General features: G+C 38.7%; 79 protein-coding genes. 38 read left to right on the top strand and 41 right to left on the bottom strand.

The genetic code is table 11. The annotated features are described in order from the left end of the window. Window positions 1-141: 141 nt before the first annotated feature. The 20 genes from AW17_RS24430 (at window position 142) to AW17_RS09300 (ending at window position 25,170) form a co-directional block, all read left to right on the top strand. Window positions 142-378 (top strand): hypothetical protein, encoded by a 237-nt coding sequence (locus AW17_RS24430; RefSeq protein ID WP_167343656.1) that lies wholly within the window; start codon window positions 142-144, stop codon window positions 376-378. Window positions 379-682: 304 nt separating this feature from the next. Beyond that, window positions 683-1,243, top strand: a complete 561-nt coding sequence (locus tag AW17_RS09395; RefSeq protein ID WP_083488665.1) for an RNA polymerase sigma factor — start codon at window positions 683-685, stop codon at window positions 1,241-1,243. 67 nt (window positions 1,244-1,310) lie between these two features. Next, window positions 1,311-2,225 (top strand): FecR family protein, encoded by a 915-nt coding sequence (locus AW17_RS09390; protein ID WP_051691729.1) that lies wholly within the window; start codon window positions 1,311-1,313, stop codon window positions 2,223-2,225. Window positions 2,226-2,256: 31 nt separating this feature from the next. After that, on the top strand, window positions 2,257-5,652 hold the full coding sequence (locus AW17_RS09385) for a TonB-dependent receptor (RefSeq protein ID WP_051691728.1): 3,396 nt from the start codon (window positions 2,257-2,259) through the stop codon (window positions 5,650-5,652). An 11-nt stretch (window positions 5,653-5,663) separates the two neighbouring features. After that, the gene (locus tag AW17_RS09380; RefSeq protein ID WP_029275876.1) at window positions 5,664-7,271 is read left to right on the top strand and encodes a RagB/SusD family nutrient uptake outer membrane protein; all 1,608 of its coding nucleotides are present in this window, start codon (window positions 5,664-5,666) and stop codon (window positions 7,269-7,271) included. A 136-nt stretch (window positions 7,272-7,407) separates the two neighbouring features. Continuing rightward, the gene (locus AW17_RS09375) at window positions 7,408-9,006 is read left to right on the top strand and encodes a glycoside hydrolase family 43 protein (protein ID WP_051691727.1); all 1,599 of its coding nucleotides are present in this window, start codon (window positions 7,408-7,410) and stop codon (window positions 9,004-9,006) included. Between the two features lie 56 nt (window positions 9,007-9,062). Then, on the top strand, window positions 9,063-11,519 hold the full coding sequence (locus tag AW17_RS09370; protein WP_051691726.1) for a glycoside hydrolase family 35 protein: 2,457 nt from the start codon (window positions 9,063-9,065) through the stop codon (window positions 11,517-11,519). A gap of 9 nt (window positions 11,520-11,528) precedes the next feature. Further along, window positions 11,529-14,060: a glycoside hydrolase family 3 N-terminal domain-containing protein gene (locus tag AW17_RS09365; protein ID WP_051691725.1), complete on the top strand. Its 2,532-nt coding sequence runs from the start codon at window positions 11,529-11,531 to the stop codon at window positions 14,058-14,060. A 78-nt stretch (window positions 14,061-14,138) separates the two neighbouring features. Further along, the gene (locus tag AW17_RS09360; protein ID WP_029275872.1) at window positions 14,139-17,075 is read left to right on the top strand and encodes a glycoside hydrolase family 2 TIM barrel-domain containing protein; all 2,937 of its coding nucleotides are present in this window, start codon (window positions 14,139-14,141) and stop codon (window positions 17,073-17,075) included. Between the two features lie 463 nt (window positions 17,076-17,538). Then, a complete protein-coding gene (locus tag AW17_RS09350) occupies window positions 17,539-18,504 on the top strand; it encodes a hypothetical protein (protein WP_157280253.1) in 966 nt (321 codons plus the stop codon). 10 nt (window positions 18,505-18,514) lie between these two features. Then, window positions 18,515-19,231, top strand: coding sequence for a hypothetical protein (locus AW17_RS09345; protein ID WP_029275869.1), 717 nt, complete (start codon window positions 18,515-18,517; stop codon window positions 19,229-19,231). A gap of 10 nt (window positions 19,232-19,241) precedes the next feature. Then, window positions 19,242-20,066: an NAD(P)H-binding protein gene (locus AW17_RS09340; protein WP_029275868.1), complete on the top strand. Its 825-nt coding sequence runs from the start codon at window positions 19,242-19,244 to the stop codon at window positions 20,064-20,066. Continuing rightward, complete coding sequence (locus AW17_RS09335; RefSeq protein ID WP_051691723.1) at window positions 20,051-20,560, top strand: anthrone oxygenase family protein; 510 nt, start codon at window positions 20,051-20,053, stop codon at window positions 20,558-20,560. The genes AW17_RS09340 and AW17_RS09335 overlap by 16 nt, the downstream gene beginning before the upstream one ends. A gap of 21 nt (window positions 20,561-20,581) precedes the next feature. Then, window positions 20,582-21,808 carry an FAD-dependent monooxygenase gene (locus tag AW17_RS09330; RefSeq protein ID WP_083488664.1) on the top strand — a complete coding sequence of 409 codons (1,227 nt, stop codon included), beginning with the start codon at window positions 20,582-20,584 and terminating at the stop codon, window positions 21,806-21,808. 16 nt (window positions 21,809-21,824) lie between these two features. Next, on the top strand, window positions 21,825-22,178 hold the full coding sequence (locus tag AW17_RS09325; RefSeq protein WP_029275865.1) for a cupin domain-containing protein: 354 nt from the start codon (window positions 21,825-21,827) through the stop codon (window positions 22,176-22,178). Further along, window positions 22,168-22,575, top strand: coding sequence for a GNAT family N-acetyltransferase (locus AW17_RS09320; protein WP_029275864.1), 408 nt, complete (start codon window positions 22,168-22,170; stop codon window positions 22,573-22,575). The genes AW17_RS09325 and AW17_RS09320 overlap by 11 nt, the downstream gene beginning before the upstream one ends. A 106-nt stretch (window positions 22,576-22,681) precedes the next feature. Further along, window positions 22,682-23,245, top strand: coding sequence for a dihydrofolate reductase family protein (locus tag AW17_RS09315; RefSeq protein WP_029275863.1), 564 nt, complete (start codon window positions 22,682-22,684; stop codon window positions 23,243-23,245). 3 nt (window positions 23,246-23,248) lie between these two features. Continuing rightward, a complete protein-coding gene (locus tag AW17_RS09310) occupies window positions 23,249-24,124 on the top strand; it encodes an alpha/beta fold hydrolase (protein WP_029275862.1) in 876 nt (291 codons plus the stop codon). 61 nt (window positions 24,125-24,185) lie between these two features. Continuing rightward, window positions 24,186-24,641, top strand: a complete 456-nt coding sequence (locus tag AW17_RS09305) for a YybH family protein (RefSeq protein ID WP_036669483.1) — start codon at window positions 24,186-24,188, stop codon at window positions 24,639-24,641. Between the two features lie 31 nt (window positions 24,642-24,672). Beyond that, window positions 24,673-25,170, top strand: a complete 498-nt coding sequence (locus AW17_RS09300; protein WP_051691722.1) for a GNAT family N-acetyltransferase — start codon at window positions 24,673-24,675, stop codon at window positions 25,168-25,170. On the opposite strand, the gene AW17_RS09295 is transcribed toward AW17_RS09300, so the two are convergent. Then, complete coding sequence (locus AW17_RS09295) at window positions 25,160-26,215, bottom strand: AraC family transcriptional regulator (RefSeq protein WP_029275859.1); 1,056 nt, start codon at window positions 26,213-26,215, stop codon at window positions 25,160-25,162. The genes AW17_RS09300 and AW17_RS09295 overlap by 11 nt on opposite strands. 896 nt (window positions 26,216-27,111) lie before the next feature. On the opposite strand from AW17_RS09295, the gene AW17_RS09290 reads away from it, so the two are divergent. Continuing rightward, a complete protein-coding gene (locus AW17_RS09290; RefSeq protein ID WP_029275858.1) occupies window positions 27,112-27,663 on the top strand; it encodes a carboxypeptidase-like regulatory domain-containing protein in 552 nt (183 codons plus the stop codon). 96 nt (window positions 27,664-27,759) lie between these two features. On the opposite strand, the gene AW17_RS09285 is transcribed toward AW17_RS09290, so the two are convergent. Then, window positions 27,760-29,607, bottom strand: a complete 1,848-nt coding sequence (locus AW17_RS09285; RefSeq protein WP_029275857.1) for a hypothetical protein — start codon at window positions 29,605-29,607, stop codon at window positions 27,760-27,762. 230 nt (window positions 29,608-29,837) lie between these two features. Here AW17_RS09285 and AW17_RS09280 point away from each other — a divergent pair, with 230 nt between their 5' ends. The 4 genes from AW17_RS09280 to AW17_RS09265 all read left to right on the top strand — a co-directional run bounded on the left by AW17_RS09280 (window position 29,838) and on the right by AW17_RS09265 (window position 32,592). Next, the gene (locus AW17_RS09280) at window positions 29,838-30,167 is read left to right on the top strand and encodes a DUF4870 domain-containing protein (RefSeq protein ID WP_029275856.1); all 330 of its coding nucleotides are present in this window, start codon (window positions 29,838-29,840) and stop codon (window positions 30,165-30,167) included. A 10-nt stretch (window positions 30,168-30,177) separates the two neighbouring features. Then, complete coding sequence (locus AW17_RS09275) at window positions 30,178-30,618, top strand: hypothetical protein (RefSeq protein ID WP_029275855.1); 441 nt, start codon at window positions 30,178-30,180, stop codon at window positions 30,616-30,618. Window positions 30,619-30,724: 106 nt separating this feature from the next. After that, complete coding sequence (locus AW17_RS09270) at window positions 30,725-31,714, top strand: hypothetical protein (protein ID WP_029275854.1); 990 nt, start codon at window positions 30,725-30,727, stop codon at window positions 31,712-31,714. After that, window positions 31,714-32,592, top strand: a complete 879-nt coding sequence (locus AW17_RS09265; protein ID WP_029275853.1) for a hypothetical protein — start codon at window positions 31,714-31,716, stop codon at window positions 32,590-32,592. The genes AW17_RS09270 and AW17_RS09265 overlap by 1 nt, the downstream gene beginning before the upstream one ends. Before the next feature lie 70 nt (window positions 32,593-32,662). Here AW17_RS09265 and AW17_RS09260 read toward each other — a convergent pair whose 3' ends face one another. Beyond that, entirely contained in the window at window positions 32,663-34,168 is a 1,506-nt protein-coding gene (locus AW17_RS09260) for a S41 family peptidase (RefSeq protein WP_055726089.1), read from the bottom strand. 449 nt (window positions 34,169-34,617) lie between these two features. Between AW17_RS09260 and AW17_RS09255 the strand changes: the two genes are divergently transcribed. From AW17_RS09255 to AW17_RS09240, 4 genes are all read left to right on the top strand, one after another. After that, a complete protein-coding gene (locus tag AW17_RS09255; RefSeq protein WP_029275851.1) occupies window positions 34,618-34,800 on the top strand; it encodes a hypothetical protein in 183 nt (60 codons plus the stop codon). Window positions 34,801-34,948: 148 nt separating this feature from the next. Continuing rightward, entirely contained in the window at window positions 34,949-36,238 is a 1,290-nt protein-coding gene (locus AW17_RS09250; RefSeq protein WP_029275850.1) for a gluconate:H+ symporter, read from the top strand. 125 nt (window positions 36,239-36,363) lie between these two features. Then, on the top strand, window positions 36,364-36,894 hold the full coding sequence (locus AW17_RS09245; protein WP_051691721.1) for a Panacea domain-containing protein: 531 nt from the start codon (window positions 36,364-36,366) through the stop codon (window positions 36,892-36,894). Next, window positions 36,879-37,310, top strand: coding sequence for a hypothetical protein (locus AW17_RS09240; RefSeq protein ID WP_029275848.1), 432 nt, complete (start codon window positions 36,879-36,881; stop codon window positions 37,308-37,310). The genes AW17_RS09245 and AW17_RS09240 overlap by 16 nt, the downstream gene beginning before the upstream one ends. Window positions 37,311-37,807: 497 nt before the next feature. Here the strand turns inward: AW17_RS09240 and AW17_RS09230 are convergent, their stop codons facing one another. From AW17_RS09230 to AW17_RS09220, 3 genes are read right to left on the bottom strand one after another with little or no spacing between them, the layout of a single operon-like run. After that, complete coding sequence (locus AW17_RS09230; RefSeq protein WP_029275846.1) at window positions 37,808-40,255, bottom strand: TonB-dependent receptor; 2,448 nt, start codon at window positions 40,253-40,255, stop codon at window positions 37,808-37,810. 29 nt (window positions 40,256-40,284) lie between these two features. Beyond that, window positions 40,285-42,210: a M56 family metallopeptidase gene (locus tag AW17_RS09225; RefSeq protein ID WP_029275845.1), complete on the bottom strand. Its 1,926-nt coding sequence runs from the start codon at window positions 42,208-42,210 to the stop codon at window positions 40,285-40,287. 32 nt (window positions 42,211-42,242) lie between these two features. Beyond that, a complete protein-coding gene (locus AW17_RS09220; protein ID WP_029275844.1) occupies window positions 42,243-42,632 on the bottom strand; it encodes a BlaI/MecI/CopY family transcriptional regulator in 390 nt (129 codons plus the stop codon). 339 nt (window positions 42,633-42,971) lie between these two features. Here AW17_RS09220 and AW17_RS09215 point away from each other — a divergent pair, with 339 nt between their 5' ends. Both AW17_RS09215 and AW17_RS24425 read left to right on the top strand, forming a co-directional pair. After that, window positions 42,972-44,183 (top strand): ATP-binding protein, encoded by a 1,212-nt coding sequence (locus AW17_RS09215; RefSeq protein ID WP_029275843.1) that lies wholly within the window; start codon window positions 42,972-42,974, stop codon window positions 44,181-44,183. A 79-nt stretch (window positions 44,184-44,262) separates the two neighbouring features. After that, the gene (locus AW17_RS24425) at window positions 44,263-44,418 is read left to right on the top strand and encodes a hypothetical protein (RefSeq protein WP_167343655.1); all 156 of its coding nucleotides are present in this window, start codon (window positions 44,263-44,265) and stop codon (window positions 44,416-44,418) included. A 70-nt stretch (window positions 44,419-44,488) separates the two neighbouring features. Here AW17_RS24425 and AW17_RS09210 read toward each other — a convergent pair whose 3' ends face one another. From AW17_RS09210 to AW17_RS09165, 11 genes are all read right to left on the bottom strand, one after another. Next, entirely contained in the window at window positions 44,489-44,947 is a 459-nt protein-coding gene (locus AW17_RS09210) for an NUDIX hydrolase (RefSeq protein ID WP_029275842.1), read from the bottom strand. A 141-nt stretch (window positions 44,948-45,088) separates the two neighbouring features. Next, the gene (locus AW17_RS09205) at window positions 45,089-45,280 is read right to left on the bottom strand and encodes a hypothetical protein (RefSeq protein ID WP_029275841.1); all 192 of its coding nucleotides are present in this window, start codon (window positions 45,278-45,280) and stop codon (window positions 45,089-45,091) included. A 72-nt stretch (window positions 45,281-45,352) separates the two neighbouring features. Further along, window positions 45,353-45,559 (bottom strand): hypothetical protein, encoded by a 207-nt coding sequence (locus AW17_RS09200; RefSeq protein ID WP_029275840.1) that lies wholly within the window; start codon window positions 45,557-45,559, stop codon window positions 45,353-45,355. Window positions 45,560-45,612: 53 nt separating this feature from the next. Next, complete coding sequence (locus AW17_RS09195) at window positions 45,613-46,131, bottom strand: DUF2911 domain-containing protein (RefSeq protein WP_029275839.1); 519 nt, start codon at window positions 46,129-46,131, stop codon at window positions 45,613-45,615. Between the two features lie 144 nt (window positions 46,132-46,275). Then, window positions 46,276-46,899, bottom strand: a complete 624-nt coding sequence (locus tag AW17_RS09190; RefSeq protein WP_029275838.1) for a class I SAM-dependent methyltransferase — start codon at window positions 46,897-46,899, stop codon at window positions 46,276-46,278. Between the two features lie 91 nt (window positions 46,900-46,990). Then, window positions 46,991-48,685 (bottom strand): sodium:solute symporter family protein, encoded by a 1,695-nt coding sequence (locus AW17_RS09185; RefSeq protein ID WP_029275837.1) that lies wholly within the window; start codon window positions 48,683-48,685, stop codon window positions 46,991-46,993. 166 nt (window positions 48,686-48,851) lie between these two features. Then, entirely contained in the window at window positions 48,852-49,058 is a 207-nt protein-coding gene (locus AW17_RS24610; RefSeq protein ID WP_209444223.1) for a putative toxin-antitoxin system toxin component, PIN family, read from the bottom strand. Further along, window positions 49,024-49,278 (bottom strand): putative toxin-antitoxin system toxin component, PIN family, encoded by a 255-nt coding sequence (locus AW17_RS25370; protein WP_209444222.1) that lies wholly within the window; start codon window positions 49,276-49,278, stop codon window positions 49,024-49,026. The genes AW17_RS24610 and AW17_RS25370 overlap by 35 nt, the downstream gene beginning before the upstream one ends. Continuing rightward, the gene (locus AW17_RS09175) at window positions 49,259-49,480 is read right to left on the bottom strand and encodes a hypothetical protein (protein WP_029275836.1); all 222 of its coding nucleotides are present in this window, start codon (window positions 49,478-49,480) and stop codon (window positions 49,259-49,261) included. Before AW17_RS09175 ends, AW17_RS25370 begins: the two co-directional genes overlap by 20 nt. A 57-nt stretch (window positions 49,481-49,537) precedes the next feature. Next, entirely contained in the window at window positions 49,538-52,006 is a 2,469-nt protein-coding gene (locus AW17_RS09170; RefSeq protein ID WP_029275835.1) for a PIG-L family deacetylase, read from the bottom strand. A 225-nt stretch (window positions 52,007-52,231) separates the two neighbouring features. Next, window positions 52,232-52,546, bottom strand: a complete 315-nt coding sequence (locus AW17_RS09165; RefSeq protein ID WP_029275834.1) for a hypothetical protein — start codon at window positions 52,544-52,546, stop codon at window positions 52,232-52,234. Here AW17_RS09165 and AW17_RS09160 point away from each other — a divergent pair. Beyond that, window positions 52,536-53,873, top strand: coding sequence for a sigma-54-dependent transcriptional regulator (locus AW17_RS09160; protein ID WP_029275833.1), 1,338 nt, complete (start codon window positions 52,536-52,538; stop codon window positions 53,871-53,873). The two genes, AW17_RS09165 and AW17_RS09160, sit on opposite strands and share 11 nt — an antisense overlap. 302 nt (window positions 53,874-54,175) lie before the next feature. On the opposite strand, the gene AW17_RS09155 is transcribed toward AW17_RS09160, so the two are convergent. Further along, window positions 54,176-54,628 carry a substrate-binding domain-containing protein gene (locus AW17_RS09155; protein ID WP_029275832.1) on the bottom strand — a complete coding sequence of 151 codons (453 nt, stop codon included), beginning with the start codon at window positions 54,626-54,628 and terminating at the stop codon, window positions 54,176-54,178. Window positions 54,629-54,674: 46 nt separating this feature from the next. Here AW17_RS09155 and AW17_RS09150 point away from each other — a divergent pair, with 46 nt between their 5' ends. Further along, entirely contained in the window at window positions 54,675-56,309 is a 1,635-nt protein-coding gene (locus tag AW17_RS09150; protein WP_029275831.1) for an ABC transporter substrate-binding protein, read from the top strand. A gap of 325 nt (window positions 56,310-56,634) precedes the next feature. On the opposite strand, the gene AW17_RS09145 is transcribed toward AW17_RS09150, so the two are convergent. The 9 genes from AW17_RS09145 to AW17_RS09105 form a co-directional block, all read right to left on the bottom strand. Continuing rightward, a complete protein-coding gene (locus AW17_RS09145) occupies window positions 56,635-58,719 on the bottom strand; it encodes a S9 family peptidase (protein WP_029275830.1) in 2,085 nt (694 codons plus the stop codon). 83 nt (window positions 58,720-58,802) lie between these two features. After that, complete coding sequence (locus AW17_RS09140) at window positions 58,803-60,239, bottom strand: SusD/RagB family nutrient-binding outer membrane lipoprotein (protein WP_029275829.1); 1,437 nt, start codon at window positions 60,237-60,239, stop codon at window positions 58,803-58,805. An 11-nt stretch (window positions 60,240-60,250) separates the two neighbouring features. After that, on the bottom strand, window positions 60,251-63,385 hold the full coding sequence (locus AW17_RS09135; protein ID WP_029275828.1) for a SusC/RagA family TonB-linked outer membrane protein: 3,135 nt from the start codon (window positions 63,383-63,385) through the stop codon (window positions 60,251-60,253). Between the two features lie 322 nt (window positions 63,386-63,707). Then, complete coding sequence (locus AW17_RS09130) at window positions 63,708-66,149, bottom strand: TonB-dependent receptor (protein ID WP_029275827.1); 2,442 nt, start codon at window positions 66,147-66,149, stop codon at window positions 63,708-63,710. 602 nt (window positions 66,150-66,751) lie between these two features. Further along, entirely contained in the window at window positions 66,752-67,480 is a 729-nt protein-coding gene (locus AW17_RS09125; RefSeq protein WP_029275826.1) for an acyl-CoA desaturase, read from the bottom strand. Between the two features lie 258 nt (window positions 67,481-67,738). Then, the gene (locus AW17_RS09120; RefSeq protein WP_025142534.1) at window positions 67,739-68,236 is read right to left on the bottom strand and encodes a cupin domain-containing protein; all 498 of its coding nucleotides are present in this window, start codon (window positions 68,234-68,236) and stop codon (window positions 67,739-67,741) included. Window positions 68,237-69,127: 891 nt separating this feature from the next. After that, window positions 69,128-70,684, bottom strand: a complete 1,557-nt coding sequence (locus AW17_RS09115; protein ID WP_029275825.1) for a RagB/SusD family nutrient uptake outer membrane protein — start codon at window positions 70,682-70,684, stop codon at window positions 69,128-69,130. Between the two features lie 25 nt (window positions 70,685-70,709). Continuing rightward, the gene (locus AW17_RS09110; protein WP_051691719.1) at window positions 70,710-73,910 is read right to left on the bottom strand and encodes a SusC/RagA family TonB-linked outer membrane protein; all 3,201 of its coding nucleotides are present in this window, start codon (window positions 73,908-73,910) and stop codon (window positions 70,710-70,712) included. Window positions 73,911-75,255: 1,345 nt separating this feature from the next. Further along, window positions 75,256-75,876, bottom strand: coding sequence for an L-threonylcarbamoyladenylate synthase (locus AW17_RS09105; RefSeq protein ID WP_029275823.1), 621 nt, complete (start codon window positions 75,874-75,876; stop codon window positions 75,256-75,258). Between the two features lie 125 nt (window positions 75,877-76,001). On the opposite strand from AW17_RS09105, the gene AW17_RS09100 reads away from it, so the two are divergent. From AW17_RS09100 to AW17_RS09090, 3 genes are read left to right on the top strand one after another with little or no spacing between them, the layout of a single operon-like run. Continuing rightward, window positions 76,002-76,259 (top strand): type II toxin-antitoxin system Phd/YefM family antitoxin, encoded by a 258-nt coding sequence (locus tag AW17_RS09100; protein ID WP_029275822.1) that lies wholly within the window; start codon window positions 76,002-76,004, stop codon window positions 76,257-76,259. Next, window positions 76,252-76,506, top strand: a complete 255-nt coding sequence (locus AW17_RS09095; protein ID WP_029275821.1) for a Txe/YoeB family addiction module toxin — start codon at window positions 76,252-76,254, stop codon at window positions 76,504-76,506. The genes AW17_RS09100 and AW17_RS09095 overlap by 8 nt, the downstream gene beginning before the upstream one ends. A 10-nt stretch (window positions 76,507-76,516) precedes the next feature. Then, window positions 76,517-78,178: an FMN-binding glutamate synthase family protein gene (locus tag AW17_RS09090; RefSeq protein WP_029275820.1), complete on the top strand. Its 1,662-nt coding sequence runs from the start codon at window positions 76,517-76,519 to the stop codon at window positions 78,176-78,178. A gap of 725 nt (window positions 78,179-78,903) precedes the next feature. Here AW17_RS09090 and asnS read toward each other — a convergent pair. From asnS to lpdA, 10 genes are all read right to left on the bottom strand, one after another. After that, window positions 78,904-80,352, bottom strand: coding sequence for an asparagine--tRNA ligase (asnS, locus tag AW17_RS09085; protein WP_029275819.1), 1,449 nt, complete (start codon window positions 80,350-80,352; stop codon window positions 78,904-78,906). Between the two features lie 129 nt (window positions 80,353-80,481). Next, a complete protein-coding gene (locus AW17_RS09080) occupies window positions 80,482-81,477 on the bottom strand; it encodes a transglutaminase family protein (RefSeq protein ID WP_029275818.1) in 996 nt (331 codons plus the stop codon). Window positions 81,478-81,589: 112 nt separating this feature from the next. After that, complete coding sequence (locus AW17_RS09075; protein ID WP_029275817.1) at window positions 81,590-82,525, bottom strand: alpha-E domain-containing protein; 936 nt, start codon at window positions 82,523-82,525, stop codon at window positions 81,590-81,592. 10 nt (window positions 82,526-82,535) lie between these two features. Further along, window positions 82,536-83,984 carry a circularly permuted type 2 ATP-grasp protein gene (locus AW17_RS09070; protein WP_029275816.1) on the bottom strand — a complete coding sequence of 483 codons (1,449 nt, stop codon included), beginning with the start codon at window positions 83,982-83,984 and terminating at the stop codon, window positions 82,536-82,538. 772 nt (window positions 83,985-84,756) lie between these two features. Next, window positions 84,757-85,284 (bottom strand): ferritin, encoded by a 528-nt coding sequence (locus AW17_RS09065; protein WP_029275815.1) that lies wholly within the window; start codon window positions 85,282-85,284, stop codon window positions 84,757-84,759. Window positions 85,285-86,029: 745 nt separating this feature from the next. Next, window positions 86,030-86,389 (bottom strand): hypothetical protein, encoded by a 360-nt coding sequence (locus tag AW17_RS09060; protein WP_029275814.1) that lies wholly within the window; start codon window positions 86,387-86,389, stop codon window positions 86,030-86,032. A 375-nt stretch (window positions 86,390-86,764) separates the two neighbouring features. Further along, on the bottom strand, window positions 86,765-87,019 hold the full coding sequence (locus AW17_RS09055) for a hypothetical protein (protein WP_051691718.1): 255 nt from the start codon (window positions 87,017-87,019) through the stop codon (window positions 86,765-86,767). Between the two features lie 61 nt (window positions 87,020-87,080). Beyond that, complete coding sequence (locus tag AW17_RS09050) at window positions 87,081-87,617, bottom strand: nucleoside 2-deoxyribosyltransferase domain-containing protein (RefSeq protein WP_029275812.1); 537 nt, start codon at window positions 87,615-87,617, stop codon at window positions 87,081-87,083. Window positions 87,618-87,649: 32 nt separating this feature from the next. Beyond that, window positions 87,650-88,492 carry an MBL fold metallo-hydrolase gene (locus tag AW17_RS09045; RefSeq protein ID WP_029275811.1) on the bottom strand — a complete coding sequence of 281 codons (843 nt, stop codon included), beginning with the start codon at window positions 88,490-88,492 and terminating at the stop codon, window positions 87,650-87,652. A gap of 328 nt (window positions 88,493-88,820) precedes the next feature. Then, window positions 88,821-90,209 carry a dihydrolipoyl dehydrogenase gene (lpdA, locus tag AW17_RS09040; protein ID WP_029275810.1) on the bottom strand — a complete coding sequence of 463 codons (1,389 nt, stop codon included), beginning with the start codon at window positions 90,207-90,209 and terminating at the stop codon, window positions 88,821-88,823. A 624-nt stretch (window positions 90,210-90,833) separates the two neighbouring features. Between lpdA and AW17_RS09035 the strand changes: the two genes are divergently transcribed. Continuing rightward, a complete protein-coding gene (locus AW17_RS09035; protein WP_029275809.1) occupies window positions 90,834-94,163 on the top strand; it encodes a TonB-dependent receptor in 3,330 nt (1,109 codons plus the stop codon). Window positions 94,164-94,347: 184 nt separating this feature from the next. Beyond that, complete coding sequence (locus AW17_RS09030) at window positions 94,348-94,659, top strand: hypothetical protein (RefSeq protein ID WP_029275808.1); 312 nt, start codon at window positions 94,348-94,350, stop codon at window positions 94,657-94,659. A gap of 97 nt (window positions 94,660-94,756) precedes the next feature. Here AW17_RS09030 and AW17_RS09025 read toward each other — a convergent pair whose 3' ends face one another. The 4 genes from AW17_RS09025 to AW17_RS24125 form a co-directional block, all read right to left on the bottom strand. After that, window positions 94,757-95,392, bottom strand: a complete 636-nt coding sequence (locus AW17_RS09025; RefSeq protein ID WP_051691716.1) for an acetyltransferase — start codon at window positions 95,390-95,392, stop codon at window positions 94,757-94,759. Window positions 95,393-95,752: 360 nt separating this feature from the next. Beyond that, window positions 95,753-96,154, bottom strand: coding sequence for a c-type cytochrome (locus AW17_RS09020; protein ID WP_029275806.1), 402 nt, complete (start codon window positions 96,152-96,154; stop codon window positions 95,753-95,755). 170 nt (window positions 96,155-96,324) lie between these two features. Continuing rightward, window positions 96,325-97,506: an AIR synthase related protein gene (locus tag AW17_RS09015; RefSeq protein ID WP_029275805.1), complete on the bottom strand. Its 1,182-nt coding sequence runs from the start codon at window positions 97,504-97,506 to the stop codon at window positions 96,325-96,327. A 158-nt stretch (window positions 97,507-97,664) separates the two neighbouring features. Continuing rightward, the gene (locus AW17_RS24125) at window positions 97,665-97,826 is read right to left on the bottom strand and encodes a hypothetical protein (protein ID WP_157280252.1); all 162 of its coding nucleotides are present in this window, start codon (window positions 97,824-97,826) and stop codon (window positions 97,665-97,667) included. Window positions 97,827-98,128: the final 302 nt, after the last annotated feature.

Here is a 98,128-nt window from a genome sequence, read left to right as displayed (position 1 = left end):
TGAAAATTATATCTTATTTACGCCTAATCCCGCTTTATCGTCCTGCTGAATTTATTTCAGCATCTTTTTAGCGTGAAAGACCCTGAAATAAATTCAGGGTGACGACCGTCTTAACAGAAAACTTGATTAAAACGCCACAAAATGAGATTTAATAATCGAACTCAGGTTAACGGGATATTCTATCTGAACAGGGTACTTTTAGATTCTTATGGAATGGCCGGGACATCTCCTTACCACTACCAGGAAATAGATTTGACAAAAAGCATAGACAAAGTTACTGGTATCAAAAAAACAGCAGTATTAGTGAATATAACAGTAGTTAAACCAAAAGCCTTGTGCTATTTTAGCACCATAATCAAACGAGCATATTATAAATAAGAGCAGAACATAATCGTGGGTTACGGGATAACAAAAGAAAGATCTTTGTATTCCATAATCAATCATTAGCATACGTACAAAATAAGCCAGCACTTTAGCTCATTTATTCTTTTAAAAACATCATCTATCTGGTGCTTTCTCAACCCCTATACGTCTTTAATCGACCAAGTTTTAAATATTGAGCCATTGAAAGAAAAATTATCTGAATTATTAGGTATCCGACCATGCTTTTGTTTACCAGCAGAACTACAAATGAGTAAAGTATTTTTCTTTATTTTCTTCCCGTTTCCTATCGCTTAAAATAATGAAATTATATAATGACATTATTTTAATTGAGCTTCTAAAATGCGATAATATGTCCGCATTCGACGAGCTCTATTGCAGATATTGGGAAATGTTATATGATATTGCTTATAAAAAACTAAAAGACCAAGAAGACGCCAAAGATATCGTTCATGATATTTTCCTACAGCTTTGGAATAACCGGACTTCGCTAAATATTTACAGTTCATTTTCAGGTTTTCTGTTTATCACCTTAAAAAACAAAATCATCGATAAACAGCGGTTAACCGCAAACCGGTTAAACAGAATTAATGAAATTGCCAAGGCATCAACGGTATATGAGGACACTGTTTATGATCAGGTGTATTACAACGAACTCAACAGTTTTTTAAACGAGCAGGTAGATCAGCTACCAGAAAAAATGAAAGAAATTTACCGTTTGAGCCGCGAAGAAAATCTCTCTATTGAGGAAATTTCAGGGCGCTTATCAATTTCTTCGCAAACGGTTAAAAATCAACTTAGTACAGCACTTAAGCGCCTGCGCCAAAAAATAAGCCAGCACCTTTGTTCATTTCTATTCTAAAAAATTAAACACACCTCTGGTACTTTGTAAACATCAGTTCGTCTTTAGGCTATCATCTTAAAAAATTATGCCGTTGAAAGAAGAATTTTACAAAAGGTTTAAAATATCTGAGCAGCCGTCGTCGATCGATAATGAGCAAGAACGCGAAGATATCAAGCACGAGATTTATCAACGGTTACAACAAAGCATCGATAGGCAGCGATCGAACGACAGAAAGCGCATAATTAAGCTGTGGACGGTTAGATCTAAAGCCGCAGCTATTTTAATTGGTGTATGTAGCTTTTTATTCATCGGTTACAGCTATTACACCAGAGAGAAGGATAAAACCGAATATATCACCGTACAAGCAAACAAAGGACAGGTTTTGGAAGTCTTACTTCCCGATCATAGTACAATAACGCTTAATGCGGCCACTATTATCCGGTATCCCGCTAAGTTCATCAACAGCCGCGATGTTTATCTGGAAGAAGGGGAAGCGTATTTTGATGTATCGCACGATGCATCCAAACCATTTATTGTGCACTCTGGAGGAATTAACACCAAGGTATTGGGAACGGCGTTCAATATCAAATCGTATAAAGAACTGCCAAACATTACCGTAACGGTAACCAGGGGAAAGGTACAGGTAAACGAAAGCTCAAAGGCACTAAACACGCTTAGGCCTGATGAGCAGTTAACTTTTAACCGAAGCACCCATAAGGTAAGTACCCAAAAAGTAAAATCGGCGAATACCGTTACCTGGACGCATGGCGATTTTAATCTGGATGGTGTTTATTTCAAGGAAATAATGCTGGCCATAGAAAACCGGTTCAGCATAAAGGCAATTTACGATCCCAAAGTATTCAACAACTGTGAGAACAGTATCAGGTTTACCAAAAAACAAAGCCTAACGGATGTACTGCAGGTTTTAAAAACCATCCAACCTATCCATTATACTATAAAAAAGGACTCGGTGTTTATCTCCGGAAAACCTTGCTATTAAAGAGAAATCAACCCCTAAACAATTATAATACATGAAGCAAAAATTACAAACACTAACACGGAGGCTGGCAAAACTAGGGATAGTTGCGCTATTATCCACCGTTTCACTGGGCAGCTGGGCACTTAACAAGTTCCAGGATATCCGTACCGTTAAGGTAACCATCAGTTTTAATGGAGAAACACTCGAAAAAGCATTCGGACGGTTAAGCAATATTTCAAAAATGCCGTTCAATTACAATCACAACGAGCTCCGCAAAATTTCTACAAAACAATTAAATTTTAAAAACGAAGCACTTCCAGCCGTTTTAAATGCCATTTTAAACGGAACCCAGTTTCAGTATAAAGAAGGAGAATCGGGTGTTATTATTTTTAAAACCAACGAAAAGTCAGATCTGCGCATCAATAGCGCCGCTAATGCTCCAGATCCAATTACCATAAAAGGTATAGTAGCCGATAATAACGGGCCAATTCCGGGTGTATCGGTAATTTTAAAAAGTACCGGTAAAGGAACCAGTACTGCCGCCGATGGCTCTTTTAGCATTAAAGCAGAAAAAGGAGAAATATTGGTATTCTCTACTTTGGGCTACAAAACTAAAGAAGTTACCATAACCGATCAAACCAACCTTAATGTACTATTAGAAATTTCTGTAAACAACCTCGAAGAGGTAGTAGTTGTAGGTTATGGCGAGCAAAAGAAAATTAATTTAACCGGTGCAATCGGTACCGTTTCTGCAAAAGATTTGGAAAATAGACCCGTTACCGGTGTTACCAACGCCATACAAGGTAAAGTTGCAGGGGTAAGTATAACCACCGGCAACGGGCAACCGGGTAGAGATGGGGGTACAATCAGAATTAGAGGTATTGGATCCGGATTGGGATCAGGTGGCGCGAGCGCCGGTCCTGCTGTTATTGTAGACGGCGTACCAGGCGCTATGGGGGATGTAAACCCGAATGATATTGAAAGCATTTCAGTACTTAAAGACGCTGCTTCTGCGGCTATTTACGGCGCCAGGGCTTCGAACGGCGTAATTTTAATTACCACCAAAAAAGGAAAACAAGGCAGCTTGCAAATGCGTTACGATATGTATGCCGGGCCACAGCAGGTTACCAAAACACCAGATTTTTTACCGGCATGGCAACAGGCACAGTTATATAACGAGGCGAGGGTGAATGAAGGTGCCGCTCCCAGATGGACTGATAACGATATACAGCTGTTTAAAGATGGTAGCGATAAAACAGGTGCGCATCCAGATACTGATTGGTCATCGTTAATATTTTCGGAAACAGGATGGCAACAAAACCACAACGTAAGTATCAACGGTGGCGATCAAAAATCAAAATACATGGTTTCTTTAGGTTATTTTGATCAAAAAGGAAATGTAAAGAAAACAAGATATCAGAAATACAATGCCTTATTTAACGTTAATTCGCAGTTAACTGAAAAATTAGGTTTAAGTGCAAAATTAGGCTTCTTATATGCTCCTTTTTCTGAGCCGATAAGTACTTACGCCACAAGTTTTTCGCAAATCATCCGTATGGCAAACCGTATTTCTAATACTGTACCTGCCAGGTGGGAAAATGGCGCTTTAGGTTATGTATCTGATGGTAGCCCCTTAGCCTGGTTAGATTCTCCATCAAGCAATCAATGGCAGAATTATACCGTTACCGGTAACGTAGCGGGAGATTGGTCACCACTAAAAGGTTTACATTTTAAGCCTTCTTTTGGTTACAGGTTAGGCTTGGGTCAGCAGCAGCAGTATGTTTCAGAAATACAGTATTATAAAGGTGGTCCAGCGGGTACGCCATTAACACCGACCAAACTTGAAGGGCCAAACAACTTAACCAATGCTACCGACAGGACAACCTATACGCTTGTACAGGCCGTGGCGGATTACGAAAAAAGCATAGGCAGCCATAATTTCAAAATTTTGGTTGGTGCTTCACAAGAGTATTCCATATATAACACTTTTTCTGCCCAGCGCCAGAATTTCCTGAACAATGAGCTAACCCAGATCAATGCAGCGCCAGCTCTTGGCCAGTCTACATCAGGATATGCCAATGATTGGGCGCTGCAATCTGGATTTGGCAGATTTAACTATAATTTTAATGAAAAATACCTGCTAGAAGGTAATTTCCGTTTTGATGGCTCTTCGCGTTTTGCCAAAGGCCATAGATGGGGTAAATTTCCGGCTGTTTCTGCAGGTTGGGTAATATCAAAAGAAGATTTCTTTGCTGGTGCCCTAAATACGGTAAACTCATTAAAATTACGTGCATCATGGGGTAGATTAGGCAACCAACAAATCAGCAACAACTATGCTTATTTTGAGTCGATTTCTGGTGGACGGACCTATTCATTCAATCAGGTACTGGTAACGGGCTTATCGCCAAATGCGGGTGCAAATCCGCTGTTAAAATGGGAAAAAACGCAATCAATGGGTGCTGGTATCGATGCTACATTCTTAAATAACAAGCTGGATGTTTCAGTGGACTATTTCGAAAGAAAAACATCAAATCCGTTAATGCGGACCCAGGCTAGCGCTACCTATGCCTTTACCGCTCCATATGTAAATGTTGATGGTGAGATGACCAATAAAGGTATAGAGTTCAGTGCAGGGTACAAGGATAAAGCCGGAGAATTTAATTATAGCATTAATGGTAACTTCTCTTTCATCGAAAATAAAGTAACCAAGTTAACAGGAGGAAAAGTAATTAACGATAATACCTTCTATGATGTGGGTACTTCTTTTTATTCGCTGTATGGCTATGAGGCTTTAGGTATTTATAAAACTCAGGCCGATGTAACCGGAACAGCTGTATTAAACAATAAGGTGGCTGCAGGCGATATACAATATAAAGACCAGAATAACGATGGCAAGATAGATGCTAATGATAAAGTTGATTTGGGTAGTTTTTATCCAAAAATCAATTATGGTCTTACTTTCTCTTCCAGCTATAAAAGTTTCGAACTATCCTTATTCTTCCAGGGCGCTGCCGCTGTAAAAGCCATGGGCGGTGGCCTGATTGGCCAAGTTGGACCAGATGTGCAAAAACCGACCAATGTATTTTTGGATAGATGGACACCAACCAATACCAATGCCGATTTTCCAAGGTTATGGTACAGCTACAAACAGAACGATCCAACTAGCACGCCTTCATCTTTCTGGGTTAAAGATGCCTCTTACCTGCGCCTTAAAAACGTAACATTAGCCTATACACTTCCAAAAAATGTGGTTAAAACATTAGGATTAAACAATGTTAAAGTTTACTACAGCGGTCAAAACCTGTTAACCTTTACCAAATACTACAAATGGATAGATCCTGAACTTGGAGCAGCCAATAGCTCAAACACAGCAGCCGGATCAGCAGGAAGCGTTTATAACTACCCACAAGTATTGGTAAATACATTTGGCCTTAATGTAACATTTTAAAAAACAAACAGATGAAAAAGAAATTAATCTATATACTTCTTACCGCTGCTGTATTTACGGGCTGTAAGAAAGACATACTCAATACCAAACCATTAGATCAATACAGCAATAGTACCTTATGGGCATCAAAAGCAGATGCCAATGCCGCATTAACCGGATGTTATAGCGGCTGGGAATCGGGCGATAATGTAATATACGACGATTGTATATCTGACAACGGTATTGACCAGTTTCCATGGGAAGGTTATGAAACCTTTGCCTCAGGACTGGCTACCGCTACTGCCCCAGGAGTAAACAAATACTCATATACAACTATTCAACGATGTAACTGGTTTTTGGATAATGTGGATAAAGTTCCCTCGGCATCACTCGACAATACATTAAAAACAAGGATGAAAAGTGAAGCCAGGTTTTTAAGGGCTTATAAATATGCCATCTTAAGCCAGGTTTATGGCGATGTCCCATTTCCCCTGCACAACCTTTCGACTGATGAGGCCAATAAGCTTCAACGTACACCTAAAGCTCAGGTTGTTGATTTTGTTCTTCAGGAACTGGCAAGTATTGCACCTTCATTGCCTGTTAGTTATTCGGGCAGTGATATAGGCCGCATTACCCGAGGTGCTGCACTCGCTCTGAAAGCAAGGACAGAGCTGTTCAATGCAAAATATACCGATTGTATTGCCACAACTCAGCAACTGATGACTGCACCCTTCAATTACACACTATTTCCTGATTACGAAGGATTGTTCCGTCCACAGAACAGCAATAACGCAGAGGTAATCTTAGATGTACAGTATCTACAGAACGACAATGCCGAGTGGGTACTTGGCGCTGCACTTCCCAATTCTTCTGGTGGATGGAGCTCAATGGCACCAACACAGGCACTGGTAGATGCATACGAAACCACAAACGGAAAAACGATCCAGCAAGACGGCACATATAATGCAGTTCAACCTTATACCAACAGAGATCCACGTTTAGATGCAACTGTTATCCGCCCAGGATTATCGTATATGGGTTCTTACTTCGATCCTATAAGTGCATCTTCTAGCGATCTTGTGGGTAACAACAATGCCTCTCCAACCGGATATAACTTTAAAAAATACCTTGCTAATATTGACGATTATAACAATACAGCCTATGGAACTGATGTGTGGAATACCGGAGGAAGTATTATTGTTATCCGCTACGCAGAAATTTTACTGACCTATGCAGAGGCAAAAATTGAAGCCAACCAGATTGATGCTTCGGTTTATAATGCCATTAACCTGGTAAGGCAACGCCCTACCGTAAATATGCCTGCGGTAACTTCAGCGATATATCCTGACCAGACTTCATTACGGGCACTTATCCGCCGCGAAAGAAGGGCCGAACTGGCAGGCGAAGGTTTACGTTGGTATGATATACAACGTTGGAAAATTGGTGCAGATGTATTAAATGGAGATGTAAAGGGCTGTTTAAAGGGATCGGTAAACCCCGCCAACGGCGCCTTGACTTTAACCCCAAATTCAAATTTTGTAGCAGGATCGAGAACATTCGACCCTAAAAACTACCTGTGGCCTATTCCACAGAAAGAATTTGACATTAACCATTCATTGAAACAGAATCCAGGATACTAAAAGCCGTTAATCAATGGCTTATATTTTATAAATTAGTGATAAAGGGGTAATTTATTTACCCCTTTATCTTTATATCCTAACCAAAAAGCCGATACATTTATAAGGGCAGCATCTTTTAGCCCATAAATTTTAAATGATGAAAAAAATAACCCTGATTTTACATTTCGCATTTTTATTATATTCTTCACATCTGTTGGCACAATCTCCTGCAAAACCTATATGGACAGCGGATAACGGCAACGGAACCTATAAAAACCCTATACTTTGGGGTGATTGGCCCGATCCTGACCTGATTAGGGTTGATGACGAATTCTATTTCGTATCTACCAGCATGCACTACGTACCGGGATGTCCGGTATTAAAATCTAAAGATTTGGTGAACTGGGAAATGGCCGGTTATGCCCTTGAGCGTTATGATGAAGATCCACGGTATGACCTTAAAGGCGGCGACAGGTATTTAAGGGGTTCCTGGGCAGCTACGATCAGGCACCGAAACGGTCTTTTTTATGTGGGTTTCTGCACACCCAATTGGGGCAAGGAAAAGGGTAATTTTTCGATGTGTACCGCAAAAGATATCAAAGGTCCATGGACCAGAACAATTTTTCCAGAATACCTGTATGATCCGGGTTTGTTCTTCGATGATGACGGCAAAGTGTATGTTGCGCATGGACAGCAGAAACTCTACATTACAGAATTAAATGCTGATGCTTTATCGGTAAAAACCCCTCAAAAGGAAATTTATAATAATCCCCAATATCCTTACCTGGAAGGCTCCCACATGTACAAATTCAAGGGAAAGTATTATATTCTGGGATCTACCGGCGGCACAAAAGGCCGACAGGTTTGCCTGAGATCAGACAACATCTATGGCCCTTACGAATCTAAAGTAGTCATTAATGACGATCATACCTATCCTGGTAACGGACTGCATCAGGGTGGAATGGTCCAGCTCAAAGATGGTTCGTGGTGGTTTATCATTATGCAGGACCGTGGCCCTATCGGGCGTACACCCAACCTGGAGCCTGTTAACTGGGTAGATGGCTGGCCTATGCTCGGCAAAGACGGTAAAGGTGTTTTGGTATATCAGAAACCTGATGTCAAAAAAAAATATCCGGTTACTACGGTTGCAGCATCAGATGAATTTAGTTCCGCTACACTGGGGCTACAATGGCAATGGAACCATAATCCTGACAACAAAAAGTGGTCGTTGAAAGAAAGAAAGGGCTATTTACGCCTGCACGCAATTGAAGCATCAACACTCACCACAGCCCGTAACACACTCACGCAAAGGGTGCAGGGGCCCCTATCAGCGGGAACGGTTGAAATGGATGTTTCCCAGTTAAAAGATGGAAATATTGCCGGTTTCGGCATCTTTCAATCGCCTTACGCCTATATCGCTGTTAGAAAGGACGGGAATCAAAAAACACTTATCATGGTGAACAATGGAAAAGTAATAGATAGCATTAAAAACTTTAGCCAGAACAAACTCTGGATAAGGGCAAACTTAACACATATCGATTTTACAGCAACATTTGCATATAGCACAGACGGTCAAAAATTCATTTCTTTCGGCAATCAGCTAAAAATGGCATTGGGATATGACTGGACGGCAAACCGCTTTGCACTCCTGAGCTATAGTACCAAAAAGGTAGGAGAAGAAGGTTATGCCGATTTTAACTGGTTCCATTTTAAAGGAGAGAACCAGCCTTATGCGAAAAACAATGAGGGTGATTAAAAAACGGTCAATAAAACTTTGGTTCAATCGTTGCAGGAAGTCTTATCATTATAAAAATGAAAATTAACATTAAAATATCCGTTTCCATTATAGTTCTAATCTGTTTTTGCTATGCCTCCGCGCAGGCCCGGGTTCATTCTGATCCTCGTAAAAACCATCGATCTGATCACCAAACGGTGTCTTATAATGGTAGTTCCTTAAAAATAAACGACAAAGAGATCTTTATATATAGCGCTGCATTCCATTATTTCAGGTGCCCAAAAGCATTGTGGAAAGACCGGTTTCAAAAAATAAAGGCTGCCGGTTTTAACACCGTAGAAACCTATATACCATGGAACTGGCACGAACGGAACATGCCAAAAGATATTCAGGATCAGTCACAGTTTGATTTTTCAGACCTGCAGGAGTGGCTGCATATGGCGCAGAGAGAATTTGGCCTTTACACAATTGTGCGCCCCGGACCCTTCATTTGTGCGGAATGGGCCGGCGGGGGATATCCAAGGTGGCTGGCCAAATTCCGTCCTGATATAGATGGATTTTGGTTAAGGAGTAATGATACTGAGCATGTAAAATGGTGTATGCATTGGTATCAGGCAGTAGGTAAGATCATCGCAAAAGAGCAAATTACCCGAAAAACTGATCAAGAAAAAGGCATTATCATGGTCCAGATCGAAAATGAATACGATTCCCATGAAACCACTAACAAAACAGCTTTTTTACAGTCTTTATATCAAGGGGTAAAAAACGCAGGTGTTAAGGTACCCATTTTTAGCTGCCTTACCTCCGAGTGCCGGGGAAGCAAAGATAGCGTGCTTTCAAATGTTTTTGATTGTGACAACTACTATGTGGATTTAAACGATGCTATTAGCTGCGCTAAACGGATGGAAGATCTAAAACATAGACAGCCCAACGCGCCGGGCTTCGTTACTGAACTGCAGGGCGGATGGTTTTCTACTGTGACTGGCAGGCTGAGCGAAGAGCATGAATCAAACGATAAACATTTTTATGCGGTGGGTATGATGTCGATTTTGGGAGGCGCCACCGGATTAAATTATTATATGATCTATGGTGGCACAAATTTCGCTGGCTGGGGGGCAAGGGGGCAAACAACCAGTTATGATTACAATGCAGCAATCAAAGAAGATGGCAGCTTATCAAAAAAATATTATGCTGCCCAAAATATTGGTGATTTCATCAAAAAATATCAACAGCAGCTCATCCATTCTAAAGGTGGCGTCTGCACATTTGAAAAAGCCCCAGCTGAATTAGTTGGGGGAATGCGCATTGCCCAGGATGGGACCAGGTTTGTTTTTCTGCACAATAGCACTGCAAAAAAACAGATTCATGGAACAGCCTTAATCAAACCAGGGGCAAATGCATCGGCCTCGGCGCCTATTTACAATGTAAACCAAAACGAAGAGAAAGTTTTAATCAAAGTAAATACCGTTAAAAAAAGTGATTTAGCTGCCGAACCAGCGTTTGAAATCGCCTATGATTTAGATTCCTTGGAAACAAAAGTATTGGTCATTCCGCCCGGAGTCATTGCCAAGCAGGGTATTTGGTGGGGTTTACAAAACAACAAAAAGGAAGCAAAAGAAACCAAAACCAGTCTATCAATTAAAGCGGTGAAGGTGCACAATGAAGATTTCAAAGCCAAATGGCAGTCACTTTCCTCAAACCGCTCCTTGCCGGAATTAGGCGTTAACGATTGCCGCTATGTACTCTACCGTGCAAATGACAAACTAACCCAAAAACAGGCAGACCAGTTTTCTAAATTAATGTTCAATACATTTTCCAGAGACATTCTAAACCTGCAGGTAAACGGCAAAATAGCGCCGCGCTTATACCCTACTGATAAATATGCAGCCAGTGTGAGCAGAAATGTAAACAAATCTTTCCAAAGAATAAAAGAGAACGACTACGATAATATCTTCAATGTTGCAGGCTTGTTGCATCCGGGAGAAAATGAGCTTATCGTGGTATATGAAAATATTGGCCATGAGCACGGTTATTATCCAATGGAAGAGTTGTGTGGTATACGCAATGCTGGTTATAGCGATACAGTTAACAATATACAAAAGGCCATTAGTTGGCAGATAGCTACCGATTTAGCTGGCATTAAAAATCATTTTATTTCACCCGGTTATAATGACCGTTCCTGGGAAGAGGTAAAATTAGATACCACATTTAAAGTTGCCCGAAAAGGAAATAACATACAACCAAAAGGAAAACAAAATGCTTTATTTACCTGGTACAGAACTGAATTTGAACTTTCTAAATCCCTTAACAGGGAGGCTTTGTCCCATTTATTGATCAATGCCTCTGGCAATGGCTTTATTTACCTTAACGGGCACAATATAGGCCGTTATTGGGAGGCTGGTCCGCAACGTGAATTTTATTTACCAGAGTGCTGGCTCCATCTTGGAAAAAACGAAAAAAATGTGATCACCCTGGGCTTACAACAAACCATCAACGGGGCGGAAATCAGGGGAATGACCATTTCACAATATTAAAAAAGATTTATGAACAATATAAAAGGCAAAGTACAGACCCTATTCCTGTCCACTGTTTTATTGGTGGCATCCTTAGCCACCCTGGGACAACAGACTGCTCCAAAGCTTAAACCTGCCAGCAAAAATGCTGATATCCCCTTCCCCAAAAAGACGGAAATTTACCATCAGGGCTGGGTAGACTTTAATAAAAACAACAAAAAAGACCTGTACGAAGATCCGTCCCAACCGATACAAAAACGGATCACCAATTTACTTTCTCAAATGACATTGGAAGAAAAATCGTGTCAATTAGCCACCTATTATGGCCATGGAAAGGTATTAACCGACAGCCTGCCAACAGGAAAATGGACCAGCATGATCTTTAAGGATGGTATTGCAAATATTGATGAACATATTAATAATACCCCAAGGATAAAAGAAAACGAAACTCCTTTTAATAATGCGGTGGCCATTAACGAAACACAGCGTTTTTTCGTTGAATATACCCGTTTGGGTATTCCGGTTGATTTCACAAATGAAGGCATTAGGGGCCTAACGGCAAGACATGCCACAAGTTTCCCCTCGATGAATGCATTAGGCTGTACCTGGGATAAGGAGCTCGGTTTTGAAATGGGTAGAGTAGAGGGTAAAGAAGCACGGGTATTGGGGTATACGAATGTTTATGCACCAATTTTGGATGTAACAAGAGATCAGCGCTGGGGAAGATGGGAAGGTTCCCTGGGTGAAGACCCTTACCTGGTGGCACGTATGGGCGTAGCTATGGCGAAAGGAATCCAATCAGAACACGTCGTATCTACGCCTAAACATTATGTTGGCTACGGCGATACCAAGGCCGCCCGCCAGTGGGATTCCCGTACCGATCCACATATTACGCCATCTGAAATGTATTATATTCATGAATATCCCTTTCGAAAAGTTTTCAAAGAGGCCGGTTCACTTGGGGTTATGAGTTCTTACAACGATTACAATGGGATTCCAATGGCTGGAAATTATTATTATCTTACTACCAAACTCCGAAAAGAAATGGGCTTTAAGGGTTATGTGGTCTCAGATAGTTATTCAATTGAACGGCTTTCGGATATCCATCATGTAGCCGCTGATCACAAAGAAGCCTGTTTAATGGCGCTGAAAGCCGGACTAAATGTAAGAACAGACTTCAATGACCCAACTGAATACATTCAAAACGTCAGGGCTTTAGTTAAAGAGGGAAAGATTCCTATCCAGCGGATTAATGAGCTTGTAGAAAATGTGCTGTATGTAAAGTTTTGGCTGGGCCTGTTCGATAACCCTTATACGGGCCAGCCTGAGGCAGCACAAAAAACGGTTTCAAGCGAAGAACACCTCAAAGCTGCCTTAAGAGCGTCCAGAGAATGCTTGGTATTGTTGAAGAATCAAAACGATTTGCTCCCTTTAAAAGGGAATTTCCAAAAAATTGCAGTTATTGGCCCAAATGCCAACAAAAACAACTACGTGCCGACACATTATGGGCCTATGGACTTTGCTGCATTTACCAGCGTATACGATGGCTTGAAAAATGTTTACAAGGGCGAGAATGTCGTGATTAACTATGCAAAAGGAATCGAGCTGGTTAATAAAGGGTGGCCTGAAAGCGAACTGGTTCCCGATACCCTGACTACTGATGAAAACACATCTATTAAAGAAGCTGTTGAGCTGGCTTTGAAATCCGATGTAACGGTACTGGTGCTGGGCGATGGAACAAGTACATCTGGTGAAAGCCGTACACGGAGCAGTTTGGATTTACCCGGACACCAGGAGAGGCTGCTAGAGGCGCTGCAAAAAACAGGTAAACCGATCGTTCTGGTATTAATCTGGGGACGACCAGCCTCCATCAACTATGCCCAAAAATACTGTCAAGCAATACTGAGCGCACCTTACCCTGGCGCGCAGGGTGGGCAGGCCATTGCCGAGGCATTAAAAGGCGAGTATAATCCGGGTGGTAAATTAAATGGAACCTGGGTGAAATCCGTAGGACAGCTTCCTTTCAACATTCCGGCAAAACCAAATGCCAATTGGGAGCCAATGAACAATTATTCAGTGGCCAACAAAGGGCTTTTATACTGTTTTGGGTATGGATTATCTTACACCAAGTTTGCCTATGACAGTCTTTCAGTTGATAGTATTGAGAGTAAAACCGGAAAGGTCAGTATCCGTTGTAAAATAACCAATACCGGTAATTTAGCCGGTGATGAAGTCGTACAGTTATACATCAATGATGTGGTGAGTTCTACCACAACCTACGAGAAACAATTGCGTGGCTTCGAACGTATCCCGCTGTTAGCTAAAGAATCGAAATGGGTAACGTTCCAAATAGTTCCCGATGATCTGACGCTGATCAATGTCGACAATAAAGTAGTATTGGAACCTGGGGAATTTAAGGCAATGATAGGTGCATCTTATGATGATATCCGCCTACAAAAAAGCTTTTTTGTAACCGGAAACTCACCAAAAAAACAGGTACCGGTGAAGAAAACCCCAATTAAGAAATCAAAAATGATGCGCGATACCGATGAGGTAAAATGATCCGATTACCACTACAAAACGATAAAAAAGTAATTTACAAGATGAACATATCTCCACCAGTGATACCATTCCCCTACCATGAAAATTAACTTCAGATTATTTGCCTTCCTTTTATCTGTATTATTTACCTCCTATGGTTTTAGTCAAACCCCTGCTGCCCCTCCCAGGCTCAGTTTAAATTTTAATACCAACTGGGCATTTTTCCGGGGTGATGCACCTGGAGCGGAGGCCATAAAATACAATGATGAAAATTGGGCTGCTGTTAGTATTCCACATACCATGCGCCTTGAGCCAAAGCATAATGGAGGCAATAATAACTATACCGGTATTGGCTGGTACCGCCGGTATTTCAAAATCGATAAAGCCAGCTTAGGGAAACGTATTACCTTAAATTTCGACGGGGTACAGAAAAACTGTGCGGTATTTTTAAACGGCGAAAAGCTGAAGGAGCATTTTGGTGGTTATCTGGGTTTTAATGTAGATATAAGTGATAAAGTAAGATATGGAACCAATAATGTACTGGCGGTACGGGTATCGAACGAGGATGATCCTTTAACCCCACCGGGAAAGGCGCAGGCTAAAATGGATTTCCTCTATTACGGTGGCATTTATCGCAGTGTAACGCTCCAGTTCAGTAATAAAATACATATATCAGATGCATTAGAGGCCAAGAAAATAGCGGGCGGTGGTTTATTTGTTTCCTTTCCAAAGGTAGATAAACAAAAGGCTGAGGTGAGCATCAAAACTCATGTTGTTAACCGCAGCAATAGCACCGCTAACCTTAAAGTGCTTACCATCATACAGGATAAAAACGGGCGAAAAATAGCCACTGTAAGTTCAGAAGGTTTGTTAGCAGGCCATTCTGATCAGGAGTATGTACAAAACCTTACGGTTTTAAAACCCAAACTATGGCATCCTGATCATCCTCACTTATATCAACTATTATCAAAAATATATGATGGTAAAATGCTGGTTGATCTAAAAGTTACCTCCATCGGCATTAGAACGATTTCTTTTGCTTCAGCGAATGGGAAAGCCGATGGTTTTTATCTAAATGGCGAAAAACTTTACCTACGTGGGGCCAACCGCCACCAAAGCTACCAGAACATCGGTGATGCCGCTTCTGAATCTATGCAGTGGCGCGATGCGATACAGCTCAAAAAAGGAGGGTTTAATTCAGTCAGGGCATCACATTACCCGCAGTCTCCTGCATTTTTAGATGCATGCGATCAATTGGGCCTATTGGTAATCGAATGCGAACCAGGCTGGCAGTTCTTTAATAAAGATTCGGTATTTATCCAGCGAAGCTATGAGCAGGTAAGGGAAATGATCAGACGGGACCGTAACCGGCCATCGGTATTTTTGTGGGAAACATCACTGAACGAATCACCAACACCCGATTATTGGGCAAAAGAAGTAGTGCGCATCGCTCACGAGGAAATGCCAAATAACCAGATGTTCACTGCCGATGATTTCTTTGCTAAAGGAAAAAAATATTACGATGTAAGTTATAAGGTAATCAACGAAGACGGCACCGACCCAATGCCTTCAATGCCATCGCTCACGCGCGAATGGGGCGACACCTGGATTGCCGACCCCAAGAAGGAAAACGGCTTAAGGGCATCGCGGATGTACACCGCAAAAGGACTGATTGCCCAGTGTACACTGAGGCAGAATGCACTGAACGGAACGATGCTTGAAGAAGAAGGTGGTTATTGGGACCATGCCAAGTTAGACGCCAATAAGCGGATGGGAGGATATTTTCTCTGGAGCTTTAACGATTATACCCGGGGATCGGATCCACTTACCGCATTCAGCGGCGTGGTGGATATCGACCGCTATGAAAAGTTTGGCTATTATCAGTTAAAAGCGATGCAAGATGCCCGGAATCCGGTATATGGTCCGACTGTTTTTATTGCCAGTTATAATAATAACCCCAGTATTGATTCTAATCTGATTATTTTTTCAAATTGCGATAAGGTGAGGCTTTACCGTAACAACCGCTTACTGGGAGAAATATCAAGGGCGCAAAATGCAAAAACAGCGCCATTCGTCGCCGCTAAAGGCGGTAGCCCGTATTTTAAGTTTAAAACGAATGCTTATGAGCCAGGTATACTAAGGGCGGAAGGGATATTAAATGGTAAAATAACCTGTTCGCATGTGGTCAGAACTCCAGAACAGCCCGACCATTTAGAAATCGAAATTGCTGACCGTGGGATCAGTCCTATAGCCGATGGCTCAGATATGGTCCCCATTTACATTAAAGTGTGTGATCGGAATGGAACAGTGATCAGTAACAAAGAACAGCTACAGACTTACCCGATCAACTTAAGTGTTTCTGGAAAAGGGACATTGATAGGCGCAAATACGGTACGCGCAAAAATTACTGATCAACAAACGGAAGGGGGAATCGGTTATGGCATCATCCGCACCAGTGAAAATGCGGGCAATATCAATATAACCGCTACCTCACCTGGCCTTAAACCTGCAACCAAAGCGGTATTGACTGTGCCTTACAAAGGAATTTACGCAACTGATGGTGACCATATAAAATGGAAAAATGAAGTAGAAACTGCCGATACCGTTACCGTAGATACAAAATCGGATCAATTGCCTCCAATGATTAAGCTGATGGCAGGCATGTTCGGTTCTTATGAAAAGATAAGTACTTCAGAATTTGAAAAATTAATTGATGGTGATCCGAGAACCATCTGGACAGTATCAAGAGAGCTACTTCCCTTAACCATAAATATCGACCTGAAAAAATCTGTTACAGTGAAAGGCAGCCGCATTATCTGGGGAAAAGACAGCGATTGGTATAACTATTCGCTACAGGGTTCTGCTGATGGAATAAAATGGATTGATTTAATCGCGCTGAGAAAAGTATCAGGACAGAATTATGCGCCCGTGTTTTTTGAAGGCAAAAATATCAGATACCTAAAAATTCAAATATCAGACGTTCAGCCTGAAAAAAGTAAAGTGGCTATCGGCGATCTTACCTTATATGGCTTTTAAGCAATAAATCCTATAAACCTGAGTTCGATAATTATTAGCTGAAAATCATATCTTATACACGCCTAATCCAGCTTTATCGTCCTGCTGAATTTATTTCAGCATCTTTTTAGCGTGAAAGACCCTGAAATAAATTCAGGGTGACGACCGTCTTAACAGAAAACTTGATTAAAACGCCACATTTTTTTGAGATTTAATAATCGAACTCAGGTTATAAACTAAAAACAGCGGTTTATTTGAGTATAAAAACTAACCGCTACACCGATTAATCCTTCAAAGCCACCAATTATCGGATTTTAAAGGTGGCCTTTCTTTACATTTCTCCTCAAAAAAATATTTTTTATCATTCCCTGCGTTCTGTCGCAACTCATCCTGCTTTTTGTCGTCTTTTAGCCATTCTATTTCTAGCCGGTAAGATAGTTTTGTAGAAAAAAGATACAAGATGTTTTCAAATACCTTTAAGGCGATGGCAGGCATACTAGTTTCGATTAGCTGCATGACCTACATACAATCGTGTCAAAAAGATAGTTTTTTGATCACCCTATCCAATAACATTTCGTTTAAGGAAAAATTATCGGAGTACCATATCTTTCAAGGGAAACCTTCAGAGCTGGTTCCAGAATCAACATTTAAAGTTTATGAACTTTCAACAGCCCTGTTTACAGATTATGCCGAAAAGCAGCGCCTCATTCAGTTACCTAAGGGTACAAAACTGAGTCCTGCTGGCGATGGTTTGCCGAATTTTCCGGATGGGACAATGTTGGTAAAAACCTTTTATTATTACAAAAACAAGCAAAACCCTTTATTGGGAAAGAAAATCATAGAAACAAGGTTATTGATCAAACATCAAGATGTATGGAATGTAGCAACCTACAAATGGGATGATGGCCAGAATGATGCAATACTGATTACAACAGGTGCTGCAGAAAACATCACCTGGATAGACGAACAGGGCATTACTAAAACTGTTAATTACCATATACCCAATAATACCGAATGTAATACCTGCCATCAATCGGCTGATATAAGCACACCTATTGGCCTAAAACTCCGCAATTTAAACAGAACGGTAACCAGAAACGGAGCTCCGATCAATCAGTTAACCCACTTGCAAAATGAGGGCTTGTTCGCAAATATTAACCCGTCATCATTTGGCCGTTTACCCAATTGGGAAGACCCAAGCCATACACTCGAAGAACGGGCCAGGGCTTATCTGGATGTTAACTGTGCCCATTGTCATAACGATGGCGGTAGTTGTAAAAGAATTGTGTTCAGACCAGCTTACGAAACACCATTTGATGAAACCTTTTTAAGAAACTATAAAAAGTCGATCATCATTGATATGGAGAAGAAGAGCATGCCAAAACTTGGAACAACGATTACACACACCGAAGGAATCGAATTATTGAAAGCATATCTCTCCACACTTTAAATCAAATTTTATGAACTATCGCAAGGCCATAGGCTGTATCAGCATACTTTCCGGCATTTTATCCGTAGCCTGTTTGTGGGTAGGTGCCATAGCGGTCAACTATAATTTCGAAGCATTTTCCGACCCAAAACTCATTCTGCAATATGCAGATCAGTTTAAAGCCGCTTATTGGTTTAATATTTTGGATATGTTCGGTTATTACCTCTTGTTGCTCCCACTTGTTTTTTATCTCGATCAGCAATACAGGTTTCGTACACCGTGGCTTTCACTCTTTACAAATAGCGGCCTGTGTTATGTGCTGATAGGTGCAATTGGCGCCATTACGCTTGCTGTGGCATGGCCACCGTTGATGCACGATTTTCTACATGCTTCGGGCGATGAATCCAAAATTATTGCCCTTGTCATTTCTGTTTTAACCACCATTGTAACCAAAGGGCTTTGGAATATACTGGAGGCCTTGTTTGCCTCTGTTTGGTTTATCGGGATAGGAAGGCTTTTATACGATGATCAAAAAGTGATCGGAATCATTGCTGTGGTTACCGGAATAGCAACCCTGATAGATGCTATGGGAAATGTTTTCGAGCTAAAAGTACTGGCTGAGATTGGTCTAAATATTTATTTGCTTGGTTCAATTCTATTTGTACTCGGATTTGGGTACCCGCTTATCAAAAAAACAGGAACTCATGATATTGATCTGGAAACGATAAATCATGATACGGATTATTAAATATAAAAATATGGATAATACAACTTTAGTACTGGGTGGCACTGGTAAAACAGGCCGAAGAGTGATTGATAGACTTGCAAAACTAGGCATTCCTATTAGAATTGGTTCAAGAAATATAGCACCCTTTTTTGATTGGTATAAAGAAGAAACCTGGGATGCTGCGCTATCAGGAATTGAAAAAGTATATATCACTTTTCAACCCGACATAGCTATTCCACAGGCGCAACAGATTATACAATCATTTGTTCAAAAAGCTAAATATGCCGGAGTTCAAAAACTAGTCCTGCTATCGGGAAGGGGAGAACACGAAGCAGAATTATGTGAAAATTTGGTTATAAAATCGGGGCTAGATTGGACAATTGTAAGGGCAAGTTGGTTTATGCAGAACTTTAGTGAAGGCTTTTTGCTCGATTCGATATTAGCTGGTGAAATGATATTGCCAAAAATAAATGCCGATGAACCTTTTGTAGATGCAGATGATATTGCTGACGTTGTGGTGGAAGCCTTAATGGATGATGCTCATTCACATCAAATCTACTCGTTAACTGGCCCTACATTATTATCATTTGAAAAAGCTATCTCTCTTATCGCCAACGCTATAAAAAGAGAAATCCAATATGCTGAGATCAGTATGCACAATTATACAGATATGCTTAGAAGTTATGAACTAACGGAAGAGTTTATCTCGTTAATAAGCTATTTGTTTACCCAAGTGTTGGATGGTAGAAATGAGTTTATAACAAATGATGTTGAAACCGTTTTAAAGAGAAAACCAACATCGTTTCAAGAATACATTAATAAAACAATAAAAACAGGAATATGGAACCAACCATAAATGTATCAACAGTGCAATGGGTACAGATAGCTACAGTGTTATTAACTGGATTACTGGCTGGGCTTTTTTATGGCTATGATTGTTCGGTAATTAAAGGCTTAGGCAACCTGTCGGATAAAGCATATTTGCAATCGTTTCAATCCATTAGCAAGGAAATTATTAACCCTTATTTCTTTTTGAGCTTTATTGGAAGCATGATTGTATTGCCTATTTCTGCTTGGTTAACATTCAAAATAGAAGTGGGGACGTCCTTTTATTTATTATTAGTTGCCACTCTTGTTTATTGGATAGGTGTTTTCGTTATAACGGGTGTTTGTAATGTACCGCTGAATAACATGGTAGAACAATTTAATATTTCGGAAGCTTCAGACGCAGCTATTGCCGAAATGCGACAAAAGTTTGAGACAGAATGGAATCTATGGCATCATATTCGTACGTATGCCTCAATTATTTCGTTCTTATTCAGTATAATAGCCGCTGTAAAAAGAACTTAATCTGGGATGTCAAATTACTAAATAGCAATTATTGGTGCAGGTATAGGCGGTTTGTGCTTGGCACAGGCTCTTCAGAAAAATAAAATTTCTTTCACCATTTATGAAAAAAATGATAAAGCTGAAGATTGGTTAGACGGTTACCGAATACATATAAGGTCGGTTGGTAGCAAAGCCTTGCATCAATGCTTGCCATTTAAACAATGGAATGACTTTTTAAATCATACGGGGCTAGATGCAGATGGTATTGGTTTTTTAACTGAAGATTTTGAGGAACTGGTGCATGTTCCTGAAAAATTAATGATAGGACAAAACCCAGAGCCTTATTTAAAACAATATGCCATCAACCGTACCGATCTTCGAAAAATCCTGTTATCAGACCTCGATGAAAGTATAAATTATGGAAAGAAGCTTGATCGGTTTGAGCAACTTGAAAATGGGAGTGTAAAAATTTTCTTTGCAGATGGCACAAACGAAGAAGCCGATATACTTATAGGGGCCGACGGTGCAAATTCGAAAGTTAGACAACAGTATTTGCCTAATGCTAGGCGGGTAGAAACTGGTGCAATTGCAATAGGTGGAAGAACAATGCTTACGGTAGAAAGCCGGAAATGGATCCCAATAACCATATCAGGCCGTATGAATGTAGTGATGCCAAAAGATAAGTTTTTTTTCTTTAATGCATTTTTTGATAAAGGAAAAGATGTCGACAGTGATAAGTGTAATTACATTCTATGGTCGCTGGTGGGGGATAAAAAGTACTTTCAAGATGTTAGTGTAGAATCAGATTTAAAGCAAAAGGCCTTGTCCCTTATCCCACATTGGAACCCAATTTATAAAAAAATCATCAGCGAAGGGGATGGAGACACATTACTGCTTTTAAATATTAAAACAATGCTTCCAATAAAATCTTGGGCTGCTAGTTCTGTTACTTTAATGGGCGATGCGATACACAATATGACGCCTATGCAAGGTATGGGTGCAAATATGGCTTTGTATGATGCGTTTATTTTGTCGAAACAATTAATTGAAGTAGTACTTCAGAGAAAAGATAAACTGGAGGCAATTAAAGCCTACGAGACTGATATGAGGAATAAAGGATTTGCTGCGGTTGCAAAATCGATGAAGTACACGCATAAAGCCATTTCAGAAAATCGATTGATAAGACTGATGAGCCGTAATTGGTTTAGGCTTTGCAACAAAGTTTTTTTCTTAAAAAAAATATCCTTTGGAAATAATTGGAAAGACTAAAAAATATATGTTGGCCATGATTACAGATAAAGAAAATGCTCCGCATTATTTCTGGGGCGAAAAATGCGATAACTGGGTGTTAGCAGATACTGATGGCTTATCAGTGAAGTATGAAAGTATGCCCTACGGTACGAAGGAAAAACTGCATTATCATTTAAATGCGCAGCAATATTTCTTTATATTAAAAGGAAGTGCTACTTTTTACATTGAAGATCAGAAAGTTGTATTAAGCCAACAGCAAGGTCTTCTCATTAATCCCGGGATGAAGCATTTTATAGCTAACGAAACAGATCAGAAACTCGACTTTCTTGTTATTTCCCAACCATCAACAAATAACGACAGAATAATAATTAACGATAATGAGCAATAGACAAATTGAGTACAGTTTTGAGAGGATCCCCACTTTGGAACAGATTATTGAGCTATATGATAATTCTGGCCTTCCCAGACCAATAGCTGATAGGGCAAGAATTGAAACTATGTACAAAAATTCGAACCTCATCATTACTGCCTGGGACAACGAAAAACTTGTTGGTATATCTCGTTCGCTTACCGATTGGGTGTGGTGTTGTTATCTGGCCGACCTTGCGGTAAGTCCTGATTATAAAAAAAGTGGTATTGCAAAAAAAATGATTGAACTAACCAAACAGAAAGTAAGTGAAAAGTCGATCGTTTTACTACTTTCTGTACCTACAGCATTAGAATATTACCCAAAAGTGGGAATGGACAAAGTTGAGAATGGCTTTATCATTCACAGATCCGAATAATGTTATTTTAGAAATCTCATTGTCGCATACTCTCTTTTTTTTGTCGTATTAAGTGCCTAAAAAACGCCTTGACCCTTTTAATTTTGATTAAATTAATCGATGTACCATGCGTAAACTTAAATTACAAATGCAACTGTCTCTTGATGGTTATTATGCTGGCCCAAACCAAGAAATGGATTGGATGATTTGGGATTTTGATCAGCAATTAAAAAAGCATTTAAATGAATTAACTGCCCCTGTTGATTGTATTTTGTTGGGAAGAAAATTGGCAGAGGGCTTTATACCAACTTGGAAAGAACGGCTAGCTGACCCTGCAGGAGAAGATCCAGTGTTCGTAAAAAAAATGAACGATACGCACAAGGTTATTTTCTCAAATACGCTTACAAAATCAGTTTGGGAGAATACAACTCTTGCAACTAAAGATCTTAAAACTGAAATCAACAACTTGAAACAACAAGATGGCGGTGACATAATTATGTATGGGGGGCATAATTTTGCATCGAATGTGATTAGCGAAAATCTTATTGATGAGTATAACCTCTACATCCATCCAATTGCCATTGGAAATGGTTTGGCGCCGTTTCACAATAGAACGAGTTTAGAGCTCGTCCAATCGAAAACCTTTGCTTGTGGAATTACATTTATTCAATACAAATCAAAAGCAGAATAAGGTATGAAAGCTAAATTCAAAGTAGTGGTAAAAACCATCTTAACTGCTGTTTGTCTTTTCATTACAACGATAATAATGGCTCAACAATCTGTTTTACAAAAGCCCGATACAGCAGGCTATGCACCTGTAAACGGATTGAAAATGTATTATGAAGTTTATGGACAGGGTAAACCAATTGTTTTAATACATGGAGCCTATCAAACCATTGGCCTTTGCTGGAGTAGCTTAATTCCTGACTTATCAAAAACAAGGAAAGTGATTGCTGTAGAAATACAAGGTCACGGACATACAAAGGATATTGAAAGACCCTTTTCGTATAAATTATTGGCAAGTGATGTAATTGAGTTATTGCACTATTTAAAGATTGACAAAGCCGACATGATGGGCTTTAGCGTAGGCGGAACAGTAGCCATACAGGTTGCTATACAGCAGCCTCAGTTAGTAAATAAACTAGTGATACTTTCTACTCCCTATCAATACACAGGATGGTTACCTGAAATGCGAACAATGCTAAAATCGTTGAAGCCTGATTTTTTGGACCAAACACCCTACAAAGCGGCACATGAAAGTAGCTATGCTAATGAACAAAAATGGCATGGCTTTGTAAGCAAATTTATAAAATTCGACACTGAAGACTTTGATTTGGGCGATGAAAATCTGAAAAATATTAAAGCACAAACACTGTTTGTATTTGGAGATAATGATGGTATTGACTTAGTTCATAAAGCAAAGTTATATCAACTATGTGGTGGTAATGTATTCGCTGATATGGAAGGATTTCCAAAATCGCAATTGGCTATTCTACCAAACACAAGCCATGTGGGATTAATTATGCAACCCCAAAAAATTGCCGAATTGGTTCAACCTTTTCTGAAATAAGGATTATGTTGAAAACAAATTTATACTGATGAAAACCTAAAATCACTTAAATATAAAAATCATGAAATCAATCTTTCCAGTAATGCTGAGTGCCTTATTGATGTTTTCAATCGGCTGCCAATCACAATCAAAAAAAAATGAAATGCTTGAAGAAGCAAAAGTTGCCATTGCAAAGAGCAACGCGATTTATCGTAGCTTATTCCTTAAAAATGACGGATCCATCTTAACCTGTTATGCAGAGGATGCGTGTATTATGCCTCCAAATTCTAAAACGATATGCGGTAAAGAAGAAATGGACAAATTTTTTAAGCATGCCTATGCGGCAGGAGTTCGCGGTGGCAGATTTATCCAAACGGAAATTCATAGTAGTGGCGAAGGCTATATTACAGAAGTAGGGCGTTTGGAGGCTCAGGATGGAAATGATAAAGTTATAGATGATGGAAAATATCTGGTACTTTGGAAAAAAACAAAAGATGGCTGGAAAATGTATCGAGATATGTTTAGTAGCAATCATTAGGTAAAATGTATAATGTTATTTTATAGTCTACATGATTAAATTAGTTCATTATGATATTCAATATCTTGATGAGTTTGTTAAATTTAAGAACAACCCAAGCATATTGAACAATAAATTAGATATGCCCTCTAATTCTTATACCAGAAATGATGGAATAGAATTGTTTCAAAAAAATCTAGATAAAATAACCGCCGAGAGGTTTCTTGTTTTTTATAATGGAAATTTTTGCGGGGATATTGGTATTACCTCAAAAGAGAATGTTTATAGATTTAATGCTAGAATTGGTTACTGGGTTGCCGAACCATTTTGGGGTAAGGGAATTACAACTGAAGCTATTAAATTGATGACCGATTATGCTTTTAAAACTTTTGATATCACCAGGATAGAAGCTGGCGTTTTTGAATATAATAAGGCATCTATGAAGGTATTAGAGAAGAATGGATATGCACTAGAATGCATTCATAAAAAGTCTGTTATTAAAAATAATAACGTGTATGACGAATATATTTGGGTTAAATTTAAAGCGTAATTTTGCTTTTGTAATCTGCAGGTGTGTTTCCACTCCATTGTTTAAAGGCTTTTCTGAAAGTGCTCGGATCGGTATAACCAAGCTTATAGGCAATTTCCGAAATAGACAGTTCATTATGTTTCAACAAAGCAGCTGCAAGCTCATACTTTACCAGATCACTGAGTGTTCTATAAGTTGTATTCTCGTCTTGTAATTTTCTTTGTAAAGTTCGGGGGGTAATATTTAAAAAGACAGCTATGTTTTCTAATTGAGGGAAGTCAAATTGATAATTATTCAAAATTGCTTCCTTTACTTTTGCACTAAACCTTACTCCTTCTGCTGCTTGTCTTAACCTTTCGTGGAGCATGTTTTCGATAACAGCATTTAGTTTTGGGTTATATCCCAAAATAGGAATTTCTAAATCTGCTTTGTTAAATACAATGCAATTATAGGGCTGATTAAAACCTGGCCTGCATTTAAAGATCCTTTCATGTTCGGTAGTGTCAGAAACTTTTGGGTACCTGTAAAATACCTTTACCGGGTATACGGTTTGGCCAGAAAGTACTTTTATGAAATTAAGGGTTGCCGCAAATGGGATATCTACACCATGCCTTGCCGTTTCCGGATCTATATCATTCCATAATTGAACAGGTTCATAATGAAGATGAATTTCATTATTCTTTTCTTCAAGGGCAAAATCATACAATGCTGTAAACGTCCGGGTAAAGTACACTGTTTTTTTGAAGGCAGAGAGTACATCCCTATCGCTTTGCTGTAAATGACCGGCCTGACCAATAATCGGAGGCGTTGCCTTTTCTCCTAAGTGGAGTCCCAGGTTTTTGTCTGCAGAAATTTGAAGCATAGCATCCATAATGGCAATGTTTGCTTCAAGCGAAACTTTCATTTCTATCTTGCTCAGATCATCCGGATTAATGTTCCCTGCACTACAAATGGTATTTACTTCTGCCTCATTTCTTGCACTAAGTAATATTAAGTTTCGCATTACTGGCATGGCAACCCAAAAAGTATTTATAGATGTACCACTTTGCTTGTAAAACCCTTCCATGCTATTTAATTATCGTTCAATTATATAAATTTATGTCAATAAAACACCCCACTCAAGTGCTTTTACATTATAGTATGGTAGTGGACCATTCTTTTATCCTTATGCTATCCCCCCTGGCGGAATCAATTCCGCGATAAACAAATATAAAAAATGTAACCACTAAAGCGCATCAACTATTGGCGATAAATGCCTGTATTTCTTCATTATTTTTGGCTATTTTCGCTAACCTAGCCTAAGATAACATGACGAAATTTTTTACACTATCTATTTTTCTGCTAAATACTGTTGTATCAATTTATGCGTTTGGACAGTACAACCTGCGCTCTTAGGTGTGTTGATTATGGCCATCACTTATTGGCTGCTGTTTTACAAGTTTTCTTCTCCTAAAGAGCGTAAAGAAATTAGAATATCCTCCTCAACACCACGATTAAAAAACTTAGAATAATTACTCCTTATTGCTGTTTATTTAGCAGCGTCGTTAATTTCATTTTAGGCATGAATAGCTCTTTTCATAAAAACTATAAATTCTATAGTTTTTGTAGTCTTTTTGAGAATTTTTTTTTATATTTGTCAAAATGATGTTAATTATATTAACGATAAATTAAATTACAATGCACCATTTACAATTTGTTTCCATGCGAATGTGCCTTTCCTGTTGTTGCTAATACAGCAGCGCTCCTCACCCCCATTTTTTTTAAATAATTACTGGCCTAAGGCTAACTGCAGAAGTGTAGCTTTTCTAAACAGCGTGCAAAATGAGATAGTGTCTATCATAAAAAACAAAACCGACAGGGAAGCCCTGCCGGATATTATTCGATAACCAGCGTAACGCCAATCACTTCTGGTCATCAAGTTTTACTAACAATTCAAATCATTAAATAAAACTGTATAAATATATGGAAAAATCTATCCATAGAAAAAAAATAGCCGTCAGGCTGATGGTATTTCTTGCAATTGCCATCTTTACCAAAAAAGCAAGCGCACAGCAAAATACCCCGATCATTAACTCAACCTTAATAGGATCAGTAAAAGATTCGATAACGAAACAGCCTATCGGGAATGTGGTTTTAGCTATAAAAGGAACTACACATGCCGTAACCAGCGCAGCCGATGGAAGCTTTTCGTTCCGTACCGGACAAAAATTCCCTTACACCCTCATAGTAAGTTTTATTGGTTATCAAACCAAAGAGATCGTGGTTGATGGAAGCCCGATTACCATTCTATTGGCAGAAAAAGCAAGCAGCCTGAACGATGTTGTTGTAATGGGGTATGGCAGCCAGAAAAAAAGCGACGTTACCGGATCGGTAGGCTCGGTTTCCAAAAACCTGTTGGTACAACCCGCTGCAAGTTTCGATAATATGCTACAAGGTGGTGTTTCTGGTATCGGCGTAACACAAAACTCAGGGCAGCCACGGCACGCAAACCGTAGCAAGAAAGCACTTCTGTAAGGATTATGGTTCAAAGCATTTAATACAGTCGGGATGCTTTGAAAACCATATATTTCCAATTCTCCAGGGCAAACAGCTATGCTGCCTAAAGCACCATTAATGACCTAAATCCTGAAGAAACAGATTAAGATCATCGTCTTTCCCTAAACCTAACTTTTGTTTAATCCGGTAGCGGCTCATGCGCACACTTTTGGCTTCGATATGCATCAGCTGGGCAATTTTTTTGGTATCCATCTTCAAATGCAGGTAAGCACAGAGTTTCAGATCGAGTGCAGTGAGTTTTTGTTGTGCCTGTTGATTTAACAGAGAGAAAAATTCTGGATGTACCTGTTGGATCTGAAATTTAGCCTGCTCAAAGTCATTGTCCAAAAGCAGCTCTTCATTCCAGATTTTATTAATATTCAGCTGATTGTTGTCGCTGAGCTTTTCTTTGATCTGAAAAAGCATCTCTTTTTTATGTTCCAATTGTAATTGATTGGCCATTACTTCTTTTTGCAATTGCTGTTGCTGGCTTTCCAATAGCAGTTGTTCTACCTTTAACCTTGCCTGCTCTTCTTTTTCGAGTTTCATCTGCAATTCAGCATCCTGTTTTTCCAGGTGCAGCTGTTTTTCGCGCTGTAATGAATATCTTAACCTAAAATGGTAAGATCGGAACATGAATATCAGCCCCAGCAGCGAAGCAATGGCAATGCCAAAGTACAGGTACTTTTGCTGTTGCGCATATTTTTCACTTTGCTTTAACAGCTTCACCTCATTGTTTTTTTTTTCAGTTTCGTATTGTACTTCTAGTTTTTGGGCATTCAAAGCCTGCTTCTGATCAAAGAGTTTACTGTTGTATGCTGTTGCTTTTTTCTGAAACTCAAGTGCCTTTGCGTAATTGCCATTTTGCTCATAAAAGCTGGATAATGCCGTTACAATATTGATCAGTGTATAATAATATGGCGCTTGCTGGTCTTTCATCATACTATAAGCCTCTTGTAAATACCCTTCAGTCATGGCCGTATTTTTATCTCTTTTGGCGTATTCGCTCAAAATACCCAAACTGCTCGCCCTAACCTCTTCCCCATTCAGCACGCCTCTCATTACCTCGTTGGCCATGTTTGCATACCGAATGGCATTTGCTTTCGCAGCCTGATCTGTATCAGGGAAGTATTTCAAATAATAATCTGCACTATTAATACAAGCCATAGCGTATGTTTTTCTGGCAACGTATTGAGGGTACTGTTTATAAAGATCTTGTACTTTATTTAAGTAGTAAATAATGCTATCCCGCTGTAATGCTCTTTTAGTTGCTACAAAATTATAATCAGCAGCTACCGACAGCGCAATATAACAGTTACTCAATAGGTTATAGTCAGTAGTTTTAAGTGCACTTTCAGTGGCCTTTTGAGCATATCTATTTACATTTTTCACATCGTCCCATCTCGTATTCAGTGCATATAACTGGTAATATATTTTAGCAGTAAGATAAGGATCGTATTTTTTCTCCAACATTTTAAGCCCCATCTGGCAATACTTAGTTACCAATTCATTATTGTCAATAGCATTGTAAAATAGCGCTTGCGCATAATAAGCATAAGCCAGGCCAATGGGCTGTTGAGCCTTTTGCCCAATAGATAAAGTGGTATCGTTCGTTTTTTTCAACAAAGCAAACTGCTTCGTATTTGCATAAACATTAACCAGCATGGCATATGCTTTTATGGCTTCGGTAAAGTTTTTGATTTTTATTGCCAAACCTACACTTTGTTGCGCCTTTGCAATTGCGGCTGCATAGTTTGCATTAACCCTATATCTTTCGGCCAACTGTGTAAGCAAAGCCGGTTTATCCTTTTCGCTTAAATTATCGAGTGCGGTACTATCCAATAAGCTTTGCGCCTTAGCCGTATAACAACCTATAACGATGCCAATTAAGAGTAATACGTTTTTAAAAACCAGGTGCTTCATATCGTAAAATTAACATAAAGATTGAAGCTTAGATAAAATTGTAGACGAAAAACAGAAATAAACAAAAACGGTAAAACATTAAAAATAAACAAGTTAAATCATATTGTAGATATATTGTAGACGTTTTATTAAAATGCAGTAGATGTTCTGTAGATGGAGAAATCTTTTAAAAGGTAAGGTTTAGTCTCAACTTTGAATAAATAATTTTTCAATCTAAAAAAACAGAAATCATGGACAACAAAACCCTTTCAATCATTTCTTACATCACCCTTATCGGTTGGTTAGTAGCTTATTTTATGGGAAAAGATAAAGCTGACAATTTGCTTAAATATCACTTAAGACAGTCGTTAGGCCTCGCCATTGTGAGTATCATTTTCAACATAGCGTTTACCATCATTGCCCTTATAGTGCCTAGTTTATCTTTTTTGGAGTTTGTTGGTTATGCATTTATCATTCTTTGGATTATGGGAATTATCAATGCGGCCAATGGTGCATTAAAACCTGTTCCAATTATTGGTAAATGGTTCGAAGACAAATCTTCATTTGTTGGTAAATACTAAAAAGAAGTTTATGCGCCTCAACATCAAAAATGTCATGCTAATGGTGATGGTCTCGACCATCACTGCATGCAACCTTAGGGTAAATACCTCCGAAGAATATTTTGACCAGGCAGCCTTAAATGCCAATGATATATCACGTTTTGGCACTTACTATTTTGAAGGCTATCAAGAATATCTTAAAAACGTATCTGGTCCCGGCAAAGTTACCAATTGCGAAGAATACCTGAAAAATTCGATTACCAGGGCCGAAAAGAACTTGGAGAAAGTAAAGAAACTTCAGCCAACTCCGGAAACAAAACCTATGCTGGATGCTTCAATAATACTGTATAACTATGTTTTAACAAGTTACAAGGAAGAGCATCTCAAAATAGCCAAAATGATAGATAAACATGAGCCCGAGGAAAACATTAACAAGGCCTTAACTGAACTCGATACCAAACCCTATGACTAGCTATGGAAACTTGCAGATGTATATGCTAAGGACAATAACATTGCAGTAGAAAAGATGCCTTTTTAATCGTTATTATTCAGTCATTCAACACCTTAAATAGATTACTATGAAACAAGGACTTTCGATATTCTGGATACTTTACATGTTGTTTTTTGCCATTCCCTTCCCGATGTTGTTATATTACAACATTAAGAGCGACAACATGCCGAACCTGATGGAAAGAGACCCATGGCTATCGTTAAGTTTGGTAGGAGTTTCTGTGTTGTTGTGGATTATCCTCTTAATAGGCTATTACCGCAAATGGGTAATCCGTACTTTTTCGATAAAGCGCAATATAGAAAAACTCAAAAATACCGGTGAGCCGCGTGAGGCCAAAATTATAGCGGCTGTAAAAGTGTCAAAACCTAATGTGGCTTATGATACCTATGAACTCACACTCCAGTTTAAAAATCTGGCAGGTAGTGAAATCAGGCAAAAAACCACAATAAATGATTCAAAATCTTACGAACGCCGCTATGAGGTTGGTAAAACCGTGGGCATACTGTTGGATAAGGAAGCAAACAAAGTCCCTTATCTCATTATCGCCAGTACAGAAGTGAGCATAAACAAAACCATAGTAGTGCTGGTTAACTTGGCTTGGCTCGCTTTTACCTGTATCGTTGCTGGCTATTTTGTTTATTCCTATTCCTCAGAAAGCGAAGGCATGGGCTGGCGTTTTATGAGCTTAGGCCATCCATTGTTGGTTTGTCCTGCAGCACTTCTTTTTTACCGGATTTTAGGTGCTATTATCCACAGCAAATTTTTGGGTAAGCCAAATGAATTGTTCCTGATCAAATTTAAAGGTATCCGGACAACCGCCAGGTTGATTAAGGCCAGCCAGACCGGCATGTATATCAACGAACAGCCAATGATTAATTTTGAGCTGGAATTTACCGATCAACATAACCAAAAACATAAGGCAAACCTAAAAAAGATTGTTGACCTGCTCGATCTGGATATAACCAAACAGGAACATGTATCCATTTTTTACCTCAAAGAAAATCCACAGAAAATTGCCCTTGAAAAAGACTTGAACGAAATTAAAGGAGAATTCTGATGAAAAACTTAAACAACATTTCCAGCCTGATCATATTGTCTTGCTTCCTGTGTTTCAGCTGCAAACAGGTCACAAAAAGTTTGGATGAAACCTTTCATCCAAACGATTCTTTGGCTAAAAAATACAATAAAGAAAACCGTATCGGATCAGAAGACGAATATACCGAAACCACTAAAACGACAACTTCTACACATCATCAGGAGAAATTTGTGGTGATAAACGGTGATACGGTTAAAACACCGGAACTTCAGGACAAGGCAAAAGAACTTTTTCATGATCTGGAACTATTAAAACAAAAGCAAACATCAGCAGGTAGCAAGGAAATCCAAAAAAGGGTAAATGAATTTTTAAAGGATATGAACCTGCCTCAGCCAGGGGCAAAAAACAGCAATACAGAAAAACCAGCAGCAAAAGTCAGGAAAGGGATGTTAAGTGCTTCACAATTGGCACAGGCAGAAGAGAAATTAAGGCAGCTGCCACAATACCGTGATAGAGAAATTGTAATATATGAATCTGTACACTTTTATGAAGATGGCTCCATTAAACTGGCCTTACAGCATCCCGAAAACCCTAAATATGTAGATGCATACCAATACAAAGATGGTTATTGGTCTGATCCAAAACCTGTACAGGCCAGGAATATTGAGCGCAGGATATTTCCTCTAAGTAAAATAAATTTTGCAGATGCACACAAGGTAATGCAGATTTATAATGATAAAGCCGCTCAGGTTGAAGGTGCAAAACCCACCACCACGGCCTACATTTCAATTTGGGATGATGGTATGCGTTGGTTCCCATCAACCATTAACGGTAGCCGTGAGCGCTACGACCTGCAATTCAATAACAACGGTACGCTAAAGAGTTTCAGGCAGGAATGAGAACAATATTGTTTATACTTTTAATAACATCAGCTATTTTCAAAATTCGGAATGAATTACAAAACTGCTATTACCTAAGCAAACTCAGTGCTTTTCTTAAATCTACATCGTTATTGCGCACCACATCTTCTGGAGTGTAATCCACTTCAAAATCGGGCATAATACCTCTCCCTTTAACTGGATTTTTAGCCATCGAAACTACCCGCATCCAAGGAAAATCGACTACAATTTTGGTATTGGGCAAGGTTAGTTTCTGAAGGGTTACCCCATTGCAGCCCTCTTCAGTACCTGCGGTTTCCCTTCCGATAAATTTAACATTCTTCCGTTGTGCTTTTAAAGCAGCCGTAAGCAGTACGCCCGAGGAAAAGGTAGCACCATCAATTAAAACAATCAGATTCCCATTAAAATGATTTTTTTTTGCCAGCTGAAAAGGCCCATAAATCCGTCCAAATGTAGGGGTTGCATTAATATGATACCAGTTACCTTCTTTACCGCCAGTTTTAAAGCCCAGCACAAATCCTTGCGTTACGGTTGTATCAAAATATTTTGAAAAACGGCTCTGTGCCAGGTCAGCAACTCTTGATTTCACATCCTTAACAATGCTAAAAGAGGAATCGGCAAGGTAAGATAACAATTGTGTAGCTACCCTGATATCACCACCTGTATTGTGCCTTAAATCTAACACCAGGTTTTTGATTCCTTTTTCCCTGATCAATGCAAAAGCATTTTTATACACAACAGTATCTGCGTATGCAAAAGGAGGTGCCGAAAACCATGCGGTGGCAGTTTTTTTAAAAAACCTGAGCCGACGATCAGGAATATCCTTGACAACAACCCAGTTTGCAAAATTATCGACTGGTTTTAACTTCGGATCTTCTGCTATTGCCCCATCTTCTGCCGCTTTCACATTTATGTTTTTTATTGCGCCATTAGCGGTACGAAGTTTAATATGATATGGGCCGGGCCAATGGTAACATTTATTACAGGCATCTTCGAAACCGTCATATTCGCTAAGAAATAGTTCTTTAAATGTTTCAGCATAACCATCTCCGCAATACAAGCCATATCCATGTTCAATTATTGCCGAAACCGCTATTCCGTTAATATTGATAATTTCATCTCCTGTGTTCACCTTGGTTGTTTGATGCATCGTTATCCATACATGGTGGTTCCTTACCAGTACTTTAAAAGGGAAGTGGGGAATCTTTTCACTGGCTGATGGTTTAAATGATGCTGAATGTTTTAACTGCGCATGCCCACACCTCAACTCACATACGAACGGGTAGATATGATCGATAAACTGACCTTCAGAAAGTGGCGATTTTATTGAGGCATAAGTTTTAACATAGGCCTTTTGCAAATCTGCAGGTGAAGTATAAATTCCATAGCCTGGATGCAATTCTTTAACTACCGACCATAAAACAGAGAGATCATCATGCATGCTTTTTACGCTCAGCATATTTTTGCCAAGGGTTTCAGTAATTACACCCCTTCTTTTATTTGAGGTATTGCCTCCACAACCGAAGGCAATGGCCATTAGAAAGAAAACAAAGATTTTTACAAGATGCATTTTCATTGCAGGATGATTATTTACATGCAATATACTGGAAGTTAAATAGGAACTAAAATTTCAATCACCCACTGCTAGATTATTAACCAACATTTGTGATTTTATTTTTATTTCAAAATAATAGCAGATCTTAAACCCCATTGTAATAAAATTAGCTTCGCTGAGCACTGCGTGGTTCCCATCTGCGTGGAAATGACGATCGACTTCGGCCCTCATACCAACTCTGTGCCCTCTGCGTTCTCGACCGCAGTGGAGAGATCTTTGAACTGATTCCGTGGTTCGTGTCCTCACGAACCACTACATTGCATCATTACCGGCTTTCTCTTTGATACTTGTAGCCACAAAGCAGGCCGATCTTTAACATGACACCAAATATTAGGCTTAAGTGTTATCTAGCTCAACAACGGATTAAAACAATCTTACAAGTTTTACTAATAATTAATACTTTTACGATTATGATCAGATTAAACAATGATACGCCCAACGATATTCTCCAAGATGTAAAAATTGGCGATATGGTAACCGATACTTTTAGCAAAACGGGGTTGGTAGAAAATATAGAGATTAGCGACGATGGCCTATACCGGGTTTACGCGTTTCATCTCGTTACCGGAAGAACCATTACTGTTAAAAAGTAAAAAGCGCTAAAAAAATGAAAATTAACCACGACCTGTCCCGATTTTCGGGAGATAAAAAGGATAGACACAGATAATATTAAAATCAGTGTTTATCTGTGTGCATCCGTGTTAAAAGCTACATTTAATCACATTACTAAGCCCTAACCAAATGTCATTACTTATCCTACTCTTCGGCATCCTGTTGCTTTTCGTACTGATCTTAAAAAAGATCAATCCAATGATTGCCCTAATTGCTGTGGCAATTATTACAGGTCTTTTATTGGGAATGCCTGCCACAAAGGTAATGACCTCTATCGGCAATGGTATAGGCAGTACGCTGGGCAGCATGGTAATGGTTTTGGCACTCGGTGCGATGATGGGCAAATTAATTGAAGATAGCGGATCGGCAAAAAAGATCGTTTTCATATTGATCGGGGCTTTCGGGAAAAAGAACATTCAATGGGCCGTGCTGTTAACAGGTTTATTGGTGGGAATTCCTTTGTTTTATAATGCTGGTTTTGTGGTGTTAATCCCTTTGGTTTTCGCCATTTCAGCCACAACAGGACTATCAAAATTATACGTCGGCATCCCGATGGCCACAGCCCTTTCGGTAACACATGGTTTTTTACCGCCCCACCCTGGCCCGGTTGCTTTAGCTGGTATTTTCCATGCCGATATTGGTAAAACATTAATTTACGGCTTAACTTTAAGCATACCTATTGCGGTTATTGCCGGAATCTATTTCCCACAGTTGATTCTTAAACGCGATAAATCAGTAACTGTTCAGCACTTCAGTATCAACGAAGAAGAAAACCTTCCTTCTGCTTCAAGGAGTTTCATTACTGCATTGCTACCTGTATTTTTAATCATCGCCGGAACCATAGGAAGCAGCTTCAAAATCGATTATATTGGTAAACCGCTGTTTATATTTTTAGCCGATCCTACCGCTGCCTTATTAATTTCGGTTATTATTGCTTTAGCGGTTCAAAAAACTTCCATAACAAAAGCAATGGAATCGTGCGCTGAAGGGGTTAAAAGTATTGCCATGATTATCTTAATCATTGCAGCAGGCGGCGCCTTTAAACAGATTTTGATCGATAGTGGTATGGGCGAAACCGTAAAACAACTTACCGGCGGCTTAAATTTATCGCCGTTATTACTGGCATGGTTAATCACCGCATCACTTAGGGTAACCCTGGGTTCAGCCACAGTGGCCGCACTCACCGCATCAGGTATGGTGTTGCCTTTAATTGGCCCCGGAACACCTCCAGAGTTAATGGTATTATCAGTCGGCGCAGGGAGTTTAATGTTTTCTCACGTAAACGATACAGGTTTCTGGATGTTTAAAGAATACTTTAACCTAAGCCTAAAAGAAACTTTTAGCACCTGGACCATAATGGAAAGCCTGGTTTCTGTTTTAGGGCTTATTGGCGTGTTGGTGCTGAATCGAGTTATTTAAAAAATTTAAAACAAAACAAACATTATCAATATCTTAAGAACTCATATTTTACTAAAAAAATTAGCATTTATTTGCTTTTGACACTTAAATTGTTTATTTTTGTATCGTAATACATTGAATAATCCATGATTTCATATCAGTTCGATAAAGACAAAGCTAACGCAGCACTGTTATATATTTCAAGAGAAATATCTGATTCGGATGGTATGTCCGATAAATATGCAGCACTTAAGATTCTTTACTTTGCAGAGAAGAAGCACTTGGTTGAGTTTGGTAGACTGATCACAAATGATCGATTTGCCGCACTGAAATTTGGCCCCGTTCCTTCTAGCAGTTACGACCTACTGGATTATGGAGCTTCCTTTACACAAATAGATAACAAAAAAGTTATTCCTAACGAAGAACCAAATCTGAAAAAGCTTTCGAAAAGCGACATTTTATGCCTGGATGAATCAATCAAGGAAAATAAAGAGCTGACATTCGGAGAATTAAAGAAAAAATCGCACGACAAAGCGTATCATAATGCGTTCGATAATGGCATCCAGTGGCTCTCAATAGAAGATATTGCCACTCAAGAAGGGGCTGACCCAAGCTTGATTGGCTATATTAAAGAATACTATCAGGCAGTTAATTTCTCAAAATGCCTAACCAACTAACCGAATTCTTTTCTGAAGAATATAGAAGAAAACACGCTGCAGAACTCGTTGTAGCTGATTCCATAATCATTATTAAGATTCCAGAATTCAATATTAACCATGAGAAATATATTGCTCTGCTTACCTCCTCGATCCAAGGCGATGAGTTTTCTGCTGTTTGTATAAACACTAATCCATCTCCTAGAAATAATCACGTAATTATTGATCCGAATGAGTACCATTTCCTCGATCACCTTAGTCACATCGACTGTGGATTTATTGTCGCTTTTTCAAAAGAATATTTAAAGGATTTACTTTTTCGGGAACCACATAGGTATAAGGGATCTATATCTGAAGCAGCCTATATTGACATTATGTTAAAAGTAAGCCAATCAGTAACTATTACTGATGAACAGCGAGAGAAATTCAACTTATAATGTAAAAACATTTGATATTATTTTTTATTGCTAGCCTGTTTCTATTTTAGGGCTTGTTGGTGTGTTGGTGCTGAATCAGTTTGTGTAAGGAAGATAGCGTTGTAAACTTTTAATCGCCATGTCGCTAGTAAGTTGACAACGCTTATCAAGCGCTTATCCTCCATTACACTTTGCTCCAGTCGGGATGACGACCTATCACTTGTATTATTTTTGGAAAGCAATTGCAGGAGCTTTTAGGTTAAAACAGTCCCGCTCCCGCTTCTGCCAATTGGAAGGAATTGGCATCCCGCTCAGATCGGGTTTAGAAACCTTAAACAGTACTTCTATCCAGGGTAAAATAAACCCGACCGACAGCGTTATCCTGTCCTTCACAGGATTAAGCAAAGGGCGGGACTAGCGGAACAGAAGCACCACAGACACTGCTTTCCAAAAAAATGGTCAAATCTATAGATCCCTCCATTTCGCTGCGCTTTCAGTCGGGATGACGAATTGTTCCATTAATTCTTCACCCTGTTCTTTTCTGCGTCGGCACCAGAAGACTCGTGTTTAGCCGGTGAAGAAAAAGCTTTACCAAAACGATAACTATAACTCAGAACAAAGTTCCTTGAGTCTTGCTTGTTTTTCCAATTGGCTTCTGTGTTTGCCAGATTATTGATTATACCATTATAAATCCGGGTTCTAAAAATATCGTTAGCGGTTAATTTCAATGTACTTTTTGTAGAGAGCTTTTTCTGCACCGCTGCACCGAACTCATGTACTTCACCCAATAAAAACTGTACATTAGATAGTTTACTCTGGTAACTCATGTTTACCTCAACATTCCACGTCGGACTGATTTTAAATTGCACATTCGGGTTTGCCCTAAAGTAACTTCCATTGGTAACCAAAAATCCTGTATAAAAATCAGTCTTCGAAACTATTTTCGCGAATTCCATGTAGCTATTCAGCTTAACCCATTTGGTGAGGTCGATCTCTGCATTTACCGAAACATTGGCCACTCTTGTTTTGCCCACATTTGCTGGCCTGCTATAATAGGTGCCATTTAAAATTTCGATGGTTTCGTTCACCTCATCTCTCACCCAGCTGTAACCAAAAGTGGTGGTAATCTTATTTTTATAAGTATGAGAAAGTTCGATACTTTGGGTAAATGAAGGCTTTAAAAAAGGATTGCCAACATAATAAGTAAACTTATCCAAAGGAGAAAAGAATGGATTAAGGTCCTGATAATAAGGACGATCAACCCTTCTTCCATAATTCAGTCCCAGTTGATTGTTCCCTGCAGTATCGAGTTTGTAGGAGAAATAAAGCGTTGGAAATAAACTATTATAGGTTCTTTTAAAACTCGAATCGGGTTTGATCAGATTGCCCAACTGATGCCCGTTAGAAACCGTGTTTTCGTACCTCAAGCCAGCCTGGAGCGAAAACCGCTTTCCTTCCCGGCTCATATTCAGATAAACTGCATTGATGTTTTCTTCATATAAAAAGTGGTTGCTCTTTTCATAATCAGCACTGGTTTTTCCGCTTGCGGTATTAAAGTAATCTGCAATATTATCCGTTTTGGTATAAGCAGTTTTAACACCCGCATCAAGCTTCCACTTATTTTCCAGTGGATGTGAATAATCCATTTTAGCGGTATAGATATCAATATTTGAAGGCAGGTTACCTGTTAAAATATCCTGGTATTTTAAGGCTCCACTGGGCAGGTAACTGAAGTTGTAGTAAGTTTGATCGGTTTGATTTCGGTAAAGCAGATAATCCGCATCAAAGGTTAATTCTCGTCCTGCCTGCTTAAATTTGTGCCTGTAATTTAAATTTACACCCGCATTTTGGTATTTGATCTGATCGATATTTTCGGCCCTGATGACCGAATCCAATTGCATCGAAGCATTGGATAAATTACTGGTATTGTTGTTTACCTGTTTCGAAATCCGGTTCATTCCGGTAAGTACCACGCCCCAGGTTGTGCGGTCTGATGCATAATAATCAAGCCCTGTTTTCAAATTAAAAGTATTGCCATGCCTGCGGAAATAAGAATTTTGATTAAAGTAGGATTTGGCACTACCATCGTCATTTTTATATTTCCGGTTCAGATCAAGATCGGTAAAACTGTTATTTAGGTTATAACTCAGGTTACCAAAAACGTTGATCTTATCTTTACGGTAATTAAAATTGAAACTGTTGTTCGAGCGACTTAATTCGCCTTGATTTAAACTGAGATTAATCCCTCCATTAAACCCAGCAATTTTGGTTTTCTTGGTTTTGATATTAATTACCCCTCCATTTCCCGCAGCATCGTACTTGGCAGGTGGATTGGTCATCAGTTCAATCTGGTCAAGCGAAGAGGAAGGCAACGAACGCAGGTAATTATCCAGATCGGCACCCGATAAATAGGTTGGTTTATCATCAATAAAAATAGCCACCCCACTCTTGCCTTTGAGCGAGATTACCCCATTCTGATCTACATTTACCCCGGGCGATTTACTCAGCACATCCAGTGCGGTTGTGCCTGCATTGGAGATCAAAGCATCAACGTTAACTACAGTACGATCAATCTTTCGTTCTACAAAAGCCTTTTGCCCCGAAATATTTACCTCTTTTAAATTGGTTGCCCCAGTTTTGATCTTGATGACGGCCAAATTGATCACAGCGCGATCGGCGGTTAAAACCAAGGTATCGGTTTGATAAATAGGCGAGCCTACAACCGATACCTTGATGAGGTATTTTCCATAGCTGAGCTTATCAAAGCTAAACAGTCCATCCTTTTCGGTGAAGGTTGTTTTAACCAACACCGAATCTTTAAGCAGTGCAGCTGTGGCAAATTCTATATTTCTTCCATCGGCATCCAATACACGACCGTAAATTCTGGATTGAGGAGTTTGAGCTTGAGCAAAGGTAAGGGCAATATTCATCCATACGGCTAAAAAAGCCATGAGTTTAAATTTCATGATGTGAATTGGGTTAGCGCTTTTAGAACTTAGTTTTTATTGTTTTCGATCAGGAAATTATACATCAGCGAATGATTTTCATTTTTCAAAAATCTTTGCTTGTATTTTTTCTGTACATCAGCATTTTGTTTTACGCCATTTACAATTAAATCGTCTTTATTGAGTTTGTACGACAATTTATTGGTGCTGGTAATGATGCCGTCTTTCATCAATTGCTGATTGATTTCGTTGGTATAATCGTGACCATCTCCGTTGGCTACAGTTTTCGAAGTAACCGTTCGCTGTACGCCTGTTCTGGTACTTGTTTTTGGGTTATATACAGGGGGTGTTGGAGGCGTAGGTGGATTGGTTGGAGCTGACGGAACCGAAGGCAACGGTGGTGCCGGCGGTACAGCATATGCAGCGCGGAGTGCCCTTGGTGCTCTAGGTGGGCGCGGCGGACGTGGCGATCTTGGTACACGGTTTCCTCTACCCTCTTTATCATCCTGAGTCCATTTAGCGTCTTCCTTTGCCCATTTATCAACCACTTTTGTCCACTTGGCATCTTCTTTTGCCCATTTGGCGTCTTCCTTGGCTAATTTAGCATCTTCTTTTGCAAGTTTCTCGTCTGCGATACGGAGTTTTTCATCTGCAATTCTAGCTTTGGCGTCTTCATTCCGCATTCGCTCATCCCCTATTGCCTTTCTAACATCGTCTTTTCTGGCTTGCTGATCGGCAATTCTTGCTTTTACATCTTCTGCTGTTTCGCTGTCCTTGCTTTTTTCGTTTAACTGTTTCAATTGACGATCCATTTTCGAATTGATCTCCTTTTCTAATTGATCGGCAGATTTCCCTTCAACAGGTTTAGATTTTTTCGCTGTATCCTGTAAAACTTGTATTGAAGTAGATATTTTTTTCCCGGTAACTGTTTTTGCATTGCCCACGCTTTTAAAGGCGGCACTGCAGACCACAACCGATACCAGGGCGATGGTTAATATTGTCTTTTCCATTTTGTTTAAAGTTGAATTGGTGTTGAATAACATCCTGCTTGCTCTATGCAGCAGGCTACCTTTCTTACCCGTTATCGCCATGGCATAAGCAGGTGCACGCTGCTTAAACTCCTGACAGAATATGAGGGCCTGAACGTAGTTTTTGCGATCGCTTACACAGGCAATGGCCAAATCATCACAGCAATGTTCGCGTTCTGTTTTTATTAATTGTGATACCCAAAGTACCGCTGGGTTAAAGAAGAAAACAATTTCGATAAAACTTTGTAATAGGTTTACCAGGTAATCTTTGCGTTTAATGTGGGCCAGTTCGTGAGAAAGAATAGCCTCAACTTCTGCATTTGACAGGCCGGTAAGCAAACCTAAAGGAACCAGAATTAAGGGTTTAAAATGCCCCACAACCATTGGTGCCTGCGCAATACCTGATTGCATAATTTTAACCGGTTGACTTAAACCTAATTTTTCGGCTAGCATAGCTAACTTTTCATCCCATTTTTTACCAGCAGCATAGGTTTTATATTTACGCAAATGATATACACCATTTAAACCTACCATTAACTGAATGCTTTTTCCGCATATAATTAAAAACCAGATCAGTACAATCTGATAAGCATAGGCATTCCATAAAGAAAGAATTTTGTTCAGTCCCGAATACATATCATGCTGAACGTTTGCAATTACAGGTTGATCGGTAGCCCCGCTTGGGAGATTAATTGTGACCTGGCCGGCTATAGAACCTACAGGCTTTTGCAGTTCTTTGTAAAAGGTGAAGAATATAGCCACAACAAACAAGGCCAAACATATGGTGAGGAGGTTATAACGCATTGCCGCGCTAGCTTTTCGGGTAGTAAACATAACCAAACCAGCAAGCAAGGCCAATATTACCCCAAGCCACAGCGAGTGGAATAAAGTAGCACCAAGGGCATGAAGCCAGTTTTCGGGTAAAAGGTTAATTAACTTAAATTCCATCATTGTGGTTCTTTAGAATCTGTTATTATTAATTATTCCATGCTATCCAATAGCCGCTTTATCTCTTCTATTTCCTGTTTAGAGGTTTTTTCGTTACCCAGAAGCTGCATCATTAACTGCGAGGCAGATCCTTTATATAAGGTATTAACAAAACGGTCTAACAACTGTACTTTGGTTTTCTCTTCAGCCTCAACAGGAATATAAATGTGCTTCATTTGGCTTTCATCACGTTTTAATATTCCTTTTTCGGTTAAGATCTGCATCTGCTTTAAAGTTGAGGTATAATTCACCTCCCGCTGTTCGTTCAATTTATCGTTTACAAACCGAACTGTAGATGGCCCGAATTCCCATAATACCTGAAGAATTTCTAATTCAGCTTTAGTAGGTTCAGGCAGATTATTTTCAGTTTGATTACTTTTCATACACTAAAGGTACGATGTTTTTCGTACGATACAAATATTATGTTAATTATTTTTGAAAAAATAAAGTAAATAACTAATTATCAATTATTTAAATAACATTCCAAAATCCATCTCATATCGGATTATAGAAAAAAATCGAGATAAGCTAAACTACTGATCTCAACAATCTATCTATATAATTCTTAAGGATTGGAGTTATTAAATATTAAGTGAATCAATACGCTCAATCTGTCCGGCTATTTGATGATTTAAACTATACATGAAATTTTACATCAAAAAAATAAAAATATACGATATACATGAAACTTTTATTATTTTTACTAAAACATTAAGATATACATGAAATTCATAAATCGACCTATATATTCCAACTTGATTATTCCGTTTATTAACAAACAAGTAATAAAAGTACTTACTGGTCAAAGGCGTGTAGGCAAAAGTTATGTTATGCTTCAGTTGATGGAAAATATCAAGGCCACAGATAGCAATGCTAATATCGTATATATCAATATGGAGGTGGATGATTTTTCGCACATTAAAACTCACGAAGATTTATCTGCTTATCTTAAAGACAAATTTCCATCAAATAAAAAAAACTATTTGTTTATCGATGAGGTTCAAGAAATAAAAGAATTTGAACGCACATTACGCAGCTTATTGGCAAAAAATACATGCGACATATATTGTACTGGCAGCAATGCAAATATGCTTTCAGGCGAGCTTGCTACTTATCTATCAGGCAGATACATGGCTTTTCAGATCCATGCTCTAAGTTTTCTCGAATTTCTTGAGTTTCATCAGCTTGAAAATAAGTCAGAGTCGCTTATTCTTTATCTTAAATATGGAGGAATGCCTTTTTTACCCAATATTGGGTTACAAGAAAACTTGCCTTACGAGTATCTTCGAAGTGTATATTCAACAATTCTACTAAAAGATGTAGTTGCTAGAGAAAACATCCGCAATGTATCTTTTCTAGAGAATCTTGTGACTTATCTTGCAGATAACATGGGCAGTTTATTCTCAGCAAACAATATCAGTAAATACCTTAAATCTCAAAAAGTTGACATTTCTACTCAGCTTACAATAAATTATTTACGCGCATTAAGCAATACTTTTTTTGTTCATAAGGTTCAACGGTCTGAAGTAGGTGGGCTTAAAATCTTCGAAATAGGAGAAAAATATTATTTCGAAGATTTGGGCCTCCGCAATTCCATTATCGGCTTTAATCAATTGGCAGACATTCATAAACTTATGGAAAATGCAGTTTACTTATATTTAAGACAGCATAGTTTTAAAGTTTTTGTTGGTAAACTTGGTGACAATGAAATTGATTTTGTTGCCGAAAAAAACGGTAATAAAGTATATGTGCAAGTTTGTCTGACCATTCACAATGAAAATACCGCAACAAGAGAGTTTGGAAATCTCTTAAAAATAGAAGACAACTATCCAAAATATGTGATTACTTTGAATGATCTTATTATTGGGCAGAACTATGAAGGCATTATACAAAAAAACCTGCTCGAGTTCCTTTCAGAGCGGCTCGATGCCTAATCATAAAGCAACAGATTCAACTTTAATTCTTGGGTGCAAATTATAGAAGACTTTAAGTTGCTTATAGCAATTTGCATCCGTGGAAAAATACAGTATCTCAGACAACAACTACGCTTTAAGTTGTTTAATTACTGCGATAATATCCTCTTCTCCATATTTTGCGGCCGCATCTCTGAAAGTATTTAGTGCTGTTTTAGCCAGAGGTGATGAAATCCCTTCGGCTTACGACACGTAAATTTCATCTGGGCGATCACCAGGTTTCGATGATCATTAACGGTGCTGAGAAGGAAATTTCACACTTTGAATTAACGGCTTAGTTTGGATTTTAATTCATCAAGCAAAGCGACCTGCTTTTCGTTGATATGTTTAATGGCATTATTGTAGGCAAACCATTCGGCCTTGTCTATTTCAGCAAAACTTTGCTTTTTACCCGATCGCGGCGGCCATTCTATTTCGAAAGTATTACTAACAATTGTAGAAGAATCAAGATCTCCTTCCACAGCCCAGCACAATACTTTTTTACCTCCCTTTTGCACAACGGGAGTTAATTCAATGAAATCGCCGGTTAAGCTTTGACCTGTCTCCTCTTTAAATTCGCGGACTGCAGCTGTTAAAGCTTCTTCACCGTCATTTAGTTCCCCTTTGGGCACTGTCCAAAAGCCAATATCTTTTTTGGCAAAGAACGGTCCACCCGGATGAACCAGAAAAAATTCTACCTGCTGATCTTTTCTTCTAAAGAGCAATATTCCGGCACTTTGTTTCATAAGGGTAAGGTAAGGATTGTATGCATGGAAGTCAAGTTTTAAAAACTTGACTTCTTTAAAACTCATTAAAAAAGCAGCCAGGTTTTTTAAGTCCTGGCTGCTTTATATAATCTGGTATGATGAGATTTTATTGGAGGCGTTTTACAACAACCCGTACAACCCGTGAGCGTAATTCCTTAATGAAGATGATACCGTCTTCATCTTTTCAGGAGATGGGCCTTTCACTTTATAGGCTTCTGGATGAAGTTCTAAAGGTTGTTCGTTAATTTGTTCTAATGTGTTTCTATTGCTTAATGTAGCATGTTGTTCTTCGCTTAATTTTAAAGGTGCCATGATCTTGAAATTTATACTAGAACAACAGGATTATCTGGAATAAGTTTGCTGTTTTTTGTTAATTTTTTAAAATTATTTTTCAAGATTCGAAATCCAGTTTTCGGTATTCGAAATTTTAACTGCCACGGCCGAAGCAACGATTTTTAGTACCCCTCCTGCATTAATATCTTCTTGTGTGATAAAGTTCTTTTTGAAAGGCTTTCCGTTAAGAAAAACGGCCTTGATATATTTGTACAAGCCGCCAAGAATTACGACCCAGCCATTTTCAAAAAAAGGCATAAAAAAACCGTCCAAATGTAAAATTAGGACGGCTGTGAAATAATTTTATCTTATTATTTAATGTTAACCGGAACAGAAATTTTATCCCATTCTAAAGCGAATCCGCTTTTGGTAATTTTATAAACCAAACGTTCTTGTGTAGCTTTTAAGGCTTTGGTTTTAACATCAACACGCAAAGCATCTTTAGCTTCTTCGTATTTGTAAGCACCCCACTGTTTTGGTTCTTTGTTAAAAATAGCTGTCCAGGTTCCGTTTTCTTTGGGGATTAAAAAGAAGCTGTATTTACCTGCGGCCAAAGGTTTACCTTCAACTACGATATCTTTATCCGTTTCGAAAGTAGTAGCCTCGTTTGCACCTGCACGCCATACTTTATCAAAGGCTTCTAAACCGCCCCAGATTTTACGTCCTTTTACGGCAGGGCTGCTGTAATTGATAGTAATGGTTGCACCTTTAACTTTTCCTGTCACTGTAGCAGCAGGACTTGGTTTAGGCTGCGCATCTTGTGCCATTGCGCTTACAGAAATAGTAATTGCTGTAAATAGCAACGCGATTGATTTAATCATCGTTTTCATAGTATTATATTTATCTGTTTTTGTTGTTTTTGATTTTACGAATTTATGGCTTTAGGTTGATAAAAACTATAATCCTAGTGTCTAAAAAATTGTGCAGATTTTACTGTTTTTTGAATTCATTTCTCAGGTATAGACCAAACCGCTTTATTTCTTTCTTCCAATAAATCTGATTACTGAGCCCAGGCCGTTATGAAACAAACCCTCATTCAGTTCAATTTCTTTTTCTTCAAGCGCAAGAATCTCATAATTTTCGAAATCAGTTCTTATTTCCTCGATCGAAAATAGCATATCGATTTCTTTTGGTCCACCAACTTTTTCGTTTTTGGCAAGATAATCAAGATGTTTCTTGCTAAAAGCTTCGAAAATAAGCAAACCGCCCTTGCGTAAATAATTGCGCAGTGTTTTGTGGTAAGTTGATTTAATCGACGATGGAAAGTGTGCAAAAATTAAGGCAATGGCATCAAACTGTTCAGCTTTATAGTTCAGCTCCTGAAGTTCGCCCACCTGGTAATCAATGCTAACATTATTGTTCTCTGCGAGTTGAAGTGCTTTGTTCTTTCCTTCCATACTGATATCAAAGGCCGAAACCTTCCAACCGAGTTTAGCTGCAAAAACAGCATTTCGGCCTTCGCCTTCTGCCGGAAAAAGTATTGTTCCGGTATCGAGCTGCATCAACTGTTCTTTTAAATAGTTATTCGGTTGTTCGCCATAAGCAAACTCATCGGCACTGTATCGGTCATTCCATCGATCGACCCAAGCTTTGTTCATATTTAGGGTTATCTATTTTGTCGAAAATAAAGGTATTAAATTTTAGGCTTGCACTCGGGGAGCAAATATCTGCTCCACGTAAAAATTAAGTTTATCTGTCGGCTACGTTTTTTGGGCTAGAAAACAAGAGGCCAATTACCGAGAACATAATTACTGCTGCTGCGCCGATTACATTGAGCCAAAGGAATGAGACAATATCGAACTCATATACAGCTACAACTGCAATTTCGGATAAGATCGCCGCAATAAATACGATAGGTCCGTTTATCTTTTTAAAATAAAATGCCACCAGGAAAATACCCAGGATTGGTCCATAGAAAAGTGAACCCAATACGTTAACGGCTTCGATTAGCGAGCCCATCTGTGTAGCAAACATGGCAACAGCTATCGAAAAAATGCCCCAGGCCAAAGTATGCAAACGGCTATATTTCAGTTCAGTCTCGTCGTCTACTTCTTTTTTGCCAAAAATGAGGTGTACATCTTTTAACGAACAGGCCGCAAGCGAATTCAGCGCTGCAGAAATAGATCCCCAACTGGCCAAAAAGATGACCGCGAAAAGCAGACCGATCATCCCAACCGGAAGAGTATTCTTTACAAAGTACAAAAAGATATAATTGGTATCGGTTTTCTCTGCGTTATAATTCGATTTGTTTATTGCCTCTTCTACCCTGCCGTGCAGTTCTTTCACCTGCTTTTGAGTTGATTTAAAATTTTCTATCGAAGAATTTAAAGATGGTAATTGCTTTTCTTTTTCTACAAGGATATTTTTTGATTGCTGGTTAAATTTCTGCGCTAAAGCGTTATGTTCTTTTTCGAAAGCTGCCGCTTGTTGAGGCTGAGTTTCTTTTAAGTACTGATAGGAGCGTTCATTGAAATAAATCGGTGCGGGCTTTAGTGAGAAGAAAGCAAACAATAATGCACCGATTAACAGGATAGCAAACTGCATCGGGATTTTAACCAGTCCATTCAACAGTAAGCCCATTTTTGCATTGGTATTGTCTTTCGCAGTAATGTATCTTCCCACCTGGCTCTGATCTGTCCCGAAGTAAGAAAGCGCGAGAAAAAAACCTCCGATTAAACCACTCCAGATATTGTATTTATCCTTCCAGTCGAATTCGGTGGTAATTACATTTAATTTACCCGATTTCCCGGCAAGGTAAAGCGCATCTTTAAACCCGATTCCATTAGGCATATGCTGTACCAAAAGATATCCGGCAAAGGCCATTGTTCCTAAAATGATCAAAAACTGCAGTTTCTGTGTGTGTGCAATTGCTTTTGCACCACCAACATAGGTATAAATCAACAAAATCCCTCCGGTAAGTACGTTGGTTAAATAAATATTCCAGTTTAAAACGCTCGAGAGGATAATACTTGGTGCATAAATGCTGATCCCTGTCGATAATCCCCGCGAAAACAGAAACAGCAACGAAGTTAAAACCCTTGTTTTTTTATCGAAACGGTTTTCCAAATATTCGTATGCGGTATATACATTCAACCGCTGAAAAATCGGGATGAAAGTAATGCAAATAACAATCATTGCCAACGGCAGACCAAAATAATACTGCACGAAGCGCATGCCATCGGTATAAGCCTGTCCTGGTGCTGATAAAAAAGTAATAGCACTGGCCTGCGTAGCCATAATACCCAATAGCACAATGTACCAGGGCATTTTGTTATCGGCCTTTAAATAGGAAGCATTGCTTTTTTGCCCACGACCAATAAAAACACCATAGGTTACCACAGCAAGCAAAGTAAATATCAGTACCGCCCAATCGATATTACTCATGCCCAGAATTTAGTAAACAGGTAATAAAATACAATCTGAAATACCAGCGCCAAAGCGAGTAAAATATACCAGGTATTCCAGTTTTTGAATTGATTTTTCATTTTTAAGGACAACATTCCGAAAAATTAGACACAAATAATAACTACATTCAAAAGTTCTTGATTCGTTATACTTTGTTAACCTCATCTTCAAAAAATGATGAAATTGTTTTAATATTTGTCTTGCCGATCTTTTCTATCATCAATAAATCTTGATCTCCAGTTAACAAGAAGTCAGCTTTTCCATCAACAGCGAGCGAAAGTAAAAAATTGTCCTTTGCATCTCGACAAATTTCAATTTTAGATTTGACTACAATGAATTTTCCGTATTTCATCTATAGTTTCAAGTAATTCTTCAATGTCTGTTTGCGCAAAATAACGCCTAAACTTTGGGCGCTTAACAACTTCAAGAAATTCTTCTAATAGTTCTTGGCTAAAGATTAAAATGCTCTTTTTCGAGAAAATTATTTCATCAAGCTTGGAAAAATCTTTTGAGATTAGAAAGCTAATCCAAAGATTAGTATCGAGAATTATCCTACTTTTCAGATTTTGCATAACGTTTAGATCTAACCAACTCTACTTCATTTGTTATATCTTCGAATGTAGGGATGGTTTGAGATTTAGAACGTAGTTTTTTCAATACCTCTGCAAATCCATTTTTGGAAACATCTTGAATAGCAATAAGTTTTAAAGCAGCTAAGTCTTTCAATAATTTAGTAGCTTTTGGGTTTAATATGTTAATTCGCATAGTGTCCATATATCAAATTTAAATAAAAGAAACCAATTTTCATTGTTTGGGGCCTTTAGTTATCGTCTATTTCCCAGCCGATAAAAAGTTAAAGAACAATCTGGCTGCACCTACATTTCCGGCAGGCAATTGTCTGAAAAAAGCTAATGGTGTATAAATAAAATTCCCTTTGCCATATTTTGCATACAAGGTCGATCCTTGAAGCGGTTCTTCATCGGTATCGTGCATCTCGAAAAGCGGTTCGTATTTGGCATCCCATTTATCAGGGAAATAAGCACCGCGCTCCTGCACCCATCCATTAAAATCGTCAGCAGTAATTTTATTTGGGTAGTTTAACAGTTTATGTTCAGGTTTTAAAAATTTAACTTCTGCATTTTCTTCGGTCACCCTTTTACCACTGATGCTGAACGGATAAACACCAAAATCCTGTAGTGCCATATCTTGTGTGGTATTGTACTGCATCACAATGGTTCCACCGTTTTCTACGTAACCGCGCAAAGCAGTTTGCCAGTTTTTAATTCTTTTTTCGGTATTGATTACCCTTACTCCTGTTACCACGGCATCGTAACTTGCCAGTTTTGCTGAGTTCAGGATATCTGCTTCTGTTAATACATCAACCTGCAAACCTGCCTGTCTTAAAAACTCAGGGATCAGATCTCCGGCCCCTTCAATATACCCAACTTTTTTCGCCAGCACCTTTACGTCTCCTTTAATCAACCAGGTTGTGGCCGGAACAAAATACTGTAGGGTGGGCAAATGAGGATACTGAATTAATACCTGGCCTTTTGAATATTCATTCGCTTCTGATGAGAAAACAGCTTCTAATTTATTCTGGCTGGTTTTAATTTTGGCTAAATCTTCAACCGGGAGGAGGAAATTCATCGTATTGATGGAATTCTCTGCCAGGTTGATCCCTTGGAAGGTTTTCACTACCTGGTTGCCGATCTTGAAACTTATCTTACCATAATTGATATTTTTATTGGCCTTCAAACGAAGGCTAACATTTAAAGCTTCTTTTTCTTTAGCGAAATAAACTGGCTCGCTAAAACTTAAATCGAGTGCAGGGATGATCCTGAGGGCTTCTACAACATCACCTTTAACAGGATCTAATTTTTTATAAGATAAAGGCAATCTGATTTCAAATTTTTCCGATTCTATTTTTAGCGACAACAGCACATTAACAGGCGATTGCATTTCCGGAAGCCCGATTAAAGTATCATTAGCTACGCTGAATGTTGCCGCATCTTTTGCAGGCTTAGCTAACCAATAAGGTTCAGTAAGTGCCGCATCAGCAGGAATCTGAATCTTGCGTTCAATGGTAATCAGCGAGTCGTTAGCGAGTGCTCTATTTAAATTATCTGTCTGGTTTAACCAATTCACACTTTCAATGGTAACAGGAGTAGCCGATCTTGAAATTAAGTTTAAACGGAAATTATAACTATTGCCGACAATTGCTTCAGGTTGATTGGTTACCACTTCGCCCATAAAACCTACGCTGCTTAAAATGATGTTATCGATAGCCGCAAGTTTATCTTTTCTCAAGGCTGCATCTTGCAATTCAGCAATTCTCTTTCTCAGCATCAACAGTCCGTGCAGGCTCTTATCGGGTTGGTTATAATTGAAAGATAACAGGATAATATCGATCAGTTCGTCAATATCGCCTATACCTTTGTCTGACCAGTTAAGGCTTAAGCCATCGAACAAAGTTCTTTTAGCAGGATCGCCTAAAACATTTGTAAAATAATCGGAACGTACACCGGCCACCGACTGTGTTCCCGCTCCCTGGCTTTTGTGTAAACTTCGGCTTAATCCTGCCAATTCACCATAACCCATTCCCAATTGTGCGTCGTATTGCCCAACGGTTGCCTTTAATTGATTTTCGGCTGTGGTATTTACCGAACCAAACCTAAAGGTGTTCCACAATAGTCTTTTTGGTTGCCAAACAGATACATATTTAAGCTGGTTTGGAAACATATTTTTATCGGCAGCAGCCTTAAATGCCTTCTCTGCAACAACAGCAGAAGCAGCATGTTGTCCGTGACCCGCAGCAGCAGTTGGCGGGAAACGGCAGATAATTACATCCGGCCTAAATTTTCTGATCACCCAAACTACATCGGCGGTAATGCTATCAGCATCCCACTGTTTAAAAGTATCGTTGGTATTTTTAGAGAAGCCGAAATCGATTGCCCTGGTGAAAAATTGTTGCGCACCGTCCAATCTACGGGCTTCCAAAAGTTCGTGTGTTCTGATCAGGCCTAAGGCCGCACCTTGTTCGGTGCCCAAAAGGTTTTGTCCGCCATCTCCCCTGGTAAGCGACAAATAAGCTGTTTCTACGTTTTGATCGTTGATTAACCAAGATAATAAACCAGTATTCTCATCATCGGGGTGAGCAGCCAGATATAAAACTTTCGGAAGGTGTTTTAACGTTTTTATCTCTCTATAAATTTCAGAAGATTTGGCTGGGCGTACTTGTTGAGCAGCACAAAAAACTGCTGGAAAGCAAAATATGAATATTGCGGTTAGTCTCTTAAACATAGAATTTGTTTTGCAAAAACCAAATATGCTCAAAAAGCTTTTACTTTAATGCTTTGGAAACGAAAAAGGTACAAAATAAGTCGGGAATCTAAAGTCTAAAGCTTAAAGACCAAAGCCGTTTATTTTTTCCACGCCATCCGTGGCCTGTGTCCCCACAGACCACTCATTTCTATATCCTTTTCGTTCTGTGAGGACACAGACCGAGGAAGAAAAATCATTTAATCCCTACCCGTGGTCTGTGTCCCCGCAGACCACTCCTTTCTTTTGCAAAGCCAATTTGTAATATTTATCCTTTCGTTCTGTGGGGACACAGACCGAGGAAAGAAAGTTGTTTATTTTATCCACCTCATCATCTTTCAACCCGTGGTCTGTGTCCCCACAGACCACTCCTTTCTTTTGCAAAGCCAATTTGTAATATTTATCCTTTCGTTCTGTGGGGACACAGACCGAGGAAAGAAAGTTGTTTATTTTATCCACCTCATCATCTTTCGATATTTTTATCCTTAATATTGCAGCATAAATTTTACCTATGAATGGCATGGTGCTCATCATCGATGATGAAAAGAAAATCTGCAGTTTACTTTCCAGGATTATAGAATTAGAGGGCTTTAAAACCCTACAGGCCAATACTGGAAAAGAAGGCCTTAAATTGCTTAAAAATAACGATGTAAGCATTGTAATCAGCGATGTTAAACTACCTGATGTTAATGGAGTAGCACTGGTTAAGGATATTAAAGCCATAAAATCTTATGTCGAAATTATAAACCTTACCGCTTACGGTACCATTGCCGATGGCGTTTTGGCGATTAAAAACGGGGCATTTGATTATCTGGTAAAAGGCGATGATAACGACAAGATTATTCCGCTTTTGTACAAGGCGATGGATAAATCAAATCTGCAGCGCAGGGTTTCCGATCTGGAAAACAAAATTGCTAAAAAACACAGCTTCGAAACCATAATCGGTCAATCAAAAGCTTTAAAGGAAGCGATTGATCTGGCTAAGAAAGTAAGCGTAACCGATACTACTGTTTTGCTATTGGGCGAAACAGGAACTGGAAAGGAAGTTTTTGCTCAATCTATCCATTACGAAAGCCCAAGGGGTGCAAAACCATTTGTGGCCTTAAATTGCAGCGGTTTTAGCCCTGATTTACTGGAAAGCGAATTATTCGGATACAAAGCCGGGGCTTTTACAGGCGCCAATAAAGACAAGAAAGGACTATTGGAAGAGGCTAACGGCGGTACATTATTACTGGATGAAATCGGTGAGATGAACCTCGATTTACAGGCCAAGCTATTGCGTGTACTCGAAAGCCAGACTTTTATCAAAGTGGGCGATACCCAAACACAACAGGTAAACGTTCGGATTTTAGCCGCCACAAATAAAGATTTAAAAGCCGATGCAGCCTCTGGAAAATTCCGCTCCGATCTTTATTATCGGCTTTCGGTTTTCACCATTACCTTACCGCCGTTACGCGATCGGAAAGCCGACATCCCGGCATTGGCTAAGTTTTATCTGAAAGAATTTGCCGATAAGGTAAACCGATCAGCGCCAAAAATGGATGATAAAATTTCATCAATATTGAGCGATCATAGCTGGAAAGGAAATATCCGGGAACTTAAAAATGTGATCGAACGTTTGGTAATCCTGTCGGATGGAGATACCTTAAGCGCTACCGCTTTACCTCCTGAATTTTTTGAATTTGCACCGATAGAAAACGATTATAATCTACAACAGATAGAAAAGCAACACATTCAAAAAGTACTCATCCATACCAAAGGGAATAAAACAGAAACCTCGCGATTACTGGGGATCGGTTTAACCACACTTTACCGTAAAATAGAAGAGTACCAAATTAAGGAAATTTAAAGGCTGGAAGGTAGGGGGCCGGAAGGTTAAAGGTAAAAGTTGGAAAGTTTACAGGCTGGAAGTTGTAAAATTTTCTCTTGCTGACAGAAAAACCAATCTTTTAGTTGAAAGGCTGCCAACCTACCCATAAGATTAGGCCAACAAGCGTTGAATTGCTTATCGTCTCAAACGATTAAATCGTATTATTATTTATGCACTCGTTTGGAAACGAGCGCAAGCATAGAATGTTGTAAAATTGCAAATTTTTCGTCTCCAATCTCATATCTAACGTCTCATATCTAACATTTCAAATCTCACAATCGCTATGCGCCAAACCTAATCCATTTATCACCTTCGTGGCCAAAGATAAAAGAACCCGGGTGTAACATTTCGGCGATATCTTCTATTAGCGAAACGGCATTTTCAGCTGTTCTTTCGCGGTTGACATCGTCATTCAATAAAATAATTCTGTTGTTTTGCACCGCTTGCCAATCGGTATTTAATGCCGCAGGTACTTCTCTCATTAAATCGGTTAAAGTTTTACCCGGCTGATAGTAAATAATAAAAACAGCGCTTAGTATGTCAGTCGCTATCATTCCACCTGCCAGCGAAATTTCTTCTGATAAAAAATATTCCGGATTGTTGCTCGTATCTAAGCAGGCTACAGGCATTTTATCCATAAACTTAATCTTGTGCTCCACTAAATCTAAACGTTCCTGTAATTCTTCTTGGTGAGCAGCATCGAGGCCGATAAATAAATCGTTTAAAAAAGACATCTGCATTAAATTTATTAATTTGTGCAAAAATAACATTCCTGATCGCATGCGAGGCTCATTTAATTATATATTTTGGTTTTTTTGTGTAAGCTTATTCTTTTCATGTAAGGAAAATGCTGATCATCAGGACAAAAAAGTCTTTAATATTAATCTCGATCAGGGTTTAACCTCTATTGATCCGGCCTTTGCGCGCAACCAGAATGCGATCTGGATGACCAACCAGATTTTTAATGGTTTGGTACAGATCGATTCATCCTTGCAAACACTGCCCTGTATAGCCAAAAGCTGGCAGGTTTCGGAAGATGCTTTAACTTACACTTTTAACCTGCGTAATGATGTTTACTTTCATGATGATCCTATTTTTAAAAATGGCAAAGGCCGCAAAGTAACTGCAAGTGATTTTGTATATAGTTTTTATCGTTTAATCGATCCAAAGGTCGCCTCATCGGGCGGGTGGATTTTTAGTGATAAAGTGAAGGATAAGCATAATTTTATCGCGTTAAATGATTCTACTTTCCAGATCAAACTGGTGCGTCCTTTCCCACCCTTTATGAGTTTACTCACTACACAATACTGCTCTGTTGTACCCAAAGAAGTTGTAGAACATTATGGTAAGGATTTCAGAAGTCATCCTGTTGGCACCGGCCCTTTTAAATTTAAATACTGGAAAGAAGGTGAAATATTAGTGCTTTTAAAAAACGAGCATTATTTTGAAAAAGATGCCAAAGGAATGGCATTACCCTACCTTGATGCTGTAAAAGCCAGCTTCATCACCGATAAACAAAGTGGTTTCATGAGTTTCCTGAAAAAGGATCTGGATTTCTACTATAATGTTGACGGCAGTTACCGCGACGATATCCTGACCAAAAGCGGAAAAATGACCTCGAAGTACAAAGGAAAATTTACATTAACCAAAAGCCCATACCTGTGTACCGAGTATGTAGGTATATTGGTTGATACCAATCTTTCGATTGTGAAGAAATCGCCATTGCGCTTAAAAAAAATCAGGCAGGCCATTAATTATTCAATCGATCGCGACAGATTGATTAAATACCTAAGAAATGGCATTGGCATAGCGGCAACATCTGGTTTCATTCCTAAAGGCATGCCTGGTTTTGATAGCCTCGCTGTAAAGGGATATGCCTATAACCCAAAACTTGCTGCTAAACTTTTAGAGCAAGCTGGTTTCCCAGAAGGGAAAGGTATGGGAGAAGTAACTCTAAATACAACGACAACTTACAAAGACCTGATCGAATTTATTCAGGGCGAACTTACTGCAATAGGTATTAAAGTTAAAATTGATGTAAGCCCAAGTGCCAGCTTAAGGGATTTAATGTCGAAAAACAGCGTAAACTTTTTCCGTGGTTCCTGGCTGGCCGATTATGGCGATGGAGAGAATTTCTTATCCATGTTTTACTCAAAAAATAAAGTCCCTTATGGACCAAATTACACTGCTTTTTACAATAAAGAATTCGATCAGCTGTTTGAGAAAAGCTATTATGAAACCGATAAAGAAAAACGCTTTGAGCTGTACCGCAAAATGGATCAGATGGTAATGGATTTTGCTCCTGTTGTTCCGCTTTTCTACGATCAATCTGTAGTGATGCTTCAAAACAACATTTCAGGTTATTCCTTTAATCCACAGAGTTTAATGATTTTGAAACGGATCAAAAAGAAATAGAAAAATCGTCAACTTAAACGTTGTCAGTCTGAGCCTGTCGAAGACCTTTAACAATCTACAATAAATAAATATTGTCCTCCAACAAGCAACCATTGATAGATTCCAAAAGAAAGGTCGTCATTGCGAGGAGGAACGACGAAGCAATCTTTCATGTTAATGATCTATGCGATAAAGATTGCTTCGTCGGCTGAAAAAGCCTTCTCGCAATGACGATGCCTCGCAGCCTAGAATTCCCTAAAATCCTCTGTTACTTATATTAGTTTTTATACTATAAATTAGTCCTCAGGATGACAGTGCGCTTTGTTTTTGCTTTACTAAAAAATATTTACTTCTTATCCATTAACTTCCTTTTAAGAAAATCGGCCATTGCCTCACTCACCTTTAAACCATTAGAAAACTTCATCCAATGATGGGTATCATCAGGAATGGCCAGAAATTCAAAATCAAACTTCTTATCTTCAAAACGCTTGGCAAGGTCAACACTCTGAGTAAAAGCAACATTCCTATCATCATCAGCATGTATAATCAATGTTGGCGATGTCCACGTGTTGATGTAACTCACCGGAGATGATGATGTGGCTACCCTGGCGGCCAGCGCAGCATCTGGGGCAGGTTCCTTTCCTTCGGTTCCTGGATTACTAAACCTATAATTTACGCCATGGATATCTACTCCAGCTGCAAATAATTTAGAATCTTTTCCAAGTGCCAGCGCAGTTAAGTAGCCACCATATGAACCTCCATAAATGCCGATTTTATTTTTATTGATATCCTTCTGATTCGCTAACCATTCGCCTGCAGCCTTTATATCCTGATATTCTGCTGCTCCCTGTGGCCCGGCATTTAAAGGTTTATGAAAATCAAAACCATAACCAGTACCCAAACGGTAATTTACAGCTAAAACCTTAAACCCCATATTCACCAGGTACTGGTTTAAAGCATAATCAATTGAATAATAATCCATCGGGTTCCAACCCAAAAACATTTGCCGTTGAGGGCCACCATGAACATATACGATTGCTGACTTGTTTTTAGCTGCTTTTTTTGGAGAAAACAATTGTCCATATACAGTATGGCCATCGGGTGCCTTAAAATTTACATGTTTTGGAATTACCATTTCTTTGATGGGAAAATCGTTAGGGATAAGTGATTCGCCGATGAGTTTAACTGCCTTTTCATCATTTAGCACAGCTGGTAAAAGCGGCCTTGCTGCTGTAGAACTTAAACAGAAAAAAGTACGGTTATCTCCAGAAATTACGGGATAGGCTTCAATACCTTGGCCAAAACTCAATGCCTCCACGTTTGCCTTATTTACTGCTACTTTGTAAATATGCCTCCTATCTAAATCATCGGGTTCTTTACCTGTGTTTGCTGCAAAAACCAATGTCTTTTTATCGTTGCTCAGTTTAACGTTTTCAACAGCAAAATTACCTGGGGTAAGCAATAAACGGCCTGATCCATCAGGATTAATAGCATACAAGTGCGGCCAACCGTCCTCATATGAAGTGAATATTATCTTACCATCGGCCCATTGCAAATTGGCACCGCCATCAATTGAAGGATAAGAGCCCCTGATCGTTTCGGGAGCTTTCCAGATCTGTTTTCCTTCTCCAGTATTTACGTTAACCGTCCAGATAGCCCAAGGTTGATGTTTTCGCGTTAAAATCGAATCCGTTTCTATACCTGTTCCTGCTGTGCGGATAAAAGCAATCGCATTGCCGTCTGGTGACCAAACCGGTGCATTATCTTTAGAAAAAGATGGCAATAACCACTGTATCGCCGTTTGCTGACCGGTATAAATACCTATAAAAGAATGATCTGTGCGGTTGGAAACAAACACAATCTTCTTCCCATCCGGCGACCATTTGTAACCTGAGTTGATGCTTTTTGCGTAAAACAGGTTTTTTGCCGGAGACGATCCATCAATCGGGGCTACCATCACCTGACCTGCTTTGCTAAACAGCACCTGTTCGCAGTTTGGTGAAATAATGGGGTTATCGCCTTCACCTATTGCAATAACTTTTCCACCGCCAAAAGGCACAGCAAATACCTGTATTTTTGGTGCAATTGGAGATGAGTTTGCGTTAACCGGTCCGCCATCTCTTCCACCATGATCGCCGCCACGTACAAATACAATCCATTTGCCATTTGCAGAAATAGATAAACTGGTTAATTCCTGCCCATCATCATCATTATAATCTGTATTTTTTATTGCTTTATAATCAGGCGCTTCAGCAGTATAAATGTTTCTTTTTCCCTGTTCATTTGCGGCCCAAGCTATTTTAGAGCCAACGGGCGAGGCTACCAATTGTGTGGGAAAAGGATAACTTAAAACTGATTTCAGTGTAAAGTTCTGCGCAAAAATTTTAACGGTAGATATTAGTATAAGCAGTATAAACAGCGATTTTTTCATTGCTTGATATTTTGTGATAAATTATAAAAAAAGCCCTAACCGATGTGCAGTTAGGACTCTGATTATTGTTTTTTATAAGAATGTTACTGATCCCACCACAGTTTGGTTGTTCTTGGAACATCAGCAGGCACGTTTGCGCCATTTTTGCTTCTTTCTCCCTGGGGATAATCCAGGCGGCGAATAAAATCAGTTAATGCAGCATTTACCGGGAGTGTAAAATCCTTATATTTATAATCATATCTGCGTGCATCGTTCCAGGCCTCAGGATTTAAATAGGTTGCAATGTATTTCTCTTTGAAAATAAGATCTTTTGTTAAGGCCGCAGCACCAACATTAACAACAGGATTGGCCAGATAAGCATCTCTTGCAGTAGTCGAAACCGTTAATTTATCCATATTGGCGCTAATACCAGCCAAATAAGCCGCATAAGCCTTAGTTTTATCGGTATCGAAATAAGCTTCAGCTTCAATAAATTTCAGCTCTGCATAGGTAACAATCAGTATTGGAGCAGTATTGCTGGTCCATGGGGAGTTACTCGAGATATAACACTCATCTTTAGTGGTATTGGCTCCAGGCAACCTGTTACCTGCACCATTTACGGTTCCGATGTAAGTGTTATTCACCGTTTTGTCAGTTATCTTTTCCAAGCGCGGATCTACCACACCTGGAAAAGTTGTACCTTTTAGCGCATCGATCAACTGCTCAGAAAGCCATCCACCCAGCGATTGCTGCGAATTAGACAAAGCTACGTTAGCCCATGGATTACGCTCTTTAAAAGTAGCCATTCCGGCATCATCTGCATTTGCTGTAAAGGAATTACTCAGTGCTTCCAATACTGCTGTAGGATTATAAGAACTTGTTTTACTTATTTTGTTCAATAATCTGGCTTTTAAACCATAAGCCATTTTCAACCAGTTTGCCCTTTCAGTGGCAGGAGTTTTTCCATAAATTAAATCGCTTGTAGGGGCCAGTTTAACTGTTGCATTGGTTTTGGCCAGCTCAACAATGGCTTCATCCAATAGTACTATAGCCTGGTTATATACCTCCTGTTGTTTATCATATTTTGGCTTAAGGTTGTTAATGTCGAAAGCCTGCGAAAACGGAGCATCTCCCCATAAATCATTTACCAAGGTAAGGTTATAGGCAATAATTACATCGGCTACACCTTTATACTCGCTGGAGCCTTGTGCAACTGCCAGTTTTTTCATTTCGTTAGCATCGGCCATTGCAAAATAAAGCGCATCCCAGGTGGTAGTAAAATCAATTGCCTGGTAGGTATCTCCGGCCGCATTGGCTGAAGGATTGGCGGTATATTGCACATAAGGGGCAACAATACTCCCAATAAGGTAATTGTTATTTCCGATTTTGTAAGTTGATGTAGCCAACAATGCATTGAGTGTTGGCACTGGAACCTGATTCGGATTATCAGACAATTTATCAAAATAATCGTCTTTACAACTCTGCAAACCTAGTGTTGCAATTAAAGCTGCGCACCATGTATATTTTATAATCTTTTGCATCGTAATTCTATTTAAAAACCAACATTAAGTGTAAACATAATTGTACGGGCAGATGGATAGGTAAATCCGGCAGAGCCATCATTATTACTACCCGAATCGAAAGAACTCGATTCGGGATCTACACCATAATATTTCGTCCATAACCATAAATTATTTCCGGTAACGGATAGTGAAGCATTTTTGATTGATTTTGCAGGCAACCAGTTCTCCGGTAAATTATACGTTAAACTTGCAGAACGTAAACGTACCCATGAGGCATCGCTTACAAAAGGCTCAGAAACGTTCCGGTAGTAAATGCGGTAATACCCTTCGCCATAATCAACCCCGTCTGGTCCGATCCGCTGCCCCATATAAACCGGTTTGGTGTTCGGTTGTCCATTGGCCAAAACCCCGTCAAACACCCGCACTGTTCTTCTATCTGCTGTATAATCAGGCAATCCAAAGGCCGAATAAAAATCTTCTAACCAGTTGTATTTCTCAAATCCTAAACGCGCATCAAACAATACATTTAAGCTGAAATCTTTGTATTTGAAAGTATTGCCCATACCAATGATATAGTTCGGCTGCGAATTACCCAGTAATTTTTGCTTGCCACCTGAAATGCTTGGGAATCCGTTTGCTCCAATCAGCAATGGAAAATCTTTATCCAGTACCATCGGATCTTCTGGCGTACTTCCATAATAACGGTTAAAATAGCTGCCATAAATATTGCCATATGGCTGTCCCTGGATCAGTTTCATCGTTACTCCCGCATTGCCATAACCTCTTGCGGCACCGTAAACAATTTCCGATATTCCGTTAGGCATACTCAATACCATGTTTCTGTTGGCCGAAAAATTCACATTTACATCCCACCTGAAATCTTTTGATACAATTGGTTTACCATTCAATACCAACTCAACTCCCCTATTCCTGATATCGCCTGCATTGATTGATTTCGTTACATAACCTACTGCCGAAGAAATCTGCGTTTGGATGATCTGATCTTTGCTTAATGAATAATAGTAAGTAAAGTCGAAACCTAAACGGTTTTTAAAGAACGACATCTCTAAACCAGCCTCATAGGTATTGGTAAACTCTGGCCGAAGATCGGGATTGCCAAGGTTTTGCGCAATGGTTAAACCGCCTGTTCCGGTTGGCAACGAAGTATAAGGCGAATATCCGGTAAAGGTAGAATACTCAGATGCATCCTTTCCAATCCTTGCATAAGACAAGCGCAACTTGGCCTGACTAATGACGGCAGGCAACTTAAACTGATCGGAAAACACATAACTTAAGCTTGCTGAAGGATAGAAAAATGATCTGCTTGCTTTTGGCAGTGTAGAAGTGATATCATTTCTTCCGGTTACGGTTAAGAAAAGGTAGTTTTTGTAGTCAAAAGTCGCTTCTCCAAAATAACCGATCAGTCTTTTCTGTTTTAGGGTCTGCGTTGGGGTAAGTACACCCGCGTTAGCCAAATTAAAGAAATCGTATACACCAAGTATACTGCCCAAAGTACCGATCTCTTTCGATTTACGGTCGTAAAGCTCTTGTCCAAGCCTTAAAGTCCCGGTAATATCATCTGTTAGTTTAGAGGTTAAAGTGGCAACGAAAGTGCTGTTAATGGTTCTAAACTTGGTATTGTATTCACCATAAAAACCCTGAGCATTATCGTACATGGCCTCGGTAGCATACATCGGTCCGCGGGCAGTGCGCACACGGTTATCGTTATACGTATCTATCCCTAAGCGGTAAGAAAAATTAAGCCACTTTACGGGGTCATAACTTAGGCTTGCCCCACCGATAAACCGGTTAACATCACCTTTAAATCTGTTGTTTGCTGTACCCCAGATTGGATTATTGGTACCGAAGTATTTTTGCGAACCATCTGCATTCTGATAATCTGCCACATCATAACGCGGCGACCAATAAGCCAAACTTTCGCCAAAACGGTCTGCACTATAACTATATCCGCCAGAATTGGTGAAATTCATATTTACAGCGGCCTTAAATTTTGGACTGATGGTAAAGTCTGTATTTAAACGTCCCGAGAAATTTTTGTTATCGGTATTTGGCATCATTCCTTTTTGGTACAACTGCGAAACAGAAGAGAAAAATTTAATCGCTTCACTTCCTCCGGTAACCGAAATCGAATTTTTAATCTGCTGACCTGTACCAAAAGCACGGTCGTAGTTATTGAATAATTGATCAGGGTGAGTCGGATCGATCAGTTTCGCCTCGGCAATGGTTGGCCCCCATGCCGGTCCAATTCCGCCTGGAGGGTTGGTATAAACACCCAACACGCCTTGAGTATATTCTGTTTGTACATCCGGCGATTTCAACACTTCATCATAGCCGTAACTACTGTTAAAATTAACGCTAACGCCATTCTGCTTGCTTCTTTTAGTGGTAATTACCACAACACCATTTGCGCCTCTTAATCCATAAAGTGCGGTAGCGGCACCTCCCTTTAAAATATTGATGGTTTCAATATCCTCGGGATTAATATCTGAAGCCCTATTGGTTACCCCTCTTGAACCATATGCGGTTCCATCGGGATTAGCCCCGACTGTAGAGGTAGAGTTATCAATCTGCACTCCATCTATTACATATAAAGGATCGCCAGAAATGTTAGGGTCAATAGAGTTAACTCCCCTGATCCGGATACTTGCTCCCTGGCCCGGGCCACCGCCAGTGCTTGAAATTGTAGCACCTGCAACCTTACCTTGTAATGCATTAAGCAAGTTAGGCTGGTGATTATAATTCAGGTCTTCGGATTTTACAGATTGTGCAGCATAACCTAAAGATTTGGCCTGTCGGGTAATGCCCAGTGCGGTTGAAATGGTTACTTCCTGTAGTTCCTGTGCATCCGCAGCCAGCCCTACATTAACTGTTGTTTTACTGCCAACAGTAATTTCCTTCGTTTTATACCCAATAAGACTGATTACCAGTACAGCGTTGGTTGATGGTACCTGAATGGTAAAGCTACCATTGGCATCGGTGGAGGTACCTGTTGTACTGCCCTTGATTTTTACACTTGCTCCGGGTAATGGGCCTCCATCATCAACAGCGGTTATTTTTCCTGTTATTGTTTTTACCTGTGCCATTGCGGATAGGCCAATCAGTAAAATAAAAAGAAAAAAAAGTGAGGTAAAGATTTTTCTCATATCACAATTGTTTAGTTTAGAGGATTTTAGTTATATGCAATATAACATTTTTAGCACCAAAAACACGCACAAAACATGATCAATAAGGCTGTATTTCGTGCAAAATTTTACACAAACACCCTTCATCCTGCAAAATATTGCAAAAAACATCAACAAAAAACGCATAAACCGCCTTACAAGCTGAATTATTCAAAAATATTACTACTTAAAAATTGGTTAGCGTGACTTTAACGCTTTTACAGAAAAGAAATAGGGACATGAAAGAAAAAAAAGCCCTTCCGAAAGAAATCGAAAAGGCCTAAAATGTATATTAAATTGGGTTTTACTGCTGAACGCCACCGCCCATTCCACCTCCTTGTTGCTGATCTTGTTTCACATCATCGTTTTTGATCTTTTTCTTTTCTGTAAATTTAAGTTTACCAAAAGTGTAACTAAAATTTAATGTGTAATTACGCAATGGATAATAAATGTTTTGACTCTGATAAATTGTGCCTTTTTGATTAACTGCGTTATTAATTGTTTTTATATGTAGGTCTCGTGTAAATGGATTCAAGGTACCTATACCAATGCTTCCTTTCTTCTTAAACAGTTCTTTTTTTATGGATGCGCCATAGATATAAAATGGGTCTGTAACACCTTGATAAGTGCGTCTTTTAGAAGTTATTACGTTATACAACTCAAAGTTATAACCTTTACCAAACCCATATGCTGAGCGTACGTACCAGTTGAAGTTGAAGAAGGTACCCGTATTAACATTAGTTTCGTTATTAGTTACCGAATATGTGTTTCCTGAAAAGTTTGTCATTAAAGTCCATTTTGGCTTAAGATTGTAAGATGCAAAAACATTAAATCCATAAACGGGAGCAGTACCAACATTTATGTAAGAAGTTAATGTCTTATTTACACCATTTTCGGTAATTGGCGAAATCGAATTCTCAATTACATCGCTTGTGCGACGGTAAAAAATTGATGCACTAATTATCGACCCTTTAATAAAAGTATTATATCCTAACTCCAAATTATCACTTAGCTCAGGGTTTAATTGAGGATTACCTTGCAAAATATTAAATTGGTCGCTTTCGTTACGGAAAGGATTTAAAAAAGATTGCGACGGTCTTTGCACACGACGGTTGTAGCTTAGTTTTATCGTACCACCACCTTTTAAATTTTGCGAAATAATTGCACTTGGAAATAAGTTCAAATAATCATTTTTCTGAATACCACTGCTTTGCGTATTAAAATCTATGCGGGTATACTCAGCTCTAATTCCACCTTTAAATTTTAATTTTTTAGTTAAATCAAAACTGATTACACCGTAAGCTGCACCCACATTTTGGTTATATTCAAAATCTTGCGCAGTGTTATCAAACTGACTTTGTATATCGCGTAAAATTGCTTTTGCACCAACTTCTAAAGTTGTTTTTTTGTTGAACGGGTAAGTATAATCTGTTTGAAAGGTATATTCATTATTTTTACCGCTATTGTTGCTTATTGTTTGTAAACCCGATGGAAAAGCAGCTGAAGTAAGCAAATTACTGAAACTCGTCGGTGTTCTACCTTTTGATAATTGTGCTGATATAGAGAATTCCTCTCCTTCTTTTTTACTGGTTTTACGGTAATCAACATTCCAGTCTAAGTTCCTGAAAGTCATACCCATATCTCCAATATTAGATGCTTTCAAATTATTGATTATATAATTTGTTTCACTCGGACCTCCGTTAGAAAAACTATTAAACTTTGCTGTCGTACTAATATTGTTATAAGCATTAAAATCGTAATCCAAACCTACACTACCATTATATCCGTTGCGGCTCCATTTAGAAAATCCGCTTTGCGAAATATTATTTGTTGTACCATCTAGGTAGGTTGTATTGGTGATAAATTCAGTTTGTGATTTTTGAGGATAAGCTAAATTTGTACCCAAACTTGTATTAACACTTAAACGGCCCGTTTTTGCCGTTAAGTTAAATGAACCATTATTCTGGCGAGTTCCTGCAGCAGCATTAACCGAACCACTCACACCCTGTGCATTTGATTTTTTGGTGATGATGTTAATAATGCCACCTGAACCTTCAGCATCATATTTTGCAGAAGGGCTGGTAATTACTTCAACCGTTTTAATCTGCTCTGCTGGAATCATTTTTAAGGCATCAGCAACGCTGCTGGCCATAGTTCCTGATGGTTTACCGTTAATTAAAACACGCACAGCACTACCACGAAGTTGAATATTTCCTGTAGGGTCGACTGAAAGCATTGGCACCTTACGCATTACATCAGTAGCATCGCCACCAGCGTTTGTACCATCAGCTTCTGCGTTATAAACCATTCTATCGATTTTATTTTCGATAACCGCTTTTGTTCCCTGAACCTGCACATCTGCCAACGTATTTTCGCTTGATGAAATATAAATTGTACCTATATTATTATCAGGTTTGGATGGCGTAGTGGTAACCAAAACAGATTTTGTTTTGTAGCCCATAAAACCGATCATTAGCTTATAAGAATCAGGCGATACATTTTGTAAGCTTAATTTTCCCTTTCCATCGGTTACACCACCATTTACAGATTTGTTATCTTTTGCAGTAATCAACGATACCGTGGCGTAATCAATTGGTTTTTTAGTTAGTGAATCGAGAATAGTTGCGGTAATACGTCCGGTAACGGTAGATTTTTTTGGTCCCCCACCAAGGCCACCACCAGTAAACTGGGCATGCGCGGTAAAAAATATTCCAAGGATGAAGGTAAGTAGTAGAAGTTTTTTCATGTTAAGAGTTAGTCTTTTGTAATTAGTCTACGCAAATTGCATTTTGTTACAATTATAAGCTATACTTTTTACACTAACTCTATCAATTTTTCGGCAAACACTACGCTTTTATCGGTAAAAGGAATAATCAATTCCACGTTTCTGCATTTACGTACTAAAAACGATTAGATGTCTTCAATTTTCTTCTTGATTGGAAAGCAGGTTTCTGTGCATATCGGTTCCGATAGCCCTACCATCCGCTTTACTCATCCCTAAGGCGATCGTCATGCTGAAATTAACCTCAAAAAAGATGTGTCCACACGATAAGACTAAATCGGGAATAGTGTTCGCTTCTGTAACGTTTAGCTAACATAAAACTGTGCAAAAAACAAAATCTAGCAGCAAAAACCATGAAATGAAACTTGTGACAGTCCTCCGACAGGATGACAAATTGTAAAGATTAATTCCGTGATTTCAGTGTTTCCGTGGCGAAAAAAAGCTATGGCTAGTTTAGTGAACCAAACAGAAAAAAATAAATGGTCTGTGAGGGCACAGACCATGGAATAAATCCCGAACATTCGGAATAGTATGACGAGCACTTAGCTTTGAGCTTTAGTCTTCCCTTAAACCTTTCTAATTTTTATAATACGCATCCAGTGCAATACCTTCATTACCGGATAGGTTGGATCAAATTCCCACCATTTGGTAGCAAAGTTAGGACTGTTTGGTTTTTTGTGGTGGTTGTTCTGAAAAAGCTCGCCCATTAATAAGAAATCCCAAGGTAATGAGTTTTTGCTATGGTCATCATTATCATGGTTAGAATAGCCATATTTATGACCACACCAGTTTACAATTGCCCCATGTAAAGGGCCCATCAAAAAGTGGATCGGCAATAAAATAAACAGCCACCAGTGGTTGGCAAAAGCAACATAAAAACCAATGTAAAATAGTCCGCATGCAATTCTCCAGGCCCATGAGTTTCCAATCTTATCCACAATTGGCCATTCAGGATAATTCCCCTGGAAAGCTGGTTCCGGCTGTATTTTAAATTGCAGATAATTCATGTACATGTTCTTTGTTGCAATCATCATCCCGAAAACATCCTTAAAAAAATGTGGAGAGTGCGGATCTTTTTCAGTATCGCTATAGGCATGGTGCATCCGGTGAAGGATAGCATAAGCCCTGGGGTTTAAAAATGAAGAGCCTTGCGAGATGAGCAATATCAGATAGAAAAACCGCTCCCAAAAAAGCTCCATTTTAAACATCTTGTGCGACGAGTAACGGTGAAGGAAAAAGGTTTGGCTAAACAGGGATAAAAACCAATGGCAAAGAAAAAAAATGAAGATAATCATGTAAGGATGTGTATGCTTTAAAACGTATTTTGAGGGCGTTTAGTTTTAATCGAGTAGAAAACGCTTTAAATTAAGCGTTTAGACAAAAGAGTAGGTTGTATCATATATAGATTTGTCATCCTGTCCAAAGGGCTCCTGTGGAGAGTTTGTTGAAGGACCTGTTAAAATACGCTTTAAGGTGTTTCGACAGGCTCAACATGACATCATTTGACCTTAAATTGTCTTTATGGTACAACCTCTTCTTTTTTAAATTATTTATTATCTACCGAAATCGTCTTGAACACGTACGATATCGCTTTCATCTGATGGGTTTGAAGCATCGGTATGTTGCCATATTTCTGCTACAACACCCCAATCTTCTAAACCGATTAAGCGGTGGCGTTCACCTTGTTGTAATTTGATCTGGTCTTTTGGAGCATATTTTTTCACTTCACCTTCTTCATCAGTTTGGCTGGTTTTAATGCCAACAGTACCGGTTACCACCTGCCAGATTTCGGCTCTGCGGTGGTGATATTGCCACGAAAGACGTGTATTTGGTGCAACGATTAAAATTTTTGGACTTAATTTACCGCCAATTTTAAGGTCTTCAACATTTAATCCATCAAAATAAGTATCGGCAAATTGTTGCGCCTGTGCTTCGTCTATTACAAAGAAACCACCCCAAGGGCGTGTTTCATCGCGGTTTACTACATTAAAACCTTCAATTTTTAAACGTTGTGCTACGCTTTCGAATATTTCTTTTTTGTCGTTTGTCATTGATAAAATATTAGTTTTCTAATGATTGTCGAGGTTCACAGGCATTAATTAATCTCCCTGTGTGGTTCTATAATTTGCCGCAAAAATAAGCCTAATAAATTAAAAAAGCCCCTTCACGTCTTTTATTTTTTTAAACTCAATTTACGAATTACGGTAAAATCGGCCCATACAATAAGTTAAAGGCTATAAATTGCTGACAAAACCCTTTTTAACATTGCGATACCTCCTTTGCATCAGATTGGATTTACAATGATGTAATTAATTTTGAGGTTATACTTTATTGTCTTCATTAATCACAGATGGAACAATAGACACAGATCTTTTTAGTACGTTTTTAGTGGTGGCCACGGGGCTTAGATAACTCGAGGGCAATTTCAATAAACCACATAAGACATATAAGTTACATAATAAACTCAATGCCTTATATGTTCTTATATTTCTTATATGGTGAAAAACTATAATAAAAAGTTAACCGCTACCTGAACAAATCCGATAACTATCGGATCAGGGTGACGGACCGCAAGAGTAATTGTCCTCTCGACCGCAGTGTTCCAAAGGAGTTCCTTCGGAGAGAAATCTTTTAACGTAGTTCAAAGATTTCTCCATTCCACTGCGTTCCAGTCGAAATGACGCGCAATTTTAGAAATCTGTCATTGGTAACTGAAATGAAGGATCTTTGTTTATTTGATTGGTGTTCCCATCTGCTAAAGAGAATATTTGCCACGGAAGCACTGATACACAGAAAATTATACATTAAGATTCTTTTTTCTATTAGCGTTCTACCATCTAAGAAAAAAACGGGTATCCGAAAGATCCAGGCACCCGTTTTTTTGTTAAAACATTATTTATGGTCGGGTGACACCAACCATTAGAAATAATAGATACTGTTGTTTAATAACCTGGATTTGGAGTCAGGTTAGGATTGTTTTTGATTTCTGAAGTAGGAATCGGGAACAATAAATGTTTGGCTTGCAAAGGTTGGTTTACACTTTTATTAATGTGGCCAACAAAATTATCAAAACCATTGGTGGTTTCATTGTACACTTTACGTAACCGCACCATATCAAACCAGGTAACGCCCTCATAGCACAGTTCGTGCCAGCGTTCTCTCCAAACGGCTTCTTCAAACTGTGTTTGGCTCAAACCTGCAAGATCAGCCAATTGCGCTCTTTTTCGTACTGCATTTATCGCAGTATAGGCAGCAACATTCGGACTACCATCTGCCCTGTTCTGTGCTTCGGCATAAATTAATAAGGTTTCGGCATAACGGATCTGTGGAATATTCAGATCGCTCCTGCTGGTACCTTCTACACCCAGTGTTCCATTTGCAATCAGATCGAAGTGTTTAAAAACATAAGGCTTACCGCGGTTAATCAACGGCATTTTAAATCCATCGGTATAATAATCGGTAAAGAAATAACCTTCTCTGTTTTTAGCCCTTAAATCTCCCGCCTCATACGAACCATAAAAACCTGCGGTTGGAATAGCCGTTCCAATGCCATCAATTTTAGAAACCAATGGCTGGTGTAAAGGTAGATATGAAGACTGTAATGGGTTACCAGATCCGGCAGCGTCATTGTACTGGATTCCGAATAAATGCTCTACTTTATTGTCATTCTTCGCATCGTGAAGGGCTCCATAACCAGGGAACAAGCCAAGTGATGCAGGATTCCCGGTTGAATAATCGATTACCTCTTTGGCCTTATCTGCAGCCAATTTATAATAAGCTGCTCCTTTGTTAAGGGGTTGCCCGGCCATGGTTAAATATACTTTTGCCAATTCAGTTTTAATTGCTGCTGTAGAAACACGGCCACTTGCATCCATAAAAGGCAAACCTGCCGCTTCTGCAGCAACCAGATCATCAACAATGAGTTTATACACCTGCTCTTGTGGTGTACGGGAAGGAGAAAAATTGGGATCGTTAGGACTTGCAATCGGTTTAGTGATTAAAGGCACATCGCCCCATAAACGTACCAGGTAAAAATAGGCCCATGCCCTGATGAAAGCAGCCTCTCCTAAAATCCTTTTTTTCTGTGCATTGTCCATCGGGTTAATGCCCGGAACTTTATCCAACACCAGGTTAGCTTGTGCAATCACTTTATAAAATCCGTTCCAGTTTTGGTTAACATGCAGATTTGTTCCATCATAAATTAATGAATACAAATTGTTCAGATCTGAGTTTTGTGCTGTTTCGGTAGATTGTATGCCGGTTGGCGCATCAAGCATCTGCCAGTTGTTGGAATAAATACCGGCACCGTTTCCAATAAACCGAATCTCCGCATAAACAGCAGCAATACCAGCTTCCGCATGTTCTGGTAAAGTATAAAAACTATTTGGCGAAAGATTGGTGGGATCTGTTTCATCTAAAAACTTCTTACATCCCGAGTTTCCGATTATAGCACTGCTTAGCAACAACAAAGCAGCGATATTTTTTATGTTCATTTTCATGTTGATATCCTTTCTTTAGTTAATGTTATAATCCAATGTTTAAACCTACCATGAAAGTAGTTGGCTTTGGATAATCGAAAAATGTTTGACCCTGTGCAAATGCATTTCCATAGGTAGTTACCTCAGGGTCGTTACCTGTATATTTGGTTGCCAGGAAGAAATTTTGAACAGATGCATAAACACGAAGTTTGCTTAAGCGTAATTTTTCGACAAGTGTTTTATCAAAAGTATAACCTAGTAAAAGGTTTTTTCCACGGATGAAAGAACCGTCTTCTAACCAATGGGTATCCACGTTGGTAACATATCCGGCAGATTGATCCCTGATTGCGGCGATCGGTGTATTTTGATTCTGAGGAGTCCAGGCATTCAATACGCTGGCAAAGCTATTGGCCTGTACCTGTCTGTCTTCACCCGAGTGATGGGTCATATTCAACACATCATTTCCATAAGAATATTGAAGTTCTACAATCAGCTCTAAGTTTTTATAGCGGAATGAGTTACCAAACGAGCCCCAGCCTTTCGGCGTTCCGTTACCAATAATCTGACGGTCGGCATCTGTAATGGCATGATCGCCGTTTACATCTAAATATTTAATATCGCCAGGAAGCAAAGTTTTACCACCCCGGTAACTTACATATTTGGCTGCTTCTGCCCTTTCGGCCTCGCTCCAGGTTCCTAAACGTACAAGCCCCCAGAATGAACCCACAGGCTCACCTACCCTAATAATACCAGTCTGATTAGTAAAATTTGGGTTACCCACACCAAAAATATCATCAGGAGTAGCCAAAGAAAGTACCTTGTTACGGTTAAGGGAGATATTGAAGCTGGTTTTCCAGGTAAAATTGTCGGTTTGTACGTTTACCGTATTAATCCCTAAATCTAAACCTTTGTTCTGCATAGACCCGATATTTTTTCTGATCACCGAGTATCCTGTGGTACGTGGAACCGGGGCATCCAATAACATATCGGTTGTTTTTCTATAATAAAGATCGGCCTCTAAATTAATGCGGTTATTAAACAAGCCTAATTCTAAACCCGCATCAACCTGTGCTGTTTTTTCCCAAACCAGATCCGGATTGGCCAACCTGCCGATACCAATACCGGTTACCTTACTATCATTAATAATAGCGGAGTTATTAACCAATGTGGCGAGCGACTGATAAGCAGGAAGCTCTGAGTTACCACTTAAACCATAACTGGTTCTTAGTTTTAAGTTAGAGATGGTTTTGTTTCCTTTAAGGAAATCTTCATCTGAGGCTTTCCAGGCCAATGCTGCCGAAGGGAAAAAGGCGAATTTATGGTTCTCTCCGAATTTGGACGACCCATCTACCCTACCCGTAAATGTAACCAGGTATTTATCTTTAAAAGCATAGTTTAACCTTCCAAAATAAGAGTTAAAAGCAGATCTGTTGCGGCTAGAGCCCACCGTAATCGATTTACTTCCAGAGCCCATGTTATTGTTTCCGTAAAAATCGGTTACAAAATTCTCGGCATGGCTGGTATTGCTAAAAAAGTTGGTGGCCTGCCAAGAAATACCCAATAAAGCATTAATGGCATGCGATTCGGCAAAACGTTTGTTATAGGTTAAATAGTTTTCCAGTGACCAGAAGGTTTCCCTGTCGTTGGTTACGTTAGCTGTTCCATTCTGTCCATCAGAAATACCGTATAATTGTTTGGCATTGTACTCGTTAATGTTACGGCTCACAATATTGGCCCCTAACTGGGTACGGAACTCTAAATCTTTGCTAAAGCTGATGGTAGAGTAAATACTCCCCAAAGCAGTTTGGGTAACCATTCCATATTTTTGATCGGTTAAGATGTGCACGGGATTAGAGCCTCCTTCTGCCCATGGAATCAGTTTATTATCACCCCACTTGCCATCTGCCAGTTTAATCGGTAGAAAAGGGAATGCTTCTGTAATCATACGTACCGAATTTAAGCCGCCCGTTCCCTGATCAACAATGTTTTCATTCTGGTTATTGTAGCTCAAATTACCGCCTACCTTTAACCATGGTTTAATTTTACTATCGAAATTAAACCTGCCCGAATATCGTTTTAAATAAGAGTTCAGTAAAAGTCCCTGGTCATCGCGATAGCCTGCAAAAACTCCGTAAGTACTATTTTCGTTTCCACCTGTAAAACCCAGCTGGTGATTTTGCGAAAGTTTGTTCTGTGTGGATTCTTTTAACCAATCGGTATTATATAATGGATTTCCATTGCCATCGAAAAATTGAGGTAAGGCAATTCTGGCTGCTTTTGGAACGGGTTTGGATGCGTAACTTCCTGCTGCCCAACCTACCGGATCGTAAACTTTAATATTCTCATAAGCCAGGTCCTGCACTTTAACATACTCGAAGGCATCGAGCATCTTAACATGGTGTGCCGCCAATGTATTTATACCAAAATCTGCATCATAGCTAATGCGTTGGGAATTTGCTGTTCCTTTTTTGGTAGTGATTAAAATTACCCCATTAGCACCCCTTGCACCGTATATGGCCGTTGAAGAAGCATCCTTTAACACCTCTACTGAAGCGATATCACTTGGGTTAATATAATCAATAGCGTTACTGTTCTGTGTTTGAGATCCCACTGGCAAAGCCACACCATCTACCACATAAAGTGGATTGTTACTCGTATTGATTGAACTAAATCCACGGATTTTGATATTAGTCTGCCCACCTGGTCTACCCGAGTTGGTGTTTACCTGTACACCAGAAATACGGCCAGCTAGTGCCTGGTTTAGCGATGAAGACGGACGTTCCTGCAGTTCGCTTGCTTTTACCACGCCAACTGAGCCTGTAAGGTCTGTTTTTTTTACCGACCCATAACCGATTACCACCACCTCGTCTAATTTATTGGCTTCGGCCGGTGTCATTTTAACACTAATATTCGCTTCGTTCCCTACTGTAACATCTTTATTTTGGTATCCCACATAAGAAAAACGGATCACATCGTTCGGGTTGGCCTCAATACTGAATTTACCAGCTTCATCGGTTACAGCAGTTTTACCTGAAGAAATGTTTTTGATGCCCACTCCTGGAATAGGCATGTTTTTTTCGTCTAATACGGTCCCTGTAATTACTTTTCGGTTTTGGATATGCACTAAAGGCATATTTAGCTCAAAAAACCCCTCGGATTTTTCAGCAACCAGATTCATCGAAAAAGCAGGGCTATTGAGCAGAAAAAGCACGGAAAGCCCTGAAATCTTTAGTAGATTGATTTTCATCGGTTTTAGGTTTAGTAAATGGTTAGTTAATAATATATAATTCAACTGTTATCAGCTAAAACGTTTTATCAATTATTCAATAAAAATAATTGACGGCAAATCATCATTTTTAATCAGAAGGCCTTGAGTTAAAAGCAATTGTGTGATGGGAGATCGTATTTTTAAATGGATTAAAAACTACACACAAATAAACTACACAGACATAAACTGCACAACAGGGCGTAAATGTACCTAAGCTCATCATCATATTTGGTTGTTGATAAAACGATTTATCAACTCAATATTAAATATTTTATCCCAAAATCAAGAATATTATTTTGAGAATTAGAATTACTCGATCGTACAAATCCGATTACAGTATGATTACTTTTACAGGCGCAAAAATTTTTGAACAAATATTTAAAGCAAATAAAAAATAGATTGGCCGAAATCCATTATGCCTCAACTACTTAAGTGTATTTTTAAGAATTTGATAAAAAAATTAAGTTTTTTTTTCAAAAGAAATAACATCAGTTTCTCTCAGATAACATTCATCAGCGCTGCTATTTTTAATTGCGGGGTAATGCGCTAAAACGAGAAAGCCCCATATTGCTATGAGGCCAATTATTTTGTCTTACCGGCATCCACCAATAAAACTAAACCAAACAAACTAATGAAATTAAAAGACAAATAAGTTTGAGAATTGTTTTAATAAATAAAATCTTTTAATATTTTTTTATTGAGTTATAAGGAATAAAAATAGATGCTGAAAAAAATGCAATTGAGATCGGTATCAGACCATGATAAAAAACGATAGTACAAAATAATTAGGCTGTATCATAATTGTAGAATTGTCACCCTGAAGATTAATTTATTATATAAAATCAATATAAAAGACAGCAATTAACCTACGCATAAAAATCTCCTCGAGTACCGTCATTTCGAGGGGTAATTTATTGTATAAAAATCAATATGAGTGACGTTTAATTGATTTCTTTTGCCCTAAGGCGCTGTCTTGCCTCGGCTCGCCGCCGCCAAGGGGCTCTTACCTTTTTCTTGATAAAAAGGTAACCAAAAATCAAGGCTTGCATCTTTTCTTGTAAAAACCTACGGAAATCTTAATTGCGGCAGTATCGAGGCTCTTACCCTGGCTTATCCCAGCACGCCCGCTTGATCCTGCCTTGGGCTGTGGGGTATTGAGGGGGGGCTGCACAGATTTCCGTGCTTTTTCCTGCGAAAATCTGCTAGGCCGTTTTTTCCTTTCCCTTTCAGGGGAAAGGTGCCGATAGGCGGATAGGGGTTTAAGGCGCTCGCTATGATACGATTGGCATCCGATAGCTACCGGATCCCACGCAGGCGGGAATCGTTACAAATACTCTTCAATATTTCCTTTACCCTCACGGATCACTTCGAACTCGCCTGTGGTACAATCAATTACGGTAGAGGCATCATTATCGCCGTAACCACCGTCGATTACCAGATCAACCAGGTCTTCATATTTTTCGTGGATCAATTCCGGGTCGGTAGAATATTCGATTACATCATCATCATCCTTTATCGAAGTAGATAGGATAGGGTTACCCAGTTCTTTTACAATGCAACGGGCAATGTTGTTATCGGGCACACGGATACCCACCGTTTTTTTATTAGAACTTAATAATTTGGGTACGTTGTTGTTCGCATTAAAAATAAAGGTAAAAGGGCCCGGTAGTGCTTTTTTTAAGACCCTGAACGTGGTATTGTCAATCGGTTTAATATAATCAGAAATATGCTTTAAATCGTGACAGATGAAAGAGAAATTGGCCTTTTCGGGTTTGATACCACGTATTCTGCAGATTTTTTCGATCGCTTTCGGATTGGTGATATCGCAGCCCAAACCATAAATGGTATCGGTTGGGTAGATAATTAAACCACCTTTTTTCAATACTTCAACAACTTGTTCAATGGCTCTTTCGTTCGGGTTTTCTGGATAAATCTTAATAAGCATAGCGTAAAAATAACAAATTAATGCGTTTGTTGTTTAAATAACATTAATCATAAATATTCTAAATATGTACAAATAATTGTACAGTTTTTTTATTATCTTTAATTTTGAAGATTATTAACACTAATATGGAAATCACAAATTATACCTCATTCAGGCAAAGTTTAAAGTCTTACTTAGATAAGGTTTTTACGAACCATACCCCCTTATTTGTTACCCGAGCAAAAGGAGAAGATGTCGTTGTGCTATCTAAAGCAGATTATGATAGTATGCAGGAAACTTTTTATTTGTTAAAAAGCCCAAAAAATGCAATTAGGCTTGAGCAGGGACTAAAAGATTATGAGAATGGTTTAGCCAAGGCGCAAGACTTGATCGATAATGATTAAATTGTTTCTTGATGGTGCATGGGAGGATTATCTCTATTGGCAATCGGTTGATAAATCGGTTCTGAAGAAAATAAATGCCTTGATAAAAGAAATCGAACGCACACCTTTTGAAGGTACCGGAAAACCTGAGCCACTAAAACATCAATATTCTGGATGGTGGTCGAGGAGGATTAATTTAGAACATAGACTTGTTTACAAAGTAGAAGATAACAAAATTATCCTCCTACAGTGCAGGTATCATACTTAACAATAACAACATGAGAAAAGCTTTTGTCGCAATTGCTGCATTTTTAATTGCCCTAACCATTATGCTGGGCCTTTACCATCCCTTTTTATGGTGGACATTCATCTTCACTGGTCCTTTTGTAATTCTTGGTATTTACGATTTATATCAGCCCAAGCATAGTATTGTAAGGAATTACCCGGTTTTTGGCCGTTTAAGGTATTTTATGGAAGAATTGAGGCCGAAAGTTTACCAGTATTTTGTAGAGAGCGATACGAACGGTACGCCTTATAACAGGTTAAACCGCTCATTAATCTATCAGCGTGCTAAAAAAGATAACGATACCATTCCATTCGGAACGCAGTTAAATGTTTACGATAACGGCTATGAATGGTTAAGCCATAGTATTGCGGCCATTTCTCACCACGAATTAAACCTAGATCCACGTGTTACTGTTGGTGGTCCGGATTGTAAGAAACCTTACTCTGCGAGTATTTATAATATATCGGCCATGAGCTTTGGCTCATTAAGTCAGAATGCAATTCTGGCTTTAAACGGTGGTGCTAAAATGGGTAACTTTGCACACAATACCGGCGAAGGTGGCATCAGCGATTATCACCGTCAGCCCGGAGGCGATTTAATCTGGCAGATTGGTGCCGGTTATTTTGGGTGCCGTAATGCCGATGGTACCTTTAATTACGATGCTTACGCCGAAAGGGCAAAAACCGATCAGGTAAAAATGATCGAGATCAAACTTTCGCAAGGTGCTAAACCTGGTCACGGTGGTATGCTGCCAGCCAAAAAGGTAACGCCAGAGGTCGCCAGAATCCGTTTAGTGCCCGAAGGTAAAGATGTATTGTCGCCACCTGCTCACTCGGTATTTAATACCCCGATCGGTTTATTGGAGTTTGTCAAAAAACTCCGCGATTTATCGGAAGGTAAACCAGTAGGATTTAAACTTTGTATCGGTCGTAAAAGCGAATTTTACGCCATTTGTAAAGCCATGGTAGAAACAGGTATTTATCCTGATTTTATTACCGTTGATGGTGGCGAAGGCGGAACAGGTGCTGCTCCACAAGAATTTTCGAATTCTGTAGGTATGCCTTTGCGCGAAGGTGTGGCTTTTGTGTACGATGTTTTGAATGGTTTTGATCTGAAAAAACACATTAAAATTATCGCCTCGGGTAAAGTGGCAACAGGTTTCGATCTGGTTAAAAATATCGCCCTTGGTGCCGATATGTGTAATGCCGCCCGCGGAATGATGTTCGCTTTAGGCTGTATTCAGGCTTTAGAATGTAACAGCAATACCTGCCCAACAGGCGTGGCTACACAAGATCAGAGTTTAATGAAAGGTCTTGTAGTAGAAGATAAAACCGTTCGTGTTAAAAACTTCCATAACTTAACTGTGGCCAGTGCTGTAGAGTTATTGGGGGCTGCGGGTTTAAGAGAAACGCATCAGTTAAGCAGGGCGTATATCAATAGACGGGTGAGTCCGAGTGTAATGCAGAGTTATTTAGAGAGTTTTCCATATATCCCTGCAGGTAGCTTGTTAAAAACACCTTACCCAACGCGTTACGAGCTGGGGATGGCGCTGAGCACTTCGGCCAGTTTTGCCCCAACCGATTATAAGGTTTCGGCGGTAGATTATGCACATGCTAATCCGTATGGAGATAGCATGCATGATGATGGACGATAAATTTGCGGATGACTTCCGAAGTTTAAAAAGAGACCGAGCGTAGGCAGAACTTCGTAAGTCTACCGTATGGCAACTCATTAGTTTTTTGGAAAGCAAGGGCAGTGGTGTTTAGGTTTGTTCAGTCCTGCTTTTTGCTACTGCCGATGAAAAATCGGCATCCGCGTCAATCAGGTTTAGGTGGGCAGTAATGAAGAGGTATTAACGGGTGAATCACCAAACGTTCCTACGGAACGAAAACGCCAATTAAACAATTGGCTACCCAGGAAGCGTCCCGATGGGACGGTTGTTCAAACCCATGATTTGTTTAGGTTTATATTAATTCGGTCGTACTCACATCTCGGCCATCACCCTGAATTTACCTCAGGGTCTTTGTACTGAAACAAGTTACCATCGGCATGTTCCAGTAGTAAAATCGTCATTGCGAGGAACGAAGCAATCCTAATGCGCACGCTAGTAGCGATCGTTGTAAGATTGCTTCGTCGGCTGAAAAAGCCTTCTCGCAATGACGATGCCTCGCAGCGTAAAATTTCACTAAAAATCTTCATGCCATTCATAAGATTTTTATGAATAAATTATCTCAGTATGACGGATTTGTCCCCTAGATCCGTCACCCTGCATTCATTTCAGGGTCTTAATAATGCAAAAAAAGGAGTCAAGTTTTTAAAAACTTGACTCCTTTGGTAATTGGCTATTTGTTTTTCCTAAACCCTAAACCCTAAACCCTTCTAAAATTCTGCGTTTTTCGGGAATCTTGGAAAAGCAATTACATCGCGGATGTTGGTCATTCCGGTTACAAACAATACCAAACGCTCGAAACCTAAGCCAAAACCCGAGTGCGGAGCTGATCCAAAGCGGCGGGTATCTAAATACCACCAAAGTTCTTCCTGCGGAATGTTTAAATCTTCCATACGTTTAGTTAAACGGTCTAAGCGTTCCTCACGTTGCGATCCGCCAATCATTTCGCCAATACCAGGGAATAAGATATCCATCGCTGCAACAGTTTGTCTGCCTTCAGCATCTGGTTCATTCTGGCGCATGTAGAACGATTTAATATCAGCAGGGTAATCTGTTAAAATTACCGGTTTTTTAAAATGTTTTTCTACTAAGTAACGTTCGTGCTCACTTTGTAAATCCGCACCCCACTCATCAATCAGGTATTTAAATTGTTTCTTCTGGTTTGGTTTAGAAGATTTTAAAATCCTGATCGCCTCCGTATAGGTTAAACGCTCAAATTCGTTGGCCAGGCAGAAGTCCAATTTCTCTAACAAGCTAAATTCGCTGCGCTCGTTCTGCGGTTTTTGTTTGTCCTCTTCGGCCAAACGTGTGTTTAAGAATTCTAATTCATCCTTGCAGTTATCTAAAGCATATTTAATTACATACTTCATCATATCTTCTGCAAGCTGCATGTTATCTTCTAAATCGGCAAATGCAACTTCTGGCTCAATCATCCAGAATTCGGCCAGGTGACGTGTAGTATTTGAGTTTTCTGCCCTAAAAGTCGGACCGAAAGTATAAATCTGTCCGAAAGCCATTGCTGCCAATTCGCCTTCTAACTGACCAGATACGGTTAAGTTGGTTGCACGGGCAAAGAAATCTTGCGAGAAATCTACCTTACCATCGTCTGTACGTGGTGTATTGTCGAAATCTAAAGTAGTTACCTTAAACATTTCGCCGGCACCTTCTGCATCACTTGCTGTAATTACAGGCGTGTGCATGTACACAAAACCACGTTCGTTGTAGAATTGGTGAATGGCAAAAGCCAAAGCATGACGTACTTTAAAAACGGCATTAAAAGTATTGGTACGGAAACGCAGGTGCGCAATTTCGCGTAAAAACTCTAAACTGTGTTTCTTTGGTTGTAATGGAAACTTTTCAGGATCACTATCACCCAAAATTTCTACAGTTGTTGCCTTAATCTCAACAGTTTGACCTTTACCCAAAGATTCGATCAATTTACCTGTCGCAGAAATGGCCGCACCGGTAGTGATTCTTTTTAACAGCTCATCAGGTAAATTATTAAAATCGATCACAACCTGGATATTGCTCATGCAAGACCCGTCATTTAATGCAATAAACTGATTATTACGGAAAGTTCTAACCCATCCCATAACCGTTACTTCTGTGTCAAATGCTGTCGACTTTAATAAATCTTTAATTTGCTGTCTCTTAATCATATTGTTATTTGTAAAAGGCGCAAATTTAGAAAAAAACTTTATCAGTTGGCAGTTTTTAGTATACAGTTTTCAGTTTTTTAGCGTGAGGGATTTGCTAACTGATAATTGCGGACTGTTAACTGCAAAAGCCTACTGTTGTTGTTGCTGCTGTTGTTGCTGGATGGCTTCCATATATTGTTGATAGCTGTTTTGTGTTCTTGCTGTGGTTATTGTTCCAGATGGTTTAGTATAATTCACTTCTTTTGGCTGAAAATAAGTTTCATTATCATTAAAATCTTCATCATTATAGCCTACTGATACGTTAACTTCCATAATATGCTCGAAACCACCTTTATAAACCCCTTTTACAGGAGAGCAATCAGTAAAATTGCGACCTACTGCCAGGCGCACGTGGTTTTCGTTGGCAATGCAGTTATTGGTGGGGTCTAAGCCCAGCCAGCCATACTCGGGTAAATATGCCTCGGCCCAGGCATGCGTTGCGCCTTCACCCCGCATACCATCTCTATTGGGACAGATGTAGCCGCTCACATATCTGGCAGGGATCCCGGTTAAACGCAACATGGCTGTTAATACATGTGCAAAATCCTGGCAAACACCTGCTCTAAGTTTTAAAATTTCATCTATGGTGGTATCAACTGCGGTTACCCCTTTAATGTATTCGAAATTATGGAAAACATCGGCACAGTATTTTATCGCGGTTTGATAGGGTGTATCTTCAGCATCTTTAATCTTCAGCGCTGTTTCTTTCAGTTGGCTAATGCCCTCGAAACTTTCTTGTCGCAAATAATCGATATAGGGAACTTCGAATTTTAGGACGTTTAAACTGTTCCACTGCTCGCTGCTAAACATATCGTCTTGCGGCAATGGCTTCGGGAAGGTTTCTACACTTACTTTGGAAAAAATTTTCAGCTGGGTATGGGGCTCATTTTGGGTAAATGTGCCTACTTCATTGCCGTAATAATCGATAAAGATTTCAATTTCCGGGCTTCCGGAGATATTCAGGTCGTGTTTAACCACCTTTTGAAAATCATCCTTAATCGGAAATAAAATAATCTGATTTGCACTGTCACGAACAGGTAATTCGTATTTATAATTGGTGATATGTTTGATTTTGAAAATTGGCATATTGGTTTTTATTATTATAGGTTACCACAGATAAAAGGATAAACACAGATGAAAAATCAATAAAGGAAATAGTATCTGTGTTAATCATGTCTATCTGTGGTTAAAAAACTATTTATGAATTTGCGAAATAATATTCATTTAACAGGTTTCCGATGCCGAAAAGTTCAGCTCTGATTTCTGTAAGGTAATGATGCAGCTGCTCTTCGTTCATGGTATTAACCGAGCTATAGGTAATCATACTTTTTAAACGCCCTATTTTAAAAGATAAGTTGTTGTAATGTTCGATATTGCTTTCGCTCTTTAACCGGTTAAAATACCTTTCAATATTGTTCATGGCGTACAGTACCGACCGTGGAAAATCATTGTTGAGCATCACTAATTCGATGATGTTTTTTGCATCGAAACCCTGCCTGTAAGTTTTTAGGTATAACTCATAACCGCCTAATGATAGCAATAAATGTTTCCAGTAGGATATATCCGTCAGCAGATCTGGATTGCTGCTTATCGAGCTGAATTTAATGTCGAGAATATCAACTGACTGTATACTTCTCTCCAGATGTTTGCCAATATTCATAAAACTTCTGCTTTCCCCACGCTCCATCACACTGTCGGCAGTTCCGTTATATAACATTACCTGTTTAATCAAAACATCTAGGGCCGTAACAGGGTCATCCTTCTGTACGTACCATAATAATTTTTCATCTTTTACCGCATGGTAATATTCGTTTAAACACTGCCATAAATCTTTAGGGATGTGTTCCTGAACACTCCGTGCATTTTCCCGTGCCAGGGTAACGATGTTTAAAATTGAATTTTGATTCTCGCGGTTTAACAAGAGGTATTCTATTACCGCCCGGCTATCGTGCTGGATATTCAATAATTCATTTTCGTCATCTGATGAAAAAATCCTGATTACGGGCTTCCAGGTAAATTCCTGTATGGTATCTTGTGAGGAAGCATAATTTGTTTTTAACATGCGCAGCATACCATCGCTGCGCTCAACATATCTGCTTAGCCAATATAAGCTTGATGCAACTCTACTTAACATATTCTGTATTCTAAGAAGTTAAAACCCATGTATCTTTACTGCCGCCACCCTGCGAGCTGTTTACGACCAGCGAACCTTCTTTTAAAGCTACCCTGGTTAAGCCACCCGGCACAATTGAAATGCCATCTGGTCCGTTTAAAGCGAAAGGGCGAAGATCGATTCTGCGTGGAGCCAGTTTTCCGTTGATAAAACAGGGGGCAGAAGACAGGCTTATGGTAGGCTGGGCAATAAAATTGCGTGGATCTTTCAATACTTCGATTTTGTATTCGTCTGTTTCCTGCTCGCTGGCGGCGTGCCCCATTAACATGCCATATCCACCACTTCCATTGGTTTTTTTAATGACCATCGTATTGATGTTTGCAAAAACATAATCGAGCTCATCTTTATTGCTGAGCTGGTAGGTGGGCACATTCTTGAGTATGGGTTCTTCGTTCAGGTAGTACCTGATCATATCTGGTACATAAGTATAAACGGCTTTGTCGTCGGCTACGCCATTGCCTATTGCATTAATAATGGCTACATTACCTTTGCGATAGGCGCCCATTAGGCCTGCAACGCCCAGTACGCTGTTCGGATTAAAAACCAGTGGATCAAGATAGTCGTCATCTACACGGCGATAAATCACATCAACCTGCTGTAGGCCAGTAGTGGTTTTCATAAATACCTTTTGGTTTTTAACCACCAGATCACGTCCTTCTACCAGTTCTACCCCCATTAAGCGGGCCAGGGTAGTATGCTCGTAATACGCAGAATTATACATGCCCGGGCTTAACAGTACAATTGTTGGGTTAGAAACAGCTCTGGGAGAGAGGCTCATTAAATTTTTATATAATATGGCTGGGTATTCGGTTACACTTCTTACGCCGCATTGCGGAATAAGGTCGGGGAATAACCTTTTGGTAATTTCCCTGTTCTCGAGCATATAGCTCACCCCTGAAGGTGTGCGCAGGTTGTCTTCTAACACGTAAAATGTTCCATCGTGATCTCTTATCAGGTCTATTCCGGCAATATGGATATAGATATCGTGTAATACGTTTACATTGTGCATCTCTCTTAAAAAATGCGGACAGGAATAAATTACGTTTATAGGTACAATCTGGTCTTTTAAGATAAATTGATTGCTATAAATGTCTTTTAAAAAAAGATTCAGTGCTTTTAAGCGTTGTTTTATTCCTTTTTCTATAAAATTCCACTCTGATGAGGTAATAATTCTCGGGATAATATCGAAAGGAAAGATTTTTTCGATGCCTTCGCCGCTATCGTATACCGTAAAGGTAATACCCTGGCTCATGAACAGCTTTTTAGCCAATTCTTCCTTTTTGTTCAGGTTCTCGAGCGATTCTTTAGAGAAATTATCGATGAAGTTTGAATAATGATCCCGGTAATGATCGCCATTTAGGAACATTTCATCATAAGTTTTGGGATGATTTAAGTAATTTTTTATAAAATCTTCTATCATTTTGCTTAAATATTTCCTTAAATTATGATTTTATAAGTAAAAAACTAGTGTTTTTGTATAAAAAATTGATTTTTATATGATTTATATCTATTTGATTAATTTTTTAGGCCTGTATTTTAGTGTTTTATGTATTTTTTATTAAAATATTTAAAGTTTTTAATAAAAACACTTGCTAATATGAATAAAGTTTGTACTTTTGTAATGCTCGTTAATTATTATTATATATTTGGTTTAAAAAAGCGCTGGCAACGGCGCTTTTTTTACAAAAAACATTAAGACTTATTCATAATCAACATAAACTAAACACTCTAAACCAAGAAGCTCCAGTAAAACTGGAGCTTTTCTTTTTTTTGGTCGTCAATCTGAAGCTTAGGCAGGTGGGAACACATGGATATAAATTAATTTAGTTATGTCAATAATCTTCGTGGTGTCATCCTGTCCCGGGCTTCGGGATCAGGGTCTATTTGTTAGAAAGGATGCTGGCCAGGAATTCGCTATTAGACTTTTAAAACAATAAACACGGCAAACAAAATTTATCAGATAGCTATCAGATAATGTGTAACAAAATGGAGCGTTCTCAAAGAAAAGTCGTCATTGCGAGAAGGCTTTTTCAGCCGACGAAGCAATCTTATAACTATGGATTGTAGCGATCGTTGTAAGATTGCTTCGTCGTTCCTCCTCGCAATGACGATCCTGTTATAGGGATTCTAAGAGAAAAAAAAAGCTATCCTGATTTTAATCGGGATAGCTTTCAATATATGTTTTGTTGTTGTTATGCTTCTGAATAGGTGATTTTGTTCACATGTTTATCAATTTCCCATCTTCCTGTTCCTTCTTCGCCAATCACTTCGAACAATTCTAATGCCCTGCGTGCTTTGTATTCTTCTTCGCGTTGTTCTTTCAAGAACCAGTTTAAGAATTCCATAGTTACAAAATCCTGCTCTTTATGGCATTTAGAAGCCAGGTTTTTAAAACTTTGGGTAATGGCGATTTCTGCTTCTAAAGCATCTTCGAAAACTTCTCTAAATCCGGAAAATTCGGTTTTGATGCCAGAAACTTCTGGAGATATTGCGTTTCCACCCATATCCAAAACATATTTGAACAATTTAAGCTGGTGTACTCTTTCTTCTTCAGATTGCTTTAAAAAATAATCTGCTGAAAAGTCGAATCCATTTTGGTCACACCAAGATGACATTGATAAATATAGTGATGAAGAGTGGGCTTCTTTTTTGATCTGCTGATTTAATAATGTTTCGATATCCTGTGATATTAAACATTTAATGCGCATTAAGTCTTTCATAATTTTCTTTGCTTAACTAATGATACAAAGGTAACATCAAATTAACCATATTGTGTGATTTATTTGCTATATGAAATTAGTCTAAATTGCTGATAATTAGTTATTTGTAATCAGTTTAAATAAGGGGGCGGATGGAAATTGATACCGGAATAACGTCAAACGGATAGTAGTTGAGGATCAGAAGGATAAAGGTCGGTTTTCAGTTGGCAATTTTCAGTTTGTAGTTTTCAATGAATTAAGTCCATGAGAATAACTGAGGATTGGAGAATGGGATAGTATATTGAAATTTACCTCGTGATCGTCATCCTGAGGAATGACTTATTGTATAAAAATCAATATTAATTAATGACAAAGGATTTTAGCGAATTGTAAGCTGCAAGGAATCGTCATTGCGAGAAGGCTTTTTCAGCCGACGAAGCAATCTTACAACGATCGCTACTAGCGTGCGCATTAAGATTGCTTCGTTCCTCGCAAGGACGACCCTTCTTAAGAGATCTGTCAATGATAGTTTATCTCAGGATCTTTCTAGTAATAGATACTGAAACAAGTTCAGTATGACGAACTGAATAGAATTGAGCGAAAATGGATGTAATTAATACAGTACAGTTTTGTAGTTGGCAATTAACAATTGATAGTTTCATGTAAGCAGTTAACCAGTTTAGACAATTAACCCATTTATACAGTTAACTTATTAACTGATCTGAACCTACCAATAAACTAATGACTAATGAACCACTGAACTGACCTAATAAACCAATCTATACAGGCAGTCGCTGATGAGGTGATTTAGTTTGAACATGGTAAAAGTACCTTGTAGCAAATCTTTTAAGGCGATAATTTCTAAAGCACTTAACAAATAGATGTGTTCGCAGCCATTAAAGGTAACCAGTTCGAAATCGGCTTTGTGGGTGTTTAAAAGGAGTGCTTCAATATCAATATCTTCTACAACCTTTTTTAATTTTTGAAGCGACAGGCAATTAAAGCGCGCAAACTTGCCGCCAAAATCTACATAAAAGCAGTTTAGTTTATCTGATTGATAAATAGAACCATGGGTATTTGAGAATACGTTAACCAGTTCATTAATATCGATACACGCTTTTTCCATCGGTTACAAAAATTGGTATTATTTAGATTAAATACAAATAAAAATGAAAAAAAATTTTGGAAGCGCTGGGTGTGGAGCGTTTGGCGGGTCCAAAATAAAAGAGCTATAAAAACATTATATGCTTTAGTTTGCTATTGGTTGAAGACAAAAAAGTGGTTTAATTGTTAGAACGTAGTAATTTATAACAATGGCCGGTTTAAAAGAGATGAGCTACAATGATCTTATATTCCTTAAATGGTAAACAGTTGAATCGGGTGCATAACTTAGTTGTCAGAAAGTATATAGCATAATGAACCATATAAGCAATGTAAGGAAATATAAGGCGTCATTAGGCAGATACGTTAGGCCGATTTGTATAGGTTATTCATGTATAAGCTATTCGCTAACAATTTTTAGGAGTTTTCCACCATCATAGGCATTTAAAGATCCCAGGATTTTGCCCTCGTCTTCATAAACCAAGGCATTTTCGTAACTGTATTGGTTGTTCTCTTGTTGGAAGAAATGTTTAAAGATCTGATTAATGATTTCATCATCTTCTACATTGGTTAATTTCTTAGCCAGCTTGCCCATTGCCTGAATAATCAGTGGTACAACTTCTTCTGTGTCTGCGGGCTTGGCTGGTCTGACCATTTAAATAATCGTTAAAGTTAAGTATTAGGGCAAATTAAGGGTCTCTAAAAGAAACTTAGTTTTATTTGTGCAGATTGATTTTTTGCTGCAATGACTTTAGCATTTCAGCTATAGTTTTATATGTTTCTACTTTATATTTTTCTGAAACAATATCCACATTGCCTTTTCTCCAAAATCCATCTGGACATACAACTAACAGTTTATTGGATTTGGCATATAATCCAAATTCTAACAAACTTATCGGGCTTTGAGATTCGGGAGCAAAATACATGACAATATAATCGGATGCTTCAAGTGCATTTAATTCCCATTCTACCTGCTTTCTAAAATTTGGATCGGTGCCTGTCGGTTTCCAGTCTTTGTTCCAGTCATCACGGCGTGGATTTAAGATAATTACATTTTTGTCGATTAGTTCCTTGCTTAAGCTTTGTTGCCAATCATCAGATTTCCCCATGTCTATACTGCCACCTAAAAATATCTTAATGCGGTTGTCTTTTGAGGGTAATGGGTTAGGCGATTTTATAATAGTAGCTTTTTGGGCGACCACAACAAGCGTAAAGCAAAAAGAGAAGCAAAGGAGGGTAAGTAGTTTTTTCATTGAATTAATTCTGGTATTTACTGCGGCTAAAATTAAATGATATCACTCAGGTTAAAAATTTCTGCCACACGGATCCCTTTTTCTGTTCTTTGTAAAGTGCAGCATTCGTTAATTGGATCGTGTTCAAGATATAAGATGTAGTTGTTGTTTACGGCTTCTTCTAAAAAGGCTTGTTTCTCGGTCAAGGTTTTTAACGGAAACATATCATAAGCCATTACATAGGGCAGGGGAAGGTGCCCAACCGAAGGTAAAAGATCGGCCATATACACAATGGTTCTGCCTTTGTAACTGATTTTGGGCAGCATCATGGCATCGGTGTGGCCATAGGCGAAACTGATGTTGATATTTTTTTGCCATTCGATATTTTCTATTTCATCAATAAATTTAAGCTGTCCGCTTTCCTGGATCGGAAGAATGTTTTCTTTTAAGAAAGAAGCTTTTTCCCTCGCATTTGGCTCTACTGCCCATTGCCAATGTTTTTCATTACTCCAATAATGTGCATTTTTAAAGGCTGCCGTCAGTTTCTCTTTCTCTCTTATTATTGCCCCACCAACATGATCAAAATGAAGGTGAGTGAGGAAAACATCAGTAATATCAGCCGTACTGAAACCCAATTGCGCCAGCGATTTTTCCATCGAATCGTCCCCATGCAGGTAATAATGACTGAAAAACTTTTCGTCCTGTTTGTTTCCAATCCCGGTATCCACTAAAATCAATTGATTACCTTCTTCAATTAAAAGGCAACGCATGGCCCATGTGCAAAGGTTATTTGCATCAGCAGGGTTTGTTTTTTGCCAGATGGCCTTGGGTACAACGCCGAACATGGCGCCACCATCTAATTTAAATAAGCCTGTGTTTATGGTGTGGAGTTTCATTTAGGGTTTAGGGTTTAGGGTTTAGGGTTTAGGGTTTAGGGTTTAGGGTTTAGGGTTTAGGGTTTAGGGTTTAGGGTTTAGGGTTTAGGGTTTAGGGTTTAGGGTTTTTAAAAAATAGCCTATAAAAATAAGAAAACCCTTTAGGATTAACTAAAGGGTTTTTATAATAATTGGGTTTACTTATGGTTTTGGCATCTTATGCCTTCCACCTTTAAACCTTCTACCTTATATTTACTTATGGTTTTGGCACCTTATACCTTCCACCTTTAAACCTTATATTTACTTATGGTTTTGGCACCTTATGCCTTCCACCTTTAAACCTTCCACCTTATAAATGTATCACTTCTCCGTATGCATCAGCTGCAGCTTCCATAATGGCTTCGCTCATGGTAGGGTGAGGGTGAACAGATTTAATCATTTCGTGACCAGTAGTTTCTAATTTACGGGCAACTACGATTTCGGCAATCATTTCGGTAACGTTGGCGCCGATCATATGTGCACCTAATAATTCTCCGTATTTAGCATCGAAAATTAGTTTTACAAAACCATCTTTAGCACCGGCAGCGCTTGCTTTACCTGATGCAGAGAATGGAAATTTACCAATTTTCAATTCGTAACCTGCTGCTTTTGCTGCCTTTTCGGTATAACCTACTGAAGCAATTTCCGGGGTGCAATAAGTACATCCAGGGATGTTGTTGTAATCTAATGGCTCGGCATGCTGACCAGCAATTTTTTCTACACAGATAATGCCTTCCGCAGAAGCCACGTGGGCAAGTGCCTGACCGCCTACTACATCGCCAATTGCATAATAACCTTTAACTGAAGTATTATAGAATTCGTCGGTAACAATTTTGCCTTTCTCCGTTTTGATGCCGGTTTCTTCTAAACCAATGTTTTCGATGTTGGCTACAATACCTGCTGCCGAAAGCACGATGTCGGCCTCAATAGTCTGCATGCCCGATGCTGTTTTAACCGAAACTTTACAGCCTGCACCGCTGGTATCAACAGATTCTACGCTTGCTGATGTCATGACATCGATACCTACTTTTTTCAGGCTGCGTAACAATTGTTTAGATACATCTTCGTCTTCAACCGGAACAACGTTATCCATAAATTCTACGATCGTTACTTTTGTGCCCATGGTAGCATAGAAATAAGCAAATTCTACACCGATAGCACCAGAACCTACTACTACCATGCTTTTTGGTAACTCAGGAAGTACCATTGCCTGGCGGTAGCCAATAATTTTTTTGCCATCTTGTTTCAGGTTAGGTAATTCTCTTGAACGGGCACCTGTGGCGATGATGATATTTTTAGCACTTAGTTCTTGTTGAGAACCATCTGCACCTTTAACTTCTAATTTGTTTCCTGGTTTTACTTTACCAGTTCCCATAATTACGTCAATTTTATTTTTTTTCATTAAAAATTGAACGCCTTTACTCATGCCATCGGCTACACCACGGCTGCGTTTTACCACGGCAGCAAAATCTGCGGTTGCACCGGCAGTAGTAATTCCGTAATCAGCAGCATGATTAATATATTCGAAAACCTGAGCACTTTTTAAAAGTGCTTTAGTAGGGATACAGCCCCAGTTTAAACAAATACCACCTAATGATTCACGCTCAACAATTGCAACTTTTAGTCCCAATTGAGAAGCTCTGATTGCAGCTACGTAACCACCTGGGCCGCTGCCTAAAACAATAACGTCGTAATTCATCTGTTTTTTAATCTATTTTAAAGAGATTTGTTTTAATTGTTTTGTATTATCTGTAATCGTCTGGTTTCGTCCCTTGAATAAGGGCTGCCTACATCCGGATTACAAAATTTAAAGGATCTTCATCCTGCAACAATCGCTCAAAACTAAAAAAAAAATGTCAATTGCTTAGCTCAATGTTGAGATAACAGTTAAAATTTACAATGATTGAATATTGTTGCCTCAAATTTGAGGTTGTATGCTAATTTGGTGTTGGTGTTTTTGTAGATAAAAATAGATAAAAAGTAAATATTTAACGATAGGTTTAAATTACATGGTGTTTTTGCCTAAAAAGTTATTGTTGATAGGTGTTATTAGAAAAATACCAACATTATAGTGTCTTTTCTGCATAAATTATAATCAACTGTAAGTTTCGTTATTGATAATCTAGTGATACGATCAAAGTGTTGATAAACTGAAAGTTATATCCTGTTCAATATGTGTTAAATGTTGAAAAGTTTTTACCTGACTTAATAATTATTTAACATTGGATGTTAAAATGTGTTAAATTTTATTGGGTACATTTGCGGCATTAATATCCCTATTAGATTTATTATTCAACAACAAAAAACATTTAAAAAACAAAGTATGAAGAAATCTTTACTTTTAAGATTAGTACTGGTTATTGTTGCATTTGTAGGTATTACCATTGGTGCTAACGCACAGGTAACCACATCATCAATGACAGGTTCTGTAAAGGATGCCAAAGGCATTCTACCAGGTGCAACTGTTAAAGCAACACACACACCTTCTGGAACTACCTATACTGTTTCAACAAACAATGATGGCCGCTTTGCAATAAACAATATGCGAGTAGGTGGACCTTATTCAGTTGAAATAAGTTACATCGGATTTAAACCGGGAAAAGCAAGTGACATTTTTCTAAAACTTGGCGAAGCTTATAATTTAGATTATAAGTTAGATGATTCTGGAAATACACTAGGAGAAGTGACAGTTCAAGCAGCAAAAAAAGTTACGGCCCAAAAAACTGGAGCGAGTACCAACATTTCTAGCAGAGATTTGGCTAGTTTACCCACAATAACTAGAAGTATAACTGATTTTACAAGATTGACCCCACAGGCAAGTGGGAATAGTTTTGGAGGTCGTGATGCCCGTTACAATAATATCCAGGTGGATGGTGCGAACTTAAATAATAATTTTGGACTAAGTAATGATCCATTGCCTGGCGGTGGATCGCAGCCGATCTCTTTAGATTCTTACGATCAAATTTCAGTAAATATTGCACCTTATGATGTTAGGCAAGCTGGCTTTACTGGGGCAAATATTAGTGCGGTAACAAAAAGCGGGACTAACACTTTTCATGGTTCAGCTTATGGCTTTTATAGAGATCAAAGCCTTTTAGGTAAACATGTGGGAGCTAATGATATTAGCTCAACAATTGTGAGCTCAAAATCTCAAACTTATGGTTTTACCTTGGGTGGTCCAATTATCAAGAATAAATTATTCTTCTTTGTTAATGCAGAAAAGGAAGAAAATACTAAACCGGGTATCAACTATTACGCTGCCGGATCTGGTGGCTCAGGTTTACCTTCGTCTACTAGTGTTACAGATTTAAAATCTGTTTCAGATTACTTAAAAACGAAATTTGGTTATGATCCGGGGTCTTATACAGATTTTCCTTCATTTGCAACTGATAACCATAAAATCCTTGCAAAATTAGATTGGAACATTAATAATAGTAATAAATTAACATTAAAATTTAGTGATTTTAAAGGTAATGATGATCAGCAGTTAAATTTAACAAGTACGCCTAACGGTGCTGGTTTCAGAGTAACATCTGGTACAAATCCTACTACTGGTGCGCCGATATTATCTACTATATCAAGAGCTCCTAATAATCGTTTTGGGCCAAAATCGTTCGCTTTTTCTAATTCTAATTATGCTTTTGAAAATACTACAAGGACGGGTACTCTTGAACTAAATAGTAAATTAAGTAACAAGGCTTCAAATCAATTATTACTTGCTTTAACTAAAAATCAGGCTACGAGAACTTATAATGGAGGTATTTTTCCAACTATAGATATATATGATGGAAATGGTGGTAACTTCATTACTGCCGGAATGGATCCATATACCTTAAATAATGATGTTATTAATGATGTGTATAGTGTAACTGATAACTTTACTTATTATGCTGGAAAACACACCTTAACTGCTGGATTAACCTATGAATACCAGAAAACAGGTAACATGTTCATGGCTCCTGCAAATAGTTATTATGCATACAACTCATTGAGTGATTTTTTAACTGACAAGGCACCAGTATATTATGCTTATACCTATTCATTAATCCCAGGTCAAAGCTCAGTATATTCAGCTGAATTAAAAATTGGACAGGCAGGAGCATATATTCAAGATGAATATAATGTGAACGATAACTGGAAATTAACACTGGGTTTACGTGCTGATATGCCTATTTATCATGAAGACCCATTAAATAACCCTGCAACTTCTGCTTTGAATTTTTACTCAAGTGATAATACTACTTTAAGACATTATTATACTGATAAATGGGCTAAGAGTAGGGTGTTATTGTCTCCAAGAGTTGGAATTAGATATACTTCTGACGATAAATCATTAGTATTCCGTGGAGGTTTAGGTGTGTTTACAGGTAAAATTCCTTTTGTTTTCTTAACAAATATACCAACTAACACTGGTATGTATCAGTTTGGTGGAGCTATTAGTAACGCAACGACTGCTGGAGCAGCGCAATTGGCAAACATTAAATTTAGCAGCAATCCTGCGGCATATGCAAATTTATTTCCAACTGTTGCCGGAACATCTAGTCCTCCTGCTGTTGTTTTTATGGATGATAATTTTAAGTTTCCAAAAGTTTTAAGAGCTAATTTAGGGATTGATAAAAACCTAGGTAGTGGTTACATGTTTACTTTTGATGGACTATATACTAAAGACATCAATGCGGTTCGCATGCGTAATGCAAACTTGTCTAATGTTAACGGTATCATTAATGAAGGTGAACTTACACGTCCACGAATTATTGGTACTAATCGTTTAAATGCTGGAACAACTTCTGCTATTGTTCTTGAAAATACAATTAAAGGTTTTGCATCTTCATTGACAGCTCAATTGAGTAAATCATATTCTAATGGTTTCTCTGGATCGATTGCCTATACTTATTCTATCGCTAAAGAGGTTACTGCTAACCCAGGAAGTACAGCAAGTTCTGTATGGAATTCAAATCCTAATGTTGGAACGTCAAATGATCAAGAATTAGGTAATTCAGCTTATGCGGTTCCTCATCGTGTAGTTGGTAATTTGTCTTACCGTTTAGAATATGCTAACCATTTTGCTACAACCATCTCTCTATTCTATCAAGGAATGACCCAGGGTGTTTATAGCTATGTAGTAAATGGAGATTTAAATGGTGATGGAAATAGTAGTGCAGATTTAATGTATATTCCTCGTGCTGGTGAAACAAACTTTGCAGCTTATACTGTAGGTACTGGTGCAGCGGCAGTGACTTATTCGGTTGCTCAACAAACTGCAGCTTTCGAAGAGTTTATAAATAATTCTAAATATTTAAGTAAACATAGAGGTGAATACGCTAAAAGAAATGCAGCTACATTACCTTGGTTTAACAAATTTGATGTTAGATTTTTACAAGACATCTTCGTGAAGACTGGAAAAAGCGGTAAACAAACTTTACAGTTTAGCGCAGATATTATCAACTTTAGCAATTTGTTAAATAAAAATTGGGGAACTTACCAAAGATATGTGATCAATAATCCATTAACTTTTAGAAGTATTGGTACAAACAACCAACCAATTTATAATCTTCAAAATGTTGCAGGCAAATTAATTACTGATCCATTACAAGATGATATTAGCGTTAATAGCACTTATAGCATTCAATTAGGTTTAAGATATTCTTTTTAATTAAACGGATTAGCTTTATAACAAAGAATCCCCGATCGAATGATTGCAGATTCTTTGCTATTTATGGACTTTTTTAAATGTTATTTATTGTATTTTAGAATATCTGTTTAATCCAGTAAGCTTCTATGGCGATTAGTAGAGCTTTTATTAACCATGATACGTTTTTGTAATAAAAATAAATAATATGAAAAATCTCATCTATTTAATGCTCTTGTTTTTATGTTTTACTTCATGTAAAAAGCTAACTGTAAAAGAAGAAAAAACATTTTATGAAATTAATGTACCCAAGCCTGATGGATACCTTACCAGTGCGATACACGTTACACTCATGGTAGACGGCAAAGCCGATATAGTGCCAGGTGGAGATGTAGCATATAGAGGTACTTACAAAATCAAGGGTAAAAAGCTTACTGTTACAGCAGAAAAAGAATATGAATTTGAAATCACCTCAGAAACAGAAATTAAGTATGGTGAAAGGATTTTGAGATTACAATAGTTTATATAGATACTTAGATGTTTTTACAAATCCATGGTCATTCGATCGTGGATTTTTTTCTATATAAACTTCTGAAGTATTTATTGTTTCAGATTGCTTAATCTATAGCTTTTTTAACCCTCGCAGGCACACCTGCAACCATTACATGCGGCGGAACATCTTTTGTAACGCAAGCTCCGGCTGCAACATAGGCTCCTTTTCCGATGGTTATGCCCGGGATCACGGTTGCACCAGATCCGATAAAAACACCTTCATTAATATGTACATTGCCCGCAATGGTTACCCCGGGTGAAATGGTTACATAGTTCTCTATTATACAATCATGACTGATGTTGCAATTTGAATTCACAATGCAATGGTTGCCGATATTCACATTTGCATTAATTACACAACCTGGAGCAATACAGTTTCCTTCGCCAATTTTAATTGAAGGGCTGATATAATTATGGTGGTGGATCATGTTGATGAACGAATAGCCTTTGTTTTCTAACAGTTCAATAATAGATTTTCTTTCGTAATTGCCTATTGCCCCAATTAATGCAATATTTAAAGTACTGGGATGTTTTTCTAAAAAAGCCGGTAGCGAAGTAATGGGCTTCGTTAAACTTGGGTGATTTACCGCATCTTCTAAATTGATGATATATCCGGTTAAAAGATACTCACCCGAGCCATTAATATATTCGCTAAGCTCAGCAGCATGTTTACCAGCACCCAGAAGATATACATTGATCATTTTATTTATTCCTATTTGGAGTAATTTGTTAAATCTAATATACGTTTATACAAACAAAACTAAATGATGTACCGATAAAATTTAAGAATGTATCGACAAAGATATAAAGTAAGTTGTAGTGGCTTTAATGGAAGTATAACTAAGATTGTGTTTGGTGTAATAACATTTTGCCTGTATTGGCAATTCCCTTCCGAATTCGAGTCAAAATTCATCCCAATTAAATATGAATTAAAATGCTAAAACACCTCGCAAAAAAAAATGCAGGCAGAAAAGAAGCTATTTCCCATTAATTAGTGTGAAAGACATAAATTAAAAGCTTCACAATACGGTAAAGATTTTAATATATTGAAAATAAGCTTTTTACATTTGTTTCCCTGGTTCGGCTTTGCCGTTGTGGCAGGTTACGCAGGCAATTTGAGTAATGGTTTTCCCCTCCTGCAAAGCGGTATGAAAATATTTCTTATTGATTTTTGCGGTCATACGTATCATTTTACGAGCTGTTTCCTTCTCTGGCTTTTCATCACTGGCGAAATCCATTTTCCTTGGATTATCTTTCATTGGTGCATGGCAATGGCTGCAGCGCACACCTAATGCAAGCTTAAAATCGTCCATTACTTTGTCGAGTTCTTCCTTGCTGATGTTTTTAGGCAATACCTTTAAATTTTTTGCCTTTGGCTCTGGTTCGGCTTTAGGCATAAAGGCACTCAGGCTTAGGGCAAAGCATGCCAGTAAGGCCATTACAATGGGCTTTTTATAGTTCATGTTCTGTTAGTTTATATAACTAATATAAACCTTTTTCTACATTAGAAAATGACTTTTACAGATTGTAATGAATTTATTTCAATCGATACTGACAAGAGGCAGCAAGAATGTGTTAAAAAAAAGCTGCTGAAATTTATTTTCAGCAGCCTTTTTAAATTGTATCTTAATGCTTAGTTATAAACGAAAGTTCCTTTTTCGCTTTCGATAGTTACCTGTTTCTGATTGCCTTTTTCTACGCGACCGATAATCTGCGCATCGATATTAAAGCTTTTTGATATTTCGATAATGCTTTCGGCAATCTCCTGAGGAACATATAATTCCATGCGGTGCCCCATGTTAAATACCTTATACATTTCTTTCCAATCGGTACCCGATTGTTCCTGGATCAATTTAAATAGGGTAGGAATAGGAAATAAGTTATTCTTGATGACATGGATATCATCATTGATGAAATGTAATACCTTGGTTTGCGCACCACCACTGCAATGTACAATACCATTGATCTGACTGCGATGGCCTTCTAAAATCTTTTTGATTACAGGTGCATAAGTACGCGTAGGGGATAATACCAATTTACCTACAGTAGTTTTGCCAAAACCTTCAATATCTATTTCTTCTGTTAATTGTTTCTTTCCGGAGAAAACCAGATCGAATGGAACAGCCGGATCGAAACTTTCAGGGTAACTGTTGGCTACTGTTTTATCGAAAACATCATGACGAGCGGAGGTTAATCCGTTCGATCCCATACCACCATTGTATTCGGTTTCGTAAGTAGCTTGTCCGGATGACGCTAGTGCCACAATTACGTCGCCTGGTTGAATGTTATCGTTGCTGATGATATCTTCTCGCTTTAATCTGCAGGTTACCGTAGAATCGACGATAATCGTTCTTACTAAGTCGCCAATATCGGCAGTTTCGCCGCCGGTAGAATAAATCGAGATGCCTTGTTCGCGCAGATCGGCTAAAATTTCTTCTGTACCGTTAATTACTGCAGCAATCACTTCGCCCGGGATCAGATTTTTATTCCTTCCAATGGTTGAGGATAATAAAATGTTATCGGTAGCACCAACGCAGATTAAATCATCGATATTCATGATAATGGCATCTTGTGCAATACCTTTCCAAACGGAGATATCTCCGGTTTCTTTCCAGTATACGTAAGCTAAAGAAGATTTGGTACCTGCGCCGTCTGCATGCATGATATTGCAATATTCCTCGTCACCACCTAAAATGTCGGGGATGATTTTGCAGAATGCTTTAGGGAAAATTCCTTTATCGATGTTTTTGATGGCATTGTGCACATCTTCTTTTGAGGCAGAAACGCCACGTTGATTGTACCTGTTATCACTCATGTTGGCGCAAAGATAGTTTTTTAAGGTGGAAGGTAAAAGAGTGGAAGACAGAAAGTCTGAAGTCGGGAGTCGATAGCGCAAATATTGATTTGGAGTAGGACTTTATCTGCATGCGTTTGTCTTAACAATATCATTGAAAAAGGTTTTGGAAGTGAGCGTTAGTTTTTCATGGCGGTTTGCAGCCCCGCTTTTCCTCCTGCCGTTTTAAAGCTTTGGAACATGGAAAAAATAACTTGTAAAACGGCATCCGTACAATCGGGCTTAGGTACAGCGGACTGGTGCTTTGTGGCGGTTTTTATCCTTGCATAGGCCCATTTCATTAAGTTAAGCCGCGGTTGTCAGTCTGTCCAAAGGACTCCTGTGGAGAGCGTAACCGAAGACTTCTTGAGATTGATAAATCGCAAATAAATGCCCTTCGACTACGCTATCAATGACAGATTGCAAAGAACGGTCGTCATTTCGACTGGAACACAGTGGAATGGAGAAATCTTTGAACTATGTTAAAAGATCTCTCCTCCAAAGGAGTTCCTTTGGAACACTACGTGGTGCTTCGGTCGAGATGATTGTTATGATAAAAACAAATTTTAAGCAGCTATATTATAGTTATTTTTGTAGCTGGCCT

Source organism: Pedobacter borealis DSM 19626, assembly GCF_000708285.2.
GTDB lineage: Bacteria > Bacteroidota > Bacteroidia > Sphingobacteriales > Sphingobacteriaceae > Pedobacter > Pedobacter borealis.
Note: the sequence above shows the minus strand (reverse complement) of the source record. Positions and strands in the feature narration are given on the sequence as shown.

Bases quoted from the DNA above. Each gene is read 5' to 3' on its own strand.
- AW17_RS09385 (WP_051691728.1), top strand. From the start codon at position 2,257: ATGAAGCAAAAATTACAAACACTAACACGGAGGCTGGCAAAACTAGGG.
- asnS (WP_029275819.1), bottom strand. From the start codon at position 80,352: ATGATTAAGAGACAGCAAATTAAAGATTTATTAAAGTCGACAGCATTT.
- AW17_RS09220 (WP_029275844.1), bottom strand. From the start codon at position 42,632: ATGAAAAGTAATCAAACTGAAAATAATCTGCCTGAACCTACTAAAGCT.
- AW17_RS09285 (WP_029275857.1), bottom strand. From the start codon at position 29,607: ATGAAGCACCTGGTTTTTAAAAACGTATTACTCTTAATTGGCATCGTT.
- AW17_RS09315 (WP_029275863.1), top strand. From the start codon at position 22,682: ATGCGTAAACTTAAATTACAAATGCAACTGTCTCTTGATGGTTATTAT.
- AW17_RS09265 (WP_029275853.1), top strand. From the start codon at position 31,714: ATGAAAAACTTAAACAACATTTCCAGCCTGATCATATTGTCTTGCTTC.
- AW17_RS09350 (WP_157280253.1), top strand. From the start codon at position 17,539: ATGGCAGGCATACTAGTTTCGATTAGCTGCATGACCTACATACAATCG.
- AW17_RS09120 (WP_025142534.1), bottom strand. From the start codon at position 68,236: ATGACAAACGACAAAAAAGAAATATTCGAAAGCGTAGCACAACGTTTA.
- AW17_RS09215 (WP_029275843.1), top strand. From the start codon at position 42,972: ATGAAATTCATAAATCGACCTATATATTCCAACTTGATTATTCCGTTT.
- AW17_RS09250 (WP_029275850.1), top strand. From the start codon at position 34,949: ATGTCATTACTTATCCTACTCTTCGGCATCCTGTTGCTTTTCGTACTG.
- AW17_RS09100 (WP_029275822.1), top strand. From the start codon at position 76,002: ATGGAAATCACAAATTATACCTCATTCAGGCAAAGTTTAAAGTCTTAC.
- AW17_RS09195 (WP_029275839.1), bottom strand. From the start codon at position 46,131: ATGAAAACGATGATTAAATCAATCGCGTTGCTATTTACAGCAATTACT.
- AW17_RS09305 (WP_036669483.1), top strand. From the start codon at position 24,186: ATGAAATCAATCTTTCCAGTAATGCTGAGTGCCTTATTGATGTTTTCA.
- AW17_RS09245 (WP_051691721.1), top strand. From the start codon at position 36,364: ATGATTTCATATCAGTTCGATAAAGACAAAGCTAACGCAGCACTGTTA.
- AW17_RS09145 (WP_029275830.1), bottom strand. From the start codon at position 58,719: ATGAAAAAATCGCTGTTTATACTGCTTATACTAATATCTACCGTTAAA.
- AW17_RS09395 (WP_083488665.1), top strand. From the start codon at position 683: ATGAAATTATATAATGACATTATTTTAATTGAGCTTCTAAAATGCGAT.
- AW17_RS09165 (WP_029275834.1), bottom strand. From the start codon at position 52,546: ATGCCATTCATAGGTAAAATTTATGCTGCAATATTAAGGATAAAAATA.
- AW17_RS09025 (WP_051691716.1), bottom strand. From the start codon at position 95,392: ATGATCAATGTATATCTTCTGGGTGCTGGTAAACATGCTGCTGAGCTT.
- AW17_RS09070 (WP_029275816.1), bottom strand. From the start codon at position 83,984: ATGATAGAAGATTTTATAAAAAATTACTTAAATCATCCCAAAACTTAT.
- AW17_RS09225 (WP_029275845.1), bottom strand. From the start codon at position 42,210: ATGGAATTTAAGTTAATTAACCTTTTACCCGAAAACTGGCTTCATGCC.
- AW17_RS09080 (WP_029275818.1), bottom strand. From the start codon at position 81,477: ATGCCAATTTTCAAAATCAAACATATCACCAATTATAAATACGAATTA.
- AW17_RS09095 (WP_029275821.1), top strand. From the start codon at position 76,252: ATGATTAAATTGTTTCTTGATGGTGCATGGGAGGATTATCTCTATTGG.
- AW17_RS09060 (WP_029275814.1), bottom strand. From the start codon at position 86,389: ATGGAAAAAGCGTGTATCGATATTAATGAACTGGTTAACGTATTCTCA.
- AW17_RS09160 (WP_029275833.1), top strand. From the start codon at position 52,536: ATGAATGGCATGGTGCTCATCATCGATGATGAAAAGAAAATCTGCAGT.
- AW17_RS09130 (WP_029275827.1), bottom strand. From the start codon at position 66,149: ATGAAAAAACTTCTACTACTTACCTTCATCCTTGGAATATTTTTTACC.
- AW17_RS09015 (WP_029275805.1), bottom strand. From the start codon at position 97,506: ATGAGTGATAACAGGTACAATCAACGTGGCGTTTCTGCCTCAAAAGAA.
- AW17_RS09390 (WP_051691729.1), top strand. From the start codon at position 1,311: ATGCCGTTGAAAGAAGAATTTTACAAAAGGTTTAAAATATCTGAGCAG.
- AW17_RS09360 (WP_029275872.1), top strand. From the start codon at position 14,139: ATGAAAATTAACTTCAGATTATTTGCCTTCCTTTTATCTGTATTATTT.
- AW17_RS09300 (WP_051691722.1), top strand. From the start codon at position 24,673: ATGATTAAATTAGTTCATTATGATATTCAATATCTTGATGAGTTTGTT.
- AW17_RS09280 (WP_029275856.1), top strand. From the start codon at position 29,838: ATGGACAACAAAACCCTTTCAATCATTTCTTACATCACCCTTATCGGT.
- AW17_RS09205 (WP_029275841.1), bottom strand. From the start codon at position 45,280: ATGGCACCTTTAAAATTAAGCGAAGAACAACATGCTACATTAAGCAAT.
- AW17_RS09325 (WP_029275865.1), top strand. From the start codon at position 21,825: ATGATTACAGATAAAGAAAATGCTCCGCATTATTTCTGGGGCGAAAAA.
- AW17_RS09270 (WP_029275854.1), top strand. From the start codon at position 30,725: ATGAAACAAGGACTTTCGATATTCTGGATACTTTACATGTTGTTTTTT.
- AW17_RS09055 (WP_051691718.1), bottom strand. From the start codon at position 87,019: ATGGTCAGACCAGCCAAGCCCGCAGACACAGAAGAAGTTGTACCACTG.
- AW17_RS09175 (WP_029275836.1), bottom strand. From the start codon at position 49,480: ATGGACACTATGCGAATTAACATATTAAACCCAAAAGCTACTAAATTA.
- AW17_RS09290 (WP_029275858.1), top strand. From the start codon at position 27,112: ATGGAAAAATCTATCCATAGAAAAAAAATAGCCGTCAGGCTGATGGTA.
- AW17_RS09320 (WP_029275864.1), top strand. From the start codon at position 22,168: ATGAGCAATAGACAAATTGAGTACAGTTTTGAGAGGATCCCCACTTTG.
- AW17_RS24125 (WP_157280252.1), bottom strand. From the start codon at position 97,826: ATGAAATGGGCCTATGCAAGGATAAAAACCGCCACAAAGCACCAGTCC.
- AW17_RS09075 (WP_029275817.1), bottom strand. From the start codon at position 82,525: ATGTTAAGTAGAGTTGCATCAAGCTTATATTGGCTAAGCAGATATGTT.
- AW17_RS09310 (WP_029275862.1), top strand. From the start codon at position 23,249: ATGAAAGCTAAATTCAAAGTAGTGGTAAAAACCATCTTAACTGCTGTT.
- AW17_RS09200 (WP_029275840.1), bottom strand. From the start codon at position 45,559: ATGCCTTTTTTTGAAAATGGCTGGGTCGTAATTCTTGGCGGCTTGTAC.
- AW17_RS09275 (WP_029275855.1), top strand. From the start codon at position 30,178: ATGCGCCTCAACATCAAAAATGTCATGCTAATGGTGATGGTCTCGACC.
- AW17_RS09030 (WP_029275808.1), top strand. From the start codon at position 94,348: ATGAAAAATCTCATCTATTTAATGCTCTTGTTTTTATGTTTTACTTCA.
- AW17_RS09210 (WP_029275842.1), bottom strand. From the start codon at position 44,947: ATGAAACAAAGTGCCGGAATATTGCTCTTTAGAAGAAAAGATCAGCAG.
- AW17_RS09105 (WP_029275823.1), bottom strand. From the start codon at position 75,876: ATGCTTATTAAGATTTATCCAGAAAACCCGAACGAAAGAGCCATTGAA.
- AW17_RS09125 (WP_029275826.1), bottom strand. From the start codon at position 67,480: ATGATTATCTTCATTTTTTTTCTTTGCCATTGGTTTTTATCCCTGTTT.
- AW17_RS09115 (WP_029275825.1), bottom strand. From the start codon at position 70,684: ATGAAAATGAACATAAAAAATATCGCTGCTTTGTTGTTGCTAAGCAGT.
- lpdA (WP_029275810.1), bottom strand. From the start codon at position 90,209: ATGAATTACGACGTTATTGTTTTAGGCAGCGGCCCAGGTGGTTACGTA.
- AW17_RS09365 (WP_051691725.1), top strand. From the start codon at position 11,529: ATGAACAATATAAAAGGCAAAGTACAGACCCTATTCCTGTCCACTGTT.
- AW17_RS09090 (WP_029275820.1), top strand. From the start codon at position 76,517: ATGAGAAAAGCTTTTGTCGCAATTGCTGCATTTTTAATTGCCCTAACC.
- AW17_RS09340 (WP_029275868.1), top strand. From the start codon at position 19,242: ATGGATAATACAACTTTAGTACTGGGTGGCACTGGTAAAACAGGCCGA.
- AW17_RS09380 (WP_029275876.1), top strand. From the start codon at position 5,664: ATGAAAAAGAAATTAATCTATATACTTCTTACCGCTGCTGTATTTACG.
- AW17_RS09255 (WP_029275851.1), top strand. From the start codon at position 34,618: ATGATCAGATTAAACAATGATACGCCCAACGATATTCTCCAAGATGTA.
- AW17_RS25370 (WP_209444222.1), bottom strand. From the start codon at position 49,278: ATGCAAAATCTGAAAAGTAGGATAATTCTCGATACTAATCTTTGGATT.
- AW17_RS09035 (WP_029275809.1), top strand. From the start codon at position 90,834: ATGAAGAAATCTTTACTTTTAAGATTAGTACTGGTTATTGTTGCATTT.
- AW17_RS09375 (WP_051691727.1), top strand. From the start codon at position 7,408: ATGAAAAAAATAACCCTGATTTTACATTTCGCATTTTTATTATATTCT.
- AW17_RS09135 (WP_029275828.1), bottom strand. From the start codon at position 63,385: ATGAGAAAAATCTTTACCTCACTTTTTTTTCTTTTTATTTTACTGATT.
- AW17_RS09335 (WP_051691723.1), top strand. From the start codon at position 20,051: ATGGAACCAACCATAAATGTATCAACAGTGCAATGGGTACAGATAGCT.
- AW17_RS09370 (WP_051691726.1), top strand. From the start codon at position 9,063: ATGAAAATTAACATTAAAATATCCGTTTCCATTATAGTTCTAATCTGT.
- AW17_RS24430 (WP_167343656.1), top strand. From the start codon at position 142: ATGAGATTTAATAATCGAACTCAGGTTAACGGGATATTCTATCTGAAC.
- AW17_RS09185 (WP_029275837.1), bottom strand. From the start codon at position 48,685: ATGAGTAATATCGATTGGGCGGTACTGATATTTACTTTGCTTGCTGTG.
- AW17_RS09230 (WP_029275846.1), bottom strand. From the start codon at position 40,255: ATGAAATTTAAACTCATGGCTTTTTTAGCCGTATGGATGAATATTGCC.
- AW17_RS09260 (WP_055726089.1), bottom strand. From the start codon at position 34,168: ATGAAAATGCATCTTGTAAAAATCTTTGTTTTCTTTCTAATGGCCATT.
- AW17_RS09240 (WP_029275848.1), top strand. From the start codon at position 36,879: ATGCCTAACCAACTAACCGAATTCTTTTCTGAAGAATATAGAAGAAAA.
- AW17_RS09110 (WP_051691719.1), bottom strand. From the start codon at position 73,910: ATGAAAATCAATCTACTAAAGATTTCAGGGCTTTCCGTGCTTTTTCTG.
- AW17_RS09045 (WP_029275811.1), bottom strand. From the start codon at position 88,492: ATGAAACTCCACACCATAAACACAGGCTTATTTAAATTAGATGGTGGC.
- AW17_RS09065 (WP_029275815.1), bottom strand. From the start codon at position 85,284: ATGAAAGACTTAATGCGCATTAAATGTTTAATATCACAGGATATCGAA.
- AW17_RS09345 (WP_029275869.1), top strand. From the start codon at position 18,515: ATGAACTATCGCAAGGCCATAGGCTGTATCAGCATACTTTCCGGCATT.
- AW17_RS09150 (WP_029275831.1), top strand. From the start codon at position 54,675: ATGCGAGGCTCATTTAATTATATATTTTGGTTTTTTTGTGTAAGCTTA.
- AW17_RS09140 (WP_029275829.1), bottom strand. From the start codon at position 60,239: ATGCAAAAGATTATAAAATATACATGGTGCGCAGCTTTAATTGCAACA.
- AW17_RS09190 (WP_029275838.1), bottom strand. From the start codon at position 46,899: ATGAACAAAGCTTGGGTCGATCGATGGAATGACCGATACAGTGCCGAT.
- AW17_RS09170 (WP_029275835.1), bottom strand. From the start codon at position 52,006: ATGTTTAAGAGACTAACCGCAATATTCATATTTTGCTTTCCAGCAGTT.
- AW17_RS09155 (WP_029275832.1), bottom strand. From the start codon at position 54,628: ATGTCTTTTTTAAACGATTTATTTATCGGCCTCGATGCTGCTCACCAA.
- AW17_RS24610 (WP_209444223.1), bottom strand. From the start codon at position 49,058: ATGAAATACGGAAAATTCATTGTAGTCAAATCTAAAATTGAAATTTGT.
- AW17_RS09295 (WP_029275859.1), bottom strand. From the start codon at position 26,215: ATGGAAGGGTTTTACAAGCAAAGTGGTACATCTATAAATACTTTTTGG.
- AW17_RS09050 (WP_029275812.1), bottom strand. From the start codon at position 87,617: ATGAAAAAACTACTTACCCTCCTTTGCTTCTCTTTTTGCTTTACGCTT.
- AW17_RS09020 (WP_029275806.1), bottom strand. From the start codon at position 96,154: ATGAACTATAAAAAGCCCATTGTAATGGCCTTACTGGCATGCTTTGCC.